We start from the raw sequence: 113,710 nt of genomic DNA, 5'->3' as shown, positions 1-113,710 counted from the left end.
GGGGACGACGCCCTTCTTAATTAGGGGCTTTAAAACGCCATAGCTCAATTGCGCCGCGTCAATCTGATAAACTTTACGGTTAGCGATGTTGTTGGCAGCCAGGACGGTTCCCTTGGGAATGGTCAGCGTTTGCGTAGCTGCCGCAGTGCTGGTGCGGGTGATAGGGTTGGTGTCAATCTGAGCTTTGACGGCCTTAGTGGTGCGATAGTACGGCGAAATGTGTAAGAATTCTTTGAAGGCCGTAGTCGTGCCAATTTTGACGGTGTATTTAGCCGCCTGAACGGGGGTGCTCCCCAGTAACCCCAGTCCCACGAGTAGCGCAGTACTTCCTAGTAACCATCTTTTCATTAGTAAGTTCCTCCCTGGTGATTAGTTATACCTAGTATACGCTAGTTTAAGGGAAACCGGCCACGCAGTGAGGGGAGCGGGGGTTGGGTTGATGACTAATCAAATAGCGGGCGGCCGGGACAGGTTAATTTTGCATCAAGCCCGGTGAAAGGCTTTCATCTGGCGGAGAAATAGGCTAAACTTGTCATAATCAAATGATGAGACAACTATGAGAGGGGTTTTTCTATGCCAGTACCAGCACCGATTGATTTACAAACCTTCTACGCCAACCCGGACCGCAACGTGGCCGTGTTGAACTACAGTGCTCGCTTCTTATCAAGCACCTTTGATTTGATCAATAGTGACGAATTTGCCGCTTTCGTGCAGCTCTTTTTGGCCGAGCAACAAGACTCGATTCCCGACGATGCCGATCCCGAGACCACCTATGATCGGGTGGACCCCAAGACCTATATTGACACCTTAAAAGACGTCTTGACCGATCAACCACGCGCATTTGATCAATTCTCGCGTAAAGAAATTCTGGCCAGCATTGAAGATCTCTACTCATACTACCGGTCGTATCTGCGGGTCGCGACCATGACCACCCAACAGAATCACGTGGTGGCCAGTGAATTCATGACCATTGACCAGCGGTTTAACGACGTGGTCTTACGCTTGTACCGGACGATTGAAGAAAAACTCAAGGGCCACGCCAACCACGTCTACCGGCAGACCAATGCGGCCACCAGCGCCTGTGTGTTGTTGCAACAGGTTCAGTGGCCGGTACCGGCCGGTTATGAGGCCTTGACGGATATCCGCTTCATGAACCGCCTGATGTTGCGGCCACCGATGATGCTTCACACCAAGAGTAACAAGCGTAAGGGTCGCTTCACGGCGAGTCACGAGAACCCGTTGAAGAACTTCACGGGGACCAAGCAAGACTGGTTGTGCTACCCGGCAAAGATTGGGGAAAGCTTGGCCTACATCTACTTCCACCGCGACTACATGGCATCGGGCTTGGCCTTGGCTAACCTGTTCCAGCTGGCCGACCGTCAGGAGGTCTTGAACCAGAAGCCGGACCTGATCTTACTCTTTGGCTCCCCGAGTGCGCAGGGGGATGCGGATCCCGAAAACGGGCACTACTTCTATGACGCCGAAAATCAAATCTACGTGGGTCAGGTGCCATACAATGACCAAACGACCTACTTTGGGTACATGAAGAAGATGTGCTTGACCCTGCATAACTTGCACCAGATTGCTCAAAAGCGGTTGCCAATCCACGGGTCAATGGTTAAGATTACTTTCGCTAACGGTCAGACCAAGACGGTGGTCTTTTTCGGGGATTCCGGAGCGGGTAAGTCCGAATCCATCGAAGCGCTGCAGAACGTGGCCGATGACCAGATTGTCAACATCGAAACCATTTTCGACGACATGGGGAGCTTCACACTTGATCCAGGAAAGGGCATTTACGCGCAGGGGACCGAAACCGGGGCCTTCGTGCGCCTAGACGACCTGAGCAGTGAAGTCGCCTTTAACAACATGGACCGCGGGATTTACATGAACCCCGAACTGTCCAACGCGCGGGTAATTATCCCGGCCAACACCTGGGATCGGGTGGTGGCCCATCACCACATCGACATGTGGGTCTACGCCAACAATTACGACGATGCCGTGGGGGTTCACCGCTTTACGGACCGCGAGCAGGCCGAGGAGACCTTCGTGGCCGGCAAACGCCGGGCGTTGGGAACCACCGATGAGGTTGGGATGAGTACCACCTTCTTCGCCAACCCGTTCGGCCCCGTGCAAGAACAGGCCCAGACGCGACCGATTATCGACGCGGTCTTTACCGAACTCTTCAAGGAACAGGTTTACATTGGGGAAATCTACACCCACTTAGGCAACGACAAGTCCCAAGACAAGTTAAACGAGTCCGCGCGTGAACTCTTAGCCGAATTAATGAACAATTAGTCCGAGGAGGAGATACCGATGGTGACCCCTGAACAACGTGATTTAATTTTGCATACGCTGCTCCAGATTGACGATCCGTACTACCTGAATCAATTTCAGGACGCTAGTAGCGAAGACGAATGGTTCCACATCAACGAACAGTTTATCCAACAAGATCTCCAGCGCTTTTTCCCGTCGACCATCGACACGCACGACCCCGAAACCTGGAAAATCATCCGGGCCCAACTCAAACAGTTTTGAGGGTCAGTTGTGTTGCCGAATCTTAGGATCCTGGCCCATTGCGATTGCAGGTGGCGGGATACAACTTGGGTACGGTAACATCAATGATTATTAATTTATAAAAAGTCCCCGCTCCCGCGACTCGCGGTGAGCGGGGGCTTTTTGTCAGGTAAATTTGCGTAAAATTTTACTTAATCACGAAAAACAATGGTACTTAAACGCCGAGTATTATACAATGTAACCGTATTCTTAGAATTTTGGAGGTGCCTGTTTTATGCAAATTACCCAAGAAATAGCTGGCGAACTTCACCAACAAAAAGTCACCAAGTACGTTTTGACCAATCAACACGGGACCCGCGCGGCGATTCTGACCTGGGCGGCCACCTTACAAGAATTTAGTGCCTTAGAAGACGGTCAACGTCAACAACTCGCCGTCCACCAGGACAACCTGGCGGCTTACGACAACAATACTTATTGCCTCTGCCAGGCGCTCGGCCGGGTTGCCGGCCGGATCAAGGGGGTGGCCTTTGACATTGACGGGACGACCTACCAGATCGAAGCCACTGAAGGCAAAAATGCCATCCACGGGGGCCCCCACGGCTTTCTGCACATCAACTGGGACGCCACGACCCAAGAAGACGGGGACCGGGCCAGTGTGATTTTGACCCATACCTCAACGCCGCAAGATGATCAGTACCCAGGAAACCTCACCACAACGATTACCTATACGCTGGATGAAAACGACCGGTTGACCATCACCTTTAAGGGGCAAAGTGATGCAGCAACGCTGTTTAACCCCACGATTCACGCGTACTTTAACGTAACTGACGATCAACACGATCTGGATCAACAATGGTTGACCTTGAACGCCGACAAGCGTTTAATTTTAAATAATGAAAAGATTCCGACCGGCGAGAAGGCTGCCGTGGCCGGGACCGGCTACGACTTCCGCAAGCCGCGGACCATCAAGGATGGCCTAGCCCAATTGGCCCAAGCCGGCGGTGTCGAATACGATGATGCCTTTGAGGTTCAGCCGGGGGATGCCCCAATCGCTACGGTTGGTGATACCACCGGTCACCGCGAAGTCCAAATCTATTCCGACAGAAACGGGGTAGTGGTCTTCACGGCGAACGCCACGGACCCAGCCAGAGCGGAGAAACGCGACTACAACGCCCTAGCTTTGGAAGCGCAGAACTTACCAGATGCCATTCACCACGACAATTTTGGGGACATCGTGTTACCCGCGAACCAAGCGGTCACGCACACGATTGCTTATCAATATGTCCGTAAATAATGGGCGGACAACTAGTCAGTACTGGTTAAAACGAGTACGCTATGGTGAGGAACTAGGTCATCAGCAAAAGGAGAGATTCGATTTGAGTTGGCAAGAAAACTATGCCGTTTGGCAAAAACAACCCACCATGTTGCCGGACGTCCGGCGTGAACTGGACGCTATGGCGGGCGACAATCAGGCGCTAGAGGCCGCCTTTAGTGCGCCGATGAGTTTTGGGACTGCCGGCATGCGGGGCGTTATGGGTCCCGGTATCGGGCAGATGAACGTCTACACGGTACGCCAGGCAACCGAGGGGGTGGCCCGTTATCTAGATACCCTGGACGACGCCACCAAACAACGTGGGGTCGCCATCAGTTTTGATTCGCGGTACCATTCCACTGAATTTGCTCACGAAGCGGCCCGGGTTTTGGGCGCTCACCAGATTCCCAGCTTCGTGTTCGATGATTTACGGCCAACGCCGGAATTGTCCTTTGCCGTGCGGCACCTGCACACGGCCATGGGAATCATGATCACGGCCAGCCACAACCCCAAGCAGTACAACGGGTACAAGATCTACGGACCAGATGGCGGGCAGATGCCGCCTAAGGCTTCGGACATGATCACTAAGTTCGTGCGGTCCGCCACCGACGTATTCGCCATCCAAGTGGCCGACGAACAGGCGCTGCGTCAGGCTAAGTTGCTGCATATCATCGGTGAAGACGTTGACCAGCCTTACTTGCAAAACGTGACGAGTGTGACCATCAACCATGACCTGATTAGTAAGGTCGGCAAGACCATGAAGTTGATCTACACACCACTGCACGGAACTGGGAAAGTGATCGGTGAACGGGCCTTACGGAAGGCCGGTTTCGAGAACTTTACCATGGTGCCTCAACAGGCGATTGCCGACCCCGAATTTCCGACGGTTGACTTCCCGAACCCCGAATTTCCGGAAGCCTTTGACATGGCCATTGCGTTAGGAAAACAAGAGGGCGCCGATCTCTTAGTGGCCACCGACCCCGATGCCGACCGTTTGGGTGCCGCTGTCCGGCAACCCGACGGGGAGTACCAACTGTTGACCGGGAACCAGATTGCGTCAATCTTGTTGGCCTACATTTTGAAGGCGCGCAAGGCGGCTGGAGATCTGCCGGTTGACGGTCGGGTGGTTAAGTCAATCGTGTCAACCGAGTTAGCCACCAAGATTGCGGCGGCTTACGGCGTGGAAATGAAAAACGTGCTGACCGGCTTTAAGTTTATCGCCGAACAGATCCACCAGTACGAAACCAACCACGATCACACCTTCCTGTTTGGATTCGAAGAAAGTTACGGTTACCTGATCAAGCCATTCGTGCGGGACAAGGACGCCATCCAATCGACGGTCTTGCTGGCCGAAGTGGCGGCGGACTACAAGCAACGGGGGATGACCCTGTACGACGGGATCGAAGAACTCTACGCGACCTACGGCTACTACGCCGAAAAGACCACGTTCGAGGAATTCCAGGGCGTCGACGGCTCCGCACAACGGGCCAAGCTGATGAGTGAATTCCGCGAAAATGCGCCCCACGATTTTGCCGGTACCGGCATTGATGCTGTGGAGGACTTCCAGACCAGCGTGAAGACGGCGGCCGATGGGACCACCACGGCCATCGATTTACCACAGTCCAACGTCTTGAAGTACTGGTTACACGATGGCACTTGGATCTGCATCCGGCCTTCCGGAACCGAGCCCAAGGTCAAGTTCTACATTGGTACTAGCGATCAAACGGCCGCTGCGGCCAACCAACGCTTAAGCAAGTACGAACAAGCGTTGAAGGCTTATGTAGCGTCTATCAATTAACGTTGATTTAACTGGCGTTCTCGACGATTGTCGGGAACGCTTTTTCTTTTTAAAACGGTAGCGGTTACAATATTGCCAAACTTTTCACAAGTTGCTATAATGCATTTTGGATGACTGATAAGTAACCGTAAAGGTTGTAAAAACGGCTAATTGGGTCCTTAGTTAGCTAAGGTGAGAAAGAGGGATTTTGTGATGGCAAAAGATAAGATGAAGTTAGATCCTGAGAAGTTTGCGGCCGCGGTGCTGGGGGGCAATGCACAGAAAAAGGGCGAAGAGAACAAGCTATACATTAAGCGCCAACTGACCCTTTATCTGGAAGCCACACTCCTAGCGCAAGATTTTAACGGGTTGGAACAGACCCGCTTCAACGACGCCAAGGAGCAACAACGCGACGATATTTTGATGAAACTTATCGAACGGCGCTATAATTAACTAAAGTAATTGATCCGGCTAACCCTGTTAATTGGGCTAGACGGGTCTTTTTTTGTGCCTTCATTTATTGGGTTTACTAAATTTTTTACCATAAAATTACAACCGGTTGCAACCTGATAAAAACGCTAATATAACGGTTTTTATGTTGAACAGTGTACAATGATTTAGGTTGCAACTTTGCCCCGTAGGCCCTAAGATAAGTAACGTAAAGCGCTTACATTTACTTAAAATTCACTGATGAGCTTTACCGAACTTCATGATGAACGGAAAGAGGGTATTTTGAATGGCTAACGACAAAATCACGTTAGATCCAGCTGCTTTTGCGGCCGCAGTCCTGGGAGGAAACGCTCAGCACCCCGACGAAGCCAATAAGTTGTACATCAAGCGTCAATTGACGCTGTACTTGGAAGCCATGTTGCTGGCGCAAGATTTTAACAATCTTGAGGAATCACGGTTCGACATGGCGAAAGCCCAGAAGCGCGATGACGTGTTGTCCAAGATCATTGAACGTCGTTACCACTAGACGTTTCGTTCGTTAACTTAAGTGATTAATTTGAAAGGTGTGAAAAAGAGCCATGAATTTATTTAAGCAGTATGCTTCCTATGCATTTGGGGCGTTTGGGCACGATGCGTTCTACGCGACGTTAAGTACCTATTTCCCAATCTTCGTTACTAGTGTTCTGTTCACCGGCCACGCGAACTCCGCGCAAATGATTGGGGCCGTTAGTGCCATGCTGGTGATTATTCGGTTGATTGAAATCGCCTTTGACCCGATGATCGGTGGGGTTGTGGATAACACCCGGACCCGTTGGGGCAAGTTCAAGCCCTGGTTACTTGGTGGTGGGCTGGTCAGCTCCATTACCTTGATGATCATCTTCACCAGTATTGGTGGGTTGGCCGATCACAACGACATGTTATACCTGATTATCTTTGGCATCGTGTTTGTTATCTTAGATATTTTTTATTCCTTCAAAGATATTTCGTTGTGGTCCATGTTGCCAGCGTTGAGTGTTGATTCCAAGACCCGGACTAAATTCGGGACGGTCGCTCGTTTCGGATCTACGTTAGGGGCCCAAGGGGTCATCATCGTGGTTATGCCATTGGTTTACTTCTTCAGTCAGAAGTTCTCCGGCACGACCGGGCAAACGCAGACCCGCGCCGGTTGGTTAGGATTTGCCGCCGTTATCGCCGTGGTTTCCTTCTTAGGGGCCTTGACCGCTGCGTTTGGGACTAAGGAACAAAAGAACTTGATTCGGGAAAACACCGAAAAGACCCGTTTACGCGACGTCTTCAAGGCCATTGGGGAAAACGATCAACTCATGTGGTTGGCGCTCTCCTACTTCCTGTTTGCCTTTGGGTATGTCATCACCAACTCCCTATTGCTCTACTACTTCCGTTACGTTATTGGCAAGCCGGCCGCTTACAGTATGGTCGGGGTTATTACCGCCATCTTAGGGATTATCTCCGTCGTGCTGTTCCCATTCTTGGTCAGCCTGATCAAGCGCCGTGGGGTGTATGTCGGCGGGATTGCCTTGATGGTCGTCGGTTACCTGATCTTCTTGTTCGCTGGCACCAACGTGACGATGGTCTTGGTCGGGGTGGCGTTCTACTTCTTCCCGTACCCAATGATCTTCTTGGCCGCCTTAATGACCATTACTGACAGTGTGGAATATGGTCAGTGGAAGAACGGGACACGGAACGAATCCGTGACCTTAGCCGTTCGGCCCCTGATCGATAAGTTGGCCGGTGCGTTCGCCAACGGGGTGGTAATGTTAGCCGCTCTGCAATCTGGGATGACCGGGAACGCTAAGCCGTCCGATATTTCAGCTAGTGGATTGTTACAATTTAAGATGTTCATCTTCTACATTCCGATTATTCTGATTATCTTGGCCGCCATCGTTTACTTTGGCAAGATCAAGTTGTCCGAAAAGCGTCACGCGGAAATCGTCGAAGATTTGGAAAAGAAATTAAAGGCTGAAAAGGCTGCTGGTCAAAAGATCGGGGACTAATCAGTTCGACGGGGTCTCAGGTCTCAGATCGGGGACCCCTTTATTGAAATGTTGTTGAAAACGCTTCAATTATGTTTGACACCGAGACTTTTACTGAGTATAGTTAAACTATAGTAAAAGTTTACTAAAATTCTAAAGGAGTTCATCGCCATGGATTATGCCAGCCTTGCATCAGAATACAAAGAAACTTTTAACGCCGAACCACAACGGGTCTTCTTCTCCCCAGGTCGGATTAACCTGATCGGGGAATACACCGACTTTAACGGGGGCCACGTTTTCCCAGCTGCCATCAGCTTGGGGACGTATGGGGCCTTCAGTAAGCGCGATGATCGGACGGTCCGGATGTTTTCTGCCAACCTGCCCAAGGCTGGCACCATTGAATTTTCGTTAGACGATCTGAGCTACAACGAGGCCGATAACTGGACCAAGTACTTTAAGGGGATGCTGTTCGAATTAGCCAAGCAGGGCAAGACCATCGATCAAGGGTTTGACCTGTACGTTCACGGGAACTTACCCGATGGCTCTGGCTTATCGTCCTCAGCTTCCGTGGAAATGTTGATGGCCCAAATCCTCTTGGATGCTTACGGTCAGGACATCTCGCGGGTGGACCTGGTTAAGGCCGGCCAGTTAGTCGAAAACGACTACTTAGGCTTAAACACCGGGATCATGGACCAATTTGCGGTCTTCATGGGGAAAAAGGACCAGGCCATCTTGCTGGACACCAACACCTTGAAGTACCAATACGCACCGGTCAAGATGGACGGCTACGTGGTGGTTATCATGAACACCAAGAAGCGCCGGGAACTGACCGATTCCAAGTACAACGAACGGCGGGCCCAATGTGAAGAAGCTTTACGGCGCCTGCAAACCAAGTTAGACATTCAAACGTTAGGTGACCTAAACGGCGACCAGTTCGACGAAAACAGTTACCTGATCAACGACGACATCTTGATCAAGCGGGCACGGCACGCGGTGGTGGAAAACCAACGGACGTTGCGGGCCTTCGATGCCTTACAAAACAACGACTTGACCACTTTCGGTAACCTGGTCAACGCGTCCCACATCTCGTTACATTACGACTTTGCCGTAACCGGGACGGAACTGGATACGCTGGTTGAAACCGCTTGGCAACAACCAGGTGTCCTGGGAGCCCGGATGACCGGTGCCGGCTTCGGTGGCTGTGCGATTGCCATCGTGAAGGAAAGCAACGTGGACGCCTTCGAAAAGGCGGTTGGCGACACCTACAACGAGAAGATCGGTCACCCAGCCGAATTCTACATCGCCCACTTAGCTGACGGTTCCCACGAACTGACGAAGTAGGCGGTAACGGACGCCTTACCGGTCAGCCTTAGCAGGACTCGTTACTGGCTAACTTGAAGCCTCGCGAAAAGTGCGGGGCTTTAAGCTTGGACTGGGTCTGGCCCGAGAAAAAAACACGGCGAAGACCAACGAGAGTATTAGCCATATCTGGACTGATATCACGGGCACGCTGGTTTTACGATTAACGCTAGTGTAGTCGTGAGGGAGGGCCTGGTGGGGCTCAGGGGTGTCGTTTGTGTTAGTCGGGGTGCTTTCCCGACTTACACAAAGGCCGAACTTTGAGACCTGGGTTTAGGGCTCAAAGTCGTGCCCACCCCGTTCCAGCCTCACCAGGCCCGACCGGCAGACGGATAAATCATACAAGTTTAAGAACACAAGACAGATTGAGGAGGAAATGCGCAATGACAGTTTTAGTTTTAGGTGGTGCTGGTTACATCGGCTCCCATGCCGTTGATCGATTGGTTGAAAAGGGGTACGACGTGGCCGTTGTGGATAACCTGGTCACGGGACACCGCGCAGCCGTGAACCCTAAGGCGCGCTTTTACCAAGGTGACGTGCGGGACCAAGATTTCCTGAACGACGTTTTTGATAAGGAAGACATCGAAGGGATCATTCACTTCGCCGCCTTCTCCGTGGTGCCTGAATCCATGAAGAAACCGTTGAAGTACTTCGACAACAACACGGCCGGCATGGTTTCCTTACTGGAAGTCATGAACAAACACAACGTTAAACGCATCGTCTTCTCCTCAACGGCGGCCACTTACGGCGAACCGAAGCAGATTCCCATCAAGGAAACTGACCCGCAAGTGCCAACCAACCCGTACGGCGAAAGCAAGTTGATGATGGAAAAGATCATGAAGTGGTCCGACGAAGCTTACGGCATCAAGTTCGTGGCTTTGCGGTACTTCAACGTGGCGGGGGCCAAGCCAGATGGCAGCATCGGTGAAGACCACCACCCCGAAACCCACTTAGTCCCGATCATCTTGGAAGTCGCTGCGGGCGAACGGAAAGAACTGTCCATCTTCGGGGACGATTACCCAACTAAGGATGGCACCAACGTGCGGGATTACGTCCACGTGGTCGATTTAGCCGACGCCCACATCCTGGCCTTGGAATACCTGAAGGCCGGCCACGACAGCAACGCCTTCAACCTGGGTTCTTCGACCGGTTTCTCCAACAAAGAAATGTTGGAAGCCGCACGGAAGGTCACGGGCAAGGAAATCCCTGCCAAGATGGCCCCACGGCGTGCCGGTGACCCAAGTACCTTGATTGCGGCGAGTGACAAGGCCCGCGACATCTTGAACTGGCAACCCCAATACGACAACGTGGAAGACATCATCCGGACGGCCTGGAACTGGAAGCAATCCCACCCCGAAGGCTACGCTGACCGGGGGGCGAACGCCTAATGGCTCAAGATACCTTACAGTTATTCTTAGACGACATCGTGGCGTCCCCGTCGCCCTACACGGCACTGGATCGCCAGTACGTGGAAAACCGCATCTACGCGTTGATTGGTGACGGTGCGGTCCAAGCGGCCACGGCGGCCAACCCAATTGATTTGGTCGCGGCGCTGGTTAACACGGCCATCGAGCACGGTAAAATTAATGACACGCCCAGTGAGCGTGAAATTTTAGAAGCCCAACTGATGGACCTGATGACGCCGCTCCCATCCGCACTGAACCGTGGCTTCTGGGACCGTTACCAGGAAAGTCCGTCCAAGGCGACCGACTGGTTCTACCAGTTGAGTCGGGCCAACGACTACATCAAGACGCGTAACATTGCGCGTAACGTGGTCTTTGACGCCGACACGCCGGCGGGCACCTTAGAAATCACCATTAACCTGTCGAAGCCGGAAAAGGACCCCAAGGCCATTGCGGCCGCGCGGAACCAACCTAAGACGGGTTACCCGTTAGACCAACTCTGCATGACCAACGAAGGCTACTTAGGCCGGTTGGGTTATCCGGCCCGCAGCAATCACCGGATCATCCGGTTGATGCTGGGCGGCGAAATCTGGGGCTTCCAGTATTCGCCGTACGCCTACTTCGCCGAACACGCCATCTTCTTGTCCCAAGTTCACCGGCCGATGAAGGTCGACCAACACGGAATCACCAACTTGTTGGAAATCGTGCGGCAGTTCCCGACCTACTTTGTCGGCAGTAACGCCGACTTACCGATCGTGGGGGGCTCGATGTTGAGCCACGACCACTATCAAGGCGGCAAGCACACCTTCTCAATGATGAAGGCACCGTTGGATCGCGAATTTGACCTGAACGTACCGGGTGTTACGGCCGGGGTCGTTCAGTGGCCGATGACCGACTTACGGTTACGGGGCGCGCACCCCGAAGCCCTGGTCACGGCGGCGGTCAGGATCATGGATAGTTGGAAGGCCTACTCCGACGAAAGCGTCGACGTGCGGGCTTACACCAACGGCACGCGGCACCACACGGTCACCCCGATTGCGTACCGTGACGGAGACGACTACGTGCTGGACCTGGTCTTACGGGACAACCAGACGTCCGCTCAGTATCCGGATGGCATCTTCCACCCGCATCAGGACGTCCAACACATCAAGAAGGAAAACATTGGCTTGATCGAAGTCATGGGCCGGGCCATCTTACCCGCACGGCTGAAACCGGAAATGGCCGAGGTCGAAAAGTACCTGATTGGGCAACCCAACCAGATTGCGGCCATGCACCAACCTTGGGCGGACAGCCTGAAGGCCCAGCACGACATCACGCCGGAAAACGTGCAATCGGTAGTTCACCAAGCGATTGGGGACACGTTTGCCCGGGTCTTGGCGGATGCGGGAGTCTTCAAGCGCGATGCCAAGGGGCAAGCCGCGTTAGACCAATTTTTAGCACAACTTTAACCAAATTTTGATTAACGTTTTAGGGAGGCGAGAACGATGGCAGCAACGTTAAAGGATATTGCTCAGGCCGTGGGTGTGTCACTGGCGACGGTTTCGCGGGTTTTGAATTACGACCGGACGTTATCGGTCAGCGACCAAACCCGCAAGCAGATCTTCGAGGTGGCGGAAAATCTGAACTATTCGAAGCTCAAGCGGCGGCCGATTCTGGCGGACAAGCAATTGAAGATTGCCGTCGTTCAATGGTATTCCAAGACCAAAGAACTCGACGACCTCTATTACATGTCGATTCGCCTGGGCTTGGAGAAGCGCAGTGAACAACGCCACTTCATTACCATGCGGACCTTCCAGAATGACCTGAGTAAGATTGACGACGACGTGGACGCGATTATCGCTATCGGGAAGTTTAGTCCCCAGCAGGTCCAAGCCTTAGCGGAAATGACGCCGAACTTGGTGTTTGTGGATCAGGACCAACTGGCTAACGGGTACGACAGCGTGGTCACGGACTTTCAGATCGCGGTGCAACAGGTGGTTGATTACTTTACCCAGCAGGGGCAGACCCGTATCGGGTTACTCCATGGGACGGAATGGACCACCGACGAGCAGTACCAGGTAATCGATCCGCGGTATCAGGCGTTCAAGCAGTTGCTGCAAAGTCGCGGACAGTACGACGACTCGTGCGTGTTCGCGGGGGATTACACCAACCAATCTGGCTATGATCAGATGACCCGCGCGATTGAGACGTTGGGTGACCAACTGCCCGCGGCGTTCTTCGTGACCAACGACCCCATGGCCGCTGGCGCGTTAAAGGCGCTTCGTGAGGCTAACATTGCCGTGCCGCAACGCGTGAGTCTGATTGGGTTCAACGACACCACGATTGCCCGGTACGTCTTCCCGGAGCTTAGTACCGTGCACGTCAACACGGAACTCCTGGGTACCACGGCGGTTGACTTGATCGAAAACCGGATTCAAACGGGCCGGACCACCCCGCAACGGGTGACGGTCGGCACGAGTCTGGTCTTACGAGAGAGCACCTTACAGAAGTAAAAAGTAAACGAAAGACCGGTTGCACGCCGTTATGGCGGGTGACCGTTTTTTTTGACGGATAGTTTCTAAAATGGGTTAAACCTAAAAATCACGCCTTGGTCGGTTAGACGAGGGCGTGATTTTAGGATTCAAAGTAAAATTTTAAGTGAGTCATGACTAGTTGCGATGGCTTAGAGTTGCCATTAACGCCAGTCTAAGCTGGAGGGCCAGTCAGAAAGGGGCTCAGGGGTGAAATTTATCTTAGCCGGTGTTGTTTGCCGGCTTAGATAAAGGTCGGTCTTCAAGACCCGGTTTGGGGGGCTTGAAGCCGTGCCCACCCCGTTCCAGCCCATTTTCTGACTGGCCCGGAAGCGCTTAGTTTAGATCTAGATTACCAGATTTTCACCCGGTCCGCCGGCTTCAGGTACATGCCGTCGCCCGGTTGAACGTTGAAAGTGGTGTAGAAGTCGTCGAGGTTCTTGACCTGCACGTCGGCCCGCAGCTTGGCCGGGGCGTGGACGTCGATCGACAGCAGAAGCTGCATATATTCCGTTGTGGCCTTCATCCGCCAGACGTTGGCCCAGTTGATAAAGAAGGCCCGTAAATCGACGTCAGCGGCCGATTTAGCGGCTTCTAGGGCACAGCTCAGCCCGCCGGCGTCGGCGATGTTTTCGGAAACGGTCAGCTTACCGTTGACCTTCTGACCGGCAAAGTCGATGCCGTCGAATTCCTTGATCATGGCCTGCGAGAGGTCCTTGAAGTGGGCCAGGTCCGCGTCGGTCCACCAGTTATTCAGGTTCCCGAATTCGTCGAACTGCGCGCCGTTGTTATCGAAGGCGTGGGAGATTTCGTGCGCCATGACGGCCCCGATACCGCCGTAGTTGGTGCTGCTGGACTGTTCTAGGCTGTAGAACGGCTTTTGCAAGATGGCGGCGGGAAAGACGATTTCGTTGTTCGACGGGGAGTAGTAGGCGTTGACCGTGTTGGCGCTCATGTCCCACTTCTCGCGGTCGACGGGGTGGCCCCAGTGGCCGAAGTGTTCAGCCAAGGCGATTTCGTCGAAGGCTTGCGCGTTGTCGAAGAGGGACTTGGTGGTGTCGACCTTAAACTTGGCGTAGAGTGGGTCGATCTTGTCCGGGTAGCCGACCTTGATGGTCAACTTCTGAAGCTTGACCACGGCCTTCTTGCGGGTGGCTTCACTCAGCCAGTCGTTGGTGGCCAACCGGTTTTGGTAAACGCCGGCCATCTTCAGGACCATCTTACGAACGTCGGCCTTAGCGGCTTCACCGAAGTATTTGCGACCGTAGTAGTCACCGACAACCTGACTGAAGTAGCCACTAGCTAGGTAGTAGGCGGCCTTTTCCTGAGAGCGAGCCTGTTTTTGACCCGACAAAGCTCGGCCGTAGGTGCCACCGACTTGGCGGAAGTCCTCGGTCAAGGTGCCACTAGCGCCCAAGACCGTCTTAACCAGGATCCAGCTTTTCACGAGTGGGAAGTTGGCGGGGGTTAAGAGATCGCCGATGGCGTCGAAGTAGGTCGGTTGCGGGAGGATGGCCTGGTCCGGTGTGGCGCCTAGAAGGGCGGTGACGGCACTGGTCAGGTCTAACGCGTCGGTCTTAGCGGCCACGTCGGCCAGCGGGAACGGGTTATAGTCCTTCACGTAGTCGGCCGCTTCTTCGGACGACTTCACGTGTGGCGCAATCAACGCGTCGAATTGCTTGGTCTGGTCGACCAACTGGGCGGCGTCATCTTCACTGTAGCCCACCATGGTCAGTAACTTGGTGGCCATCTGGGTGTAGATTGGCAGTAATTGCTTGGCCGCCGGATTATCCTTGGCGTAGTAGGTCTTGTCGGGCAGAATCAGGCTCGGCGCGTCGACGTACAGCGCGTAGTTGCTGGTATCCTTCATGTCGGGGTCGACGCTCAGCGCGATGGGCGTGGGAATGCCTTCCCGGTAGAAATCGACCAACGCGGCGTTTAGGTCGGCGAAATTCTGTAGCGCTTCGATTTTGGCCAAATAAGGCTTGAGCGGTGCGGCACCGGCCCGTTCACGGCCCGCAAAGTCACGCGTTAAGGCGTAGAATTTCTTGAATTCGGCCATTTCGGGATTGGCGGGCGTTAACTTACCCGCTAAGAGGTCGGCAAAGTCGGCCATCAAGGTGTGTTCGATGTTGTCGACTAAGTCCATGAAGCCCCCGGTCGAGGCGTGGTCGGCGGGAATGGTGGCCTGTTCGGCCCACTTGCCATTGACGGCATCGTAGAGGTCTTGGTTGAGCAGGGACTCGTCAACCGGAAAAGTCGTTGCGGAACCACCGGGTTGGCCGGCAGCAAAATGAGTGGTGTGCATACGAAAATCCTCCTTAAATATTGTCATTAGTCACAGGTTAACCCACTTGGCGGGGAAAGGAAACTATTTTATCATTGATTTCTCATGATTTGGGAGGGCCATCAAAAAAGGAGTCTGAGGCGTACCCCACACTCCTAATGCTGAACGGCATTTGGCCGCTTAATCTTCTGCTTGCCGCCGGGTCCGCGTTACGGGCCGGTGGAACTTCGGCCGGTTACGATCCCAGATAGCCACGTTGGCTTGATAGCGAGTGAAGAAATCGTTAATCGCTTCTGGCGCTAAGTCGGATGGTAATTGGTTCCAAGTCCGCGCACTCTGTAAGAAGACCTGGTGAATGTCGTCCTCCACCCGGGTTCCCTTAGGCGTTAATCGCAGGTACTTGACCCGCCGGTCGTCCATCTTGGCTTCCTGTTCGACGTAACCGTCTAGCAGTAAGGCCCGTAATTTTCGAGCCGCGGCGGAACGCGTGGTCCGGGTGTCATCCGCAAGCTCACTTAGCGTAATGTTGCGTTGTTCATGAATTTGTTTTAACAGTAAATATTGTTCGAAACTTAATGAGTATTGCCCCGTGATCTGCTCAGCGGCGTTAATCAGGACGCAGAAAATCTCCCGGTATTGCCGTAAGAAGGTCTCAAATACTCTCTCCTCGCTTTGCATGCTTGACTCCCCCTAGATAGAAGCAAATTTTTGCTGACTTAGTTGCGACGCGCTGACACCATGAGTGCTGGTCTCCGCTATCACAGCTTACCGTCATTATGCGGCACTATCGATGGGGATGAAAATGATTACACTTTATTGCGCCGGGTTAAGACAACTCAGCTTTCCATCTAGTCAAAAATACGCTAGCGGGGGTTAACTGCTAGCGTAAGAAATTGGACTGGTAAGGAATGTTCTAGGATCTAATCACTGGTTAAAACAACCAGCCGTTATTAAGAAAAGACACAGATAGTTGGTTATAACCAGTGTAAGCTGGAGGGACAGTCAGAAATGGGCTCAGGGGTGAAATTTGTCTTAGCTGACGTTTTTCAGTCGGCTTAGACAAAGGTCGGTCTTCAAGACTCGATTTGGGAGGCTTTAAGCCGTGCCCACCCCGTTCCAGCCCGTTTCTGACTGTCCAGGAAGCGCATGACTAATTGGATTTACTTGGTCATATAAATGTAGAGGTGATCCGCCGAAAAGCCAGTGTTGAACCGGATTCCGTTGGAGTGAATCGTTTTGGTATTAGTGGAACTACTATTGGACTTGGCATCCTTTAGCACTTTTTCAAACTTGTTGATCACGTACTTCGGTTTAGCCTTTAACGTAGCTCCCAGTAAGGCGAAGGTGGTCCCGAACTGCTTCTGACCGCTCTTAGTCTTCATCTGTGCCGTGGGGGTGATCAACGCGAGTCCCATTAGCTGACCGTCCTGCACGTTGGCACGGATCGTGGCGGCTTTGGTGGTGACCAAGTTTTGCACGCCATTCTTAGCCGTCGTAGGGAGCAAGTCGGCTTTAGCTTGCCGTTTGGCAGTGGCCAGTTTAGCCTGTAGCTGTTGAGCAGCGGCCTGTTGTTGCTTGGCTGCCACTGCAGCCGCCGTTGGGTCAGTCTTGGCCAGGGCCGCTAACTTTTGCTTGGTCTGGGCCTGAGTCTTCTGGGCCGTCTGCAGCTGCTTTTGGACCTTAGTTGGCAGGTAACTGGCAATGACCATCTGATTGTAGCTGGCCGCAAATTTTTGGTAGTTGCCTAATGCCTGGGTGGCCTTGACCGTGACGGTCTTGTGGGTCCCGTTAGCACTGAGTTTGACCGTTTGGTCGTGCGGTGCCGCGGGAACCTGGAAGAAGTAGGTTCCGGCCGCAACCTTAACGGATTGTTGGGGACCGTCTTCGATCTGGTAGGTCACACGCTTGGCCTTCGCGTCGCCTTTGACCACCGCGGTGAGCGCCGTGGGATGGTAGGTGGACTGTTTGGTGGTGAGGGTGTTGGAGCAGCCGGCCAGGGTCAAAGCCATCAACCCTAGGGCGCTCACGAGAAGTTTTTTCATAATTGTTAGATACGCCATCCTTTGAGTGAGTAAAGTACTTGCTACATCTTACCACAAGTCGCCTAATCCCGCGCGGGGAATTGCTTTTCTGGGAATGAGTTGCATAAAAATATTGATGAAAAGCAGTACGTGTTGCTTTCATAAAAGCCAAATTATTGGTATGATTAAGGTGTTGAAAGCGATACCACTTCGGTGGATTTTGGAAAGGACGGGATAGGATGTATGAACGGATTTTAGTACCGATGGATGGCAGCAAAAATGCCCATACAGCATTGGTAGAGGCCATTAAGCTGGCCAAAAAACTCGGCTCCAAACTGTTCATCGTCTCTGTCGCTAGTGATCAGACCTATGCACACTATGGTGCGGAATTTGGGAGTGAAATTGTCACCCATTTTAAGGCCGCGGCGACGAAGTTTTTAGACAGTGCGGTGCAAGAAGTAGAGAATGCCGGGGTACCGGTTGAAACTAGCTTCAAAGTGGGCTTGCCTAAGCCCACGATTGCGACGACGCTGCCCCAAGAACTTAAAACCACACTAACGGTGATTGGTCGTTCCGGGGTTCACGGTTTGGGTCGCGCCATTATGGGGTCGACCACGGCCTACGTGGTTCATAACTCGGACACTAGTGTCCTGGTGGTCGATTAATTCGTTGAGCTAAGCAAAAAAACGCACTGACCAATTGGTCAGTGCGTTTTTTTCAGTAATTGGCGAGATTACTTGTTCTTGATTTCGCCCTTCAACCAACGTTGAAGATTAGCGATTTCGTCGCGCCGCTTCAGGTCCTTCTTACGGTTAACCTTCCGACGGCCTTGTACGCCATTTGGATGTGCTTTTCTCATTGTAAAAACCCTCGCTTAATTAAAATAACAATCGGCTACTATTCTACTGGTTTTCTCCCAAAATTGCAAGGTCAACTGGGAATTTCACGGGACCTCCTTCGATTTAGTTAAATTTTGAGCGGGGAACCGGTGGGTCTGGGGGAAAGTGGTATATTGAAAATTGAAAGTATCAGAGAGAGGAACGGTTAGTGTGCAATCATTTAAGCAAACGTCCAAAGTGACCTGGTGGGCGTGGTTAGTCGTGGTTATCGTCGGCGGCCTACTATTGTGGGGTACCGCGCATAACGCCGTCTGGTATCACGATCCCATCATGCGGGTCACCGCGGTGCGGCAACAACAAACGACCAAGGAAACCGATGACTTTCAAAACGTCGATTATCAAACGCAACAGGTTTTGACGGGGACGTTGCTGAATACGTCACGGCGGGGGCACCAGCTGAAGGTGACCAATACCTATTCGGCGTCGGGGGCCATGGATCAACGCTACCACGTTGGGAATCAGCTGTTTGTGGTGTTACACCACCATAATGGTCATCTGAGTGCAACGGTCAAAGATCGGAAGCGCGATATCCCACTGGTCTTTATGCTGTGGGTGGTCGTGGGTCTACTCCTGTTAATCATGCAGTTTAGCGGCTTGATGGCATTTCTTAGCGTCGCGGCTAACGGGGTGCTCTTCTTAATGGCCATCCTGTTGAATGGCTCAACACAGGGCGCGCAAGTCCTGTGGATTTTCGGCAGCTTAGCCGTCGTTTTTGCGGCGGTAACCCTGTGGCTAGTGTTGGGCTGGACTCGTCAGATGGTCATCACGTTGGTAACCACGCTGGGGGGGACGCTGTGTGCCATTGTCGTCGCGTTAGGTGTCTTTCACGTGACTCACGAGAAGGGGATGTTCTACGAGTCCATGCAGTATGTGACCCAGTTACCCCGACCATTGTTCTTGGCTGAGACCTTGTTAGGGTCGTTAGGTGCGGTGATGGATGAATCGACTGACATCATCTCGTCGTTGTTCGCATTGAAACGAGAACGTCCGACCATCACGCCACAACAGATCTTCAAGTCCGGCCGGCAGATTGGGAGTACCATTATGGGCCCCTTGATTAACGTGCTGTTCTTTATTTTTGTGGCCGACACGTTTCCGATGGCATTGCTATACCTCAAAAATGGTAATAGCTGGGGCTATACCTTCTCGATGAACATGTCGATGGGAGTGGTTCAAAGCTTGATTAGTGGGATTGGTATTGTATTAGCCGTTCCGTTGGCCAGTTATCTCGCTAGTCGTTGGTTACCTAAGGGGGTGGCCGCATGAGTACAATTACCTTATTGGGCCTGATTTTACTACTGCTAATGGTGCTAGTGGGTGGCAAGGCGGGGGCCCAGTCGTTTCTGGCGTTGCTCCTGAACTTCGGCCTGCTATTCTTAGCTATCGTGTTGGTGGCCTTTCACTTCTCACCGTTGATCGTTACGTTGGTGGTCGGCTTAATGGTTTTGGCTTTGACCATTTTCATGAGTAGTGGTGATGATTTATCGAGTACCGTGGCGTTTATCGCTTCGGCCATCGTGCTGGTAGTCTTGGTCCTATTAATCGTTCCGGTTGAGCAGTGGGCCATGGTCCAGGGCTTTGGCCCGGAGGACAGTGAGGACCTGGTGGGCTTGTCGGTCCTGGTGGGGATCAACTTCGTCAAGGTGACGACGGCGACGGCGATCCTGAGCACGCTGGGAGCGATTGCCGAGGCGGCGATGGCGATTTCGGCGGGACTCAGTGAGATTCTTGAGCAGCACCCCCAGGTTGGCTTAAAATCGCTGTTTAACGACGGTATCAGCGTGGGTAAGCAAATCATCGGGACCACGTTTAACACCCTGTTTTTCGGCTTTTTCGGCGGTTTCCTGGCGTTATTCATCTGGTTCACCGGTGTGCACTATTCGTTTGGCGAGATTTTCAACGATAAAATCTTCGTGTCGGAAATCTTGATGATCCTGTTCGCCATGCTGAGTGTCTTGCTGACGGTGCCCATTACCACCTGGGTCATGACCCGAGCGGCGGCCGGTCAGCGGAAGCGCGCGGCGAAATAGGTCTGTTGCGCTGCGCGGTGGTTCCCGCGGCGGCCGTCGATAGGGTGTCACCGGACGGTTTGTTTCGCTTGATACTAAAATGGCCATTGTTCCTGAATTTGGAATAATGGCCATTTTTACGTTAAGAGTCACGCTATTTTGCGGTGTGAAAGAGGTTCGCGTCGGTACCACGCAAAAACGAGCGGTGACCATCCCGTAGATAGTCACCGCTCGCTTGAGGGTTGAAACGTAAATTTAAGCTTTAATTGCTGGCACTCACACTACTGGTACTAGTGCTAGCTGCGTTAACGTCGCTGGAACTAGTGGCGGCCGACGAACTATCAGAACTGCTCGTAGCGCTGGATGAATCGAAGCTGCTAGTGGCACTCGCTGTCGTTGCGGTGGTCGTCTTGACGTTCTGGACGCCCGTTAAGACCTTTGAGTAAACCCAGTAACGCTTGCTACTGTTCTTAGAAGGCTTGATGCGGTACCAGGTCGATCCCGTGGTCTTCTTAGCCGTCATGTCAATGTAGTAGGTCTTGCCCACCTTAGGCGTAATCTTAGACCACTTTTGCCGCTTGGCGTTCTTGTTAGAGCCCTTGACGTGATTGTATAGGTAGTATTTCGTGTACTTGCTACTTAACTTCGCTTGTTGGTTGACCGACTTGTAAGTTGCCGTGATCAACTTGGTGTGCGTTGAGGTCGTCATGGTCTTGTAGTACTTCTTAACCATCTGGTAGAAGGCAGCCATGGTGTACTTCTGCCCAAAGTACTTCTTCCCAGCCGAAGCGTAGTACCCGACCGGATCGGTATGCGTTGACCCGCCTAAATGCTTAGCGACGGACCCGTGGGACCAAACCGTCCCCTTACCGTCGTAGGCAGCATCGTTAGGCTTCAACTTGTATTCCTTTAACAGGTAAGCCGTGTACCAGGCCGCGTTAGCAATTTCGTGGGCGAAGGCGGACTTACTGTGTACTTCAATCTGTTCGAATTGAACGAACCGAGCGTTCCCCGGATAGCCAACCCCCCAGGAAAGGTAGTTGGTGTTGGCAATGTTGATGATGTGGGAGGCGTCAACGAAACTGTGGACGAAGGCGTTGTTATAGTTCCGCTTCATGTAGGCAATTTCGTTGTAAATGGTCGAAGACGGGTTAGCTGTTTCGTGGACGACGACCCCTTCCGGCTTGCCAACACCGTGCCGGTACTTGTACTTAGGAAAGCCACTCCAAATGGCCTTCGTGACCTTGGCTGGCTTGTAATTGTGACTATTAATATAATTGTTGACCTTCGAACTAGCATTCGCCGAGGTTGCTCCGCCGAAGAGACCGGCAAACCCTAACGCGGCGACTGCCGCAAGGAGAACTTTTGACATTTTCACCCGAATCATCCCTCAAATCTTTCATTATCTTATTTGTTAACAACCATCTGTACGGTTGCGACGCTATGATTTCGTACCTTACTATATCGATAAATGTCGCTCACGACAACCGGTTAACCGGGACCGTAGCTTAATATTACGCTTCTAATATCAATAACCACGGGCTTTGTTTCGGGTGTTTTCAAATAGATTAAAACTGCACGACGCCTGTAACCTCACTGTAACATCAGAAGAAACCGGTTTAATCGGCTGTCGGTGCCGGCGCGGCACCCTGAGCCCACTGTTTTCTGGCGGGATCGATATGCAACTTTTGTTGGCATTCCGGGCATAACCCGTAGACCTCCACGTGGTTACTGGTGACCAAGTATCCGGTTTGTTCGCTGGCTTCGCGGTTGAGTTGTTGTTCCAACTGGGCGAAGTCGGGGGCGAAGACGTCGGTAATCTTGCCACAGTTTTCGCAAATCACGTGGTAATGGGGCTGCCCATAGAAGTCGTAACGGACGCCGCCGTTATCGTTGGGTAGTTCGATCACAATACCAAGGTCCACTAAGAGGTTTAACGTGTTATAAATCGTGGCCATACTAAGATTAGGTTGTTCCGCCGCTAATGCGGTGTAGATGGTTTCAACGGCCGGGTGATTGTGATGGTTGACCAGGTAAGTCAAAATTACCCGGCGCTGGGGCGTTACCCGAATATGATGATCCTTTAAGGTCTTTAACGCTTGCGCTAAAAGTTGGTTAGGTTGGGCCATGGGAATCCCTCCTTATAATTAGTCTTATCTGACTCTATTAAACCACATTTCGACCAGACTTCCAGTTTTCCGTTTTAATTTAGAACAATTCGTGGTTACGATAATTTTTAGTTGGTAGATGATTTACTTTTCCGGGATTCGTGCTAGAATAGAATTGTTGTTAGATAAGAACGATTCTAATATAGATAAAATTTTAGTCATACCAAACTTTTGAGTTTGATTCGTGCTATGATAAAAGTACTGCGGTTGTAAAACCATGTAGGGGGTTAGGAATAATGGAATCAAAGAAGAAGCCAGCAACTTTAGCGCAACGCATCAACGTCTTACGGGCCAGCGTTATGGGGGCCAATGATGGCATCTTATCCGTTGCGGGGATTGTTATCGGGGTGGCCGGAGCAGCCACGAGTAGTTTCGCCATCTTTATCTCAGGGATTGCCGGAATGATTGCCGGGACGGTGTCGATGGCCATGGGGGAATACGTTTCGGTCAATACGCAAAAGGATGCTCAGCGTAAGGCGATTGAAACCCAGACGGTCGCGTTAGATGACGATTATGACGGAGAATTCAACTTCATCAAGGATAAGTACGTTGCCAGTGGGATTAAACCGGAATTAGCCGAACAGGCGGCCCACGAAATGATGACTAAGGATCCCATCAAGGCCACGGTTCGTGAACGCTTTGGGTTTAACGTAGGAGAGTACACCAATCCATTTTCGGCGGCCATTGCGTCGATGATTTCCTTTCCGACGGGCTCCATCCTACCGCTGTTATCGATCAGCTTGTTGCCGAAGAACTTACGGATCTGGGGGACGTTCGTGGCGGTCATCATCGCGTTATCGATTACCGGCTATGTCGCGGCGATTCTGGGGAACGCCAACCGACGGAACGGTACCGTGCGAAACGTGGTAGCGGGAGTCATTACCATGCTGGTCACGTACTTTATCGGTCGATTATTCGCATGAGAGGGAGCGCTAAACAATGGTAGCAAATGATACGTTGCGTTTAAAGAAGAGTAAGAAGCAACACCAAACGATGGATGAAAAGCTCAACACGTTGCGGGCTGGGGTGTTGGGGTCTAACGATGGTATTCTGACGGTAGTCGGGGTCCTATTCAGTGTGGCTGCGGCGACCACGAACCAGTTCACGATTTTTATCGCCGGTTTGTCTGACCTGATTGCCTGCGCCTTTTCGATGGCGTCTGGGGAATACGCCTCCGTTAGCACGCAAAAGGATACCGAACGGGCGGCGGTCGCTAAGGAAGCCGAGCTATTAAAGACCAACTTTGACGACGAACTCGCGACGGTCCAGAAGTTCTACGAAGGCCGGGGCGTCACGCCAGCAACGTCTTTGGCCATCGCCAAGGATCTGATGAGCAAGAACGCCCTGGAAACCATTGTCGAAGTGAAGTACGACATCAAGCTGGGACACTACATGAACCCATGGGATGCGGCCTTCTCCTCACTGTTCTCCGCGTCGGCCGGGGGGGTCTTTCCGCTGGTTGCGATGACCTTTCTGCCGGTGGCTTGGCAGTGGCCGGGGACCATCATTGCCGTGATCTTATCTGTGGCGTTGACGGGTTTTCTGAGCGCCAAGTTGAGTCACGGTCTGGTCAAGACGGCGATTGTCCGCAACATCGTGGTCGGGATTATTACCATGTTTATTCACTACTACGTCGGTCAGCTTTTCTAAGGAATTTCTAAGCTATTTGCCAGACAGGGAGTGTACAATAGCCAAATAATCCCGCGACGGGAATTAGAGACTGTTTAGAAATTTAAACGAGGACTGTAGTTGTTAAATGCGATGCTAGTGGAGGATAAAACTGGTTTTCCGCGGACAATCAGGAGCCCCAAAGCTTGCAACCATTACACTGGTGGGTTAACCGGAAGAAAATCACCATTGCCAGTGTGAGCTGGAGGGCCAGGCAGAAATGGGCTCAGGGGTGAAATTTGTGTTGGCCGGTGTTCTTTACCGGCCTAGACAAAGGTCGGTCTTCAAGACCTGGGCTACGGGCTTGAAGCCGTGCCCACCCCGTTCCAGCCCGTTTCTGACTGGCCTGGAAGCGCCAATCCTAAGCTACTCTTACTGACCGTCGCGGTTGAAAGTGAGGAAATTTGGCTTGAAGCGTAAAATGAGTTTGTTTTCATTGGTCATGCTAACGCTCAGCGCCATCATTGGGTCGGGCTGGTTATTTGGGGCCGGAATGGCCGCCCAAATTGCCGGTCCGGCCGCTATTTTGTCCTGGATTTTAGGGGCCGTCGTGATTGGCCTGATTGCGTTAAACTACATCGAGTTGGGAACCATGTTTCCCACCAGTGGCGGGATGAGCCAGTACGCGGCGTTCTCCCACGGGCCGTTATTGGGGTTCGTGGCGGGGTGGGCCAACTGGTTGTCCCTATTAACCATTATTCCTATTGAGGCCGTGGCGGCCGTTCAGTACATGAGTTCGTGGCCCTGGTCTTGGGCCAACTGGACCCGGGGCTTTCTGCACGCCGGCAACGTCACCAATCTGGGGTTAGTGATTGTCTTTCTCTTCATCTTGGCCTTCACGTTGCTGAATTTCTGGTCGGTCAAGTTGTTGACGCGGTTTACCAGTTTTATTTCGATCTTTAAGCTGGGGGTTCCAACGCTGACGATTCTAGTGTTGGTCCTGACCGGTTTTGAGCCGCAAAACTTTGCGGCTAAGGCAGGCTTTATGCCGGGTGGCAGCGCGTCGATCTTTGCGGCGACCACCGCGGCGGGAATCATTTTTTCATATAACGCCTTTCAGACCACCATTAACATGGGTAACGAAATCGAGCACCCGGAGCGCAACATTTTCTGGGGTATCGTGATTGCCTTTAGCATTAGCACCGTGATTTATACGTTTTTGCAAGTGGCCTTTATCGGTGCCGTACCCGCGAGTGCGTTGACCCATGGTTGGTCGGGAGTCAACTTCGAGTCTCCGTTTGCCGATATCGCCATCCTATTAAATTTAAATTGGTTATCGACCTTACTCTACCTAGACGCGTTCGTATCGCCGTTCGGGACCGGGGTGTCGTTTGTGGCGACCACCAGCCGGGCGCTGGCGGCGATGACCGGCACCAAGCACATGCCGACTAAACTGGGAGAAGTTAACCGCAAGTACCAGACGCCCCGACGCGCCATGTTGGTGAACATGGTGTTGGGGGTGGTGCTGGTGGCAGGATTCCGAAACTGGAGTGCTCTGTCTAACGTGATTTCCACGTCCACGCTGATTGCGTATCTGACCGGACCGGTGACGGTGATGAGTCTACGGCGGCAAGCGCCGGACTTTACCCGACCGTTTCGGTTGCGGCACCTAAATTGGTGGGCTCCGGTAGCCTATGGGTTGGCCAGTCTCGCGATTTACTGGGCCAAGTGGCCCACCACGGTCGAAGTCTTCGGGGTGATTGCGTTAGGCCTAGTGTTCTACGTGTATTACGAGGTGCGGCGGCCGAAGGGCTGGCCGCAGCTACGGGCCAGTCTACGCGGCGGCCGCTGGTTGTTAGCCGAGATGATTTGGTTAACGCTAATGTCGTTAATCGGTAGTCACCAGTTCGGTGGCGCCGGTTGGTTGCCATATCCACTAGACTTTGTCGGAGTCCTGCTGGGCAGCTGGGCGTGCTACGCGCTAGGCGTTCACGACGCTTATCGCAGCGAATCTCTGGACGTGGCGGCTGAATTGAACCAACGAGTTACCGAATAGCAGACTAAAAACGGCACTTCATCGGGAAGTGCCGTTTTGTGTGCTCACTATTTTTGATAGAACCAGCCCATGGCGTGCTGGGGCGACCACTTGATGTGCTGGCCGTCTAAGAAGCCTTCTTGAATTTTTAGGCGTTTTTGCTGGGCCTTAGGGCTGTAAATGGCCTTGACGTAGAGGACGCCGCTCGATAAGTAGTGGCCCTTCAAGTAGTAGGTGTGGGCGTTGATTTTGCGGTACGAGACCTTGCTCAGGTGGTCGGCCACGGTGGGAGGATTGAGCTGTAGCGTCAGCTTGGTGGCGGTGAACTTGAGATTAGGTTTTTCACCGAGTGCATCTTTTTTATGCATCGCGTAAGTGCCGCGTAAGACCTTGGGGGTCCCCGCGTGCCACTTAGCTGCCTGCGCGGTTGTGGTCGTCATGGCGGTTCCCAGGCCCCAGGTCCCCAGTGCCACGATCGTTAATCCTAAGAGTCGACTTTTTAACATGACAGATTCCTCCCATATTAGCTGCGTATTGCCTGCCAGTTCATTGGTTAAACTAACCGGTGAATTCGGTTTCAGTATACCACAGCTAACCGGGTGATGCGGGTGTGGGAGCCGATGATTTCAACCGTGAATTGGCCGCTAGTGCTTGGACCAGCGCCAATTTTGCTGAGCGTCTTGTTCGAAGCCCGCTGCAGCCACCACGGCGTCATCTAAGTTCTGCGAGTCCTTCAGCGTGAGGACGGTTAGCTGAAGTTCTTCTTGGGCGAAGTTGACGAGCCGGTCAACGATTTCTTGTTGTTCGCTGGCCGGCAGCGTTGCGCCACTCAGGTAGGCCTGCCCCTTGTGGGCGGGAAGGTCGACGGTGTGGAAGCCGCCCCAGCCCACGAGCTTGTGGGTGGCCCGTCGTTCAATTCCCCAGGTCAGTGCGTTGCGGCTCATGGTTTGGTGCATGTTGGTATTAATCCACTCGGCCGTTTCGGCGAGGTCTTGATTGGTGATGGCGGCCACCTGCTTTAAGCGAAACTGAGTCAACCAATCGAAGCGAAACAAAGGGGTGAGTAGCGGGTGATAGCCTTCAAAGCTAGACATAAATTTGGGATCCTTTCTGTTTCCAAGATGGGGGCGGCTAACAATTAAGGTGAACGAACCAAGCAGTTAGCTTATCGCTCAATTAGTCGCGTCGATAAATTAGTTTCATTGTACCGGTTATTGGCGGCGACCACCAGTGACTTAGTCGTTTTTGTGGCGAAGAGCTGTGCTATACTAAAAGGGGATACAGACAAGTTGAAAGGGGTAACAGTATGACCGAAGAGTTTTACATTGGGACTTATACCAAACGCATCAGTCGTGGGATTTATCAGGTGAGCGTCGATCAAGATGCCGCTAAGTTGACGAATTGCGAATGGTTGGCATCTGCCGGCAGCCCAACTTATATTGCAAAATCAAAGGCACAACGTTTGTACGTCATCAACAAGAAAGAAACCGATGGCCAAACGGAGGGTGGTCTGATTATCTACGACATGTCAGACAAGAAGCCACGGGCCATTCAACAGGTCTTGACGCCGGGCTCTTCACCCGCCTACGTTGCCGTGGATGAAGCGCGGCAGCTGGTTTACACCGCCAATTACCACACGGCTAAGATTACGGTTTACGCCATTGCGGCGGACGGTTCACTGACCGTTGCCGATGAATTGACGGATACCGATCCCGTGGGCCCAGCCCCCGAACAGGCTGACGGGCCCCATCCCCACTATGCCGATCTGACACCGGATGGTCGGTTAGTGGTATGTGACTTAGGAACGGATCGGGTTTACCTCTACGACGTTGCCGACAATGGGAAGCTGTCCATTGTGAGTCACGTCGATTTACCTGCCGGTTACGGTCCGCGGCACATCGTCTTTGATGCGTCGAAGAGCGTGGTTTACCTGGTTGGGGAGTTGAGTAGTAACGTTGCCACGTTAACCTATGACGAACAAGCCGGCAAATTTGCGGTCAAGCAAATTACCCACGTCATCCCGGATGATTGGACGGCGCATAACGGGTCCGCAGCCATTCGCTTAAGCAGTGACGGGCGTTTCGTATACGTTTCTAACCGGGGGAACAACTCGATTACGGTTCTGAAGACCGCCGATGACGGAACGTTGACCGAAATTCAACGAATTGCGACGGAAGGGGACTTCCCCCGGGACTTTAACTGGACGGCCGACGAAAGCTTGGTCTTAGTGGTTCACCAAAAGTCCGATAACGCGAGTCTCTTTAAGCGCGATGCCGAAACGGGGAAGTTGACGCTAGCGCAAAAGGACTTCATGGTGCCCGAAGGTGTCAGCGTCTTACCTGCTTAACCTAATGTGCACAATTACGGTACCGAAGCGGGTACCCAAAGATAGTTGGGTCCGCTGAACTGCCGAGTGGCCATTATTCCTGAATTTTGGGATAATGGCCACTTTTATATTCAGGCCACCACCTGACCGTCCTGGGGCCCAGCTAGGGTTGATAAGCCATTTGCCATAAATCTCAGGCCAGTTAGATAGTTAATAGACTAAATTGTAAGTCAATGATTGGTCAAAAGGACCAACCCAGAAGAATTCAGGTATATTTATCGTAAAGGGGAAGGATGGTGCGTTGAAGTCATCGTTTGGGGGCAGCAGCGTACCGGAAGGCAGTCTATCTTGAAAATGGGGGTAATCATGATGTTTGCATTCCTAGGATCTTGGCTATCATTAGTGGTGACGTTTCTGACGATTTTCTTCTTCGTCTATGGCGTGGTGACATTCTGTTACCAACGGTGGGATAACCACAAGAAGCGCAGTGCTAAGCGAAAGTTACAGGCTTGGGCAAAACCAACGGGGGTCCAATACTGGACGGTTACCAAGCTGGAACCGAATAAGCATTAACTATGAAGTTGTAAGCGATACCGGATAAAAATGAAAGTGGACCCGAACCGTTGTTTAGCGTTGGTTCCGGTTAAGCTCAAAATGACCATTATTCCGAATGCAGGAGTAATGGTCATTTTGACGTTAAAAGGCACCGGCTAACCGCTGTTTATTCCCTCTGGGGGAAGGGCTAAACCGGATAATTTTGGCGGAAAAAAGCCGCCATCAGTTGGAGGTGGTGTTCCGAGCTGAGTCGCTTGACCACGCCGAGGCCTGGAAAGTGGTGTTGGTCGTGGTAGGCCGCCAACTGTTGGGCCGCTGGCGTTTGCGTCGCCGCGGGTTGGTCGGGAAGCCAGGCCGCCAGCTTGGCCACGGCCTGGAAAAACTTTTCCTTGGGATGCTTGTAGTCACTGCGGTCGTCCGACACAAAGCGGCGAATGCGTAATTGGTCGCCGGCAAAATAGGTCAGGTGAAGCGTCACGGCGCGGGCCGGATACCCGTGTTCGCTGTAGTGACCGCCGGTGAGGGTGTAGTCGCTAAAGCCCTGGTCGTGCGCCCAGGTTGCGCGTTGCCAATCGTCACTGAAGAAGCCATCGGTCAGGTCGGCGTAGGTCTGCTCGCGGTCGGGAAACCACGCGTGGTCGAACAAGCTGACGGTTGGGCGGTGAAGCAATTGCCGAATGCGGGCTTCGGGTGGGACCAGCAGATAGGTGGGTAAGTCGAGCCACCCGGCGCCCTGGGCCGCGGCGAGTTCGTCGTATTGGCGAGCAATCAACAGGGTGTGGTGACCCTTTAGCGGCGTCAAGGCTTCTGGTGTGGTCGTCGGTCCGAGGACGTGGCCCAAGATGAGGTTGGGGTTGTCGCGCCACGGGGACCAGTCGTGGAGTTTTTGTTGGGTCAACGCGTAGTCGCTGACCGTGGGATTGGTCACGATGACCAGTGGCTGGTCGTGCTCGACAAAGGCGGCCACGGTTTGCGGGAGAGCTTTGATATCGCGGACCGGTTCGATGATGGGGATGAGGTTGGGCGGAAGGATCCGTTGCTGGGCAATGGCTTTTAACGCCTGCAGATCGAACTGCCGCCCACGAAAGTACGGAAAGTAGATCATGACTGTGACTCCTTTAGCCGTTGTTGGAGCTGATAGACCTCGAGGTTCAGTGCGTCAATCTCCGTTTGGAGCGCGGTCACGGCGGTTTCCTCGGTATCGGCGACGAACTGGTCGTAGAAGTTATGGTCGGGGGTGTAGACGTCATAGTGTTGGTGACGTTTCTTCAATTCTTGGTAGAGACGCTCGGTGCTGTACTGCTTCAGGCCGGTCGCCATCTGCTTGGCCTTAAACACTTCGCGGCCCTGCGAGGCGATGAAGCGACTTTGTAATTCGGTAGCGGGGACCTGCAGTTCCTGGTGCCGCGGGGGCCGGGCGACCGTCAAATATCCCGGGGTAACCGGGGGTTCACTGGCCGTGGCCAGGAGTTGCGGGTCAAACGGGCGGTAGATCAGGACACCAATGCCGGTAGGAATTTCGTCCGCCACGGTCTGATAAAGCTTTAACGGGAGGACAAAGTAGTTATAGTGACCCACGAACGATAATTTAGCACTGGAGTGAAAGTCGCTTTTGGTGACTTTGAGTTCGTAACAGCGCCATTCCACGGTGTGGTCCGGCAATTCTTGGTAACTGAGGGTATCGACGATGCCTTGATCGTTAGGCATGGTCACCTCTTCAACCGCGGTAGCGCCAGTCTCGCGGCAATAGTAATATAGCGTCTGTTCCATGGCTAACGTTAATTTAGTTTTCATGCTGCGGGGCCTCCTGAGTCCAAAAGTGAGCGATGGCCGGGCCCAACTGTTCGGGCCGGTAGAGTCGTTGGTAATGCTGCCAATGCTGCGGGTAAAGCTGGGTGTAACGCGAGGTGGCAAACCGCTGATCCATCAGTAAAATCACCCCGACGTCCTGAGCCCCCCGAATCAAACGCCCAGCGGCCTGAAAGACGTTGTTGAGACCGGGCAACTGGTAGGCAAAGGCGAATCCAGGTTGGTCCTGCTGGTCGAAGTAGTCGCGAATCAAGTCATTTTCGGGGCTAATCCCCGGCAGACCCACGCTGACGATGCCCACGCCGATCAACCGCTGGCCTTTCAGGTCGATACCTTCGGAGAAGATCCCCCCCAGTAGCGCGAAACCAACCAACGTCCGCTCCGGATTGGTGGTGAAAGCGTCGAGGAAATCTTGGCGCGCGGTTTCGGTCATCTGGGCCTCTTGGCTAATCGTGTGAACCTTGGGGTAGGCCAGCTCGAAGGCTTGCCGGACCGTCAATAGGTAGCTGTAGGAGGGCAGAAAAATTAAGTAGTTGCCGGTGCGGCCATCCACCAGCGTTTTAATCGCTAACAAGATATTGGCGAGGTTGGCTTGACGTTGTTTGTAGGTGGTTTGAATGTAGTTGGTGATAAGGATTTGTTGGTGTTCCGGCGGGAAGGGTGACTCCAGACGGTAAGCCAAACTGTCGGTGCCACCCCCCAGGACGGTCTGGTAGTAGCTTAACGGCGAGAGGGTCGCCGAGAACAGCACAGCTCCGTGACCTAATGCCAGACTATCGGCCAGAAAGGCACTGGGGTCGAGACAAAGCTGTTTGAGTGTGACGTTATCGTCCTCGAGGGTCAGGCGCATCCGGTAGGTGTCGTCGTAGTACTCGCCGATACGCTGGTAGCTGATGGCCGTAAAGTAAAAGTCGAGAATCGCCTGGGTGAAGGGTGTTTGCGGTTGATCGGCCAGCCAGTCGTGGATGGCTTCAATCAGGCGACCCAGCTCGTGGTTAAAGGCTTCGGGTGGTGTCAAGAAGGTGGTGTCGGTTTGGCCGCTCTGCCGTAAGGGGGCGGCGACGTCGGTAAAGGTGTCGCGCAGGTCGCGTAACCGGCGGCGGAGTTTGGCAGAGGCCTGGGATAACCCCTCGCTTTGGTCCAATAGGCGGTCCAGCGGCCGACTGCTGATGGCCGCCGAATACATATCACGGGAACGGTCGACCAGGTTGTGGGCTTCGTCGATTAGGAAAAAGTTGTCCGGGTCGGTAGTGGCGAAGAAGCGTTGGAGGTGCACCTGTGGGTCGAAGAGATAATTGTAGTCGCCAATCACGACATCACAAAAAAGGCCGGCGTCCAATTGAAATTCAAACGGATCCAGGGTATGTTTGCGCGCGTAGGTTTCAATGACGTCGCGGGTGAGCTGGTCGTTATGCTGAATCAAATCGAGTAATGCCGGCTTCAGTCGGTCGTAGTAGCCCAGCATGAACGGGTTGTTTTCGGGCAATAGGTCGACTTCTTCGGGAAAGCGGATTTTGTCTTTGGCGGTCAGGGTGATGCTTTTGAGTTTTAGCCCCTGGGTGGCCATTAACGTGATGGCTTCCTCGGCCACGCGGCGGGTACTCTGTTTGGCGGTCAGGTAGAAAATACGTTGAATCACGCCCTCGCCGATGGCTTTAATGGTGGGAAACAACGTTGAGATGGTCTTCCCGGTCCCGGTGGGGGCTTCCGCAAAGAGCCGTTTACGACTGAGAACGGTCTTGTAGACGGCCACGGCGAGTTCGCGTTGCCCGGGGCGGTACTGACCGAAGGGAAAGTCCAAGGCTTGCACCGTGGGGTCGCGGCGTTGCCGGAGCTCGTCCCGAAAGGTTAACCAGGTCTCGTATTCGTCGATGACTTGGTGAAAAAAGGTTTTGGCGGTGTCCCGGTCGATAGTCTGGTCGGTTTGGGTGACCTGGTCCGTGCTGGTCTGGTAATAGGTTAACGTCAGCGTGAGGCTGGTCAACGTCGGCAGCTTGCAGAATAGCATGTGCGCGTACAGCTTGACCTGGGCCCAATACAGGGTCAAGGTGTTGTCGCTGAGCTGGTCGAAGTCCGTATCCGACGTTTTGATCTCTTCGATATTGGCCGTGGTGGCTTCATCTGATGCTAACGTGACCCCGTCGGCTCGACCGTGCAGGAGGTAGTCGTGGCCCGCCAATGTGAGGGGCAAATCTAGGTAGTATTCTTTTTGGTAGTCGGTGCCGCGTTGCTTTTGCAGGCGCCGGTGAATTTGAGCGCCCAATAACGCCGTATTTTGGCTGTTGGACGTGACGCCTAAATCGCCGGTTCGTAGGGTGAACTCGACCAGGTCGCGAACCCCGAGTTTGATTGACATGGTGACTTCCTCCGTTTCTGGGCCTAATCATACCATATTTTGTACCGGGTTTGAACGCACGTTCGTGGGGGGCGCTTGACGCTACTCAGTGGGTTCGCTATCCTCAATGGAGGAGGCGATGGGATGAACGAAAAGCAGATGGAACGGCTCTGTCAGGTCGTCGGCCCCAAGTACGGCCTTAAGTTGACGCACCAGGGCATGGTGATTACCAGCGTGGATGGAACGGCAACTCACTTTGACGCGAGCCAGTACATGCCGGATCAATTTATCGATTTTTTGACTAAGATTATCGGGACTAAGATGAAAGCTGATTTATGGGATTGGCAGTAGCCGAGATGGGGAACCGGACACGACGCTGACACGGGCACCCAGGGACCGTTAGTTGCGCTTAACGTAAAAAAGATCACTATTCCGGAATTTGGAATGGTGATCTTTTTTACGTTAAGGCTTACCAGCTAAACACCGTTTAGTTTGGGTTTTTGAGTTAAGCTTCTTCCCAGCGATCAAAGTCTTGAGCGTGAGCGCCCAGATAAACGATGGCTTCTTGGGTTAAAGCGGCACTTTCTTGTTTCATCGCGTCAGTTTCTTTGACGGCGTTGACGTCTTCTTTGTCCCACAGAAAGCCGGTCGCAATTTCTTCGTACTTGGTCCGGCGCCCAATGCCGTTATCCTTGAACAGCTCATCGAGCCCTTTCAAATCTGGCTGACCGGCCTGGGCTACTTGTTGCGCTAAGTTCGGCTGCCGGCCCAGCTTAACGGCGGCATAGTCCATGAGAAAGTCGTTCATATCAACGATAATATCGTGACGTGCTTTTGTATCATTTTTCTTTGCCACTTCAGATCACCTCTTAGGTCAATTCTAGCCATTTTAGAGAAGAGACGCAATTGTTCTGGTGGGTTAATGGTGGTCACCAAAGTAAACCGGAGTGGTCGGCCGACCTTTCGAGCGGTTGTGCGGGCCACTGCCCCCCCCATTAATTAATGGATAAATGGTTCGATTGATGGACCGCTAACCCTTGATATAAAGGGATTTATAGTAAACCGCCCAACATTTACTCAAAATTTACATGATTGCGACAATTACTATATATTAGTCGCTTAGAATGGGCTTTGTAAGTTAAGGGGAGGCGTCACAGAGTTCGTTGCCTAACTTACGAAGTTGACGTATCGACTATATTAAAAGACATGGAGTGACAGGGATGAATAAAGGAACAAAGTTAGCAATGGGGTTTGCCACGATCACCTTATTATTGGCAGGTTGTGGGAAAGCCACCAGTTCAACTAGCAGTAGTAAGTCTAGTAGTGCAGAACTTTCTGGTAAGGTAACGGCAGTGGGCTCGACGGCGCTACAACCCTTAGCAGCTAAGGCTGGCGCTAACTTTACGTCAAAGCACAGTAAGGTTAACTTGACGGTTCAAGGCGGCGGTTCAGGGACCGGGCTGAGCCAAGTTCAATCTGGTGCGGTTTCGCTTGGGGATTCTGATATCTTCGCCGAAGAAAAGAAGGGGATTGACGCTAGCAAGTTGACCGACCACAAGGTGGCCGTTGTCGGCATGGGTCCGGTGGTCAACAAGGATGCCGGCGTGAAGAACCTGAAGATGTCGCAATTAAAGCAAATCTTTACGGGTAAGATTACCAACTGGAAGATGGTTGGCGGGAAGGATCAAAAGATCGTCATCATCAACCGGGCCCAAGGTTCCGGGACCCGAGCAACCTTTGAAAATGCTGTTTTGAAGGGCGCAACGGCCGTGAAGTCCCAAGAACAAGACTCCAACGGTGCGGTGCAAAAGATTGTGGCCACGACGCCAGGGGCCGTGAGTTACTTAGCCTTCTCTTACTACACCAACAAGTTACAAGCCGTTTCGGTCGATAACATCGCCCCAACGGATAACAACGTGGAAAACAACAAGTGGAAGATCTGGTCCTATGAACACATGTACACTAAGGGCACGCCTAACGCAACCACGGCGGCCTTCCTGAAGTACATGACGTCTAAGGACGTTCAGAACAGTCTCGTTAAGGATATGGGTTACATCAGCATTCACGACATGCAAGTGACGAAGGATGCGAAGGGCGTTGTGACGTCTAAGTAACCGGGGTTAAGTTGAACGTTTGGGTGAAGGTGCGCGGTTATACGGCACCTTCACCTTTTTTAAGGGGGAAGTTAGCTCATGGAGCAAACAAGTTCAGGCTTTAAACAGGAAGACACCCAGCCGAAAGACTGGGCGCAACAGTTGCATCACGCGACCCGTGCCACCCGTGAGGACTGGCTCGGTCGGGGGATTAGTTACCTATGTATTGGGGTCATCATCTTGGTGGTCGCCTCGATGCTGTGGTTCATTACCTCGAAAGGGATTGCGACGTTTACGCAAAACCACGTTAACATTGGTCAATTCTTGACCGGGACGAACTGGGCACCGGATCAAGGGAAGAACGGCGCATTGCCCATGATTTTGGGATCGTTTGCGGTGACTTTTGCCGCAGCTATCGTGGCAACGCCGTTTGCGGTGGGGACGGCCATCTTCATGACCGAAATTTCCCCGAAACGGGGACGTAAGGTCCTCCAGCCCGTGATTGAACTACTGGTCGGGATTCCGTCCGTGGTCTACGGGTTTATCGGATTGGCCGTGGTAGTGCCGTTCATGCGGCACCTGGTTGGTGGTTCCGGGTTTGGGATCATCTCCGCAACCTTCGTACTGTTCGTGATGGTGCTACCCACGATCACCACGATGACGGTCGATAGCTTACGGGCCGTGCCGCGCTTTTATAAGGAAGCCTCGTTAGCCTTAGGGGCGACGCGGTGGCAGACCGTTTCGCGGGTGATTCTTCGAGCGGCGACGCCAGGTATCCTGACCGCCATTATTTTCGGGATGGCCCGGGCTTTTGGGGAAGCCTTAGCCGTCCAAATGGTGATTGGGAATGCGGCCGTGATGCCGAAAAACCTGATTTCGCCAGCTTCGACGCTGACCAGTCAACTGACGACGGGGATTGGGGACACGATTGATGGGACTTTGCCCAATAATGCCCTGTGGTCGCTAGCTTTAATTTTATTATTGATGTCATTGTTCTTTAACGCCTTAGTGCGGGTCATTGCCAAGAGGGGGCAACTTAGCCATGAACGCTAAACGAAAAGACTTATTGGCGACGATTATCATCGACGCCATTGTGGCAACGGTGGTCGGCATCTTAGTTTTCTTGCTGGCCTACATCCTGATTTCGGGATTACCCCACGTGAGCTGGTCGTTTCTGACCGGGTCCGCCGACTCCTTTAGTGGGGCCGGGGGCATTGGGGTCCAACTCTTCAATTCGTTTTATTTGTTGATTCTGACCATGTTAATTTCGATTCCCATTTCGCTGGGCGCCGGGATCTACTTGGCCGAATACGCCAAGGACAACTGGCGCACGCGGTTGATTCGTTCCGCCATCGAAGTCCTCAGTTCGCTACCTTCCGTGGTGGTCGGCTTGTTTGGCTTCTTGCTGTTCGTGGTGAAGTTCAAGATTGGTTTCTCGGTGATTTCCGGGGCCATCGCCTTGACGTTCTTTAACCTGCCATTATTGACCAGAAACATCGAAGAGTCCCTGAGTGCGGTGCCCCGCAGTCAACGGGAAGCCGGGCTCTCGTTGGGCTTGTCGAAATGGAAAACGGAAATTGGGATTATTTTACCGGTCGCCTTACCCGGCATCGTTACCGGGGTTGTCTTAAGTGCCGGGCGGGTCTTTGGGGAAGCCGCCGCGCTGATTTACACCGCGGGCCAAAGTGCGCCCGTGACCAACTTTGCGGACTGGAACCCGATGGATGCAGCCAGTCCGTTGAACCCCCTGCGACCGGCCGAAACGCTGGCCGTGCACATCTGGAAAGTCAACACGGAAGGGCTGGCTTCGAACGCGGCGCAGCTTTCCGCGGCGGCTTCGGCGGTCTTGATTATTGCCGTGCTGTTGTTCAACCTGTTCGCCCGGGTCCTGGGGAATTACCTCTACCGGCGCGTCACGGCTAGCAAGTAAGGAGGTCCGCTCATGTTAAAAGATTATTCCTTTGACCAAACGGCCGTGCAGACGTTCGATGATCACGTCGCACTGGCCTTAAAAACCGAAGATCTACAAGTTTACTATGGCAGTAACCACGCCATGCACGACGCCAACCTGGCGTTTCCTAAGAACCAGATCACCGCGTTGATTGGGGCGTCGGGGTCCGGGAAATCGACCTATTTACGGTCGTTGAACCGGATGAACGACACCATCGCCACCGTGACCGGTAAAATTTGGTATCACGGGGTGGACATCAATCAGCCGGACGTCAACATTTACGAGATTCGGCGCCACATCGGCATGGTGTTCCAACGGCCGAATCCGTTTGCCAAGTCGATTCGTGAAAACATCATTTACGCGTTGCGGGCTACCGGCATCAAGGACAAAAGGGTACTCAACCAACGCGTAGAACAAAGCCTTAAGGGGGTGGCGTTGTGGGACGAGGTCAAGGACACCCTGGATAAGAGTGCGCTGGCGTTATCCGGGGGGCAGCAACAACGGCTGTGCATCGCCCGGTCGATTGCCATGGAACCGGACGTCCTGCTACTGGACGAACCCTGCAGTGCCCTGGACCCGATTTCCACGGTCAAGGTCGAAGAGACCTTACTGGAACTGCAGAAGAAATACACGATTATCATCGTGACGCACAACATGCAGCAGGCGGCTCGGATCAGTAGTCAGTGTGCCTTCTTCCATTTGGGCCACGTGATGGAATACGCCCCGACCGCCACCATGTTCAGTACGCCCAAGATTCAAGTCACCCAGGACTATGTGTCGGGTAGTTTTGGTTAAGTTAACGGTGGTTGGCGCATTAAAGGCCCCCAGGCCGCAGGAGATTTCCTGCTGGTTCGGGGGCCTTTTTAGCGGCTAATGGTGCATCTTAAATTCCAAGTAGCGGTCGTTATACGTTTGAACCACGCGTGGTGCCAAATTACGGTAGACCTGCAAGTGGCGTAGCGTTTTGTCGTCCGGATAGAATTGCCGGTCGTTGCGAACGCTGGCCGGTAACAGGGCCTTAGCCTTGGCGTTCGGCGTCGCGTAACCGATGTACTCGGCGTTTTGCGCCGCATTTTGGGGGCGACTCATGAAGTTGAGAAAGGCGTAGATGGCTTGGTAGTGTTGGGCGGTCTTGGGAATCACCAGGTTGTCGATCCATAGGTTACTGCCCTCGCTGGGAACCACGTAATGCAAGTGCTGGTTGTGGGCGAGCATTTCGGCGGCTTCTCCGGACCAATCCACCGCCACGGCGGCCTCGTCTTGGCTCATGTACATCTTGATCTCGTCGGCCACCACGGCCTTGACGTTAGGACTTAACTGGTCCAGCCGCTTGGTGGCGGCGAGGAGCGTCTGCGGGTTGGTGGTGTTCATCGAATGCCCCTGTTCGACCAGGGCCATCCCCAAGATGTCGCGGGCCGAATCGATCAGCATCAGTTGGTCGCGGTACTTGGGTGACCAGAGTTGCGACCAGTGGGTCAACGTCCCGGGCTTGACGAACCGGTCGTTGTACACGATACCCAGCGTCCCCCAGAAGTAGGGGAGCGAGTAGCGGTTGCCCCGATCGAACGATTGGTTCAAGAAGCGCGAATCGTAGTTCTGCATCCCGGTCAACCTGCTGTGATCCAGGGGTTGAAGCAGGTGGGCGGCTTTGAGCTTGCTGACCATGTATTCGCTGGGCACCGCCAGGTCGTAATGGGTGCCGCCCTGTTTGAGCTTGGTGTACATGGCCTCGTTGCTGTCGAAGGTTTCGACGTTGACGTGGTAACCGGTCTCGGCCTGGAATTTTTTGAGCAGAGCCGGGTCGAGGTAGTCTCCCCAGTTGTAGAGGTTCAGTACCTTGCCACTGGCGGCGCCGCTGGATTTCTGGAGTTGGGTACTGGCGTAAGCTAAGCCCCCACAAACCAGCAGTAGCAGGGCCACCAGACTAATCAAACGTTTCATTGGGCCACCTCCCGATTACGCTGTTTACGCGCGCGGCGTTTGCGACTATTCTGCTGTAGCAGGTAGTAACCGCCGACCAGCAGCAGGGAGAACAGCAGCATCACGCCAGACAACGCGTTGATTTCCAGGTTGATGCCTTGACGGGCCCGCGAGTAGATTTCCACGGACAGGGTGGAGAAGCCGTTTCCGGTAACGAAGAAGGTCACGGCGAAGTCGTCTAACGAGTAAGTCAGGGCCATGAAGAAGCCGGCCAGGATTCCCGGTGTGATGAACGGCAGGATGATCTTGGTCAGCAGCTGATGGGTGGTGGCGCCTAGGTCTTCGGCGGCACTCAGCAAACTGGGCGACATTTCGCGTAACCGGGGCAGGACCATCAGCACCACGATGGGAATCTCGAAGGCAATGTGACTCAGGAGGACCGAGCCAAAACCCAGGGGCATTTTCAAGGTGGTGAAGAAGATTAAAAAGCTGGCCCCGATGATGACGTCGGGGGACACCATCAAGATGTTGTTGAGACTGAGCAACACGTCGCGGGTGACCCGCTTGGACGTCCGCTGAATGCTCAGGGCCCCCAGGGTACCAACGGCCGTGGCAATCAACGCCGAGAGTAAAGCCACCAGTAGGGTGTCGGCCACGATGGCCAGCATCCGTGGATCGGCGAATAGGTCGCGGTAGTGTTGCCAGGTGAAGCCGTGGTAGTTGGTCATGGTATCGCCCTGGCTAAAGGAATACACGATCAAGTAAATGATGGGCACGTAGAGGATGACGAAGACCAGAATCAGGTACAGACGAGAAAGTTTTTTCATTTTTCCGCCCCCTTAGTGTGGTCGTTGGTCAGCTGCATCACGATGATCATGGCCACGATGAGGACCACGCCAATCGTCGAGCCCATCCCCCAGTTCATGGTGGTCAGGAAGTGTTCCTCGATGGCAGTCCCCAGGGTGATCACCTTGTTGCCGCCAATCAGGCGGGTCAACATGAAGAGGGATAGCGAGGGGATGAAAACGGCCTGGATACCGGCTTTGACGCCCGGTAACGTCAACGGAAAAATCACGTGGCGGAAGGTCTGCCAGTGGGTGGCACCCAGGTCGCGACTGGCGTTGACCAACGCCGGGTTCAGATCGACGAGCGCGTTGTAGATCGGCAGGATCATGAACGGAATCTGGATGTAGGTCGCTACGAAGATGAAGCTAGCGTTGGTGAATAGCAACTGGTGCGGTCCCACGCCGATGAAGCGCAGAAAGGTGTTGGCCAACCCGTCCTGACTAAAGAGACCAATGAACGCGTAGGCCTTCAATAAAATGTTGATCCAGGTCGGTAAAATCACCAGGAGCAACCAGAATTGACGGTGCTTCAGCTGATGCAACGCGTAAGCGGTCGGATAGCTGATCAGACCGGTGAACAGGGTGATCAAGAACGCGTACCACACGGAGTTGAGCGTCATCTTGAGGTACACCCCGGATTGAAAATAGTCAGCGTAGTTGGTGAACGTGAACTGGTGGTCCAGGTTAAAGCAGGATTGGTAAACAATCAAGGCAACGGGCGCGATGACGAATAGGCCCAACCACAGGCCGTAAGGGACGAAGTAGCCCCAGAAATTACGCTTGGTCATGGTTTTCCGTCCCTTCATAGGTTTCGAGGCGGGCGTCGAACTCGGCTTCCTTCTCGTGCAGCCGCATCACGTGCAGGTCGTCGGCCTGAAAGGTCAGGCCGACCCGCGCGCCGTCTTGGGCAGGTCGGACCGAGTGAATCAGCCAGTCGTGGCCGCGGTCGTCGGTAGCACTGATTTCGTAATAGTCCCCCCGGAAGAGCTGGGTGTCGATGGTCACACGTAGCTTGGCGTGGGCCAGGTCGGTCAGGGTGAGGTCCTCGGGACGCAGGACGATTTCGATGGGTTCGTGGTCGGGAATCCCGGCGTCGACACAGTCGAATTCGTGACCGTCGAAGCTGACCCGGTAGTCAGCGACCATCTTACCGGGTAAGATGTTACTTTCCCCGATAAAGTCGGCGACAAAGTGGTTGATCGGTTCGTCGTAAATATCGACGGGCGAGCCACTTTGCAGGACTTCACCGTGATTCATCACGAAGATCTCGTCGCTCATGGCGAGGGCCTCTTCTTGATCGTGGGTTACGAATAAAAAGGTGATCCCCAGGCGTTGCTGCAGGTCGCGCAGCTCGTATTGCATGGCCCGACGTAGCTTGGCGTCGAGTGCCGAGAGCGGTTCGTCGAGGAGCAACACTTTGGGTTGCATCACGATGGCCCGGGCGATGGCGATGCGCTGCTGTTGGCCCCCAGATAACGCGGTGATGTCGCGGGACCCGAAGTCGCTGAGTTGGACCATTTTAAGGGCTTGGGCGACCCGGTCGGCGATTTCGTCGACAGGGCGCTTTTTTAAGGTCAGTCCGAAGGCCACGTTTTCGGCCACGGTCATGTTGGGGAATAGCGCGTAATCTTGGAAGACCGTGTTGACGTTGCGGCGGTTAGCCGGCAGGTCATTGATCCGCTTGCCGGCGAATAAGACGTCCCCCGACGTAATCTGGTTGAAGCCGCCGATGGTGCGTAAAATAGTGGTCTTACCGCAGCCGGACGGTCCGAGTAAGGTGTAAAATTTTCCCGATTCTAGGGTGAGATTGATGTCGTTCAAGATGGTTTGCGACGCATATTTTTGAGTGACGTGTCGCAGTTCAATAATGGGTTGAGTCATGTCAAACCTCCCTTAATTAAGTGCACCGTCAGTGAGGTTAGTCCTGACAGTTCATCTGATTATAGCGGGTTTTTCTGAAAATGGATAGCTGAAAATAACGAAAGGTGCAATTTCTGAAAACGTGACTAAGACGCACGCGTTACGACCTGGTGACGCCCTGGTTATCGCGGAGTTGACATGACAATGTGACGTGGCACAAGGTTGGGCGTTGGCCTATAATTAAGCTCCAAAAGGAAGTGTTAACCACTATGACCATCAAGTTTCGCTTAGCGACCCCTGCGGATCTCCCCCGCATCGTGGCCATTTATAATGAAAGTATTCCCGGACGGTTAGCTACCGCCGATTTGACGCCCGTGAGTGTGGCGGACCGGCAAGCGTGGTTTGCCGCGTTTGACCCGGCCAGTCGGCCCATCTGGGTGTTCACGCAAGACTCGGCCATTGCCGGGTGGGTCAGTCTAGAATCGTTTTACGGGCGCCCCGCCTACTACCAGACCGCTGAAATCAGCCTTTACATCGCCAGCACCTCTCATCATCAAGGGCTCGGGCAACAGGCGTTGGACTTCGTGTTCGGTCAGCTGAAAACGCTGGGGATAAAGACCATCGTAGCCTACATCTTTAGTCATAATCAGCCTAGTCAGGGTCTTTTTCGCAAGAACGGGTTCAGCACCTGGGGGCACCTACCCGACGTGGCCGTGATGGACGGCCAGTTGCGCAGCTTGGATATTCTCGGCCGGCGGTTTCGTGAATAATCGTGTGCGTTAGCAGCCAACTGCGGGTTAAGCAACGGTCCGCAGTTTTTAGTGGACGCAGATTTAATCGGCGGGCGCACCGTGATTCGGTTAACGTTGACGGGGGCTGATCAACCTTTTACGCTAGGGCGTAAAGACCCTTTAGGAGGTTGTGGGATGCAAACCAGCGATATTCAATTGATACGGGCGTTCAACCGATTTTACACGCAACACTGGCAGTGGCTGACTCCGCCTCACGCCCCAAGCGGCTGCACCTTGTTCGAGGGGCGGGTACTGCTGGTGGTTCAACGTGGGGTGGTCCGAGCGGCCCAGTTGCAAACTACTTTGCAGGTCGACCGGGTCCCGTTGCGCCGAACCTTGAAAAAGTTAGAGCGGCAGGGATGGTTGCGGGGGATGCCGTTGGCCACGGACCGGCGGGGGCGGGTTTTATCGCTAACCGCTGCCGGGCAGACCGTTGTTGAAACGTTGAACTACCGGGCCGACCAGCAGGTGATTCGTTTATTGGGAGCGGCGTCACCCGAGCAAATTACGACGGTCATCCGGGCGCTCCAACAGATTCAGACCGTCTTTCAAGCGGTGGCCCCAAGGAGCGTAACACCGCAAGACGATTCCCGGTCTAACAACCTTGCCTAAAATTTTCATGAGAATTTTAGCGCTGAGGGGCGGCTGAGGCGCTTGCTGCGTGATTTTCGGCAAGTTCAGTGCGATTCCCGGTCATCACTGCCTCACCAGCCGCTGAGAATTTTCTCAGGCAGGCGGGACTAAACGCGGGTATACTCGGTCTTAACAGACAGGAGATGGCTAAGATGATTCACCAACAAACGCTAACCGCGACGCAACTTGACCCCTACGAAACCTACCAGGAATGCACGATTACGGCACCCAGCTTGCCCAGTAAGGTGAGTGACGTGACCCTTGAAAACTGTACGTTGACGGGTACCTGGAGTCAGAGCGAGTGGCTCGACTGTACCTTTCAGAACCTAAACCTGGCCAATCAGGACTGGAACCAAGCGGTGCTCTATCGTTGCCGGTTTCAGGGCTGTAACCTCCTGGGGACCAACTTCAGTAATGGTGTCTGGAAGACCGTTCAATTGACCGATTGCCGCGCGGACTACGCCAACTGGAGTGGGGCGCAGCTGACGGTCTGCGCCGCCCAAACCACGAGTCTGCGCGAAGCCTATTTTCGGGATGTGACCTTTAAACGGGGCTTCGTGGCCACTCAGTGTGACCTCGACCAGGCCAGCTTCTGGGAAAGTCCGTTAGCCGGCGTGGACTTAGCCACCAGCACCTTTGACCAGCTTGAGGTGACTCCCGAAGCGAAATACCTGCGCGGATTGGTCTTGAACGCCTTGCAGGCCGCCACGGTGTTGAGCTTGTTCGGTGTTCGACTTAAGTAGGCGTTGATTCCGGTCACCCGGCAGCTTCTGCGCGTATAATGACCCCTGCCAAACGGAAATGGAGACAGGGGGCACTCATGATGGAAATCGGACCAATCTCGGAATGGGTTGCGGCGATTGCCGAAATTTTAGCGGTCGTGGTGGCGCTGTTTCTCCCGTACTATACGGCCTATAAGGCTAAAAAACACCAGCAACGGAACCTCCGGCTGGTGTTACAGAAGCTAGTCCAAGCGGCGGTGGCCGACGAACCGGACAGCGTCAAAACCTTGGATATTTTCTTGAAGATCTCGTTTCTGGGAAATAGTGACCCGGCCAACGACAATCTTTTGTTGGTGGGTAACCAGGTCCTAGCGCTGTTGAAGGACTCGGCCATTAGCGACCCGGTCAAGCAAGACCGAATCAACGACCTGCTGGGACAGGTGCAGCCAAGCTTAGAAAATTAGTTGATTGGATAGTCTTAAACTGGATCATCTCGATGATAGAGGTGGTCCAGTTTTTTTAGTGGTGCTGATGAAAGGGCGTTAAACCAAGTGGTGAGTCCTTTTTCAGTGCGTTCTCTAGTCACTGCGGTAGAATAAAAAGTAACGAACATTGGGAGGTGGCGTCATGACGCCAGCAAAATTTAGTACCGGTAAGGTGCAGGTCAACAAAACCGTCGCGGAGCTCCGCGAGATGGGCAAGGCGGCGCGCAATCAGGTGCCGTTCGAACGCCTCGGGGAATTTACCCCCACGGGACGCGATAGTCGGGTCATGATGGACCGGGTACGCCAACTATTGATTCCGGAACTCTTACCGGAACGGACGCAACGCATGGGGGTCTCGGCGTTTTCCTTTTTCCGGGGGACCGCCGAATTGATGGAAGCCGACCTGGCACAACAGCCCAACTCGGGCATTCTGACGTTTACCTGTGGGGACGCGCACATCGGGAATTTTGGGTTCTATGCGTCACCGGAACGCCGCTTGTTGTTTGACCTGAACGACTTCGACGAGGCGGGGATCAATCCCTGGGAGTGGGATTTGAAACGCCTGCTGGTCAGCGTCTTGTTAGCGGCGCAGGCTAACGGCGTCAAGGACAAGAAGATTCGCGACTTCCTGCCGGCGGTGGTGGCCAGCTACCGTAAGAGCATTAAGCAGATGTTTGAGTTAACCACGCTGAACCGGTTCTACCCGGCTAACGACGTGGAAAAGATTATTCAGGCCAGTGCATTGGATGAGGATAGTTCCAAACTGCTGATGAACCTGATCAACCACGCCAACAAGCACGACTCCGAACAAGTTGTCCGCAAATTCACCACGCTGGACGTTCGGGGTGGCCTGTGTTTCCGGGAAAACGCGCCGCGGACCACGCACGTCGACGATGACTTTACCACCCACGTGGCGGACTACTTCGCGGCTTACCGTCAGACGCTGCGCCCGGACGTGAACCTATTATTGTCGCAGTACCACATTACCGACGTGGTTCGGCACAGCGTCGGGGTCGGGAGTTTCGGGTCGCGTTGTTACTTGATTCTCTTGACCAGTATCGACGGCTCGCACCTGGTCTTGCAGGTCAAAGAAGCCTTGCCGACGCGGCGCCGTGGGAGCCAACAGGGAACTCACATCACGGCCGAATTCGAACAAACCGAAGGCCAACGGATCGTGGATTCCCAGAAGATTCTCCAGTCGGCGTCCGATGTCTTCTTGGGGTACTTCGCCGGCAACGAGCGGAGCTTCTACGTCCGACAGTTCCGGGATATGAAGGAATCGGTGGACCTCACGCAACTCGATTGGGACCAATTCCGGACCTACGCCAACACCTGCGCCTGGACGCTGGCCATGGCACACGCGGCCAGTCCCACGGCGGGGATGATCCGCGGCTACGTGGGCAACAACGGCAAGACCTTCGACAATCAGCTGGCGACGTTTGCTTGGCTGTACGCCGACCAGGTCCAAACCGACTATCAAGAATTTTGTGAGTACCGGCTGGGGGCGACAGCCTAGCTGGTAAACGGCTCTCGAAAAATCATTGTGATTTTGCGGGGGCCGTTTTTAACGCCATTTGAATCACCGCCAGGAACATGCTATTCTGGGACTATTCGAGTCAAAAGGAGTGACGTTAATGAGTGCGGTCAACGGTCTGACGCTGTCCCAACTGAACTAGGGCGCGACAATGGACAGACTTCGTTCTCCATTGTCGGGTACCATCAAGGAGAACTATGGATAAAACAATTGAAGAAACACTACAACTAGATACGATTTTAGACGCGGCTGCGCAACTGACCCACAGCGATTACGCCGCCGACCAACTCCGTCAAACGCCGGTCCAGACCGACCTTAGCGCGGTTCGGCGCGAACTGGCGTTGACCCACGAGGCCCACCAGCTGTTGAGTCAAGACGTGATGCTGACGTTCTTTGACCTGGACCAACTCACGGTGATCCACACCAAGTTGGACCAGGGACGCTTGCTGACGGTCGACCAATTGAAGGCCGTTTTGGCGGCGCTGGTTAACTGGCAACGACTCAGCATCGTTTTGCGCCAACACACCACCGAGATTCCGCAACTGATGGCGTTATTGGCCAAGCAGCCGCCACTGACCGGCCTCCGCGACCGGTTAGACGATGTGCTGGACCTCAACGGGATTCGCGACAACGCAACCCCCGAGTTGGCCCAACTGCGCAAGGATAAGGACAAACAGTCTCGCCAGATTCAACAACAGCTCAGCCAATTCACGGCCAAACACTCCCACGAGATGCAGGGCAAGCAGCTGATTCGTCGCGACGGTCACTACTGTGTGCAGCTGAAGGCGACCTACAAGCACAAATTCAAGGGGACGGTCATGGGCCAATCGGCCACCGGCTCCACGGTCTATTTCGAACCGGGAACGGTCACCAAGACCGGTTTGGCGCTCGCCGCCACGTTAGGCGCGGAAGACGCCGAGGTGTACCAGATTTTGGCCACCATGACCGGCGACATCGAGGAACACTGGGCGGATCTGGAAAAGCAGATCGACTTATTGAGTCAACTCGACCAGATCTTCGCCCGGGGGCAGTACGGCCTGGAACATCAGGCTATCTTGCCGAAGCTAAACGGGCAACAGGCGCTGCACATCGTCAATGGGCGCCACCCGTTATTGGGTGAAAAGGCGGTCCCGTTGAACGTGACGCTGACGGCCGACCAAAGCCTGATGATCACCGGGGCCAACTCCGGTGGGAAGACGGTGGTGCTGAAAACCATCGCGTTATTCTCGATGATGGTCAAGCTCGGGCTGGAGATTCCGGCCGACGAGGGCACCAACCTGGCCGTCTTTGACCAAGTCATGATCGACATCGGGGACCAACAGAACATGGCGGCCCAGCTGAGTACCTTCTCGGGGGAAATGACCACGCTGGTGAATATCACCAACGATTTGCGGCCTAACGCGCTGATTTTACTCGATGAAATCGGCAGTGGGACCGACCCGGAAGAGGGGACGGCGCTAGGCATCGCCATCATCCAATACCTGATTGACCAAGGCGCCAAGCTGGTGGTCACGACTCACTACACGGGCATCAAGAACTATGCGGTGGCCCAACCCCACTTTGTGACCGGAGCGATGGCCTTCGACCGCCAAACGTTGCGGCCGGAATACCGCCTGTTGCTGAATCAGGTCGGGGCCAGTGAAGCCATGTGGCTGGCCGAACGGATTGGGTTGAAGCCGGAGATTCTGGCGTTAGCCAAGGAACAACTAAAAGATAAGCGTCATGAAGACCTGTAATTAAAAAGACTGGCCGCTTTCCCGGATGGGAGAGCGGCCAGTCTTTTGACCAGCAGCAATCTAAGTGTGAAACTGGGGGGATGCTAATGGATTTAACCGAGCGAAGAAATGGCATCAGCCAGGGCATCAAAGAGGTTATTAGAAGCCTCGTAAGCATCCTGGTCATTTGAGGAATTCATCGCATCGACGTAACTGCCATAAATGGCAGCTAGTTTAGAATTTGTGATGGAATTGAAGCGGCCTTGGAAGTGTTTGTAGAATTTACCAGCGGCGGCATGATCGGCTGTTGTGCGGTTATTATTCGTTGACCAAGAAACGATATCACTGAGCCCGTTGTAGGCATGTTGTGGGGTGATATCCGAAAAATCACCGAGTAAGTCGTTTTGAGAGTCTTGGGACATTGTCCGCACAATGCTTAGAACTGCCTTGATATCCTTCTTTTGTTGTGCGTAGGAACGTTTCTTTTGCAGGTTACCCCGCCAAGCCCATCCCTTCACGGAACCGGACTTATTTTTGACATAGTAATAGATGGCTTTTTTACCATTAGTCTTTTTGACGTTAGCCGACTTGTATGTATAGAGCGTCGTTTTGAGTAAGTGCCGACTGCTAGTTGCCTTCTTGGTCAACTTGGCATTCTTGTACAGGTAACCGCCGTTAATGTTATAGGCCTGCTTTTTAATGGCCGTTGTCTTTAATACCTTAGCGGCTCGTACTTTAGCTTGAGCGGTTGTCGGTTGATTGTTGGCCAAAATACCCAGACCCACCGACGTGGTGAGTAAAGTGGTTGCCAGTAAAACAGGCTCTATACTTTTTCCTGTTGATGAACTACCAATGTGGTAATCTATTAACAGGATTTTTTTGAAAAAAAAAGAGGCCCACAGGTCCCCACACACAAAAAAATCCACCCACTACAGCATCATCAAAGGATGTGAGAAACCATGAACCCTATAGATAATAATATAAAATTTTCACTCAGTATTAAAGACCCAAATGTTATTTTTTTCAGTTATAAGCATCAATTCATAAAATCAAAACCTGCTAAAGTCTATGTTGCCAATGTAAAAGCCACTTATACAAGGTGTCCTCAATGTGGTTTTGAAAACTTTAGTCATAACGGACACTATGTGTCACGCGTTTCATATCCGTCGGCCAACGCTAGTGAGCCCGTCTATCTTGAACTTCATAAAGAACGATTAATCTGTAAAAATTGTGGAAACTCGGTAATGGCAACAACAGACCTCGTCAATAAGTATTGTAATATTTCCAAAGCTACCAGACAAAAAATATTCATGCATCTTCAGGATGATCGTACTCAGACTAGTATTGCTTTAGATAATAGTGTTTCTCCCAGTACCGTTTGTCGCTATTTAGACAACTATGATGATCTATTTCGGAGAAATTATCATTCTTTACCTGAGCACTTATCTATGGATGAATTTCGTGGTGTTGGCGGCGATTTCCACTTTCTTTGTATTAACGGTGATGGTGATCATGAAATTCAACAGATCCTACCGGATCGCTTTAAACAAACTATTATTGATTACTTTAATAAGTTTGACAGCACCGCTAGAAAGCAAGTAAAGACAGTTTCTCTGGACCTTAATAGTTACTATCAAGATATCGCCAGATTGGTATTTCCAAATGCCAAAATAATTGTCGATCGTTTTCATATTGTTGCGATGATGACTAGATCTTTTAACCAAAGTCGCGTTCAAATTATGAAAGAATACAAGAAACAATCCAAGGAATATCGGATGCTTAAATTCTCCTGGAAACTTTATTTAAAACACTTCGATGAGCTTGAGATTAAAAAAACATTTTTCGATCGACACCTTAGGAAACAAGTAACTCAACTCGAAAGAGTTCAGTTAGGTCTAGATGTTGATGAAAGACTGTTAAATACTTATAACGCCATGCAAGGCATTATGATATGTCTTAAAAATCACGACAAAGATGGTCTTGTTCAATATTTATATAACAACGATAAGCTTAGCTCGCAAATGAAAGATGTTTTAACCACATTTAAAAAGAATCTTGAAATAGTCCTCAATGCCAGTGAATCAAAGTATTCTAATGGTCCAATTGAAGGGATCAATAGAATGATTAAGCAAATTCAAAGAACTGCCTTCGGTTTCCGAAATTATCACCACTTAGTTTCAAGAGTTAAATTACAACAAATGAGAACCAAACCAAACAAAAAGACACTGTTAGAAGTTGCATAACTTCTAACAGTGTCCCAAATTCATCTATCAACAGGATTTGACAAAGAGCCGTAAAACACGAGATTTTTGCATAATTAATCTATCCTCCAAATGTTTGATTATAGTTATTGTTGCACAAAAAACAGGTTTATTAAACGTTAAATTAACATTTTGAATAAGATAATTTAAGAATAATGGGAGTGAAGGGTAATTTAAAACTCATTCGCAAAATTGGGCGAGTTAAACTAAAGGCAAAGGGAGTGAGCACGGTGATGATCAAGATGTGTCAGCCCCAGACCGGGGAGGTGAAGCAATGTAAAATGGGCGTGAGTTGGACCGCTCTATTTTTCGGTTGCCTGGTCCCGCTGATTCGCCGCGACTGGCCGTGGGGTATCAGTATGTTGGTAACGCAAGTGGTGTTGCTGCCCCGGAGTCTGGTGGCGGGATTGATGGTCAACGTGGTGATGTTTAGTCTCTATAACAAGTATTATTTACAGGCTCTCAAGAACAAAGGGTACGTGCCTGTGGAAGCAACCATGGAGTAGGATTGAGCTTGTGAGCGAATAAACAGGCCACCCGGTGGGGGTGACCTGTTTGAAATAGCTATTGTAGTCCCTGAATATAGGTCTTAGCTTTTTGTTCATCGAATGCAGATTGCCCATCCTGGCTACCCTGTAGGGAATAGGCATAGGATTCCGCAATGTTACCAAGGTTGGCGTAGAATTGTTTACTACCGACGTTGACCGTGATGCGGAAGGTTCCAGCGTCACCATTGGTATTATCGTAAGCTTGGAAAACGTGTCCCAGCGACATCTTGAGCCGATACATCTTTTTCCCAGCTAGGTTAACTTTCTTGGTGCCGAAATCTTTCAAGGGTTTTGCTAGGTAATAGGTGTAAACGGATTTGCCCCGGGTAAACTTTTTGATTTTAATCGATTGCGAAAGTTTCGTATAATTTGGCGTTCCCATTTTAGTGGCGTAGTTGTGATAGTAATTGAGATAATTGTCTGCCGTGACCGTTATAAAACCATTGTTGTTTTTATCCTGATCAAAATAAGATTGTGCGTTTTTCTGGTAAAGGTCTGGCAAGTTAGAGTAGGCACCGTAAGCAAACGCTGTCTTGGAAGTGTGCTTAGTTAAAAATGCGGTTTGCGCCGACTGGCTTAGTTTGGTCATCGACACTGCCGATTGCCATTTAGAGCCAATGGTGCGGAAAACCTTTTTCTGATTTTTCTTGGAGAGCGTCGTTGTCTTAACGTTGGCAACGCCCCAGGTATTTATGTTACCAATGACCACCGAATGCTTACCAAGTGTAACGCCATGAGTTCGGTTCTGATTGCCAACGGTTAACTTGTTGCCGATTGTAAACACATCGGGTTCAAAGGGCTTAACTACACTACTACTCATATTGTGGCGAGTTAACTTGGTCAGGTTGCGCATTCCCACTTTGTCGAATTCACGGTCGATCTTTTGACTAGTCTCAGTCGTCTTTTGGTCAAGCTTGGCATAACTAGCTAACCGGGCTTCTTGACTCTTACTCATAGCGCTTGCCGTTGTCCCCGCGGTAAGGCCAATTCCTGCTACTACCCCAATCAGCATGAGAGCAATGGCGTATTTGTGTGTTAACTTGTTCATGTAGTTACCCCCTAAGATATGTATGATACACAAGTAGTGTAACGCTGCTGAGCGTAAATTAAAAACCATCCCCTGAATAGGAAAGATGGTTAGCTGTTGGGGTGTAGGGGAGAGTATCTATGTGAAAAATAAAGACTGCTAGCCGTTAAGTTAACAGTTAAATATCTCTATCACCGCTGGTTGTTCTATTGTTATGTGAATGCCATTTAATACCAGTAGAATGACATAATTTATCGCAATATATTTTTGTACTTATAATATATATTACAACAATGTGTGAAAAATCCTAAGGAATTAACTCGAAATCAAAGATTACTAGCGGTCAGAGTAACAAAATTGGTGTTAGTGTGTCAAGATGTTAATGGCTTAAGTTAAAGGCGTTGCTACAGCGTTGGGCAGAGGAATAATTAATTAGAGAGATGGGTCAAGATTAACTTGAAAGTCAAATAAGGCTCACCAACAATCGACGTTGGTGAGCTAAGTAGTCCATTGATTATAGTAACGCGGCCGAGAGACACAGGCCGAAGAAGCAAACTTCAAGTAGCAGAACGGATAATACCCCGCCATCGGCGTAGAGGCCATTGAAAATAATACCACAGAGGGTCTTGATTAAGCCGTAACCTAAAACGACGAGCAAGAGAAGCAGAGAAGCAGATTTAAACGGAGCCGTGACGTCCATGGTAGCAGCAATGTTCATTAAGACTAAGCCGAATGCACTGATAAGCGCCCAAAAATAGATATTTTTAGTCGTTGGGTGACTAATTTTTTTCATTTACACCATCTCCTCGGAATAACTTGAGTATAGACGTTAAAAACTAGATAATCAATGGGGTGGAATGTTTATTCTAAAGTATAAATATGGTTGATAAATAATGCTGGTAGCGTTTGCCTAAAATTAAGATTACCGATTAACTTTTTGGTGGAAAGTGCTATAATTAAACACGTAAGTTTTTGGGTCCTTAGCTCAGTTGGGAGAGCGCCTGCTTCGCATGCAGGAGGTCGTCGGTTCAAATCCGGTAGGATCCATTTTTGTGTATCTAGGGGTAGAGATAAGTGGTGAAAACACTGCTATTACAGCATTCATGATTTTGGTTGTTTCAATGGGTAAGTATAAAAAGTAATCATTTGATTACCTTTTGCAGAATAAAAAAACATGCTCGGCAGGGCGATGAAACTGTTAGCTGAAATAGCTAGCAGTTTTTATTTTGCTCTCAGATAAAAAATGGCCGTCAAACCAGTAGGGCTTACCTGGTTTGAGGGCCATTTTAGTAATTAGTGACGGCTACTGCGGTGCGTCCCGCTGCCGTGATCCTTGACCACGTGGCGCTTGAATTTAGGGCCGGTGGCGTCGGGAACGAATTTGAAATGCCGCAGGCGGCCGGCGTACGGTTGGCCGCTATAGCGAATTTGAATCCAGCCCTGCATCGCGCGGGCCATGCTTTGCGCGGCCGCGACCAAATCGTCGCGGTGTTCGGCGCGCGCGGCGTCCTGGAGATCACCGGTCAGACGGTCGATCAACTTACGGTGATAGTCCAGGAGTTCCTGGGTGAACGGGGCGTTGCGGTAACTGTTAAATAATTTTTGGACTTCGGTCAGGGCGTCCGTCACGTTTGACGGTTGGTAATAACGTTCTTTTTCCGCCATGTCAAGACTCCTTTCTAATGACGCTGGAAGAGATGTTGCCAGATACTATGACTATCGGTCTGCAGCATCAGGTGTTGGTATTTGCGGCCGATGTATCCGGCCAGCGCGGCCACCGTCAAGAGGGCTAACCCCAGCGAGAGCCACTGGGTGCCCAGACTGACGGTGCCGTTGATGATTCGCATCGGCATGAAGTACGACGACAGAAATGGCACGTAGGACATGATTTTGACCGGCAGGGCGTCCAGGTTGTTCTGGAAGGGGAAGGTGGCGAAGAAGCCGACCATTCCCAGCATGACCACCGGTTGGGCGGCCTTGGAGGCGTCCTCGGCTTTGGCGACCACGGCCCCACTGTAGGCGGCGACTAGGGTGAACAGCACCACGCCGACCAAGAGGTACAGCAGGTTGAGGTTCAAGAGGTTGTGCAGGATCGCCGTGACCAGGGCGTGGTACTGGGTCCACATCGCGTGCAAATGCGGGCGACTCAGCGCCCAACTGTAGATGGCCCAACCACCCAGGAGATAAATGGCAATCTGGGTGAGAATTACCAGCAAGATCCCACAAATCTTACCCACGAAGTAACTGACCGCGGTGGTGCTGGAAAAGATGATCTCCATGATCTTGGTGCCCTTATCGGAGGCAATTTCCTGGGCGGTGATCGAGGCGTAGGTCACCAGGATGATGTAGATCATGGTGACAATCAGCCAAAACGAAATGGTCTTGGCCAGGTTAGCCGTCCCGGTGCTGGCCGCGATGTGCTGGGTCAGCTTGGGCGTGCGTTGGAGCAGCCGTTGTTGCTTGGCCGTTAACTTGGCCTGTTGATAATTGGTGACCTGCTGGGTCTGGGCCAGGTAGTTTTGGACCTGGGCCTTGAGTCCCTTGCCTAGGGCTTTGGGCCCATGGTAGTCGGCGCGTAGTTGGTGGTCGGTCTGGCGCAAAACCAGGTAGCCGGCCAGGTGATTTTGGTGCAGGGCCTTTTTGGCGGCGGTCACCGTGGTGATTTGCTGATCGATGTTCGAGGGGTTCTCGGCGATAAAGTTTTGCCGGAGCGCCGGCGTTTCGGCGATGACCGCGATGTTTTGGCTGCTGGCGTTACTGCGGCTGCTGACGTAGGTGATTCCCACGGTCAGTCCCAGCATCAGAAACGGGCCTAAGACCATGAAGAAGAAACTCCAGGACTTGACCTGACGCAGATAGGTCTCACAGGTGACAATCCAGGTTTTAAGCATGGGTTTCACCCACTTTCAAGCGGAAAATCTCGTCGAGTGTCGGCGGTTGTTGGTTGAACTCCTCGATGTAGTGGCCCTGGGTCAGTTCTTGGAAAATGGCGGGACCGGCCTGCGCAGCGGTCAGGTGCAGGCGGTATTGCCCCGGTTGTCGGACCGTGACGCTGGCCACACCGGGCAGGGCGGCCAAACGGTCGGTCGACCAGTCGGTGGTCACGAACAATTCGGTCTTGCCGAACTGGTTACGAACGTCCTGCAAGGTGCCATGGAGGACCACGTTACCGGTGCGCAGCATCACCAGCTGGTCGCAAAGTTCCGTGACGTTTTCCATGTCGTGACTGGAGAAGATGATGGCCGCGCCGCGTTGCTTGGCATCGAGGATGGCGCGTTTCAACAGGTCGGCATTGACCGGGTCCAGGCCACTGAAGGGCTCGTCGAGGATCAAGAGGTCGGGACGGTGAATCAGGGTGCAGATCAACTGGACCTTTTGCTGGTTCCCCTTGGACAGTGCGCCAATCTTACTCTTGCGCGTGCCCTTGACGGCAAAGCGCGTTAACCAATCGTCGATCTGGGGTCGAATGTCGCGGGCCTTTTGCCCTTTCAAGCGGGCCAAGTAGACGATTTGTTGTTCGATGGTCAGCTTGGTCATCAGGCTGCGTTCCTCGGGGAGGTAGCCGATGTGGTTGAAGTCTTGGGGGGTGAAGGCGTGCCCCTGCCAGGTAATCTGGCCGTCATAGGTGATGAAGTTCAGGATACTGTGAAAGGTGGTCGATTTGCCGGCCCCATTTTGACCAATCAGGCCGAGAATCTGCCCGTTGGCCACGTCGAAACTGACGTCGTTTAACGCCAGCACGTCGTCGAAGCGTTTACGAATGTGTTGAATACTTAACATGGCGGAACTCCCTTGATTTAGAAGTTGAACGCGGCGAACACGCACCGCCGTTCAGTGAGGGAAGCCGGGCAAGACGCCGCGACTCGTAGTCCTATTATACGTGAGTTGGGGAACAGAAAAAAGCCGTTAGCCAGCAAGGTTTGGCTAACGACTCCCTTAAGTGATGGTTAGTGTTTGGGTTGCGCGTCGCTGTTGACCTGCGCTTGGGCAGGGTGCGGGACGCGACTCGGCCGCATGTTGAAGATGACGTTTAAGATGACCGCGGAGAAACTGCCGATGACCACCCCGTTGTTGACGATGATCTGAATGGCTTGAGGCAGGTCTTGGAAGATTTGGGGGTAGACGGTCACGCCTAACCCTAAGCCGATGGAAATCGCGGAAACCAGCAGGTTGTTGTTATCCTTGAAGTTCACCTGTTGGAGCATCCGGATACCCTGGACCCCAACCATGCCGAACATCACGATCATGGCGCCACCCAAGACGGGGGCGGGAATGACCGTGGCCAACGCGCCGACTTTGGGCAACAGACCTAAGAGTAATAGGAAGGCTGCCGAGAAATAAATCGGCTTGCGAGTCTTGACGCCGGAGAGTTGGACGACCCCGACGTTTTCGGAGAAGGTCGAATACGGGAAGGTGTTGAACAACCCTCCCAAGATTACGGCGATCCCTTCGGCACGGTAACCACGCTTGAGGTCGGCTTCTTCGATCTTCCGGCCGGTGATTTCACCTAAGGCGAAGAAGACCCCGGTGGACTCGACCATGGTGGTCAGCGACACCAGAATCATGGTTAGAATCGACGACCACTCGAACTTGGGCGTCCCGAAGTAGAAGAATTGGGGCAGGTGGAACCAACTAGCCTGGCCCACGGGGCTTAAGGAGACCATCCCCAGCCAACTCGCCACGACGGTTCCCAGTAAGATGCCTAACAGGATGGATAGGGACTTAAGAAAGCCCTTGGCAAAGGCATTGAGACCTAAGATTACGGCGATGGTGAAGAAGCCCACGGCTAAGAATTTCAAATCGCCGAAGTTCTTCGCGGTTACGTCGCCACCCCCGAGGTCTTGGAAACCCACGGGAATCAGGGTGAACCCGATGATGGTGATCAACGATCCGGTCACTACGGGCGGGAAGAGGTGCTTAATCTTCGAGAACCACCCGGCACTCAGGAACACGAAGATCCCGGCCCCGATGATGGCCCCGTACATGGTGCCAATCCCGTAGCTTTTCCCGATGGCGGTCAAAGGGGTCACGGCTTGGACCGCACATCCTAGGACCACGGGGAGCGCAATCCCGGTCAGTCGGGTGCGCTTGAGTTGTAGGAGAGTGGCAATCCCACACATAAAAATGTCCGCGCTGATCAGGTAAGCCATCTGAACGGCGTTAAAGTGTAACGCGCCCCCAATTAACAGGGGAACCAGGACGTCACCGGAATACATGGCTAAGAGGTGCTGAAACCCAAGGATGGCGGCTTGCCACGTGGACAAGGATTGCCCTTTGTTCGGGTTTTTAGTCGATTGGGGTGTTCGTGCTGGTGTTGCGGACTTTGCGGATTGCAAAAAAATCTTCCTCCTTACGGTAACTGACTACTGACAAGGCGGGGACTTTAATGAAAACAAAAAAGACCCTCTTTGCAAAAAGAGCGTCTTGAAAACTCAGCCGATGAACTCTTTTCATCGGCAAAAAGAGTTCGGGGGCCTCAATTTGCTTATAGTCTAGAATTTACGGTTCTAGGTAGAAACTCGCCAACCTTATCATGGCATTATATAGGCAATTACAATTATAGTTTGTTTGGAATACTGCTTACTTTAGCACGAAAGAATGAAAAATACAACGGGCATTTTCACTTTTTTACCTTCCGCCAGAGGTGACGAAAACTATCGCCAAACCACTTTAACAGGGGCCCCCAGTCGGCGAGACCGCCGGATGAACTATACTTCTTAGGGTGAACAACGGGACCAGGACGATAATAATCATTCGACTTTTTTGGATCTTGAGCCATCGGTGTCAACTCCCTTCACGTCTATCCTTAAATTTTAACGCAAATGGGGTACAATATGGGTACTTATTTATGCGGGAAGGGAAGATCACACAATTATGAAGAAGATTTTAGCCATTCACACCGGCGGGACGATTTCGATGTCGCAAAACGACCAGGGGGAGATCGTGCCCAACGCCCAGAATCCCATTGCTCACCCAACTCAGGTGCTGGATGATCAGGTGCAAGTGATTACCGATGACCTGTTCAATTTGCCGTCGCCGCACATGACACCAGTCCAGATGCTGACCATTCAGCAGCGAATTGCTCAGGCCATTGCGGAAGGCCTCGACGGTGTGGTGGTCACTCACGGAACCGACACCTTGGAAGAGACAGCTTATTTCTTGGATTTAACGGTACCGGATACGATTCCGGTGGTGGTGACTGGGGCGATGCGTTCCTCTAACGAAATTGGCGCTGACGGGTTGCATAACTTTCGGTCGGCCATTCAGGTGGCGGCCGCCGATGCCTCACGGGGCAAAGGGGTTTTGGTCGTGATGAATGATGAGATTCACACGGCTCGTTACGTCACCAAGACGCACACCACGAACGTTGCGACGTTTAAGACGCCCGCCTTTGGCCCGATTGGTTTGGTGACGAAGGGCCAACCAACCTACTTTCAGGAGCTGATTCAGCAAACCGTCTGTGATCTGGACCACGTGGTCGACCACGTATACCTACTGAAGGCCTTTGCGGGGATGGACGGAACGTTCTTTGACGCCCTCAATAACGATCAGACGGCCGGCCTGGTCGTTGAAGGCTTAGGCGCGGGGAATTTACCTCCTCAGACGTTACCGGCCGTACAACGGCTGTTAGACCGGCAAATTCCAATTGTGTTGGTATCAAGGTGTTACAATGGCGTCGCCACGGATATCTACGATTATCCAGGCGGCGGCATCGAACTACGTAAGATGGGACTTATCCTGTGTCAGGGACTCAACGGACAGAAAGCACGCATCAAGCTCTTAGTGGGTCTCAGTGCCGGGTTATCGGCCACCGCTTTACGGCAATTCATGCGGACAGCCGTATCTTAAACGATTGGCCCGTCCCTTGGCGAGCTATTTAAGGGCATATATGGTAGAATTTTCAAAATGGTAAAAATAAAAAGGGGGCCGTTCAATGAATTCCATTGTTAATGATTTAAATCGGGCGCTGGCCCAACGGCTCTTGGTTAACGTGTATCAGGCCAATCAAGACGTTGTTTATACGGGGTACGTGACTACGGTTGGTCAAACCGGCATGGTGTTGGCCACTTACGACGATTACGGGTTACCCGATGGAGCCGTCTTTTTGGCGTTAGACGTGATTGATGAGGTTGAATTTTCCAGCGATGATCTGGACAACATGGCCTTTCGGATGCAGATTGCTCAAGAGGAGCGTTTTGTACAGGCGGGCGGTCTGACCATGCGCTTCGACGGTCAGCGCGATTTACGCCGGCAAATCCTGAGCCATGCCTGGGTCGATCACTTGGTTGTGATGCTGGTCTTGGCGAACGATCCGCACTTTTACGAGGGCCTGGTGACCCACGTGGGCAGCGACACGGTGACCGTACAGATTTTAAATAAATTTGATTATACGGACCAGCCACGCCGTGAGATTAATCCCGACCAGATTGAAGTGATTGAGTTCCAGGGCCAGGAGCTATCGTTACAAAGTTTAGCGGCTCCTCGGTTACAGCAATTAACGCACGTCGAGACCGAGCGGGTGACGGCACCCACACAATTGCGGGATACCTTAGCGCGCTTAGTCGATCAGGACGCCCTGGTGGCTTTAGTGCCGGCTCACGACCGAGAACTCTTTTTTGTGGGGCGGGTCAACACGTTAACCCGTAACGCCGTCATTCTCAGTCTGGTGGACATGACCGGACAATTCGGAGGCTACACAGTGATGCGCTTAAGCGAGCTGCACGCCATCGTGTTACAATCCGACTATTTACAAACCATGCGGCTATTTACGTTATTGAACCGCGCCAATCGTCACCGTATTCAGCCGGTATTAAACGACGAACGGCTCTTCGATGCGACGGTTGACCAATTTGGTGCCCGACTGACCCAGGCGGCGGCGTTCCACACCGTGATTCGCGTGAAGCTGCATTCTGGCCAAAGCCTGCTGGGTTATCCTAGCCAAGTGGGGGCCAAGCGGTTTATCTTTCATCAAGTTGAGGACGGCCAGCTGGACCAAGTTGGCAAGATTTATCAGGTGGCCGACGTTGACGAATTAGCCTTTGGTTACCTCGATGCTTATCTGACCGAACGCCAATTAAAGGTTGAGGGCGATTTGTAGCTTAAAGGAGTGACTGATATGCACTGGAAAACCTGGCCCCGTTGGCTACGGGACACCTGTTCCGTGGTGGGCGCAATGGCCATTTTGTTGATTGGTTACGACCTGTTTTTGGCAACTAAAGTCGTGTGGTGGCAGGTGCCACTACAGATCATCGTGGCTTTCGGGGCTGTGGGGTTGTGGAGCTACTATAGCTATCGTCGTCAGGCTAAACGGCGAGCGGCGGAGCAACAGCAGGCCATAGTCGCGCAACAACGAGCGGAACGGTTAGCGGCACAACGGCAGGCCGCCGCAAGACAAGCGGCCGCCACGCAGCAGCGTAATCGGCAACGAAATCAACAACGACAGCAGCGCCGTTCAAAAGAAGGGAACCAGCATGACAGTTAGCTTACAATTTTGTCCCCACTGTGGGACGCGGGTGACGGCTCACGAGACGACCTGTCCGCAGTGTCACACGGATCTTCAGGCGTTTAGGGGAACGGATAAGACCGCAGAGACGTCCCCAAAGTTGAATCTGAATGCGTTATATGCGAATCCTTATAAGGAGGGCATGAAGCGTTTAAAGCAGCGTGATGGCGCCCCAACGGCGACTAAACCGCGTCGTTGGTGGTGGCCGTGGTCAAAGGAGTGAAATGATGGCAAAGTTTCAAGTGATTCAAGGCGACATTACGCACAGCCACGTTGATGCCATCGTTAACGCCGCCAACACCACGCTGTTAGGCGGGGGCGGCGTCGACGGAGCTATCCATCGCGCGGCGGGGCCCGAGCTCTTTGCGGCCTGTGTGCCCCTCAACGGCTGTGCAACCGGCGAGGCCAAGATCACGCCCGGTTTTCGGTTACCGGCGAAGTGGGTTATTCATACGCCTGGTCCGGTGTGGCACGGTGGCACGCGGGGCGAAGCACGCTTACTGGCCAATTCGTATCGGCACAGTTTGGCGTTGGCCGCCCAACAAGGCTGCCGCAGTGTGGACTTCCCGTCAATCAGTACGGGGGTCTACGGTTACCCGCTAGATGCGGCGGCCCGGGTGGCCACGCACACGATTGCTACTTGGTTGGCCGTCCATCCAGACGTGACGGTGCGGTTGGTGGCATTTGATGTCTCAACGGCGCAGGCGTATCAACGGGCTTGGGCCGCCCAAACAACACATTAATCAAAAAAGGGGGCCGGAAGTTATTTCCGGGCCCCTTTACTTAACGCTTACATGGGTTTCTTAGCGATTAAACTTTGCAGTGCGCTTTGTTCGTCACTATTGGGTTGCAGTTCACCGGTCTTGATGGCGTGGAACTTCTCAACCGTGAGGCGAGAGCCGTAAGCCATCTCACCGTCAGTCTTATCGTATTTCTTTTGGTAGGCGATGATTGCTTCAGCCAGACTACTTAATTCTTGACTCATTCATAATCCCTCCAAATGATAATCCTACTTGCTATTCAAACTTCATTATACTAAAGTTTGGCCAAAGGGGCGTAATAAGTCCCCTAAACAGCAAAACTTTTGATTTAGACTTGATGATTGCGGTAAAATTGCGTAAACTAAAACACAATATGACAATTCCCCGTTAACGTACAGTGATGAAACTGTTAGCAGATTTTCGATGTTCTGTCACCGTTTTGTGATATTCGGCAGTTAAGCTAGACTCTAGCTTTTAACCCGACACAAGAGGTAAATGAGGTGGCAACATGAATTTAAAACGGGTAATTACCGGCCTGGGAGTCGCCATTGTGATGTTGGCCGTTGTCAGCAGCCTGTCATGGTTTTTGATGGGCAAGGAGTCTACCACACAATTGCAGACGCAATCCCGGCCAAGTCACCCGCCGTATGCGCGGGTTGTGCCGCATCAGCATCACGCGGACTAATCTGGAACCGGGAATACCGGTAGGGTTTTCTCTAAATATCGGTAATCATAATGATTACATGACTACAGTCTTTTGTAGTTTATCAAGCAGGGAAGCAGGTCAACTTCGGTTGGCCTGTTTTCTTTTGGCATAAAAAAACTGTGACCGGTTCGGCACAGTTAGTTAGGTGATTATTAAAATTGTGGCCAATGGCTGTGGTTTTGACGGACATCGTGGCGCAAGCCAACGCAGAAAATTAGAAACGCTGCTGCCACCAGGGTCAAAACGATGGTCCACAGCCAGGCGTGGGTGTGGCTGAACACGAAGTAACCCAACCCAAGGGCGCTGAGACCAATCAAACTTAAGCGGAGCCCCAGCGAGCGACGGTGCAGGAATGCTGCTGCTAAGGTTAAGACCACGGCACCGCCAAACATGTCATCGCCGCTGGTCACCGTTCCGGGATTATGGAACAGTGCGTAGCCCGCGATCACCAGCCCTAGGAGCAGTGCTAAGAAGCCAAATAATTCTAAGAAGGATAATTGCCGCAAGTTTTTCAACGGACTCACCACTTTCTATATCGGTGTAACCCCATTATAAGGCACCCCGGTGAACTTGAACAATCGAACGCCCCGCTAGGTTAGCTTAGCCGTGCCAATCTTCGTGATCCAACGCCATTTGCCAAAAGTTAAGCTCGTACCAGCTACTCTTTTGGAAAGCAGCCAGCAGATCCGGGGTATTTTCTGGGGTGGCTACCCGGTTGGCGAGAGCTAATTGGGCAGTCAGCGTGGCGGTATGAGCGGCAGCGGTAAACATCAAAAACTCCTTTCAAGTTAGGGGAGACCAATCACGAGACCGATTTGGACCAAGATCAGACTGCCGATGAAGTAGAGCCAATCCTTAAGATGCAGGGGCACCGTCACGGCGTAGGTTCGTGGTGCCCCCTCGACGTAGCCGTGTGAGGTCATGGCGTCGGCCAGTTGTTCGGACCAAGTCATGGCGGTCAAAATGACCTTAAAATACAGCTGTGGGGACCAGACGTGCAGCACTTGACCGCGCATCAATGCGGCGGCTCGCACGGTGGCGACTTCCGCGCGAATCTTGGGGAAGAGATTAAAGGCAGCCAGGAACCCGTAGGCGAACTTTGAGGGAAGCTTGGCGTTTTGCTCCAACGACCGTGTTAGTTCAAGCGTGGTCGTGGTCTGGGTAAAGGTCGCGCCGAGGTAGACGTACACAAACGTCCGGGTAAACAGCACCAGCAAGAAGTGATTGGTGGCATTCCCCCGAAGCATCAGCGACCAGACCAGGGAACTGGCGAAGAAGAGCGGGACGATGGTCAACCACAGCAGTGTCCGCAGACGTACGTGGGTCCCCAACAGAATGGCCAAGCCCACGATGATTAGGCAGACGTTGACCGACCAGACCTGAGTGAACGAAATCTCAAGGGCGATTAACACAATCGTGGCTAATTTTAACGTGGGATTCACGGTGTCGCCTCCTGATAAACAAATTGTTGGTGGGTTAATGCCAAGTGGTAATCGACATAGTCATTGAGACCACTCAGTTGATGACTAATCATCACTAGGGTCAAGTTGAGATCCTGCTGGGTGGTGGTTAGCAGTGTCAACGCTGCGTGCACGGACTGCAAGTCGAGTCCCTTTAAAGGTTCGTCGAGCAGGAGCACATTTGGGGCCATTATCAACAGACAAAGTAATTGCAGTTTCTTTTGTTGACCACTACTTAGGGAATAGATAATCTGATCGTCGCGACCGGCGAGATGCAACTGGTCTAAGGCCGCTCGGACCCGTTCGGGAGTGAAGTAGGCGGTGTTTCCGTATTTTTGCGACAGGGCTAGTTCTTCGGCAACCGTAACGTTGAGAAATTGCGCCGTGGCTGATTGAAACATCAGGCTCACGTGACGGGCGTAGGCCCGCCGGCGGAGTCGGAGAATGTCACGTCCTTGGTAGGTTAAGCGTCCCTGGTAGGGGCTTAGTCGAACCAAGGCGCGAAAGAAGGTAGATTTCCCACTACCGTTCGGTCCTGTAATCAAGGTGAACTTATGCGCCATGAGAGCCAGGGATTGGGGGCGTACTAAAACACGGTCGTGAGGAGCCAGACCAAAGTGGTGGCCCTGCAGGTCGGCCGTAGCGTTAGTCGCCGGGATCTGAACGTGGGTCAATTGTAAGCGTTCCGGGGTGAAGGCTGCTAAACGCGCCTGGGTAGCAGTTGCAGATAAGGTAGTGAGCTGACCGGCGTTAAGAACCGTTAAGTGGTCGATCCACCGGGCGTAGCCACTCAAATCGTGATCGGCCAAAATGATGGTTTTTCCCCGTTGACGGCACAATTGTACTAGGCGATCTAATAAGGTCTGGCGGGTGGCGGGATCGATGCTGGCAAAGGGTTCGTCGAGTAAGATGACGTCGCTATCCATGGCCACGATAATCGCCAAGGCGACCTTTTGCTGCTCACCTCCGGAAAGTTGCATCAGTTGTCGGTCGCGCAAATCGGGAATGCCGACAAAATCTAGGGCCGCCGTCATTTTACGGGGCATCTCGTTGGGAGCGACCTGTTGATTCTCCAGGGCAAACCGCAACTCGTTAGCCACGGTGTCCATGGTGAACTGGGTGCTGGGCTCCTGAAAGAGTAGTGCCACGGTCCGGGACCGCTGACGCGGGGACCGGGCGGTCAAGGGCTGACCGTCAAAGGTGATGGTGGCACCAGCCGGTAATGGGGTGAGGCCGGCCATCAAGCGTAATAAGGTGGTCTTGCCACTCCCCGACGGTCCGGTTAGAAGGGAAAAACGACCGCCCGTAAAGGTGGCCGTGAGATCCCGTAAGACCGGAGATTGGTGCGTCGGGGCGTACGTTAAGTTTTGAATGGTAATGGTCGCCAAATAGGTTCCTCCAATAGTTAAGCTTTTGCGCGTGGTGCTAGAATGTGAGCTCGGTTCAACAGATTAGTGATGAGCTTGGTTAACACACCCCCGAAGATAAAGACGGAAATAAACCGTGTCATGAGTAGGAGGAGCATAAAGCCGAGTTGATACTTGTTGTAGCCATTGCGGAAAAAGTCCCACCCAAAGGTCACCAGCGTGGTGGTCAGGGCACTAAGCACTAACGTCAGCCAATTGTAGTGTTTGTAACCCGTGAAGGCAAACCCTAATTCGGAACCAATTCCCTGAACAATTCCGGAGATTAGGGTTGTTGCGCCCCACATGTTGCCCAGAAACATTTCGACGACGGAGCCCAGAAACTCGCCTAAGGTTGCGGCACCGGGGATGCGAATGATGAAGCCGGCTAAGGGACCGGCCATGCACCAGAGCCCTAAGAGTAGGTCGTTAGCCATGGGTTGGAGTCCTAAGGGAGCTAAGGCGGCGCCCAAGAGGGTGTAGAGTGGACCGGTGACCCAGAAAATCACCCCCATAAAAATTGCTAAAATTGTGACTAGAATAATCTCTTTAACGTGCCAACGTGCCATAAATCTGTCTCCTCCTCAAATTTGCCGCAGGAGTTCCCGAATGTAAAAAGGCCCCACTAAATTGATAGTGGGGGCCAATTGCTTGATAAGTCACCGTCCCTTCGCTGGAATTATCCAGAGCAGGTTCAATGGGTTTAATCTCAGCCATACGGGCACCCCAGTCGGATTTAAATTACTCTTAGCGTAACCATTCTGTTGATAAAATGCAACCGCTAACGGGTGACAATCGTATCTAAGGCTTTAGCTGTTGAGTCCGGGAATGGTCCGGGCAAACAACAGTGTGACCGCCAAATGGTCCGGACCAATCACGAGACAGCTCGTGGATTCAACTGAGTAAAAGATTAAATTTTATTGCACCAGCCAGTGAGCCCCTGGACTAGTTAGGCTAGTAGGGCAGAACGGGTGAACGGTAACCTGATGCCTTAAAAGCGGGAATCGAGCTGTGAGCGCGACCATCTTAGGACCGCCAAGTGGTGGATTACAGGGAGATGACAGACACAACAGCCGGATTACAAAGCCCGCTGACCGGTGTTTTTAACTAGCTAGCCATGCTAAATTAGAAACAACTTATTTGAATCAGAAGGGACTTATGACATGACAATTGGTAAGTTAAAGTTAGGGACGTTGGCCTTTGTGGTCACCATGACCATGGGAGTTGGGTTAACCCACCCTCAGTCGGCTCACGCGGCTACGCATACGACGGTGTCGTCCAAGAGTATCGCTAAAACAGCCTACCACAAGAAAAACACGAGCGGGGCATTGTACAATCAGAGCCATTCACGTAAGGTGGCTAATCTGAAGACCTACCCCAACACCACCTGGTACGCCACCAAGCAAGCAACCCTCAAGCACGGTAATTCGAAGGGCATTTACCTGTACGTGGCTAATAAGGCGGGTTCTGTCAAGGGCTGGATTTGGCACGGCTATCTGACCAAGGGAACCGCCCCGTTTGGTCTGAAGTACGCTAAGGGGGCCGTGGCTATGGACGCCAGCACCGGGAAAGTGGTCTGGTCTAAAGCGGCCAACACGGCCCGACCGATTGCCTCGGTCTCCAAGATTATGACCCTCTATTTGACCCTCAAAAAGGTTAATAGCAGTTCGGGAAGCTGGAACGACGTGGTCAATACCAGCAGCAAGGGGCTGATTGCCATGGGAAACGATGCCGCGTGCGGTGGCTTTAAGTTTAAGAGTGGTCATAAGTATACGGTCAAAGACCTCTACTATGCTGCCTATCTGGATTCGTCGAACAACGCGGCGATTGCTCTAGGAAAATGGGTTGCCGGCAGTAATGCCAAGTTCATCCAGCAGATGAATGCCCAGGCCAAGAGTTGGGGGTTAACGCACACCAGCTTTGTCTCGGCGTCCGGGTTGGAAAACAGCGACTTGAAGGCTTTCGGGTATAATTACGGTTCCGCTAACGCTAATCAAGTGTCGCCTAAGGACGTGGCGACGATCGCCCGGCACCTGATCAACGATTATCCGCGCGTGGTGACCGACGGGAAGATTGGGTCTAAAACCGTTGACGGGCAGTCGTTATATAATTACAACAACCTGCTATCTGGTCGAAAGTACTACCAGGCATCGCTAAACGTCGATGGCTTGAAGACCGGGTACACGCCACTGGCAGGCTACTGTTTTGTGGGGACTGGCCAGAAGACTGGTAAACACCGGGTGATCACGGTGGTCCTCCACGACGAAAACGAATTTACGGAAACCCGTTCTTTGATGAATCACGCGTACCAATCGAGCAGTATGACTAATTAAACGTTTAAATAAGGCCGCGTCGTCCGCAGGGACGGGGCGGCCTTTTTGCGTCGCACGAGAGCTGAGCGTTGCGTCACCCGAAGTAAATCGGTATGCTGAAAGTACTTTCACGATTGATCAGGAGGATTGAAAAACATGCTACCACGACTCATTGCGACGGACTTAGACGGCACCTTCTTGGACCCCCGGGGCACTTACGACCACGCGCGCTTAGATCGACTCTTACGGAAGTTGGCCCAGCACGACAGTCACTTTGTCGTCGCGACCGGCGACCCGCTCGATCACGTGGTTGAGTTGTTCGGCGACTTAGCAGCGGTTCATGAGCTGACCTACGTGGTCGAAGATGGCGCGTTAACGGTGACTGGGCGCGGTGAGGTCTTACAGACACAGGTGATTCCAACCCCGTTAGTGCGCACAGCCATCACCTGGATTCAGCGGGATCCGCGCTTGGCGGATAATTTCTTAATTAGTTGTGGGGCGGACCGCGCGTACACGGAGTTACCGGTGACGAGTGCTCGGTTTCGGGCATCACAAGCCTTTTATCCCAGTTTGACGCACGTTGCGCACCTAACGCAGGTGACAGCCCCTATCTTGAAATTGGATGTCACCTGGCACCGGACCGACGTGCGCCCGCAGGTGGCAGCCTTTAACCACCGATTTGCACCACAACTAACGGCGACTAGTAGCGGCTTGGGAGGCTTTAACGTGTCGTTACCGGGCGTTAATAAGGCCACCGCGGTGCAAGCCTTGGCACGTGACTGGCAGATTTCGAGCACCCAAGTGGCAGCTTTCGGCGATTCTGGTAACGATCTGGCATTATTGCAGTGGGCGGGTCAAGGCATTGCGGTGGCGAACGCCGCCCCCGAGATTCTCGCGGAAGCCGACCAATGCACGACACGGACCAATGCGTCCCCGGTCGTTTTAGACCAGATTGCGGCGTGGCTAGCGGCGTTCGCGGAGTAACCGAACTAACCCTTAAGTGGTGAGTTGCTTGCCCGTGGTGCCGTACTATTGGGGGGAATTGGGGGGACAGCGTATGCGTGAACCAGTAAGCCAGCTCGGTCAATGGATGATTGCGGGGGAAGTTCGGTGGCGAAAAAATCAACAGGTCCGGGTACTCTTGACGGCGTTACGGCTGATCTTTCCGTTGGTCCTTGTGGGCACCCTAGCGGATCTCGTCAACCGCAGCTGGCTGGAACCCACGGGTTATTATTACCAGACGCTACACGTGACCACCTGGCTACTGCGCCGGACCCGTTTGCAGCAAGGCGTGCTCCTGCTGCAAACGGGCGCATTGGGCTTAGCAGTTTTGGGGATGGCGTTTGTCGTCAGTTACTTATTGGTAGCCCGGGTCACCGCCGCTTCTAGTGACCGCTTAATGGCGGGGGGGATCGCGGTCCTGGGCTTGCAAGTATTGAATGTCAACCCGGCGACCGTACAGGTGGGCCGGTCGCCCGAATGGTTAGCGATGAACCTCGGCCTAACCGGATTAGCTGTGGGAGCGGTAGTGGGGTTATTAATCGGTAACCTCTACCGGTGGAGTGTGTTGCACTGGTCGCAGCCCGGTGATACGTTAGAACGCCCATTAACGTTGGGCACGTTGGGCTTGTTATTGGTGGCGGCCGGGGGGCTGATCTGGCTGTTACGAGCGCCGTTTAGCCTGCAGACTGGGTTTAGTGCCTGGTTACGGGCCCCACTTAATCTGGCAGATGGGTGGGGGCAGCTCGCCGTTTTTAGCGTGTTAAATGGTGCGCTGAATTGGCTAGGCGTGTTAAGTCCGGTGCCAACCACCCCGGAGCAGTCCGTGATGGCTGCCCAAAATCTGGCTGCGGTGTTAACCACGGGTAACTGGCACTTACCGCATCCCCTGACGGTGCAAACCGTGAGCCAACCCTACGCGAATATGGGGGGCACCGGGATGACGCTGGGGTTACTCGTGGCTATTTTGCTGGTGACCCAAAACACCGCGCAACGGCGGATTGGGTGGTTAAGTGTGCTGCCCGTAATGGGGAATGTCAACGCGCCCCTGCTCGTGGGGTTACCGGTTATCCTCAGTCCGGTGCTCCTGGTGCCGTTGATTGTCGCGCCCCTGGCATGTTTGTCACTAAGTAGTCTGTGCTTGGGCCTGCATTGGGTTCCGGCTTCGGCTTACCCCTTTGCCGTGGGGACTCCCGGACCGTTGATCAGCTTCCTGGGAACGGGGGGTGCCTGGTCGGCCTTGGGGTTAGCACTGGTCAACCTAGCGTTGAGTACGGTCATTTATTATCCGTTTGTAAAGTGGGCGGCCATCGCTGAACGGCAAGTTCACGAGGAGGCGAGTGCCAATGCGACGCTTTAACCATTATCGGGGACTCTGGGTGTTGGGACTATTGGTGATCCTACTGAGTCTTCCGGGGCTCTTTTGGTGTTCCCAGCAAACCCGACATGCGCGGGCCAACTACCAAAGTGCGATGGCGCCGGTGATCTTGGTACCGGGGTCTAGTGCCACGCAGAACCGCTTTAATGCCCTGGTCAAGGAACTGAACACGCAGACCAAAACGCAGCATAGCTTGTTGCGGGTCGAAGTGAAGACGAACAATCAATTAGTTTATAGTGGGTCAATTCGGCGGGGCGACCGGCGCCCGTTTATCGTGATTGGGTTTCAGAATAAGACCGACGGGTTGACCAACATTCGGCGCCAAGCGGCGTGGTTTGCCATCGCCTTTCAAGCCTTGCAGAAAACCTATCATTTTAACCACTTCTCGGCGATGGGGCACTCTAACGGGGGCCTGGTCCTGACGCTGTTTATGGAAAATGCGTTGGCGAAGACTGGGGCCCACGCTGACCGCTTGATGACCATCGCGTCACCGTTTAACCTAGAAGAGGCCAACCCCAAGGTCGACACCCCCCTCTTTAAACAACTGGTGGCTGGCCGGCAAAATCTATCGAAGCATCTCGTGGTGTATTCGTTAGCCGGTAGTCAGTCATATGATGGCGACGGTATCGTCCCGTTTGATAGTGTGGATCGGGGGAAATACATCTTTCAAAAGCAGGTCAAAAGCTTCACGCAGATTACCGTGAGTGGTGCGAATGCCAACCACGCGAACTTACCGGAAAATCAACAAATCGTGCATTTGATTCGGCAGGATCTTTTGGACTAGAGGTTTATTTTTAAAATTGTAACGAGTAGACTGGAGTTAACGGGAGGCTACGCCATGATCAAGATGATTGCGCTCGATTTAGACGAGACGCTACTAAATACCGATAAAACGATTAGTGAAGAAAACGTTGCCACGCTGCGCCAGCTCCATCAGGCGGGAATGAAGGTCGTGTTATGCACCGGACGGCCCATCAACGCCATTTGGGGTTACATCCAACAACTGGGATTAACCACCCCGGAGGATTTTACCATTACCTTTAACGGCGCTTTAGTGGTGAACAACGTGACGAAGGAAACGTTGGCCCAAAGTGGACTTAAACATCACGACTTCGACCTGCTACACGCCTTCGCGTCAGCCAACGGCTATCCGTTAGACATCTTGGACTTTGACCAAGTTTACCCGGTAGCCGACCTGAAACCGTCCGTGTATCAGCAGATGCTCAAGGCGCCGATGACGTTCACCCCAACGGCCTTTGCTGATTTACCGGACCATCTCTACAGCAAGGCGGTAATGGCCACGGACGCCGCCGTCTTGGATCAGGTGGTGGCTCGCTTGACGCCGGACCTGAAACAAAAGTATCACGTCGTGCGGTCGCAACCGAAAATCTTGGAATTCTTGGCGGCCGAGATGGACAAGGCCGTGGGGTTGGGCCAATTGTTGACCCATTTTGGCTGGAACTTTAGCCACTTAATGGCTTTTGGGGATGCCGAAAACGATTTAGGGATGATTAAGGCCGCAGGTGGCGGGGTCGCTATGCTGAATGGTCAGCCGGAAATCAAAGCGGCTGCCAATCACGAGACACCGAAGGACAATAATGCCGCCGGGGTGGCCGCTTATCTACGGCAGGTTTTTCAAGCGACATTAAATTAGTGAAACACCTTAACTGACAAGTTGGGTTGAATATGGCACACTAAATGAAACAGCTAAGGAACTTAAGGAGGAAATTGGGATGCGTTTATGGGCGAAAATAGGAATGACGATGTTGGCAGTAGGAACCATGGGTGGCGTGTTCACCCCTAGTGTGGCCAGTGCCAAGACTAGCGTCAAGTTCGCAAACAAGGATCTACAAAGTTACTATAAGAGTGCCAAGGCGAAGAGTGCCTTTCACTTTGAAACGGTCAAGGCTTCGACTAACAGCAAGAAGTCCGCAACCATTCTGGTGATGGGGGACTTTGGTAGCGTGCCGAACGTCAAGTACGGGGCCCTGAACTCGATGAAACTGAGTAAGAACAGCAAAGTGTTGACCATGAAGTATAAGCTGATTAACTTTAAGACGGCCAACGGCAAGACGACGACGTCATTATCAAAGAAAGCCTATACGTTCAAGCTGACCAAGAAGTCGGCCAACAAGTTTACCACCAAGCTCACTGGGACTAAGGCCAACCGGCGCTTAGCGAACAGCGGAAAGACTTATACCTATACGCGAACCAAGACCAATCCAGCCAAGGCATATGCCAAGAAGTACGTTCAACCGACCATGTACAAGAAGTACTTAAAGGCGTTTGCTTCTATCGAGGCTACGCAAGCCCAGAAGGAACAAATCGCCACGCAATATGCCAACCAAGCCGTGGATACCATGGTGAAGAACTTTAATATTAAGAAATAATGCAGGCACTGAAACGGCCCTGGGAGGAATATTCTTTCCGGCAGACAGCAAAAACGGCGTTCCGTAAAGGGAACGCCGTTTTTTTAGTAAGTTAAATTAGTTTTGCTTGAAGAGGTTGGTGAGATACTTCATGAACGTCTTTAAGTAACGGTCCGTGTCCACTTGGACGGAAACTTTGACGTTCGTTGGTTCGTTCAATCGGTTATCGTCACCGATGGTCCGACCGTAGTCTTCCTTGCCATACTTTACCAGCATGTTGAGATCTAACGTTTGAACGAAGGAAGGGTCTAAAGCCACCCCAACGGCCAATGGATCGTGTAAGGCACAACCACCTAAGTTGTCGTTGAATTGACGGTAGGCGTCGATGTAATAATCGACGATGTCGGCAAATTTTTCACCAGCTTCAGTTCCTAGGTCACGCCATTGTTGGGTTTCCTTGCGGGTCAATAAGGTCCGTAAGGTGACATCCAAGCCCACCATCGTGGAGTGTAATGGGCTGGTCAAAACGGCGTTAGCGGCTTCAGCATCTTGGTTGATGTTGGCTTCAGCCACGAAGGTGACGTTACCGGGAACGGTTAAGGCCCCGCCCATGAAGGTGACGTTACCGATTTCGGTGGCGATTTCTGGGGCCTTCTTCAAGGCGGCAGCCAAGTTGGTCATCGGACCAGTTGGGACCAGGGTAAGGTCTTTGCCGTATTGGTGGACCGCGTCAATCAAGAAGTCTACCGCGGATTCCTTTTCGATGGGCCGCTTAGGATCGGGCAGGTCGACTTGGCCAATCCCGTTTTCCCCGTGGATGTTGGCACTCACTTGCATCCGGTCGAAGTGGTCACTCGTGGAAGAATGACTTTCCCCCACGTAGACGGGAATGTCGGTGTGACCCAACAATTCCAAAATCTTTAAGGCGTTCTTGGCACCGTCTTCAACGTAGACGTTCCCGTAAGAACCCATAATCCCGATCAAGTCAACATCCGGGGCCCCCAAGGCGTAGGCGATGGCTAAGGAGTCATCGATCCCCGTATCTAGGTCCAAAATCATTTTACGTTTTGCCATAATTGCGTATCCCCTCTATAATCCATAATTGGCGAAATGCCTAACTTAACTATAATGTAACGGGTTACATTCCGCAACCCTCGCTGGCATTTGTTGAAGGTCGCCGCGCTTCACGGTAAGATAAGGAAGGATTATTTTTCGGTCACCCGGAAGCGGCCAGTCACGGCCCCACGGGACAATCAGGAGACCAAAGGAGGAACGCCGATGGCCAATAAAGAGTCAGTTAAACCCATCAAACGGCAATTTCATTATCATAACCACCTCTTAGACGATGCGACCAAGGAAATGAACGAGTGGACCGGTGAGAACAAGGTGGTGGAGATCCACCTGTTTGCCATGTTCTCGGAGGTGTTTAAGGCCCACAATCGCGATGACGCCGAATCTTTATTCATTGTCGGCACCCGCAATACCACGCCCTCACTCGAGGCGGTCTCCGTGACGCCGGTCAAGCCTTGGCTATTCTCACGGGTCTTTGCGTTGCTCGGGAGTAGTTTCGTCTTATTAGCCATGTTATTTTTAGTGTTTCGGAGTAATAATGCGGTTCCCGGAATGATCTTTATCGGGTCATTAACCGTCCCGTTTTCGCTATTGGTGATGTTTTTTGAGATCAACGTGTTCCAAAATCTCTCGGTCTACCAGCTCTTCACAATTTTTCTGGTGGGCGGCATCCTGTCGTTGGTGGCAACCATGATTCTCTATTCGTTAATTCCATCGGGAAACGGAACTTCCTGGGAATCGGCGCTCATCGTGGGTTTTATCGAAGAAACTGCCAAGATGTTAGTGATTGCGTTTTTTATTAACCGATTTCGGCTTAACTACATCTTTAACGGCCTATTAGTGGGAGCGGCTATCGGCGCGGGCTTTGCGGTCTTCGAAACGGCCGGGTATACGGGGCAATACGGGTTGGTGACGCTACTCATGCGAAGCTGGCAAGCCATTGGGACCCACACCATTTGGTCAGCCATCATGGGCGCGGCAATTATTTTAGCTAAAGACCGGCATCAGCCCGTCACGGGGAGTAACATGGTAGCCCCGAAGTTTTTACGCTTTTACCTGTTAGCCATCTTGTTACACGCCGCGTGGGATTGGAATGCGCCGTTTGCGGTGTTGGATATTTTGTATTTGCAACAGTGGGTCTTAATCGCTATCGGTTGGTTGGCCGTCTATGTGTTGGTGAACGCCGGTTTACGTGAAGCCCGGACGTTACAGGGGCAACGAATTTTAAAGGCGACTCAGTTAGGACGGTAGAGGAAGGTGGCGATGGTGCGGTCCACCGGAGCACTTTCGTGTAAGAGTGAGTGTTCAACTTGCCAGAGATGACCGTGAACGATCTTAAAGCGGTAGCTGGCCACGTGCCCCCGAACTAAGGGGCCCAGCCGCCGAGCATCGCTTAACGGCACCTCACCATCGTTGGGCACGGCGTCAATCATGCCGGCGAGATTTAGGACCTGTAGTTTTGGATAGTGACGGGTCAGCGGTGGGATGCCCGGAAAGTCGGCGCCGATGCAGACTAAGTGATTGACGGTCACGGCTGCTGGATGGGGTAAGTTCAGGTAGGCCAAGGCAATGGTGCCACCTGATGAATGACCCACGAAATTCACGTGGGTGATGTGGTAACGCTTAGCGAGGTCGTTCAGGACACCGACCAATTGATGGGCTTCTCGTTGCGGGTGCGTATTATCCGCGAACAGAACCGGAATCAGGGGATTATCGGCCCGCACTGAATGGAATTGTTCCCACTGGACGTGTCCGTTGCTGGCAACGTGGGCGGTCAAGCTATGGGTGGCGACGTGGGGCTGATTGAGGGTGAGAGTCATACTGCGTAGCGACAACCAATTGCCACCATCGCCGGGTAACAGCAAAGTGGCCGTTCTGGTCTGTGGCCCGCGGAATTGACGAAGGGCTTGGTGGTGGGTGGCCCACGCGCCCGTGAGACTCAAAATGATCAGTAGACTAATCCCGACGCTGATCCAGAGATGACGATGCTGCATACCCAGACTTCCTTTCACGTTAAATTTAAAAATGGAGTGATGAACATGACTGAAACGTACGACATTACAATTATTGGGGGCGGTCCCGTGGGGATGTTTGCGGCCTTCTACGCGGGAATGCGGAATGCTAAGACCCAGTTGGTGGAAAGCCTCGCTGATTTGGGCGGGCAAGTCAATGCCTTATATCCCGAAAAGACGATTCTCGACGTGGCGGGCTACCCCGCGATTCAAGGGCGGGACCTGATCACGGCCCAGCGCCAGCAATTGGCTCAGTTTCCGCTAACCGTACAAACGGGGACGCCCGTCACCAACCTACAAGCGATTGACGATGGTTTTGCCGTGACCACGACTAAGGGCGTGACCCATAGTAAAACCGTGATTGTGGCGGTGGGAAACGGGGCCTTTGCACCACGCCCGCTCAACGTGGCCCACATTGAGGACTTCGTCGCACGTGGTCAGGTGAGCTACAGCGTGCCGGATAAGGACCAGTTCCGCGGACAGCGGGTGTTGGTCGCTGGTGGGGGGGACTCGGCCATCGACCAGGCCTTGATGTTGGAATCGGTGGCCCAATCAGTCACGCTGTTGCACCGACGCGATACTTTTCGCGGGTTAGAGCACATGGTCGATGTGTTGCATCAGTCGAGCGTGACGGTTAAAACGCCGTATTTGATCCGCCAACTGGCCGCTACGGCCGATGGGGCAGTGGACGTGACCATTAAGACGGTCGGCGCCAATACGGAAGAACACCTCATCGTGGATAAGTTATTAATTAGTTACGGCTTCACGTCCGACTACCACGTGATCGAGGGCTGGGACCTGGCCTTTGAACGGGACCGGCGGTTGATTGCGGTGGATTCGACCATGGCGACCAGCGTCCCCGGAGTGTTTGCGATTGGTGACGGGGCCACGTACCCCGGGAAGCAACCGTTGATTGCCACGGGATACGGTGAAGCGCCGATTGCGGTTCATCAGATCATGACGGACTACTTCCCGGATAAGCGGGGGCCGGTTCACAGCACATCGTTGCGAGAAGGCTAATGGATTGGTCAGTTAAATCGGTGATTGCGCCTTAAGACAGGCCCTAGTCATTTAGGAATTGTCTGAAAACAATTCCCCCGAAAGCATTGCCCCTATACAAATTAATTATAGAACCAAAAACACCATCCCAGTACTGGAGAGTTCTCCAGAATTGAGATGGTGTTTTGCGTGATTACTTACCGCTGGTGTCGTCTTGGTTGGTAATCTTGATTCGGTTCGAGTCAGTTTCTTTATGGTTCAGTTCTGGGGCATCGGTGCTGTACCACTTCTGGGTGGACTTATCACCGTTGCGCGAGAAGAGACTGGTGGACTTCAAGCCCAGTTTGTCTTCAATCTTTTCGGCCTTTTCCAACCCGTCGGCGTAATTGTAGTCGTTGGGATCAACGGCCTTAAAGCCCTTCGGGTGGTAGAAGCGTAGGAGATTCTTCTGGTTCAACGAATCCGAGTAACTTAGGGCTTCGTTGACGTGTTTTTGCATCTTTTCGATGGCGGCTTTTTGCTTGCCGGTCGGGTGAAGTTCCTCGCCGGTCTTATTGCTGTAGATGGTCCCATCGACGGACGTGTAATCCGGACTCTCCCAATCCCGGTTCCGGAAGGCCACGACCTGATTATGTTCCTTTGAGAACAGGTCGGTCCCAAATTGCAGGTATTTCTTGGAACTGATCCCCATCAGGTGCAGGAGGGTTGGTAAGACGTCGATTTCACCACCATATTGGTGTTCCACCTTGCCGTGGGTGTAGCCGGGCATGTTGAACATCAGCGGAACGCGTTGCAGCTGAGCATTATCATAGTCGTTCCAGTCGTCGGGGTTAACGCCCAAGACCTTGGCTAAGGCCTTATTCGACGAATTAGAAATACCGTAGTGGTCCCCGTAAAGCATGATGATTGAATTCTTAGCTAACCCCGATTTTTTAAGGTAGTGATAGAATTCCTTGACGGATTGATCCAGATAATGGGCGGTCTTAAAGTAATTGTCAACCGTCTTATCACCGGTATCCGGTGTCTTAAAGCTAGAATCCTCGCTGTCTAAGGTGTACGGGAAGTGGTTAGTGACGGTTAGGTACTTCACGTAAAATGGTTGTTGCAGGTGTTGCAGGTACTTGACGGAGTCGTTAAACAGTAACTTGTCCTTTAACCCGTAGCCCAGCGACTTGTCCCCGGAGGTGTCGTAGTAGCTGGCGTCAAAGAAGTACTGGTAGCCTAGGTTCTTGTAGGTGTTGCTGCGGTTCCAGAAGCTAGCTACGTTGCCGTGGAAGACCGCCGTGGTGTAACCGGATTGGTCGAAGATGGCGGGCGCCGCCTGGAAGGTATTGTCGTTTCCTAGTTGTGTAAACAGTGAGCCTTGCGATAACCCAAACGTCCCGGTTTCCAGCATGGTTTCGGCGTCGGAAGTCTTCCCTTGGCCGACCTCGTGAAAGAAGTTGTCGAAACTGTAGGTCGATTTACTGTTGTACAGCTTGTTGAGAAACGGCGTGACTTCCTGGCCGTTAACTTTACGGTTCAACAGGAACTGCTGGAAGCTTTCCAGGTGAATGACGATCACGTTCTTACCCTTGGCGACCCCGTAGAGTTTTTTATTCGGGGCGGCGTAGTTCTGGTGCACGAACTTCAGGATGCCGTCTAACTCGGATTTTTTGGCGTGTGAGCGGACTTCACTGGTGTGCTGGGTCTTGATACCGTCATAGACGGTAAAGGCGTCTAACCCCAGGTATTTGACCACGTAGGTCCGATCGAAGGTCCGGGTCAGTAACTGGGGCCGGTCCATTTCGCCCAGCGTCAGGTTGCCGGCGAACAGTAACATGGACAATGAGGTTACGGCCAGACCCACGCGCTTGTTGACAGGCCGCGGGTCGATGTAGATCCGGCGAGTCGCCATGAGCGCTAATACCACGACCAAATCAAGCCAGTAGAGGATGTCGTGGGGGGAGGTGAGCGCCAGCGAACTGCCGGATAGGCCTTGGTCGACCTTGGAGTACCCCAACATGGTGCTGACGGTCATAAAATCGGTGAATTCTCGGAAGTAGATCACGTTGATGTAGAGGAGTAACGTGTTGAGAATGTCGATGAGAAATAAAAACGGGTAAAAGAAGCGTGCACGCTTAAAGTATAGCGCGAGCCCGAAGAGTAGGAGCGTCGTCGCCAACGGATTCAACAAGAGGATCATGAACTGAAAAGGATCACTAAGGTTCAAGTTGAAGTCGACAAAGTAGGCGACGAGGGTCTTTAGCCAAAACAGGATGACCAGGAGGGCGACAAAGCCCATCCGGGTTCCGGTTCGAGCCCAAATCTTTTTGAAACGTTCCACAATAATTGCTCCTTCATATCAGGATAATAATGGACCCAGCAGAAACTCGGTCGCGTGGGGCCGTGTGGGGGCTGGCAAAAAAACGCCCACCTTCACAGGATACGGGCCCGTAGCCCATAGTAGCCCTATTCTACCATAATTTACGACCAGAGCCGGCAAACTGCGGTGGCTCATTTTTCCTAATCCTAGCAAACAATCGGGACAGTGGTACGGTTCCGGGGGAAGTTTAGGAAAACTTTAAGCCAACCGCTAAAATATAACCGCTGATTCGGGGTTATTTGGTACACTAGAGGTAGTTCAGACGAAAGGTGTGAAGACGTTATGGATAAAGGAATCACGCTGTACGTGGTGCGGCACGGCCAAACCTATTTCAACATTTATAACAAGCTACAGGGGTGGAGTAATTCACCGTTGACCGAAGCAGGGTTAGCCGATGCCCGGCAGGCCGGCCAACGCCTCAAAGACGTCAAGTTTGCGGCGGCCTACTGTAGTGATACAACCCGGGCCGAACAAACGGCGCGAACCATCATTGCGGCTAACGTTACGGCGCCTAAGTTGACCACGGCACCATTCTTTAGAGAAGAATTCTACGGGTACTTCGAAGGGACCGACATGGCCCAAGCTTGGTACGTTGCCGGCGCCCCCCACGGGGTTCCCACGTTTAAAGCCATCGAGGCGAAGTATTCCATTGGTCGAGCCAAGGACTTCTTAAAGGCCGCTGACCCGTTCCATCAAGCCGAAGATAACGCGGAATATTGGCAACGGGTCGATCAAGGATTTGACCTGATTCGGCGTAACCCCGACTTACACAATGGTGATAACGTCTTGCTGATTAGTCATGGTAACACGTTACTGAGCCTGATGGAGCGCTACGGTCAAGGAAAGTATGACCTCAGTGTGCGGCCTGCTAACGGGAGTTTAACGAAACTCCGGCTGACCGACCAGGACATTCAAGTGTTAAGTTACAATCAAAAAGATTAGGAAACGGAGCTGACAGTATGGAGTGTCGCAGGGCATGGGGGACGCAGAATCCCTGTTACCAAGACGCCGTCGGAATTCGCCGGCGGGTCTTTATCGACGAGCAAGGCATCGATCCGCAAGATGAGTTGGACGGGACCGATGAAGACAAGATGCACTACGTGGGTTACGTGGATGACCGGCCCGTGACCACGGCGCGGATCGATATGTTGGCGGGGAACCGGGTCAAAATCCAGCGAGTGGCAACGATGGCCGCTGACCGTCAGCGGGGATATGCGGGGGCATTGATTAAGCAGATTATTGCCGATGCGCAAAAATCGGATGTGGCCCACATCGAATTGGATGCGCAGTTAACCGCGTTAGCCTTTTATCAGGATTTAGGGTTTGTGGCCATTGGGGAACCGTTTGTGGAAGCGGGGATCCAGCATAAGACAATGCGGTACCAACCGACCCCCAATTAAAGCGGTGGGGCGTTTAGATTAGTTAATCAAAGCGACCATGATTCCTGAACTTGGAATCATGGTCGCTTTGGGTTCGGCCACGAAAAAAAACGCTGCCGTTAGCCAACTGCTAACGTGCAACGTTTTGAGGTTAATTACCGATCTATTTATTCATGAGTGAGAGATCAGATTAGTTGTTGCTGGTAACTCGGGCGTACCCGACGGCGTGCCACCATGGGGCGTGAACGGCTTCCCGAACGACCCCACGGTTTTGGGCGTCGATCATCTTGCCCTTACCAATGTACATTCCCACGTGAGAAATAGAATACTTGCTCCCACCAAAGAAGACCAAATCACCCTTCTTGATGTTTGCGTATTTCACGTGTTTGTAGGCGTTAAATTGTGCCTGCGCGGTCCGTGGCAGGGTAACGTTCGCCCCTTTACGGTAAATGTAGCTGGTAAAGCCAGAGCAATCGAAGACGTTAGGACCCACAGCACCGTAAACGTAACGAGCACCTAAGTGGGACTTAGCGACTTTGTAGACGGACTTGAACGTCGTATTCGTCGAAACAGTTGGATTGGTGGTATCAGTAGTGGTGCTATCGGCGTTAGCCGTGGTCGTGGCTAACGTGAAGGCGCCGGAAACAACTAAAGCGATTGTCGCAAGATGTTTAACTAATTTATTCATCCTATCATCACAACTCCTCATGAATTTACAATTACAAGACTACCAGTCTAATATGACAATTTTGTAACAAGTGAGTTGCAATGCCGTTAAATGTCTTAAACAAAACATTACTTTCTAGTAGGATAACTTGCGGATTGGCGGGAAGTCTTGGTAAACTACTTTTTAATGAAACAGTTCAGTCAGAGGGAGGCTAGGGACGTGGCAGAATTTACAGATGAGCTGCGACACGTCTTTGACGTGCATCGGTTGATCTTTCGGATTGGGGAATTGGCCAGCATGACGGGAGTGTCCCCCCGCCAGTTACGGTATTGGGAGAAAAAAGGATTTATTAAGTCGCGTGAACGCGAAGGCGAGCAGGCACGCGTGTATTCGTTTGGCACGTTTGTGAAGGTATCCATGATCAAGTATTTCCTGGATAGCGGTTATACCCTAGCGGCGGCCGTTCAAAAGGCGGCTGCGCGAAATTCACGGGCTAAGGTGCTTCACCGGTTTATCTCAACGGGCTTACAGGGTTTTGCCGAGGTTGACGGACAACTGGCCATTAACCTGGGTCCCTTTGATGACCAGCAGACCTTGATGGCGATATTGCCCGATGATGGGGCGGTGACCTACCGGTTGCTCCCCAATCAGGAAGCTCAACGGCTGACACGGGAAGATTAGAAATTGAGTAACGACTAAAAGGCACGTGAACGATTAGGTTCACGTGCCTTTTGTTGACTTCAAATGAAGTTATTTTTGATCATCGGTGGGCTTGGTTGCGGTAGTATCCGTAGACTCATCGATAGTTGGCATCTTCCGGTTCCGCCGAGACTTCCGGGATGGCCGTCCGGACTTCTTTCGCCGAGTTGGTCGGTGGAAGTGGTACGGCTTTTGGGCCGGAATAATCACGGAGAGTTTACCGAACGAGGAAGCCATGAGAGGCAACATCAGATTAAAGATAATCGCCGTTAGGATGGTGATTAACGTCACCGCCGTCAAAACTTGCGATTCAGCGGCCAAGAGACCTAAGACACCGGCGATGATGATGAACATCGAGTGGCGCATGGTCTGACCAACCTCGTGAATCCCTGGCAATAACCAGTCAAGTAATGGGGCTTCGTTTAACCGGTAGCTCAAGGCTAACTGGGTTAATTCCACCACGGCTAAGACCGTAATGGGAACGAAGGCCAACAGAGGAACCTGCCAGTTAAATTGACTGTTACCGGTTAACCACTGCATGAGCAGGCGGGTTAGTTGGTAACTGGCCGCCGCCGATGCCAGGAAGGTCAAGAACCAGTAGCTGGCTTGCAGGAGCGAACGACTGAACAGAACTAACAACAATAAGGTAATTCCGAAGACCAAGCCTAAGACGCGTGGGAGGTCGTGTTGGAATTGGGTTTGCAACGTCGAAGCCACTACGGGTTGACCGGAGAACGTGAGGGTGGCGTCTTTGAGTGACGTCCCACGCAATTGACTGGTAGCCACTTGCTTGAGCTCTTGCAACGTCTTAGTTGTCGTCTTGGCGTTTGGTTCTTGCTTCAACGTAATGGTCAGGTAGGTGGACTTAGCCTTCACGTCGGTAAAGTTTACTAGTGATTGTTGGAATTCACCGCTGGCTAGTTGCGTTGGCGTCAAGTACAGTGACTTCGCCGCTGCGGAATTTTGTAAGCCCCCCAGGTAGGTATAAATCTGGTTGATGGACTTGTTTAACTTCTGAACTTGCTTGCGGGTTTGGCCCAGACTGGAGTTGACTGCCTTGATGGATTCTTGGTAGGTACTCAAGTTGGACTGAGCCGTGCTGGCATCGCTGCTGGTCGACCCAACGGCTGCCGCTAAGTTGGTTAGCGTGGTGGCAGCGGTGGTCAGTTCCGTGTTGATCCGGTTTAGCTGTTGAATGTACCGGCGGGCGGCCTTTGACGAACTGCTACTCGTGGACGTGTTACTTTGAGCAGACGACAGGGCGGATTGCAACTGACTGCTTTGACCGACTAATTTGTTAGTTTGCGTCGATAATTTGTTGAGTCGCTTGACCTCGGCCTTGAGATCCTTTTGCTTCAACCCGTTCTGATCCGCTTTAATCGCGTTCCGGATGGATTGCAGTTGCCCCATGGCACCGGATAAGCTGGTATTAACCCCGTTTAACTGCTGAGCCACGTAATACTGGGTGACGGGTTGCCCGCCAGGTTGAGTCATTGAGGTGACCGCCGCCACCCCTGGCTGTGCACGGAGCTTCTTGGTTAAGTTATCCAATTGGTAAAGTTGATCTTGATTGTCCAGACGCTGGGTGTTTTGTAGGTACAGCGTGACTGGCGTGGCTTTTCCTTGACCAAAGTGGGCACTGAGGACCCGTGCCCCTTGCACGGCTTGGTTGTTGGGAATGTCTTGAGTATTGTTGTAATTCAAGTGGGCCTGAGCGCCGCCAAAGAGACCGACACCGGCAAAGTATAGGACCACGATGACCGCAATCCAGGGTTGCCAGAGACCGAAACGCGCCAGCTGACGCCATAATTTATGGTCCGCCAATTGGGGCCGGGTTTTCTTCGGCCAGAAGAGGCTGCTCCCCAGCATTCCGGCGAAGACGGGAATCAAGGTGACGCTGGCCAGACCGGTGATGGCAAAGCCAATTCCCAGCACGCCGAAGGCCCGGATGCTGGAGAAGTCAAAGAGCATCAGACTGCCGAAAGCGAGCGTCAAACTAAGGGTGCTGATGAGCACCCGGTAACCCAAGTTATGGATGACTTGCGTCGTTGCCGCTTGGCTATCGACCCCGTCGTCGGTTAGTTGCCGGAGTTCCCTGAAGAACCAGAAGCTGGTCAGCAGGGTAAATAAACTGATGCCCAGCAACAGGAAGATGGGGGTGTATTCGGAATAGGCGAAATTCCAGTGATAAGCCAGGTTCGTTGCGAGACTAAGGGTTGAAATATAGCTGATGAGAATGGCCAAGAAGGTGATGATTGGCGCAATAATGGATGCAAATAAAATCCCCATCGCAACGAGGGCAATCAACAACGTCATTAAAATGACGATTAGCGTGAACGACGCAATGTGTTCGTTGGCCGCATCGCTAACGATTTCGGGGCTGGTCACGTAAGTTTCCAGACCCGCCGTCGCAATTTCATTTTTTAACTGCTTGGCAATGTCGCGGACGGGGCCTTGATTATGACTGACCGCCAGCTGAACGATTTCTGTGGACTGATCCTTAGAAAGTAGTTGCGGCCGACTAGTCGGGGTATTGGTCATGGTGGTGATCTTTTGAATCCCGTAATAGGTCGACTTCTTTTGCAACGCCGACGTGGTCTTGTTAATCGCGGCTAACTGTTTGTTGGTCAGTTTGCCGGCCGGGTTGTTGAACACCGCGTTGACCGTGTACGTGCCGTCAAGATTGCGCCCCCAATGGTTGCGTATCTGGGTTGCCTTGACGGGTTGACTCGTATTCGCCAATTGTGGTTGACCATCGTATTGAATAATGGTCTTGATATTGGGCAAGGTCACGATGGCCGCAAAGACCACAACTAACCAGAATACGAGTGCAAAAATTCGGTTGTGATGAAGCTTTCTAATCCGTTCTTGCATATGTAATCTGAGTCCTCTCTGAGTAATTAGTTTCCCGCCGTGCAAGCAGGGTGTAATTCATGCTTAATTCTACCATATTCAGGCTTATCCGGAAGGGATAGGTTTTGATTTAAGAAAAGTTAAGGAAGTCTTTTAATTGACTTCCCGCTAAAAGCCGGTAAAGTAGGAGTACTTACGAACTAAAAGAAAGTGGATGATTGTATGGCAAAGCGACACCGATCCTACATTAGCCCCTTTGCGGCGCTGCTGGGTGCGCAGCGGTTTGAATTGGCAACCCAATTGGCACAGCAAACGGGGCTGGACCCCAGTCAGGTTTTGTTTGCTTATTTACAAATCACGGCTAGCGTAGCTGCAATGGGTCTGTCCGGTGAAACGGCCCGGCAGCGAACCATCGATCAACGATTCCAACGGTTCTTAGACGATGCTCAGGCCGCGGACTAAAGGAGGCGGACCATGTGTACCAGTATTTTACAGATTGCTAAGGATGGCAGTCACATTCTCGCCCGTACCATGGATTGGCACGTGATGCGCAGCATGCCCCTCTTTGTTCCCCGGGGTTATCGGTGGCAAAGCTTGTTCGATAACCAGCCCTACGTCACCAAGTACGCGTTGATTGGGGGCAGTGGGCCCCACGATCACGAGATCGACGTGTCCGACGGGGTTAACGAACGGGGTCTCAGCATCCAAAAGTTAACCTTTGCCAACGGGTCACACCTCTGCCAACGGGTCACACCTCGTCGACACGCCGACACCGGAGCACGTGCACCTGGCCCCGTTCGAGTTCTCGTTCTATTTACTCAGTCGGTATGGGTCGATTGCCGAAATTGAGGCGCATCTCCCCGAAATTCAGCTCATGAGTGGCCGTTTAGCCGCTAACGCGATTGGCGATAGCGAACTCCACTTTGCGGTAGTTGACCGTACGGGCCGGGCTGTGGTGATTGAGCCAACGCACTTTCCGATGCGCATTCGGGAAAACCCGTTGGGGGTCGTCACCAATAGCAAAGATTTTGAGCAGCAATTGGCCCGGCTAGGGCAGTACGTTAACTATACGGATGAATTTATCGCGGGTACGGTTCCGGTTAATACGCCCCGGGTAACGACTGGACGTTTTTCGGGTAAGCCCGTTCCCAGTGGATCGTACACTCCTGGGGGGCGGTTCGTGCGCGCCGCCTATTATAAGGAACGCGCCGATCTGCCGGCCGATGAACCGGCTGGCGTCATCAGTGCTTGGCACCTGCTAGATAGCGTCACGGTGCCCCAGAGCCACCATTACCGGCCGACTTACTCGGTTTATCGCGCGGCGACCTGTAGCGAATCGTTGACTTACTATTTCCAACCTTACAATCGATTAGACGTGGTTCGGCTACGGTTAACCCGGGAAATGTTGTCTTGGACGACGCCGAAATTTTACCCAGTAAAAAATGAATTCACTGTTACGGATTTGAACTAAGTACCCAGCCCCCGCCAAACGTCAATCGGTCGTTTGGCGGGGGCTGGTTTAATTTACAGTAGGAGCCCCAGGCCGTTAATGACCACGAGGGTGACCAAGACTCCCCGGTGTAAACGGGGATGCAGCATGAGAATGGCTAGAAATTCACGCGCCCAAGCAATGGGCAGGTAGGTCCAGCGGGTAGGTGCTGGTAAACCGGGAAAGCGAATTCCTAGGTGATGGGCGAGAATTTGCGCCCGAAAGAGGTGGTAGCTACTGGTGACCAGGACCACCCGGCCGCCCTGGTGGGGTAATTTAATCCACAGTCGTTGGCTGTTGAACAGGTTAGTGAGTGTATTGGTGGCCGCCGTTTCTTGAATAATTCGCTCGGCGGGAAACCCATGATCTTGCAAGTAAGCGGCCATGGCCGCGGCCTCGGTTACCGTTTCGTCAGGGCCTTGTCCGCCCGTCACTAATAACGTGACTGGGGACTTTTGTCGCTGAGCGAAGGCCAGGGCGGTGTCTAACCGTGAGGCCAAGACTTGTCCGACTTGATGCCCGTTAATCAATCCAGCCCCCAGGATGACCAGGGTATCGGCGTGGCGAACGCCGTGGAGGCTGGCCCGCCAAAAGCCTACTAAGCTCGCCGCGTAGAGGAACCCCAGATAGAGACTGAAGACGGGGATGAAGGTCAGCCAGGGCCATAGGGTATCACTAAAATGACTCGTGAAGACGGCCCAACCCCAACCGCAGCCCAACACTAGCCACAGACCAATGGCCAGGCGTAACCCCCAGGTGAGCCGTTCCTGTTTGCGCAAGATGCGCTGGGGACGACTTAGAATTAATCCGAGGGTCACTAGACCGCTGATGACGATGACCGCCACGATGGCCCACCCAATTAGAGCGAGACCGTGAGCCCATTGGTGGTGGGAGAAGCTAGCGATGAGGATAATTAAGCCGCCACTCAAACTGGTAATGACGGCGCTGAACAACCCGTGAGGTTGCCAGAAGGTCATTAGCGCAGTGAAACACAGTAGGAAAAAGATGAGACTAAGTAACATCTGGGTGTCCTCCTTTCAGAAAAAGATTAAGTTTTGTTGTGGCCTGTGGCGAAGTCGTTTCTTTGGCTGGTTCAGGTGGTTATAATAGACTCAATTATAACCGAAATTGGGGGGACGCGGGTGCCAAAACGACGTCGAAGGAGTCGCCAACACAATAGCCATCCCGCCTTGGCAACCTGGATCTTTGTGATGGTCCTGTTGGTCGTCGGTGGGGGCTTGTTGGTGCGAAGTAATCTGAAAACAGAAATTGAATCGGGCTTTGTCACCCGAACCACGAGTAGTTCGTCGTCGAATGAAACCGCGGCGCAACGACAATTTATCAAGAGAATGGCTGCGCCGGCGGTCCGAGTCTATCAGCAGAATGGTCAGGTCCTGCCCAGTATCGTGATTGCCCAGGCCATCTTGGAGTCCAGCTGGGGAACCTCACAACTCTTCCTGCAAGCTAACAACCCGTTTGGGGTCAAAGGCGCCTATCAAGGGAGTAGCAAGGATTTTTGGACCACGGAGTATGTCAATAATAAGCGCGTGAAGGTTAAGGCGGCTTTTCGGAACTATCCTAACCTGACGGATGCAATTTTAGACCACGATGCGTTGCTAAAACAAAGCTATTTTAAAGGAACGGTGACAGATTATCAAACGGCCGCTAAGCTGTTGCAGGCTAACGGGTACGCTACGGATCCGAATTACGCGAAGAAGCTGACCAACGTGATTGCCACGTATGATCTAAACCAGTATGATACTTAAGTCAAGACCACCCGTAAAACGGGTGGCTTGCTCACGGGCTATAAGCCCGGTATGTACTGCCAGCGTCTCAAGGCGCTGGCTTTTTGTCAAAAGCCAAATTGCATCAATCACTGTGGCGGGCCGCTTTAAGCGGCGTGCGGAATGCTGGACCTCTAACCCTTAAAAGGGTCGGTATATTCCTTGGTCGTTAATTTATCAAGCGCCATGTCATGCTTCTCTTGATCTTGAATATATTTCTTGATGGTCGCTTCGTTCATGCCTACTGTTGTGACATAATACCCTTCTGACCAGAAGTGCCGATTGCCGAATTTATACTTTAGATTGGCGTGTCGATCAAACATCATTAAGGCACTCTTCCCCTTCAAATATCCCATGAAGGACGAGACACTTAGCTTTGGTGGGATACTGACCAACAGGTGAACGTGGTCCGGCATCATATGTCCTTCAATAATCGTGACACCTTTATATTTACACAGAAGTTTGATGTATTCTTGTAAATCACGTCGATATTGATTGTAGATAATCTTCCGTCTATACTTGGGGGTAAATACGATATGATATTTACACAACCATTTCGTATGTGCTAGGCTGTTGAGTTTATTGGCCATAGTTTATAATCTCCTTTCAAATTACAATGTTGGCTTCAGACACCTCTATTGTAATTCGATGGGGGATTATTTTGTATAACCAATTGTTATCCACCCGCAAAGCAGGTGGGTTTTTGTTTCGCGCGCTTTAGCGTGCTCAACCGGGCCTAAAGGCAACTACCTAAAAAGTGTGCGACCTCACCGCTAGAGCTAGCGATGAGACCGCACACTTTTTGAAATTAGTTTTCGTTGTAATTTTCGGCTAATTGATACAGTGTGTTAGCTAACGAGTTGATTGATTTAGTTGGACTTTGGTTGGCGAAGAGGATCACACCGTACTTATTACCTTCGGTACCGTACAACACGGTATCGTAGCCCGCGCCGGTCAGTGAGCCACGAATGCGCTTCATCCCACCGCTGTAATGGTACATTCCGCCATCGTAAGTGTACTTATTGTTGTTGGCCAAGTCGTAGTATTGACTTCTCGTCAGCACCTTACCGTTGCGTAACCCCCGTTGGAAGGTGGCGTAATCTTCTGGGGTAGAGTAGTAATTGCCGGCCCCCAGTAAGGATGACATCAGATCTTGTGAGACGTTGGCACTCTGGTAGTCCTGGCCATTCGCATAGCGATAGCCACTGGCAGCAAGCTGCGACGTTGGCAGTTGGTCCCACGCATAGGTGTTTTGCAGTCCTAACGGCTTGATGATGCGGCTTTGGACCAGGTCTTCATAGCTCTGACCGGTCACCTTCGACGCGATGGCGGCGAGTAAGGCGTAGTTCGCGTTGGTGTAGTCAAAGCTGGATTTACCGGTCGAGTTAAGCTGTTGTAACGTATAGTTAATTTGCGCCGCTTGTGTGGTTAAGAGTGACCCCGGGGTACTTTCAGCCATAGAAATTCCAGAGCGGTGATCCAAGAGTTGCCGAATCGTGATGTCTTGACTGTACTTCATGCTAGGGTAAAACTTGCTCAGCTTGTCGGTCATCGATAGCTTATTGCTACTGGTGAGTTGTTCAATGATGGCCCCCGTCATCACCTTTTGGAGTGAGGCAATGGGGTAGAGGGTGTTGGCGGTGTTGGGTGACTGGCTCGTCGCATCGGCATACCCCACGCTGACGTGACTGGCGTTGGAGGAGTAGTTGTTAAATAAAATGGCGTGCCCCTTGAAGTGCGCGTTGGTCAACAAGGCCTGCGCGTTACTACTCCGACTAAACTTCTGTAATGCCCGCTGGTCCACCCAGCCAATGGTCTTGCCGTACCAAGAAAACTTGACGAACTTCACGCCGTTGGATAGCGTGGCCGTTTGGCTGACCCGCACGAAGCGGTGTTGCCAATTCTTCCCGCTAGCATCCCGAGTGGTGGCCGACCGCCGCGTCTTATAGGGACCGTAGTAGTAGATCCCGTCGTTACGTTTGGGTTGACCCACGAACCGGGCGTTATAGTCCGTGTTCTGGGTGTTCGTAATTGTCAAATAGCTACTGGCGTGAGCCGCGCCCACGGGTAGCAAACCGCCCGCAAAAATTGCGGAAGCGGCGATTAACATGAGTTTTTTCACAATAACCATCCATTCCCCTTTGATTGGTAGTATACGTTTATGGTAACGCGCTTTGGTTGCGAATCAATAACAAGATGATGGCTTTTCGGTAACATTTTCAACGTTTTAAGTTGTGAATGACTCAAGTTAATTAACCAACGATCCCGAGGACCTTCAAAAAGTTTGGCGGGTTAGTCGCCAGTAGGCGATGCAATATGGTAAAATAGCCCCAACAAAAAAGGAGCTGAGGCATGCGGTGTTACATTTTCTAAGTCAGTTATACGGGCCGTTTTTTGACCCGCATAATTGGGCAACTGTGATTACAACGGGAAACGATTGGCTAATCATTTTTTCGTTAGTGCTGATCGAGTGTCTGCTGTCCGTCGATAACGCGGTGGTTTTAGCCGCCCAAACGCAGTCGTTACCGACGCAGGAATTACGCGAGAAATCGCTGTTTTACGGGATTTGGGGAGCCTATATTTTTCGGTTCATCATTATTGGGTTGGGGACCTATTTGATTCACTTCTGGGAGATTAAGGTTTTAGGATCACTGTACCTGGCCTACCTGGTCTTTCGCTTCTTTACCCGGACCCGCGTGAAGCACACGCGTAAATTGGTCACAGAAAAAAAACACCGGGTGTTCTCCCTGTTCTGGTCCGTTGTGATTCAGATTGAATTAATGGATATCGTTTTCTCGGTGGATTCGGTGCTGGCGTCGCTGGCGATTTCTAGCAACCCAGTGATCGTGTTGATCGGGGGAATGATTGGCATCTTGGCCATGCGAGGGGTGGCCGAGATCATCATGAAATTAATGCAGCGGATTCCCGAACTGGAACCGATGGCTTACATCCTCATTGGCATCATCGCGTTGAAGTTGTTTCTGTCGATTCCGGCAATTGATATCGAGATTCCGGCCGCGTTATTCGGTCTGATTGTGGTGGGGGCCATTATCGTGACCCTCTTGATTCACGCAATCCGGCAACGGCGAGCTGCTCGGAAAACTTCCGAATCTAAGAATGACTAATCTCAGGGTGCGCCGTGTTCGTCACGGCGCACCTTTTGTGATGGGACTAAATAGTGGTGTTCGGTGACGACCTAGGGGCTAGCGTCACTGACCCGCTAACGGACGTTTCGTGGTACGATAGGGCTAATCACAACCAAGGGGGTTAGTGAAATGCAAATTGGATTTATCGGTACCGGCGTTATGGGTACCGGCATCATTCAGAATCTGTTGAAGGCGGGGCACCAAGTCGTCGTTTATAACCGGACTAAGGCCCACGCCAAGACCGTACTCGCGGCGGGGGCTACTTGGGCGGACTCACCCCAGGCCGTGGCGGCCCAATCGACGGTGATCATCACCATGGTCGGGTTCCCTCAAGACGTTCAGGATGTTTATTCCCGGACGGACGGGATCTTTGCTGGTGCTAAGCCGGGAAGCACGATTATCGATATGACCACGAGTACCCCGGCACTAGCTGTAACGTTAACTAAGACGGCTCACCAGTTGAAGTTAAAGGCTCTAGACGCCCCAGTTTCCGGCGGCGACGTGGGGACGAAAAATGCTACCTTGACCGTGATGGTGGGCGGTGACCAGGAAGCCTATCAGGCCATGCAGCCGATTTTTGAGCAGATTGGTCAACGAGTTAATTACTTTGGAGCAGCTGGAAAGGGCCAACACGCTAAGATGGCTAACCAGATCATGATTGCGGGGACCATGACCGGTCTGACCGAAATGTTGGTCTACGCCAAGGCGGCCGGTCTGGACCTGCCGCAGGTTTTGGCCACGTTAAGCAGTGGCGGGGCCGATAATTGGAGCATGGATAACTACGTGCCCCGCATCTTAAAGGGCGACTATACGCCTGGCTTCTTTGCCAAGCACTTCTTAAAGGACTTACGGATTGCCTTACGGGAAGCCGACCGGATGCACCTGGATTTACCGGCGACCCAACAGGCCAAGCAGCTTTATGAGACCATGGTCGATGACTGCGGCCTAGGTGATGACGGGACGCAGGGCTTGATTAAGATTTACGAGGACAAGTAACGGGTAACTTAACTAGTCTGGCTTAAAAGACTAATTTGAAATATTCAGTGCTTCCAGCTCACACGAGTTATAACAATAATTAAACTGGGTTCTTTTCAGCAAGGGTAATGGATGATCAGTTAAATCGGTGATTGAGTTTTAAGACAGGCCCTAGCTAAATAAAGGGACACCCCGAGTTTCGTGGGGTGTCCCTTTATTTGATGTTCAATGAGATGATGCGGCATTCCTATTCGATTTCCGCAAAGAAACTATAGAGCTTCTCGGTGGTCAGTGCGGCCTTTTCGGCACCGGCGACATCGAAGGTGACCCGGCCGTGGTGGAGCACAATCAGCCGGTTGCCGTAGGTGAGGGCATCTTCGAGGTGGTGGGTGATCATCAGACAAGTCAGGTTCTGGTCTTGCACCCGCTCGTTGGTCAGGTGCATCAGGTCCTGACTAGTTTGCGGGTCCAACGCGGCGGTGTGTTCGTCTAGTAACAACAGTTCCGGCCGCTTTAAGGTCGCCATCAAAAAACTCAGGGCCTGGCGTTGGCCGCCGGAAAGGTTCCCCGTGGCGGTGGTTAGGCGTTGATCCAGACCGTTGTGCATGGTAGCCGTGATTTCCTTAAAGTGAGCCAGTTGTTTGTTGAGCCGTCGGGGCATGAGCCCGCGGCGTTGTCCGCGCCGTTCGGCCAGCAAGAGGTTCTCGGCCACGGTCATCCGTGGCGCGGTCCCTAACTTGGGATCCTGAAAGACCCGGCTGAGAAAACGGGTCCGTTTTTCCACGGAATCGTGGGCGATGTCGCGGCCGTTCAGCAGGATCTGACCGCTATCGATCGTCAGGTCGCCCCCGATAGCGTTGAATAGGGTGGATTTCCCAGCCCCGTTCGAGCCCAACACCGTGATGAAGTCGCCGGCGTTGATGGTCAGGTTGAGGTGGTCTAAGATTTTGATTTCTTCGGGCGTGTGACGGTTGACCTTGAGCACCACGTCCTTGAGTTGTAGTAATGGTTTAGTCATTAGTATCTAACCCCCGTTTCAAGATGTGCTTGAAGTTGAAGGCCTGCTTGAAGACCGGTAACATCATGCACAGTGCTAGGACGATGGCGGATAAGAGGTTCAAGTCGTTGGCGTTGAACCCGAGCTTCAGCACGATTAGCAGCACGAATCGGTAGAGGATACTCCCCAGGGTCACGGCGACTAACCGTTGATTGAGAGTCAGGTCCCCAAACGCGACTTCCCCGATGATGATGGAGGCCAGGGCGATGACGATGATCCCAATCCCCATGTTGACGTCGGCGTAGCCGTTGTTTTGGGCGACCAGGGCACCGCCGAAGGCAATCAGCCCGTTGGAAACCATCAGACCCATGATCTTCATGTTATCGGTGTTGATGCCCAAAGAACGGGCCATGGTCTGGTTATCCCCGGTCGCGATGAATCCTTGACCCAGCTGGGTTTGAAGAAAGTAGATTACGATGCCCGTGACCACGACCATCACCAGGGTCCCCAGAAAGACGCTGTCGAAGTATTGCGGCAGGCCTTCCAGAAAGTGGTTCTTAAAGAGCGTGGCTTTGCCCAGCAGGGACACGTTGGCCCGGCCCATGATCCGCAGGTTGACGGAGTAGCAGGCGGTCATGACTAAGATCCCGGCTAACAGGATGGGGATGTGGCCCTTGGTGTAGAGCAACCCGGTGATTAGGCCGGCCAGGCTCCCCACGATAAAGGCTAACAACGTTGCGACGATTGGCGACATGCCGTTACTGATGGCGGCGACACAGGTGGCCGCGCCTAACGGGAAAGTGCCTTCGACCGTCATGTCGGCAAAATCGAGAATTCTAAAGGTAAGGAACAAGCCCACCCCGAGGACGGCCCACAGCAGGCCTTGTCCGATTGCGGATACCATTAAACTCATTTAAAGACCTCCCCGTGTTGTTGGGCTTCCTTGACGACGTCACTGGGGAGCGTGATCCCCAGTTTCTTAGCGGCGGTTAAATTAATGGTCATTTCCCCGCGGCGTTCGAAGTGAATTGGCGTGGTGGCCGGGTTCTTGCCCCGCAGGATGGCGGCGGTCATCTTCCCGGTTTCGACGCCCAGCTTGTACTGGTTAATACTGAGTGTGGCGAGCCCCCCGGCCTTGACCATGGTGTCGACGGCAGGGAACACGGGCACCTTCTTGGCGTTAGCCGTGGCGACCAACGTTTGCATGGCACTGGCCACGGTGTTGTCGGTCGGCACGTAGACCGCGTCGACTTGGGAGACCATCTGCTGGGCGACCTGGTTCAGGTCGTTGGTGTTGGCGATGGAGTAGGCCTTCAGTTTGACGTTAGCCTGCTTACAAATGGCCGCGAATTGGTGGTACTGGGCCGTGGCCGAATCGTCGGACGAGGTGTAGATGATGCCCAGCGTCTTCATATTGGGCATGATCTTTTGAATCAATTTCAATTGGGCCTTTAAGGGCGCCTGATCGGAGACCCCGGTGACGTTGGTGCCCGGCCGGGTGTTACTCTTGACCAGGTCGGCACCCTTGGGGTCGGTGATGGCCCCTAAAACCACCGGCGTGGTGCTCGAGGCGTTAGCTAACGCCTGGGCGGCCGGCGTGGCGATCCCAATCATGACGTTTGCGTGTTCGTTGACGAACCGCGCGCTCATGGTCTTTAGGTTGCTTTGATCGTTTTGCGCGTTTTGAAAATCAATCTTGATGTTCTTGTTGACGTGGTAGCCTTCCTCGGCTAACCCGTGAATGATGCCCTTGTGAATGGCATCGAGTGCCGGGTGGGAGAGGAGCTGTAAGATCCCCACGGTCGGCGTGCCCGTCTTTTGGGCGTTTTGCTGGTGGTTTTCCTTAACGAAGGCAAATCCCAGAAAAATCAATATAATGGCAATTAATCCGTATAACCGTTTCATCTTTCTCAACCTCGTTTCGTGAAAGTTGGCTTTTTCCGACTAAAAAAGGGCACCCAGCCGCAGCGGGTACCCCAAAAACTAGTGGGCCGCTGGCGGATAAACTCATCCGTGCAGACCCTTTCCATCAGAAAGTTAGCCGGCGCAGATGCGAAGAGCACTCTGTGAGCTCAAGTCGCATCTACAGTGATGACGACCTGATTACCGGCTTTGCCAACGTCCATTTAAGTTCTGAGTAGACATTTGCATCTAACTTTCCTTCTTTCCGTATTCTGAATAAGTTTAGTGTACGGCATTGTTTTAGAGACGTCAACCATCTTTTGGTTGTTCGCGAAATTTCAAACCACTTCGCAGTGGCCGGACGATAAACAACTGGTGCTAAGCGGTGGGCATGGTATACTAAAGCATACTTAACTTTTTAGATGGCCCCCTAGGTAGTGCTGAATGGGGGGCGTAGAAACGAGGAGGTGCCGTCGTGAAACTAGCAATTATGACGGATACGTCAGCAGGGATTACCCCCCAGGAAGCTGAAAGTCGCGGAATCACGCTACTCTCGGCGCCAATCATGTTTGGTAACCGACAATATCACGAATATCAAGACCTGAGTCCGGCCGACTATTATCGGTTATTGCGCTTAAGTAAGCCACGAAAAATGGTTCCCACCGCACCTCAGATTTCGATGCAAACGCTCCACACCGCCTGTGACCAATTAGCCCAGCAGCAAGTGACGGACGTTATCGTGATTGGCCCGACTAGTGGACTATCGGGCTTCATGACGACGTTGGGCGCTTACGTGGAGAACATCGAGAGCGTCAAGGTTTGGCCCTGGGATTCTCGCACGATTCTGACGGGGATGGGCGATCAGGTGCGCTTAGCAGCGGCACTGGCTGAACAAAACGAGCCGGTGGCGACCATTTTGGACCGGCTAGCCATCTTACGGCAAACCAGTCACACCGGGTTTGTGGTGGACTCCATGAAGCCGTTATTACATACGGGAGAAATTAACCCGGGGCACGGTCCGGGTAACGCACCGTTACTGGCGGGCAAACCGCTACTGGTCTTCGAAAATTCGGGAAAGATCCGGTTGGCGGGGAGTACTTTACGCCTGAAGAGTGCACTGGGAGATCTATTGGATCTCATGGCGTCCAACCTGATGCAAAGTGACACGCTTAAGGCCACGATTCTCAATGCCGATCAACCGGAGGTCACCGAACAGTGGCTGATGACGGCGCATGATCGGTTCCCCCAGGTGGCCTTTGACGCGGCCCTGATTGGGCCCAGCTTTGGCGTTCACGTGGGGGACGGGGCCATGGGCTTGACCTGGGCCCGTGATTACCGAGAGTTAGTGACACGCTAGACTAGATGTTTCTAAAAAACGCACCGGCCCTGGACGAGTCGGTGCGTTTAATTGTGCTTTTAAAGTAGGGATAATGCGTTATTCATAAAGTGTAGCGCGATATTGTAACGGACGTCGCGGAAGTGCAGGTAGGTGAAGCCGAGCACCCAACCTAACGCCGAGTACATCAGCAGGGTCCAGGACAAGCCCCCCACGTGCATGTAACCGAAGATTAGACCGGAAACCAGGACGCCGAGAATATTCAGCCAGCGGTTGTTCTTGCGGAAAAAGTAATTTAAAAAAATGCCCCGAAAAATCAACTCCTCAATCACAGGGGCGAAGAAGACCGAGTAGGCCAGGTTCCAGAAGGGGAGCTGTTGAACTTGCTGGTTAATGGTGGTTTGGTTAGCGGGACTGCTTAACACGTGAGCGCCAATCAGAACACTCCAGAGGATCTGAACCCCATACATGAGTAAGAAGAGGGCGATGAGCTGCCCGAACCGTTGAAAGGTTAGCGGCGTGCGCCCAAAGTGCCGGGGATTATCGTAATCGAGCTGCTTTTGGTAACGCCAGCTGATAAAGGCGAGGAGTCCCGCCGAGTAGATGAGCATGATGCCAATCATCCGGGTGGCCGCGGCAGGTTGGGTGCTGGCTAAGCCAGTGGCCGTGGTTAGGATCAGTGAGTCCGCTAAATAAATGATCACAAACCCGACCCAGTACCCACACCGGCCGAGCCAATCAAAGAGGGCCATGATGCCCCGAGGTGCCTTGTGCATGTGACGATTTCCCCCTTATGCGTTACAGCTAGTTATCGTATTTGCCAATTTCAATTAAGTTTTCGTCCGGATCGCGTACGTAGACCGACGTCATCGGCCCCTGGGCGCCCATCTTGGGCAATGGGCCGTCAATGATTTCCACCGCGTAGTTGGTCAGATGAGAGAGGATGTTGGCTAAGGGATCGGTCGCGATGATGGCGAAGTCGGCCGCACCAACCGTGGGGTGCTTGGCCACCGGTAAGTGGGGGTCACTAGCAACCTGGAAGTTAATTTTTTGTTTGCCCAGTTTAACGCCGCGACGACCATCGTCAAATTCCACGATGGGGAGATCGAAAACCTCGTGGTACCAGCGCACGGAACGCTCGATGTCGCTAACGGTCAGGGTAATGTGGTCAATGTCACGAATGTTCATAGAAAGTGTCAGTCCTTTAGTGAAGCAAATTTTCATCATTATAGCATAGTTCCCTAGTGACCCCCTAGGGAGGTGTTGTTGACGCTGGGGCGGGTTTCGTGTTAAGTTATGACGTATTAATGAAGAAAAACGGCCTTGACGTTGTCGGGGCTTTTTTGTGCGAACGCATAAGAGCAGAAGGGAAGGATTTCACCGTGCCACTATTAGAAGTTGATAACCTGAGCATGAGTTTCGCGGACAAGCAATTGTACGCCGATGCCAGCTTTCAACTGAACAAGGGTGAACATATGGGCGTCGTGGGTCAAAACGGGGTCGGTAAGTCCACATTAATCAAGATTATTACGGGCCAGGAGCTCCCCGTGACGGGGTCCGTCAAATGGCAAAACAAGGCGCGGGTCGGTTACTTGGACCAGTACGCGGACATTCCGGAGGGGATGACGCTGATTGAGTTTTTGCATACGGCTTACGCGGACTTATATGAAATAAACGACCGGATGACCGCGCTGTACACGGAATACGCCGAAAAAATGGACGATAAATTACTCGAACGGGCGGGTCGCCTGCAAGAGCAACTCGACGCGCGGAACTTCTACGACGTCGAAACCGAAATCGAACGGGTCATCTCCGGGTTAGGCTTAGACGACATTGGCCGCGACCACGAAGTTGCCAAAATGTCCGGGGGGCAACGATCCAAGATTATCTTGGCTAAGTTGCTGTTGGAAAACAACGACGTCATTCTGTTGGACGAACCGACCAACTACCTGGATGTCACGCATATTGCTTGGTTGGAAGACTACCTGAATAGTTTTGACGGGGCAGCGTTGATTGTGTCTCACGATTACGATTTCTTACAAAACGTCACCAACTGTATCATCAACGTGGCGTTTGGCCGGATCACCAAGTACCGGGGGAACTTCAAGCAGGCCATGTGGCAACGTGAGGAACGCGAGAAGGCCCAGCAACGTGAATTCGATAAACAACAGGTCGTGATCGAAAAGGCTGAACGCTTCATTCGCAAGAATAAGGCCGGTTCTAAGTCGACCATGGCCAAGTCGCGAGAAAAGATGTTGAACCGGATGGAACGGGTCGATCCACCGTCGACCAATATCCAGGCGCACTTCGACTTTCCGTATCAGGATACGGGGTCGCAAAACGCCCTGGTGGTCGATCAACTCTCTGTGGGATACGACCGGCCACTGTTAAAGCCGGTGACCTTCTCGGTAACCACCAATCAGAAGGTGGGCTTGACCGGGTTCAACGGGGTCGGAAAGTCGACGTTGATTAAATCCATCCTGGGTCTGATCAAGGCCAAGGGTGGGGAAGCCCACTTTTCTCCGTCGGCTAAGATCAGCTACTTTAGTCAGGACTTAGTCTGGGATAACGACCACCAGACGCCGCTACAAATTATTCAGGCCAAGTACGAAAAGTTGCCCCAAAAGGCGATTCGGACTAAATTATCCAAGTGTGGGCTGGATTCGGCCAACGCGATGAAGCCCATCGGGGAACTCTCCGGGGGGGAACAAACCAAGGTCAAGCTGGCGATGATGGAATTTGAGCCCGCCAACTTCCTAATCATGGATGAACCGACCAACCATCTGGACGATGAAACCAAGCAGGCCCTCAAGAACGCAATTGGGGCCTTTCCGGGCAACGCCATCATCGTTAGCCATGAGGCCAGCTTCTACACCGGTTTAGTGGACAAGATCTTAAACGTTGAAAAGCTGAGTTTAAAGAACGCCACCAATTAATTAGGGGAGCGTGGGGACCGTGCGGAACTTTCGTAAATTACTGATCATCATCGGGTTATTGGCGGTGGCCGGTTGGGGACTCAATCAATTACTGCGGGTCTTCCAGATTGGTGTCAGTCAACCAGCCATCGATTGGCGCGCCCCTTCTGAGGACCAAGCTTATCCGGACCTCACCCGTTACCCGCACGCCTGGTTGGACGTTAATACCCGCCGGCAACGGGTCTACGTCAGGAATGGTCGCCGGACGCTTTACACCATGTACTGTTCGACCGGCACGGGAGCCAACGCGACGCCAACCGGCACCTTTTATATCCAGGCCGAGCGGGGGAAGTTCTTCTATAACCCAACGTCCGGTGAGGGAGCCCGTTACTGGGTTTCCTGGAAAGATCATGGGGTGTACCTCTTTCATAGCGTTCCCACGAATAAGCAGGGAGACTACATCACTAAAGAAGCCAAACAGCTTGGACGGACGGCCGCGTCTCACGGCTGCATACGCCTATCCGTAGCCGATGCACAGTGGGTCTACCGGCACGTTCCTTACGGTATGAAGGTGGTTATTCACGCTTAACTAGAGGTGTCATGTCGAACCGAGATGTTCGGGATGACACCTTTTGTCGTCGGTTAAACCGGGGTGGTCCGTCGTGAACGTTGAAAAAACGAGTTTAACGATTTGGTCAAATTAAGGTTACGATTTAATCAAATAGCTTCCTTTTTTCAAAAAAAACGGTTATGGTAGGCGTTACAGTGAAAAAATAATAAAGGGTGAAAAATTCGATGAAGCACTTTAGAAAACTACTTTTAGTGGTGCTGGTAGTCTTAGTCGCCGGCTGGGGGCTGAACCACCTTTTTCAGCGCTTATCCGCGACGTCCACACCACGAACCAGTCAATCCGCCAAAAAAACAACGACCAACTCGACCACGCAAGCCGAGGCCAAGACCATCAACTGGCGTAAACCATCCGAAAGCAAGCCGTACCCGAACCTAAAACAACATCCTAACGCCTGGTTAGACGTGAACACGACCCGGCAGCGGGTTTACATTAAGGACGGTCAGCACGTCCTCTATACCATGTATTGTTCGACCGGGACGGGGAAGAAGAATGGTACGCCGACCGGGACCTATCACATCCAAAGTGAGCGGGGAACCTTCTTTTATAATCAGAGTTCCGGTGAGGGGGCCCGGTATTGGGTTTCCTGGAAGGACCACGGAATCTACCTCTTCCACAGTGTTCCGACCGACCAAGACGGTCACTACATTAAAAAGGAAGCCGAGGAACTGGGGAAGTCGGCCGCTTCGCACGGCTGTGTGCGGTTATCCGTGGCCGATGCCAAATGGGTCTACGAGACCGTTCCTTATGGCATGAAAGTGGTTATTCACAGTTAAGCATCCAGACAAGTTAAGAACATTCAACCGGTAAGTTCGCCGCCATGGTCATGGGGCGGACTTACCGATTTTTTAATTGGTTTTTTTAAGCAACTAACCTGATTTTGGCGTACACTAGGTTGTAAGCGGTTTAAATTAACGTAAAAGGGGCTTTTAGGATGGTTAAAAAGATTAGCACCGCCATTTTACAGCAGGGTGCACATAAAGATATTTTTCAACGGGTGACCGATGGAGACTGGTATCAGTACGTCCATGAACCGAAAATGCAGGCCATTGTGCAGCAAAGTGCCCAGACGGTCCAGCGAATTAACGACGTGGCCAAGACCGATATCGCGCAGGCCAATCGCCTCATTCGCGAATTTTTGCCTAATCTGGGGCAAGACGTTGAGTTATACTGTCCCATTATCAGCATTGAGCATCCCCAACAACTAACGATTGGCGACGGAAGCTTTATTAACGCCCGCTTACAGGTCATTAGTGCGGGCAAGGTCACCATCGGCAAACGCTGTTTTATTGGGCCGAACTGCCAGCTCTTCACGCCCAACCATCCCACGGACGATTGGCAACTTAGAGCCCAGGGATGGGAATACGACTCCCCCATCACCATCGGGGATGACTGTTGGTTCGGCGGGTCGGTCATCGTTTTGCCCGGTGTAACGATTGGTCATCACGTGGTCGTCGGTGCGGGCGCCGTAGTGACCCACGATTTACCGGATAACGTGATTGCGGCCGGCAATCCGGCGCGGGTCATCCGCCCGGTGCGACAGCCCAAGTAATCCAAAACCAGCAAAAAACGCTTAGCGGCCAGGAAGGTCACTAAGCGTTTTTCGACGCTCAACTTAATCGTTGAAGTTATCGTTTTCCACGTCACGAATGAACGTTGCCAAATGGTCGTAGTAGACCGGCGCGTTATCGATCATGTGGTGGTGGCCACCTTCAGGCGTCGTGGCCCACCGGGCGTGGGGAATGGTTTCGGCCATCCGCTTACCCGTGGCCAGTGGCATGGTTTCGTGTTCCCCGAAGGTCACTAACGTGGGCACTTGGTCGTTTTTGAGTTGGTCGCGAACGTCCCATTCCTTAAGTTTCCCGGTGATGACGAATTCGTTATCGCCTTGGAAGGCACCGTAAACGTCGGTTGCCGTGGTGTCGATCAGGTGGGAGATGGCGGCCGGTTGCTTCCGGTCGACGTAGCCCTTGTTCAAGATGTCGACTAGGCCTTGGTACTTGGCATCGTCGTAGTTTCCGTTGGCTTCAACCTGCTTCATGTAGGCTAATTGGTCGGCCGTCATGATTTTCTCACGAATCTTGTTGACGTTGACCACGTATTCGTCGATGTTATCGACCATCGAGGAGATGATAGCTCCCTTGAGGTGTTGGCCGTACTTTAAGGAGTACATTTGAACCAGTGCGCCACCCCAGGATTGACCGATCAGGTAGAAGTGGTCGATGCCCAATTTTTGCCGGACTTCTTCGACTTCATCCAAGAAGTAGTCGTAGGTCAGTAACTTTTGGTTTTCGTGTTGACTATAGTCGGGTTGGTCGGAGTACCAGGAACCCAGTTGGTCGTACATGTGGACTTGAACGTTCAGGCCTTGCTTGGCGAGTTGCTGAGCAGTGTCTTCCCAGTATTCGTGGTTACCACCGGGGCCCCCGTGTAAGGCCAGCAAGTGAATGTCGCCGGTTCCTTGGGTGTTGGTCCAGAGGTGGTAGCCGTTGTCGAGCGTGATGATAGTGGTTCCTTGTTTCATAATCAAATTCCCCCGATACTTAAAGTTTTAATGATGTCTAGTTTATCATGCTTTTAATTAAAGGCCCAATTTTCTAATCCGCTAACGTGGGAACGGTCAAGGTGGCCGTATCGAGCTGGATGGAATATTGCAGGTCCTGATTACCACGCACCGTCATGCCAAAGTCGGTGGCGTAGATGACCAGCCCCAGCTGATGGCCGGCCAATAGCCGATGGTGAGTGGGTTGTAACGTGACGCTCAGGTCGTAGAAGACGTTGGGTTTCAACTCGTCGACCTGATAGGTGTTGGTCCGGTTTTGCAAATTACGATGCCCCTTGGTGATCAGGTGCCAGGGGGTGATTGGTCCCAGCTGGAATTCCCGCAGACTGTCTTCACGCCAGTGGTAACCCAAGTCTAGGGCCTGACGTAAGGGTGTTGGGTTGGCCTTAAGACGTTTGGCGTCACCGTAATCGACCAGTTGGAAACTCAGCATCCCCACGGGCTGGTTAACGGCCACGCGCAGGTTAATGCTGGGCTTGCCATCGAGCACCAGGTCGTGCTCTAGGCCGGCCGATTTGAAAATCAACCGGTGGTTGGCCATGGCGTTGTGTTTATCGCCCAGCAGGTCGGCCTGCCAGTCATCGATGTGGTGGGTGTAGTGTTCAAATTGTTTAACGGGCAATTGGTCGCTAAAGCTGATGGCGCCGGTCCCCGGAGTGGCTACGGGCGCGTCAATCAGTTCACCCTCGCGCAGGGTAAAGCGGCGTTGCGGGTTAGTCGGGGCGTCCCAATCATCGAAGGCTTGCCAACGTTCCGGTTGCGTGTTGTCTTGAATAATCACGTTAGGTAGGAGCGTCTCGGCCTGATTATCCACCCCCAACAGTTCGTGGGTTAACCAGAGATTGACGATGTCGGTGTAGTCGATGGACCGAAAGGCGTTGATGTAGATGTGTTGGCCCTGATGGAGAATCAGCTTCTTGGTGACGGGGAGGTCTCTGACCGCGTTCCACAGATTATTCACGTTGCGGGGCTTAACGTTCCAGTCGTTGAGGCCGTGGACCAACAGGAGGTCGGCCTTGATGTCTTGGGCGTGTTTCAAGTAGTTGCGGGCGTCCCAGAAGCGATTGTAGTTGCCGGTAGTCCGGTCTTGATCGTGGGTAATCTGGGCTAACGCAGCCTGCCACTTGCCCTGAAGTCGGTGGTAAGCGCCGGCCTGTTGTTGGCGACTGAAGACCTCTTCGGCCAAGACGTCGGCGTCCTCACCCGGGAAACCACCCGGGGCAATCACCAGGCCACCGTCGCGGTAGTAGTCGTACCAACTGGAAATGGCGGCTTCACTGATGACGGTCTTTAAGCCCTGAACCCCGGTAGTGGCGGCGGCCGTCGACAGGGTCCCCAGGTAGGAGCGCCCGGTCATGGCGATAGCGTGGTTGGACCACCACGCGGTAATGGCCGTCGTGGCCGCACGGGTCGTGAAGGCCGTGCGGTTGCCGGCGAGCCACTCAATCACGGCGGTGGTCGAAATGGTTTCGTCAGGGTCCCCGGTGGTCCGTAACCCGTCGGAGTCCTTGGTCCCGATTCCGGCGGCGTAGGCCACGGCAAACCCGCGGGCTAAGAAGTAATCGTTAAGCGTGTAAGATTGCTCGCGCGCAAAGTGTTCCTCGGCGTCACGGGTCGTTGCCGTTACGGGCCGCGGAGCGGGAACCGTGGAGGGCGTCTCCGGTGCGGTCACGTCGGCTAACGTCCGATGCACGGGCTGCTTAGGGGTCAACGGCACGTTGACGTTATGGGTCAGCGCCTCGCCCTCGGCGTCGTTGGTGCCTTGGTTGTAGGGACTCGACGTGAAGAGCACGGGGACCTTCAGCCCATCGGCAGTTTCGGCCGGACGTAAGATCTCGACCTTTAGCAAGTCGCGTTGCCCATCGTGATCGGTGTCTTGAGAACTTTCCACGTAGACCACGTCGCGTAGTAGCTCGCTGGTATCGAAGACCGCTTGGGCCTTACCGTTAAAGAGGAGCGGTTTGGTGACGCTGGCGTCGTGGTAGAACGGCACGAAATAACCGTGGGTGGTCAGTTGGTCCAGGAAGGTTTGCCCGGTTTTGGTGTGGGTGGCTAGCAGCAGGTACCAGGCCTGTTTGAGTTCGGCCAGCGTGAAGTCGGCCCCGGCATGGGAACTGACGGGTAATTGGATCTTAGTCATGGCGGCTAACGGATCGGCTAAGTCGAAATCCCGACTGACCGCAAAGTTCAACCGTTGGAGCGCTAAGTTGTAAAAAACCGTGACCGGCACGTTATCGTGAGCGGCTAGAAAGGCCGCTGCATCGGTGTCGGACGTTGCTAACAAGTTAGCTAGCTGGGCGTCGACACTACTCGTGGTCGGAAATTCGGGCCAACTCTTGGCATAAAAGGCCCTGAGGAGGGCGCTAGGTGTCGTGAGGGCTTCCGTGGTGTCGTCTAAGAAACGAATTTGGTGCAATTCGGCTAACGCCTGTGCGGGCGTGGTGGGACGAATTGCAAATTGATGATTACGCATAAAATCGCCTACCTTAACCTAAAAGTGTTTGTGTAACTAGGGCCTGTCTTAAAAGACTAATTTTGAGTATTCAGCGCCTCCGGGCCAGTCAGAAACGGGCTGGAACGGGGTGGGCACGGCTTCAAGCCCATAGCCCAGGTCTTGAAGACCGACCTTTGTCTAGGCCGGCAAAGGACACCGGCCAACACAAATTTCACCCCTGAGCCCATTTCTGACTGGCCCTCCAGCTCACACGAGTTATAACAATAAATAAACTGGATTCTTTTCAGTAGAGGGTAATGGATGATCATTTAAATCGGTGATTGAGTTTTAAGACAGACCCTAGTTTATATCAAAAATGATTGTTCCATTCATTAGAGTGGTGAGTTGAGTTAGTGAGTAGCCGATCACCGCCGAACGTTTGGATTGACTAGCAATGATTAACCCCAAGAGGTGATCTCACGCGCCCCAGTTTAAGGCTAGTCCTGGTCGTTTAGCCGACTGTGCCGTAAGCCGTAGGTCAGATAAATCACTAGGCCCAAAGCAAACCAGATAGAGGAAGCAATCCAGGTTTCAGCGGGCAACTGCAGCATCATGTAGAAGCACAGGAGCCCCGAAATGATGGGTAGTACCGGGTAGAAGGGCACCTTAAAGCCCGTATTGTGCGGCATTTCTGGCAAGTGGCGCAGACGGATGATCCCGAAGGAAACGAACAAAAATACCACCAGCGTCCCGATGTTGACCAGGTTGGTTAGTTGGTCTAGTGGCACGAAGCCGCCTAGCAAGGCGATGACCACCGTGACTACAATCAGGCTGTGCTTGGGTGTTCCCGTTTGCGTGTCAATCTTACCCAGAAACTTGGGCAATAAACCGTCCCGCCCGACCGAGTAGATTAACCGCGACGAGCTGTAGATCATGGTGACCATCATGGTAAACATTCCGGCCAGAGCTCCTAGTGAGATGATCCCGGACGTCCAGTTCTGGTGAACCAGGGTCAGTGCGAAAGCGACGGGGTCGGCCACGTTTAACTTGGTGTAGGTCACCATCCCGGTCAACACGATGGCGACTAGCATATAAAGCACGGTGGCAACGACCAGTGTGCCGATGATCCCGATAGGCATGTTGCGGCGAGGATTCTTAACCTCGGCTGCCGAAGAGGAGACCACGTCAAACCCTAAGTAGGCGAAGAAGACGGTTGCGGCGCCACGGCGAATCCCGGCGGCGCCAAACGGGGCGAAGGGGTGCCAATTAGCGGGCCGAACGTAGAACGCCCCGACCACAACGAATAAAATAATGATGGCAATTTTGACGATCACGATGGCGTTATTGATCCGCATGGATTCGCGCATCCCCCGGTTCAGAAGCCAGCTAATCAGGACCACAACCAGAATGGCGACCAGGTTGCCGTAGGTGCCGTGCGCCGGGTCGAAGGGCCCGGCGATCGCTGTCGGGATGGTGAGGTGAAAGCCGGCCACGAACGATTTGAAATAGGCCCCGAAGGCGTTGGCGACGGCGGCCACGGCCAAGACGTATTCGAGAATCAACGCCCAGCCCAGGACCCAACCGATGATTTCGCCGAAGACCAGGTTGCCGTAGGAGTAGGCCGAACCGGCGACGGGCAGGACGGAAGCGAATTCCGCGTAACACATGGCGGCGGTGGAACAGACGACGGCGGCCAGTAGGAAGGACAAGACAATCCCGGGACCACTGTACTGTGCGGCAATGGTCCCCGGTAGAATGAAGATCCCGGTTCCGATGACCGCACCAATCCCTAAGGACATGAGATCCTTAGCGGACATGGTTTTTGCAAAATGTTGGTCGCTGCTGAGGTAACTGTCGAGTTTCTCGCGGCGAAAGAGACGTGAAATAGCCATAAGAGGCCCCCTTGATGTAGTTGATATCTTGGCCTAGTGTACCCTAGAATTAAATTAAAAGTCAATGAGAGTTCAACCGATTAACGGCGAATTTTGGGCTTTTGTCGGGTCTCATTTTTGAAAAGCGAGCGTGAAGACTATTCGGGTCCTACTGATTCCGTTATAATAAGAGGTTGCCAGCAACGGAACATTTGCGCCCCGGTCTCTCGGGAGGAGAGTTTTGCCGGCCCGAGACGGGTGATTAGCATTAGACTAGCTAAATATGAGAGTGGGACAGAAGGTGATGATCTGGTTTGCAAGGCTAAGCGGAGCCAACTGTTTTTTGGCGCACGTTTCGATACCAGATATTCGGGGACGGAAAAGAGCCCGAAACTTTTATCCCAGACTTGGAAGATATTTAAGGAGGCAATTTGACTGATGATTACCGAAAATGCCAGTGGAGCGGTCGTTTATCAATTAAAAGACGGCCAGCCCCAATATTTATTGTTAAAGAGTGCGACCAGTGACTTCTGGGGATTTCCTAAGGGCCACGTGGAAGGACACGAAACGGACCTAGAAACGGCGCACCGTGAGATTCAAGAAGAAACCCAACTGGATGTGACGGTGGATCCCGAGTTTCAAGTGGTTTTAGATTACGATATGCAAAACGGGCATCATAAGCACGTGGTGTTGTATACCGCCAAGGTGGCTAACGACGTCACGATTACCCGCCAAAAGGTCGAAATCAGTGACTTTGGTTGGTTCCCCTATCAGGAGGCCCGAGCGACGTTGAGTTACGCCAACCTGCAGGAGGCACTCGACAAGGCGCACGCGTACCTGACGGCGGGTGCCCTATGACGCCCAAAGTCTTAGTCATCACTGGGGCCACGGGAACGGGCAAGACCACGGTCCAACATTATTTGGCTCAGAATTATCCGGTCACCCGCATTGTGACCCACACGACCCGGCCACCCCGTGCCGGTGAGGTGAATGGTCGCGACTACTACTTTGAAACGGCTGACTCGTTTGCCCAGAACCATTACCTGGAATCCGTGGTTTATGCGGGTTACCGGTACGGGTCGTCACGCGAGGGCATTGCCGATGGGTTTAAACGCGCACCGTTTCCGGCCATTGTGCTGGACACCAAGGGAGCCATTACCTACGCTCAAACTCTGGGCGATCAAGCGGTCATCATCTTTTTGACGGTTAGCAATGCCGATCAGCTGCAGGGACGGTTGTCGGCTCGGGGGGACAACGCCACCATGCTGAAGCAGCGATTAGCCAGTCCGGAGTATCGCCGGGACTTGACGATGCCGTTAGCTTTGCGGGGACGCGCCATTGAGCTGAACAACGATCATTGGCAACAAACTCAATTAAAGCTCGATGATTTGATGGCGCGTTTGACCGACGAATAGGCGCGGTCCGCCGCGAGTTGCGTTTCTTAGGAAGTATGCTAAACTAACAGGGAATTCGGACTGATTATAAGGAGGTCGTCCATCATGACAGAATCATTGAGTACCGCTGTGGCGATTTTAAAGAAGAATAAGTTAAAGCTCACCAAACAACGGCACGCCCTTTTGTCGTTTTTGTTGACCAATCAGGGGCACTATACGGACGTTGTGACCGTCGACGCTTATATGCGGACCGAATTTCCGGGAATGAGTCACAACACGGTTTACCGGAACCTGAAAGAATTTGAAGAGGTCGGCCTGGTGGAACAGAATACGGAACAGAGCGCGCACGGGTGAAGTACCAGTGTGATTTTCACCACCAGCATCACCACCACTTCATCTGTCAGAACTGTGGCAAGGTGACGGAGCTTCAGATGTGCCCACTAGACTTTTTCACCGATCAGTTGCCGGGATGCGACGTAACGGGTCACAGCTTTGAACTGTACGGCCTGTGTGCCGACTGTAAGGCGGCGGGGATTACGGAAGCGGCCTTAGTTAAAAATTAAAAGAATTTTGAGAAAGTTTTCACCTAGCCGTGAGATAATGGAGTCAATGAGCTAGGGATAAGGAGGAATCAGACATGGCGTACCGCACACCACCGTTTATCACGCCATTCGCAATTCTATCGATGGCGTTGGCACTCGGGGCCACCAACGTGGTGACCAACACCGTGACAAAGACTAACGAAGGTGCTAGTCGCGTCTCGACGACCAGTTCGTCGCTATCGGGACAGTTCTCGGATAGTTCCGATAAGAAGAAATCTAGTGACGATAGCAGCAAGAAGGATAAGAGTTCGGATTCTTCCGATAGTAGCAGTAAGGATAAGGACTCTTCATCGGATAGTTCTTCGACGGATACGCAGAGTTCGTCGGCGGATAACACGTCGGAATCCAGTACGACGGGGACGACCACGACTGGCGGAACGACAACCTCCAAGAAGAAGTCATCCAGTTCGACCACGACGACCGGCAATACCGATAACACGACGGATGACGATACCACAACTAACGACACGACGTCCGATACCACGGGGACGACCGGTACCACGACCAATAATGCCACGACGACTCAGGGAACCACCGATGATGGTGGAACCACGGATGGTGGCAATTAAGCCAGAAAGGGGGACCGAAGATGTTAAGCTTTCTTGATATGGTGAACCATTATTTGGGGTACATTAACGTCAGCGTCAAGCTCAAGAACCGGATCTATACGGTGTTGGGCTTGCTGGGAGACTTTTACCTCTTCTACATTGCGGTTCGCTACCTGCAAAACGGCCACCCGTTCTGGGGCCTGTTAATTTTGGGCGTGGCGATCGTCTTGTTATACTTTGCTTTTTTAAATATCGTTTATTATTTCACCAAGAAAAAGGCGCCCTTCGACATCTCACCCAAGATTGAAAAGTTACTGGGAACTAAGCCGAAGGAGGCCGAAACGGAACAACCGCGACGGCACAGTCTCGGACGTAACATTCCGGCAAACGGTTATTTTGACCAGAAAAAGATCTTACCCGGAAAATTACGCGCCACGCCAGTCCAACAACAAAATATTCAGAACTTGGCGACCCAACTTCAACAGAACCGACTCCTGCAGTTGGACTATTCTGGGTTGGGTGATCGCGAAATTATGGAGCAGGTCCAAAAGGATGGTAAACCAGTCTACGCAACTGGGCCGGGGATTTTGATCCCGTACTTCGAGATGCAAAACGAAGACGGCCGGTTAGTCGTTTACGCGGGGTTAAACCAGGCCGATAAGCAGGCGGTGGGAACGGTCAGCACGGTGGGGTTGCAAAACGTGAATGACGTGCGCGACCAATTTAAGCTGTACCTAGCCAACGCGACGCTGGTCGGTGGACCGTTTAAGGTTGTGGGGCGGACCACGTTGATCGAACAAGACAACGACTTTGCGGTTGCCGTTCAATTGGCGTACAAGCACCAGGATGAAGGGGCCCCCGCAGCGACCTCACAACCGATGGGGACGACGCGCCGGCAACGGTACGACCAACAGGCAACGTCGACGGCGACGTCTGCCACGGATGATGAACCCATGACGCGGCGATCACGCTACCACCATTAAACGTTAAATTGAATTGATCTTTAGAAAGTCATGGCGTGGGCCATGACTTTTTTTGTTAGGTCATTATTCGGTGAAAAGTGTTGATAGGTAACCCTTTTTGGGGGATAACGACTTATGAAAGGTCGGATCGAACGAGGCAATGTTTTTGACCGGCCTATTCTTTTGGTTTAAACTTTATTTTAGACCCTGCAAATGTTCAAAAATTTGAGGAGCAGTAGGTACCACAATAACCTTAGTGGTGGGGCTACGGACCAACCGTCCGGAGCCCCAACCTATTCTAGTGGAGGGAAAAATATGTCAATGATTGAATTCCACAACGTGGAGAAGTATTACGGCGACTTTCACGCGTTGCATAATATCAACTTAACCATCGAGGCCGGTGAGACCGTCGTGTTAATCGGACCATCTGGTTCCGGTAAGTCGACGCTGATTCGTTCGGTGAACGGGTTGGAACGGATTCGGGAAGGGAAGCTGATCGTTAACGGGCAGGACTTGGCCAACCCGAAGACCGATATCAACCGGATTCGCAAGAACGTGGGGATGGTGTTCCAACACTTTAACCTCTACGCCAACAAGACGATTCTGGAAAATATCATGTTGGCACCGCGGATCGTGTTGCACCGCGACGAGGCCGAAAACAAGAAGGTTGCGATGGAAATGCTCGATCGGGTGGGGTTAGCCGACCAGGCGCCTAAAATGCCGGCCCAATTGTCCGGGGGGCAACAACAACGAATCGCCATTGCGCGGTCGTTAGCCATGAAGCCTAAGTGCCTGTTGTTCGACGAACCGACCAGTGCCTTGGACCCCGAAATGGTCGACGATGTCTTGAACATCATGAAGACCATCGCTCAAGATTCCAGTATGACGTCGCTAGTCGTGACCCACGAAATGGGCTTCGCGCGCGAAGTGGCCAACCGGGTTATTTTCATGGCCGATGGGCGGATTCTCGAAGATGATTCTAAGGATAAGTTCTTTAACGGCGAACCGACCAACGAACGGGCTCGTCAGTTCTTAAGCAAGATTTTGCACTAATCAGGGAGGGACACGCTTATGAAAAAATTAATGCGGCGCCTGGGCCTGATTGTTGCGCTGGTGGCCCTCACCGTGGTGGTCAGTTCTTGTGGGTCCAAACCGTTGTCATCCCGGAACGTGTTAAAGGTTGATCAACAGTCTAAGACCATTACCTGGGGAGTCAAGGCCGACACGCGGCTGTTTGGTCTGTTAGATACCAAGGATGGCAAGATCAAGGGATTTGAAATTGACCTCGCTAAGGCGATTACTAAGCAAATGCTTGGGCCTAAGGGAAAAGCCAAATTTATTCAAGTGACGAGTTCGACGCGGATGCCGATGTTGAAAAACGGGAACATCGACGCGATTATCGCCACCATGACCAACACGCCTGAACGGCGTAAGCAGGTTGCGTTTACCGATACTTACTTCTATGCTGGACAATCGTTACTGGTCAAGAAGGGCAGCAGTATCAAGAATGTTAAGGATCTTAATCAACAGAAGGGGACGGTCCTCGGGGTCGTCGGCTCGGACTCCGTGGAAAACGTGGCGAAGGTCGCGCCAAACGCCAAGGTCTTACAGCTGACCGACTACGCGCAAGCCATGACGGCCCTGAAGTCGGGTCAAGGTCAGGCGCTGACCACCGATAACGGGATCCTTTACGGGATGTCCGTCCAGAATCCGGATTACGTGGTTACCGGCGGGACGTTCGTTTCTGAACCTTACGGGATTGCCGTGGACAAGCCGCAAACCCCGTTCCGCCAAGGAATTAACCAGGCGATTGCGGAATTACGGGCCAACGGCCAATATCAGAAGATCCTGCACAAGTGGTTCCATAACGTTAAGGGCTTTGACTACAAGGAGGCGGCTAAAGAATGATTCATATCTTCCAAACTTACGGTGGCACCCTCCTGTATGGGTTAGGGCAAACGCTGCTATGTAGTGTGATTGCGTTGATTTGTAGCTTAATCATTGGAACGTTCTTCGCCTTACTCGAAGAATCGCCCAACAAGTTCGCCCGGGGAGTCGCCCGCGTGTACATCGAAATCTTCCGGAATATTCCGTTACTGGTGATTACCATGTTTTTCTACGTGGTAATTCCGCTGTACGTCTTAAAGATGAACGGGTTTACCGCCGGTACCATTGGGTTAACACTCTACACCTCGGCGTTCATCGCCGAAACTGTGCGGGCGGGGATTCAGTCTGTGGATCCCGGCCAGATGGAAGGGGCCCGTTCCAACGGGTTGACCTTCTGGCAATCGATGCGCTACATCGTCTTGCCCCAAGCCTTTCGGTATGTGATTCCACCGCTGGGTAACCAGTTTGTGAACCTGGTTAAGAATTCGTCGACCTTAGCCTTCGTGGGGGGCTTCGACCTGATGTATCAGGGAAATTCGATTGCCTCGAGTTCGCTAGAAACCATGGCGGCCTACTCCGCCGTAGGGGTCCTTTATCTAATTATCACCATGCCGATCAGTTACTACATGCGCTACTTAGAAAAGCGTTTAGCTTAGGGGAGGGTTAACCATGCTGAATAATTTTATTGCCGCATACTCCCCGGATAACTTGCGCTACCTGTTCGGTGGCCTGGGGATTACCATCTTAGTATCGGTGGCTTCCATCATTGGGAGTTTTATCATTGGGGCCATCTTGGGGGTCATTCGCTACGTCAAGATCAAGTACTTTTCCGCGATTGTCGGGTTTGTGACTGACGTGATTCGGAATTTACCGTTAATTTTGATCTTATTCTTTATTTACTTTGGTTTACCGAACCTGGGGGTTAAGCCCGAGGTGATTCCGGCCGCGATTTTGGCCATGACGATCTTTGAATCCGCCATGTTGGCTGAGATCGTCCGGTCGGGGATTCAGGCCGTGGATCCCGGCCAGATGGAAGGGGCCCGGGCTAACGGGTTAACCTATTGGCAAGGTCTATGGCACATCGTGTTGCCGCAGGCCATGGTCAAGATGATTCCGGCGATCGTGAGTCAGTTCATCTCGCTGGTCAAGGATACCTCGTTAGCGACCATTATCTTGTTACCAGAAATGCTGTACCGCTCCCAGATCATTTACGGGCAAAATACCAACTACATCATTCCGATGTTCGTGGCGATTGCGTTGCTGTACTTCATCGTTTGCTACGCGTTGTCCGTTTTGGCCCGGTACCTTGAAAAGCGCCAGGCGTAACTAAGGGCTTAAATGACTTAGTAATTAAACCGGAACCAGTCTTGATGATTGGTTCCGGTTTTTTGTGGCGGCGCTCGCACCCGCAATAAGCTGTGAAAATGACCTATATAATAGAAGAAAACGCTTACAACAACGAACGTGTTTGCTAGCTCAACCGATTTTTGGTTGCAAAAAAAGGACCCGCGATTTGCCGCGGATCTGAGTTATCGAAAGCGGGGTACGCCGCTTCGGTAGTGGGATTAGTCTTCACTTGGGGTGTCGGTGACCACGTACTGCTTGAAACGGTTAAAATCGGCTTGGGGCAGTTCCACCCGCATGGCGGTTCCCGTGGCCTGGTAGTCCGTCTTGAGGACGTTAGCGTGGTCGTTCAGGTAGGCCACCACGTCGCCGGCATCAAACGGAATCAGGAAGTTGGCCGTCACGTAATTGTGAAAGACCTTTTCCTTCATGGTTTGGACCAGCATGTCGATAGATGCGTCGTCTTTGGCCGAGAGAATCAGTTGGTCGCCCGCTCTGCTAGGGTAGGTGGCCGAGGTCAGATCCGCTTTGTTGAAGACGGTGATCATTGGCACGTCGGTGACGCCGATTTCCTGCAAAGTTTTTTCCGTGGTGGCCATCATGGCCTCGCGGTTCACGTCGGCGTAATCGACCACTTGGACTAACAGATCGGCATTGGCCGCTTCGGCCAACGTCGAACGGAAGGCCTTGACCAAGTTAGTGGGTAATTGGCTGACGAACCCGACCGTATCACTTAGTAGGAGCTTCTTTTGGTCGGGGAAAATTAACTGGCGAACACTGGTGTCCAAGGTCGCGAACAGCATGTTTTTGACGAACACCTGCTTATCCTCGTTCTTGCCGAAGCGTTGAACCAAGGCATTCATCAACGTGGACTTACCGGCGTTGGTATAGCCAACGAGGGCAATTGAGGGTAACTGGTTACGTTCGCGTTGAGCCCGTTGGGTTTCAGCGGCCAGGTTGATTTCTTTTAACTCGTGATTGACGTGGTTAATCGACCGTTGGATGGTCCGCCGGCTCATTTCGGTCTGGGATTCTCCGGCCCCCCGGTTGGTGAAGCCACCGCCACCGCCGCTCCCGGTCTGTTGGTCCAAGCGTTGCGAGGCACTGGTGTGGAGCCGGGGTAATTGGTACTGCAACATGGCCAATTGAACCTGTAATTTGGCTTCACGGGACTGGGCCCGGTTGGCGAAGATTTCGAGAATTAAGCCGGTTCGATCGATGATGCGGGCCTTGGTCCCGGCTTC

General features: G+C 52.6%; 113 protein-coding genes, 1 tRNA gene, 2 pseudogenes and 2 riboswitches (2 of these 118 running past the window's edge). Of the genes and pseudogenes, 69 read left to right on the top strand and 47 right to left on the bottom strand.

From position 1 onward, the window contains the following. Window positions 1–348, bottom strand: partial view of a hypothetical protein gene (locus RI501_RS10730; protein WP_313822461.1) — the beginning only. It extends 507 nt beyond the left edge of the window; the window shows 348 of its 855 coding nt (coding positions 1–348); it begins with the start codon at window positions 346–348; its stop codon lies beyond the left edge, outside the window. Window positions 349–573: 225 nt separating this feature from the next. Here RI501_RS10730 and RI501_RS10725 point away from each other — a divergent pair, with 225 nt between their 5' ends. The 11 genes from RI501_RS10725 (at window position 574) to RI501_RS10675 (ending at window position 13,298) form a co-directional block, all read left to right on the top strand. After that, window positions 574–2,295 (top strand): phosphoenolpyruvate carboxykinase (ATP), encoded by a 1,722-nt coding sequence (locus tag RI501_RS10725; protein ID WP_313822459.1) that lies wholly within the window; start codon window positions 574–576, stop codon window positions 2,293–2,295. 18 nt (window positions 2,296–2,313) lie between these two features. After that, window positions 2,314–2,535, top strand: coding sequence for a hypothetical protein (locus RI501_RS10720; protein WP_313822457.1), 222 nt, complete (start codon window positions 2,314–2,316; stop codon window positions 2,533–2,535). Between the two features lie 253 nt (window positions 2,536–2,788). Then, window positions 2,789–3,808: an aldose epimerase family protein gene (locus tag RI501_RS10715; RefSeq protein WP_313822455.1), complete on the top strand. Its 1,020-nt coding sequence runs from the start codon at window positions 2,789–2,791 to the stop codon at window positions 3,806–3,808. 82 nt (window positions 3,809–3,890) lie between these two features. Then, complete coding sequence (locus RI501_RS10710; RefSeq protein ID WP_313822453.1) at window positions 3,891–5,624, top strand: phospho-sugar mutase; 1,734 nt, start codon at window positions 3,891–3,893, stop codon at window positions 5,622–5,624. 192 nt (window positions 5,625–5,816) lie between these two features. Then, complete coding sequence (locus RI501_RS10705; protein ID WP_313822451.1) at window positions 5,817–6,056, top strand: hypothetical protein; 240 nt, start codon at window positions 5,817–5,819, stop codon at window positions 6,054–6,056. 283 nt (window positions 6,057–6,339) lie between these two features. Beyond that, window positions 6,340–6,579: a hypothetical protein gene (locus tag RI501_RS10700; RefSeq protein ID WP_313822449.1), complete on the top strand. Its 240-nt coding sequence runs from the start codon at window positions 6,340–6,342 to the stop codon at window positions 6,577–6,579. A gap of 52 nt (window positions 6,580–6,631) precedes the next feature. Next, window positions 6,632–8,065 carry a glycoside-pentoside-hexuronide (GPH):cation symporter gene (locus tag RI501_RS10695; RefSeq protein WP_313822447.1) on the top strand — a complete coding sequence of 478 codons (1,434 nt, stop codon included), beginning with the start codon at window positions 6,632–6,634 and terminating at the stop codon, window positions 8,063–8,065. 150 nt (window positions 8,066–8,215) lie between these two features. Next, on the top strand, window positions 8,216–9,385 hold the full coding sequence (locus RI501_RS10690) for a galactokinase (RefSeq protein ID WP_313822445.1): 1,170 nt from the start codon (window positions 8,216–8,218) through the stop codon (window positions 9,383–9,385). A 401-nt stretch (window positions 9,386–9,786) separates the two neighbouring features. Next, window positions 9,787–10,791: a UDP-glucose 4-epimerase GalE gene (galE, locus tag RI501_RS10685; protein WP_313822443.1), complete on the top strand. Its 1,005-nt coding sequence runs from the start codon at window positions 9,787–9,789 to the stop codon at window positions 10,789–10,791. Beyond that, window positions 10,791–12,254, top strand: a complete 1,464-nt coding sequence (locus tag RI501_RS10680; protein ID WP_313822441.1) for a UDP-glucose--hexose-1-phosphate uridylyltransferase — start codon at window positions 10,791–10,793, stop codon at window positions 12,252–12,254. The genes galE and RI501_RS10680 overlap by 1 nt, the downstream gene beginning before the upstream one ends. A gap of 36 nt (window positions 12,255–12,290) precedes the next feature. Next, window positions 12,291–13,298, top strand: coding sequence for a LacI family DNA-binding transcriptional regulator (locus RI501_RS10675; RefSeq protein ID WP_313822439.1), 1,008 nt, complete (start codon window positions 12,291–12,293; stop codon window positions 13,296–13,298). A 370-nt stretch (window positions 13,299–13,668) separates the two neighbouring features. Here the strand turns inward: RI501_RS10675 and RI501_RS10670 are convergent, their stop codons facing one another. The 3 genes from RI501_RS10670 to RI501_RS10660 form a co-directional block, all read right to left on the bottom strand. After that, the gene (locus RI501_RS10670) at window positions 13,669–15,624 is read right to left on the bottom strand and encodes a M13 family metallopeptidase (RefSeq protein ID WP_313822438.1); all 1,956 of its coding nucleotides are present in this window, start codon (window positions 15,622–15,624) and stop codon (window positions 13,669–13,671) included. A gap of 159 nt (window positions 15,625–15,783) precedes the next feature. After that, complete coding sequence (locus RI501_RS10665; RefSeq protein WP_313822436.1) at window positions 15,784–16,281, bottom strand: MarR family transcriptional regulator; 498 nt, start codon at window positions 16,279–16,281, stop codon at window positions 15,784–15,786. A 482-nt stretch (window positions 16,282–16,763) separates the two neighbouring features. Further along, complete coding sequence (locus RI501_RS10660) at window positions 16,764–17,645, bottom strand: hypothetical protein (protein WP_313822434.1); 882 nt, start codon at window positions 17,643–17,645, stop codon at window positions 16,764–16,766. 218 nt (window positions 17,646–17,863) lie between these two features. On the opposite strand from RI501_RS10660, the gene RI501_RS10655 reads away from it, so the two are divergent. Beyond that, complete coding sequence (locus RI501_RS10655) at window positions 17,864–18,289, top strand: universal stress protein (RefSeq protein WP_313822432.1); 426 nt, start codon at window positions 17,864–17,866, stop codon at window positions 18,287–18,289. A gap of 68 nt (window positions 18,290–18,357) precedes the next feature. Here the strand turns inward: RI501_RS10655 and RI501_RS10650 are convergent, their stop codons facing one another. Next, complete coding sequence (locus RI501_RS10650; protein WP_263862334.1) at window positions 18,358–18,483, bottom strand: hypothetical protein; 126 nt, start codon at window positions 18,481–18,483, stop codon at window positions 18,358–18,360. A gap of 190 nt (window positions 18,484–18,673) precedes the next feature. Between RI501_RS10650 and RI501_RS10645 the strand changes: the two genes are divergently transcribed. Both RI501_RS10645 and RI501_RS10640 read left to right on the top strand, forming a co-directional pair. Further along, window positions 18,674–19,789, top strand: a complete 1,116-nt coding sequence (locus RI501_RS10645; protein ID WP_313822429.1) for a YibE/F family protein — start codon at window positions 18,674–18,676, stop codon at window positions 19,787–19,789. Beyond that, window positions 19,786–20,553, top strand: a complete 768-nt coding sequence (locus RI501_RS10640) for a YibE/F family protein (protein ID WP_313822427.1) — start codon at window positions 19,786–19,788, stop codon at window positions 20,551–20,553. The genes RI501_RS10645 and RI501_RS10640 overlap by 4 nt, the downstream gene beginning before the upstream one ends. Before the next feature lie 241 nt (window positions 20,554–20,794). Here the strand turns inward: RI501_RS10640 and RI501_RS10635 are convergent, their stop codons facing one another. Next, a complete protein-coding gene (locus RI501_RS10635; protein WP_313822425.1) occupies window positions 20,795–21,904 on the bottom strand; it encodes a peptidoglycan recognition protein family protein in 1,110 nt (369 codons plus the stop codon). Between the two features lie 247 nt (window positions 21,905–22,151). Next, window positions 22,152–22,661: a Fur family transcriptional regulator gene (locus tag RI501_RS10630; protein WP_057732665.1), complete on the bottom strand. Its 510-nt coding sequence runs from the start codon at window positions 22,659–22,661 to the stop codon at window positions 22,152–22,154. A gap of 275 nt (window positions 22,662–22,936) precedes the next feature. On the opposite strand from RI501_RS10630, the gene RI501_RS10625 reads away from it, so the two are divergent. The 3 genes from RI501_RS10625 (at window position 22,937) to RI501_RS10615 (ending at window position 26,364) form a co-directional block, all read left to right on the top strand. Beyond that, window positions 22,937–23,623: a VIT1/CCC1 transporter family protein gene (locus tag RI501_RS10625; RefSeq protein ID WP_313822421.1), complete on the top strand. Its 687-nt coding sequence runs from the start codon at window positions 22,937–22,939 to the stop codon at window positions 23,621–23,623. Between the two features lie 16 nt (window positions 23,624–23,639). After that, entirely contained in the window at window positions 23,640–24,350 is a 711-nt protein-coding gene (locus tag RI501_RS10620; protein ID WP_313822419.1) for a VIT1/CCC1 transporter family protein, read from the top strand. A gap of 439 nt (window positions 24,351–24,789) precedes the next feature. Next, window positions 24,790–26,364: an APC family permease gene (locus RI501_RS10615; RefSeq protein ID WP_313823223.1), complete on the top strand. Its 1,575-nt coding sequence runs from the start codon at window positions 24,790–24,792 to the stop codon at window positions 26,362–26,364. Between the two features lie 47 nt (window positions 26,365–26,411). Here the strand turns inward: RI501_RS10615 and RI501_RS10610 are convergent, their stop codons facing one another. Together RI501_RS10610 and RI501_RS10605 are read right to left on the bottom strand one after the other, a co-directional pair. Then, a complete protein-coding gene (locus tag RI501_RS10610; RefSeq protein ID WP_313822417.1) occupies window positions 26,412–26,849 on the bottom strand; it encodes a hypothetical protein in 438 nt (145 codons plus the stop codon). A gap of 138 nt (window positions 26,850–26,987) precedes the next feature. Further along, complete coding sequence (locus RI501_RS10605) at window positions 26,988–27,437, bottom strand: GNAT family N-acetyltransferase (RefSeq protein WP_313822415.1); 450 nt, start codon at window positions 27,435–27,437, stop codon at window positions 26,988–26,990. 212 nt (window positions 27,438–27,649) lie between these two features. On the opposite strand from RI501_RS10605, the gene RI501_RS10600 reads away from it, so the two are divergent. Beyond that, window positions 27,650–28,690 carry a lactonase family protein gene (locus RI501_RS10600; protein WP_313822413.1) on the top strand — a complete coding sequence of 347 codons (1,041 nt, stop codon included), beginning with the start codon at window positions 27,650–27,652 and terminating at the stop codon, window positions 28,688–28,690. A gap of 348 nt (window positions 28,691–29,038) precedes the next feature. After that, window positions 29,039–29,242: a hypothetical protein gene (locus tag RI501_RS10595; protein ID WP_313822412.1), complete on the top strand. Its 204-nt coding sequence runs from the start codon at window positions 29,039–29,041 to the stop codon at window positions 29,240–29,242. 169 nt (window positions 29,243–29,411) lie between these two features. Here the strand turns inward: RI501_RS10595 and RI501_RS10590 are convergent, their stop codons facing one another. The 3 genes from RI501_RS10590 to RI501_RS10580 are packed head-to-tail and all read right to left on the bottom strand — an operon-like array spanning window position 29,412 to window position 33,389. Then, a complete protein-coding gene (locus RI501_RS10590) occupies window positions 29,412–30,329 on the bottom strand; it encodes a sce7725 family protein (protein WP_313822410.1) in 918 nt (305 codons plus the stop codon). Continuing rightward, window positions 30,326–31,018, bottom strand: a complete 693-nt coding sequence (locus RI501_RS10585) for a hypothetical protein (RefSeq protein ID WP_313822408.1) — start codon at window positions 31,016–31,018, stop codon at window positions 30,326–30,328. The genes RI501_RS10590 and RI501_RS10585 overlap by 4 nt, the downstream gene beginning before the upstream one ends. After that, complete coding sequence (locus RI501_RS10580; protein ID WP_313822406.1) at window positions 31,008–33,389, bottom strand: ATP-dependent DNA helicase; 2,382 nt, start codon at window positions 33,387–33,389, stop codon at window positions 31,008–31,010. Before RI501_RS10580 ends, RI501_RS10585 begins: the two co-directional genes overlap by 11 nt. 123 nt (window positions 33,390–33,512) lie before the next feature. Here RI501_RS10580 and RI501_RS10575 point away from each other — a divergent pair, with 123 nt between their 5' ends. Next, a complete protein-coding gene (locus RI501_RS10575; protein WP_313822404.1) occupies window positions 33,513–33,719 on the top strand; it encodes a hypothetical protein in 207 nt (68 codons plus the stop codon). 154 nt (window positions 33,720–33,873) lie between these two features. Here RI501_RS10575 and RI501_RS10570 read toward each other — a convergent pair whose 3' ends face one another. Then, window positions 33,874–34,224, bottom strand: a complete 351-nt coding sequence (locus RI501_RS10570) for a hypothetical protein (RefSeq protein ID WP_313822402.1) — start codon at window positions 34,222–34,224, stop codon at window positions 33,874–33,876. Window positions 34,225–34,588: 364 nt separating this feature from the next. Here RI501_RS10570 and RI501_RS10565 point away from each other — a divergent pair, with 364 nt between their 5' ends. From RI501_RS10565 to pstB, 4 genes are all read left to right on the top strand, one after another. Next, on the top strand, window positions 34,589–35,482 hold the full coding sequence (locus tag RI501_RS10565; protein WP_313822400.1) for a phosphate ABC transporter substrate-binding protein PstS family protein: 894 nt from the start codon (window positions 34,589–34,591) through the stop codon (window positions 35,480–35,482). Between the two features lie 78 nt (window positions 35,483–35,560). Next, window positions 35,561–36,514 (top strand): phosphate ABC transporter permease subunit PstC, encoded by a 954-nt coding sequence (gene pstC / locus RI501_RS10560; RefSeq protein ID WP_313822398.1) that lies wholly within the window; start codon window positions 35,561–35,563, stop codon window positions 36,512–36,514. Beyond that, a complete protein-coding gene (pstA, locus tag RI501_RS10555; RefSeq protein WP_057732695.1) occupies window positions 36,504–37,391 on the top strand; it encodes a phosphate ABC transporter permease PstA in 888 nt (295 codons plus the stop codon). Before pstC ends, pstA begins: the two co-directional genes overlap by 11 nt. 12 nt (window positions 37,392–37,403) lie before the next feature. Continuing rightward, a complete protein-coding gene (gene pstB, locus RI501_RS10550) occupies window positions 37,404–38,207 on the top strand; it encodes a phosphate ABC transporter ATP-binding protein PstB (protein WP_313822395.1) in 804 nt (267 codons plus the stop codon). A 75-nt stretch (window positions 38,208–38,282) separates the two neighbouring features. Here the strand turns inward: pstB and RI501_RS10545 are convergent, their stop codons facing one another. From RI501_RS10545 to RI501_RS10530, 4 genes are read right to left on the bottom strand one after another with little or no spacing between them, the layout of a single operon-like run. After that, the gene (locus RI501_RS10545; protein ID WP_313822393.1) at window positions 38,283–39,353 is read right to left on the bottom strand and encodes an ABC transporter substrate-binding protein; all 1,071 of its coding nucleotides are present in this window, start codon (window positions 39,351–39,353) and stop codon (window positions 38,283–38,285) included. After that, window positions 39,350–40,159: an ABC transporter permease gene (locus RI501_RS10540; RefSeq protein ID WP_313822391.1), complete on the bottom strand. Its 810-nt coding sequence runs from the start codon at window positions 40,157–40,159 to the stop codon at window positions 39,350–39,352. Before RI501_RS10540 ends, RI501_RS10545 begins: the two co-directional genes overlap by 4 nt. Next, window positions 40,156–40,965 carry an ABC transporter permease gene (locus RI501_RS10535; RefSeq protein WP_396442524.1) on the bottom strand — a complete coding sequence of 270 codons (810 nt, stop codon included), beginning with the start codon at window positions 40,963–40,965 and terminating at the stop codon, window positions 40,156–40,158. Before RI501_RS10535 ends, RI501_RS10540 begins: the two co-directional genes overlap by 4 nt. Next, window positions 40,952–42,058, bottom strand: coding sequence for an ABC transporter ATP-binding protein (locus RI501_RS10530; protein ID WP_313822387.1), 1,107 nt, complete (start codon window positions 42,056–42,058; stop codon window positions 40,952–40,954). Before RI501_RS10530 ends, RI501_RS10535 begins: the two co-directional genes overlap by 14 nt. A gap of 248 nt (window positions 42,059–42,306) precedes the next feature. On the opposite strand from RI501_RS10530, the gene RI501_RS10525 reads away from it, so the two are divergent. The 6 genes from RI501_RS10525 to RI501_RS10500 all read left to right on the top strand — a co-directional run bounded on the left by RI501_RS10525 (window position 42,307) and on the right by RI501_RS10500 (window position 47,938). Continuing rightward, window positions 42,307–42,807 (top strand): GNAT family N-acetyltransferase, encoded by a 501-nt coding sequence (locus RI501_RS10525; protein WP_313822385.1) that lies wholly within the window; start codon window positions 42,307–42,309, stop codon window positions 42,805–42,807. A 156-nt stretch (window positions 42,808–42,963) separates the two neighbouring features. Continuing rightward, window positions 42,964–43,440, top strand: a complete 477-nt coding sequence (locus RI501_RS10520; RefSeq protein WP_313822383.1) for a MarR family winged helix-turn-helix transcriptional regulator — start codon at window positions 42,964–42,966, stop codon at window positions 43,438–43,440. 173 nt (window positions 43,441–43,613) lie between these two features. Next, entirely contained in the window at window positions 43,614–44,204 is a 591-nt protein-coding gene (locus RI501_RS10515) for a pentapeptide repeat-containing protein (protein ID WP_313822381.1), read from the top strand. Between the two features lie 80 nt (window positions 44,205–44,284). Then, window positions 44,285–44,647 carry a hypothetical protein gene (locus tag RI501_RS10510; protein ID WP_313822379.1) on the top strand — a complete coding sequence of 121 codons (363 nt, stop codon included), beginning with the start codon at window positions 44,285–44,287 and terminating at the stop codon, window positions 44,645–44,647. A gap of 163 nt (window positions 44,648–44,810) precedes the next feature. Then, a complete protein-coding gene (locus tag RI501_RS10505; protein ID WP_313822377.1) occupies window positions 44,811–46,184 on the top strand; it encodes a DUF2252 domain-containing protein in 1,374 nt (457 codons plus the stop codon). Window positions 46,185–46,399: 215 nt separating this feature from the next. Beyond that, a complete protein-coding gene (locus RI501_RS10500) occupies window positions 46,400–47,938 on the top strand; it encodes an endonuclease MutS2 (protein WP_313822376.1) in 1,539 nt (512 codons plus the stop codon). 92 nt (window positions 47,939–48,030) lie between these two features. On the opposite strand, the gene RI501_RS10495 is transcribed toward RI501_RS10500, so the two are convergent. After that, window positions 48,031–48,687 carry a hypothetical protein gene (locus RI501_RS10495; protein ID WP_313822374.1) on the bottom strand — a complete coding sequence of 219 codons (657 nt, stop codon included), beginning with the start codon at window positions 48,685–48,687 and terminating at the stop codon, window positions 48,031–48,033. Between the two features lie 189 nt (window positions 48,688–48,876). Between RI501_RS10495 and RI501_RS10490 the strand changes: the two genes are divergently transcribed. Beyond that, window positions 48,877–50,160 (top strand): ISL3 family transposase, encoded by a 1,284-nt coding sequence (locus RI501_RS10490; protein ID WP_010620868.1) that lies wholly within the window; start codon window positions 48,877–48,879, stop codon window positions 50,158–50,160. Window positions 50,161–50,408: 248 nt separating this feature from the next. Beyond that, window positions 50,409–50,684, top strand: a complete 276-nt coding sequence (locus RI501_RS10485; RefSeq protein ID WP_313822369.1) for a DUF2628 domain-containing protein — start codon at window positions 50,409–50,411, stop codon at window positions 50,682–50,684. Window positions 50,685–50,742: 58 nt separating this feature from the next. Here the strand turns inward: RI501_RS10485 and RI501_RS10480 are convergent, their stop codons facing one another. Together RI501_RS10480 and RI501_RS10475 are read right to left on the bottom strand one after the other, a co-directional pair. After that, window positions 50,743–51,774 carry a hypothetical protein gene (locus tag RI501_RS10480; protein ID WP_313822367.1) on the bottom strand — a complete coding sequence of 344 codons (1,032 nt, stop codon included), beginning with the start codon at window positions 51,772–51,774 and terminating at the stop codon, window positions 50,743–50,745. Window positions 51,775–52,267: 493 nt separating this feature from the next. Beyond that, window positions 52,268–52,546, bottom strand: coding sequence for a hypothetical protein (locus RI501_RS10475; RefSeq protein WP_313822365.1), 279 nt, complete (start codon window positions 52,544–52,546; stop codon window positions 52,268–52,270). Between the two features lie 181 nt (window positions 52,547–52,727). Here RI501_RS10475 and RI501_RS10470 point away from each other — a divergent pair. Beyond that, window positions 52,728–52,800: transfer RNA gene (locus tag RI501_RS10470), tRNA-Ala, on the top strand. Window positions 52,801–53,046: 246 nt separating this feature from the next. Here RI501_RS10470 and RI501_RS10465 read toward each other — a convergent pair. From RI501_RS10465 to RI501_RS10450, 4 genes are all read right to left on the bottom strand, one after another. After that, the gene (locus RI501_RS10465; RefSeq protein WP_313822363.1) at window positions 53,047–53,418 is read right to left on the bottom strand and encodes a hypothetical protein; all 372 of its coding nucleotides are present in this window, start codon (window positions 53,416–53,418) and stop codon (window positions 53,047–53,049) included. A 14-nt stretch (window positions 53,419–53,432) separates the two neighbouring features. Then, on the bottom strand, window positions 53,433–54,644 hold the full coding sequence (locus RI501_RS10460) for an ABC transporter permease (protein WP_313822361.1): 1,212 nt from the start codon (window positions 54,642–54,644) through the stop codon (window positions 53,433–53,435). After that, window positions 54,637–55,533, bottom strand: a complete 897-nt coding sequence (locus tag RI501_RS10455; protein WP_313822359.1) for an ABC transporter ATP-binding protein — start codon at window positions 55,531–55,533, stop codon at window positions 54,637–54,639. The genes RI501_RS10460 and RI501_RS10455 overlap by 8 nt, the downstream gene beginning before the upstream one ends. 167 nt (window positions 55,534–55,700) lie before the next feature. Beyond that, complete coding sequence (locus RI501_RS10450) at window positions 55,701–57,017, bottom strand: nucleobase:cation symporter-2 family protein (protein WP_313823221.1); 1,317 nt, start codon at window positions 57,015–57,017, stop codon at window positions 55,701–55,703. A 204-nt stretch (window positions 57,018–57,221) separates the two neighbouring features. Continuing rightward, window positions 57,222–57,320, bottom strand: a riboswitch (purine riboswitch). A gap of 307 nt (window positions 57,321–57,627) precedes the next feature. Between RI501_RS10450 and RI501_RS10445 the strand changes: the two genes are divergently transcribed. From RI501_RS10445 to RI501_RS10425, 5 genes are all read left to right on the top strand, one after another. Beyond that, window positions 57,628–58,602, top strand: a complete 975-nt coding sequence (locus RI501_RS10445; protein ID WP_313822358.1) for an asparaginase — start codon at window positions 57,628–57,630, stop codon at window positions 58,600–58,602. An 85-nt stretch (window positions 58,603–58,687) separates the two neighbouring features. Then, window positions 58,688–59,851, top strand: a complete 1,164-nt coding sequence (locus RI501_RS10440; RefSeq protein WP_313822357.1) for a hypothetical protein — start codon at window positions 58,688–58,690, stop codon at window positions 59,849–59,851. An 18-nt stretch (window positions 59,852–59,869) separates the two neighbouring features. Then, complete coding sequence (locus tag RI501_RS10435) at window positions 59,870–60,235, top strand: hypothetical protein (RefSeq protein ID WP_313822355.1); 366 nt, start codon at window positions 59,870–59,872, stop codon at window positions 60,233–60,235. Beyond that, window positions 60,225–60,479, top strand: a complete 255-nt coding sequence (locus RI501_RS10430) for a zinc ribbon domain-containing protein (RefSeq protein ID WP_313822353.1) — start codon at window positions 60,225–60,227, stop codon at window positions 60,477–60,479. Before RI501_RS10435 ends, RI501_RS10430 begins: the two co-directional genes overlap by 11 nt. Window positions 60,480–60,483: 4 nt before the next feature. Next, window positions 60,484–60,999, top strand: coding sequence for an O-acetyl-ADP-ribose deacetylase (locus tag RI501_RS10425; protein ID WP_313822351.1), 516 nt, complete (start codon window positions 60,484–60,486; stop codon window positions 60,997–60,999). 47 nt (window positions 61,000–61,046) lie between these two features. On the opposite strand, the gene RI501_RS10420 is transcribed toward RI501_RS10425, so the two are convergent. Further along, window positions 61,047–61,241, bottom strand: coding sequence for an LBP_cg2779 family protein (locus tag RI501_RS10420; RefSeq protein ID WP_313822349.1), 195 nt, complete (start codon window positions 61,239–61,241; stop codon window positions 61,047–61,049). 284 nt (window positions 61,242–61,525) lie between these two features. On the opposite strand from RI501_RS10420, the gene RI501_RS10415 reads away from it, so the two are divergent. Then, window positions 61,526–61,702: a hypothetical protein gene (locus tag RI501_RS10415; RefSeq protein WP_313822348.1), complete on the top strand. Its 177-nt coding sequence runs from the start codon at window positions 61,526–61,528 to the stop codon at window positions 61,700–61,702. 173 nt (window positions 61,703–61,875) lie between these two features. Here the strand turns inward: RI501_RS10415 and RI501_RS10410 are convergent, their stop codons facing one another. The 5 genes from RI501_RS10410 to RI501_RS10390 all read right to left on the bottom strand — a co-directional run bounded on the left by RI501_RS10410 (window position 61,876) and on the right by RI501_RS10390 (window position 65,155). Further along, window positions 61,876–62,247 (bottom strand): hypothetical protein, encoded by a 372-nt coding sequence (locus RI501_RS10410; RefSeq protein ID WP_313822346.1) that lies wholly within the window; start codon window positions 62,245–62,247, stop codon window positions 61,876–61,878. Window positions 62,248–62,323: 76 nt separating this feature from the next. Further along, complete coding sequence (locus tag RI501_RS10405) at window positions 62,324–62,494, bottom strand: hypothetical protein (protein WP_313822344.1); 171 nt, start codon at window positions 62,492–62,494, stop codon at window positions 62,324–62,326. Between the two features lie 17 nt (window positions 62,495–62,511). Next, window positions 62,512–63,165 carry an energy-coupling factor transporter transmembrane component T family protein gene (locus RI501_RS10400; protein WP_313822342.1) on the bottom strand — a complete coding sequence of 218 codons (654 nt, stop codon included), beginning with the start codon at window positions 63,163–63,165 and terminating at the stop codon, window positions 62,512–62,514. Then, window positions 63,162–64,571, bottom strand: a complete 1,410-nt coding sequence (locus RI501_RS10395; protein WP_313822340.1) for an ABC transporter ATP-binding protein — start codon at window positions 64,569–64,571, stop codon at window positions 63,162–63,164. The genes RI501_RS10400 and RI501_RS10395 overlap by 4 nt, the downstream gene beginning before the upstream one ends. Window positions 64,572–64,588: 17 nt before the next feature. Continuing rightward, complete coding sequence (locus RI501_RS10390; protein WP_313822338.1) at window positions 64,589–65,155, bottom strand: ECF transporter S component; 567 nt, start codon at window positions 65,153–65,155, stop codon at window positions 64,589–64,591. 78 nt (window positions 65,156–65,233) lie between these two features. Further along, window positions 65,234–65,325, bottom strand: a riboswitch (TPP riboswitch). A gap of 424 nt (window positions 65,326–65,749) precedes the next feature. Between RI501_RS10390 and RI501_RS10385 the strand changes: the two genes are divergently transcribed. The 6 genes from RI501_RS10385 to RI501_RS10360 all read left to right on the top strand — a co-directional run bounded on the left by RI501_RS10385 (window position 65,750) and on the right by RI501_RS10360 (window position 71,665). After that, a complete protein-coding gene (locus RI501_RS10385) occupies window positions 65,750–66,919 on the top strand; it encodes a D-alanyl-D-alanine carboxypeptidase family protein (protein ID WP_313822336.1) in 1,170 nt (389 codons plus the stop codon). A gap of 135 nt (window positions 66,920–67,054) precedes the next feature. Next, window positions 67,055–67,882 (top strand): HAD-IIB family hydrolase, encoded by an 828-nt coding sequence (locus tag RI501_RS10380; protein ID WP_313822334.1) that lies wholly within the window; start codon window positions 67,055–67,057, stop codon window positions 67,880–67,882. A 73-nt stretch (window positions 67,883–67,955) separates the two neighbouring features. Continuing rightward, window positions 67,956–69,257, top strand: a complete 1,302-nt coding sequence (locus tag RI501_RS10375; protein WP_313822332.1) for a PTS transporter subunit EIIC — start codon at window positions 67,956–67,958, stop codon at window positions 69,255–69,257. Next, the gene (locus RI501_RS10370; RefSeq protein WP_313822330.1) at window positions 69,244–70,059 is read left to right on the top strand and encodes an alpha/beta hydrolase; all 816 of its coding nucleotides are present in this window, start codon (window positions 69,244–69,246) and stop codon (window positions 70,057–70,059) included. The genes RI501_RS10375 and RI501_RS10370 overlap by 14 nt, the downstream gene beginning before the upstream one ends. A gap of 54 nt (window positions 70,060–70,113) precedes the next feature. Then, window positions 70,114–70,929, top strand: a complete 816-nt coding sequence (locus RI501_RS10365; protein WP_313822328.1) for a Cof-type HAD-IIB family hydrolase — start codon at window positions 70,114–70,116, stop codon at window positions 70,927–70,929. 79 nt (window positions 70,930–71,008) lie between these two features. Next, window positions 71,009–71,665 (top strand): hypothetical protein, encoded by a 657-nt coding sequence (locus RI501_RS10360; RefSeq protein ID WP_313822326.1) that lies wholly within the window; start codon window positions 71,009–71,011, stop codon window positions 71,663–71,665. A 96-nt stretch (window positions 71,666–71,761) separates the two neighbouring features. On the opposite strand, the gene RI501_RS10355 is transcribed toward RI501_RS10360, so the two are convergent. Further along, window positions 71,762–72,718, bottom strand: a complete 957-nt coding sequence (locus RI501_RS10355) for a nucleoside hydrolase (RefSeq protein WP_313822324.1) — start codon at window positions 72,716–72,718, stop codon at window positions 71,762–71,764. A 204-nt stretch (window positions 72,719–72,922) separates the two neighbouring features. Between RI501_RS10355 and RI501_RS10350 the strand changes: the two genes are divergently transcribed. Next, entirely contained in the window at window positions 72,923–73,966 is a 1,044-nt protein-coding gene (locus RI501_RS10350; protein WP_313822322.1) for a PrsW family intramembrane metalloprotease, read from the top strand. On the opposite strand, the gene RI501_RS10345 is transcribed toward RI501_RS10350, so the two are convergent. Beyond that, the gene (locus RI501_RS10345; protein ID WP_313822320.1) at window positions 73,951–74,709 is read right to left on the bottom strand and encodes an alpha/beta hydrolase; all 759 of its coding nucleotides are present in this window, start codon (window positions 74,707–74,709) and stop codon (window positions 73,951–73,953) included. The genes RI501_RS10350 and RI501_RS10345 overlap by 16 nt on opposite strands. Window positions 74,710–74,754: 45 nt before the next feature. Here RI501_RS10345 and RI501_RS10340 point away from each other — a divergent pair, with 45 nt between their 5' ends. Beyond that, entirely contained in the window at window positions 74,755–75,747 is a 993-nt protein-coding gene (locus RI501_RS10340) for an NAD(P)/FAD-dependent oxidoreductase (RefSeq protein ID WP_313822318.1), read from the top strand. Between the two features lie 172 nt (window positions 75,748–75,919). Here RI501_RS10340 and RI501_RS10335 read toward each other — a convergent pair whose 3' ends face one another. Next, on the bottom strand, window positions 75,920–78,010 hold the full coding sequence (locus RI501_RS10335; protein ID WP_313823219.1) for an LTA synthase family protein: 2,091 nt from the start codon (window positions 78,008–78,010) through the stop codon (window positions 75,920–75,922). Window positions 78,011–78,373: 363 nt separating this feature from the next. On the opposite strand from RI501_RS10335, the gene RI501_RS10330 reads away from it, so the two are divergent. Together RI501_RS10330 and RI501_RS10325 are read left to right on the top strand one after the other, a co-directional pair. After that, complete coding sequence (locus tag RI501_RS10330; RefSeq protein WP_313822316.1) at window positions 78,374–79,033, top strand: histidine phosphatase family protein; 660 nt, start codon at window positions 78,374–78,376, stop codon at window positions 79,031–79,033. Window positions 79,034–79,050: 17 nt separating this feature from the next. Further along, window positions 79,051–79,491: a GNAT family N-acetyltransferase gene (locus tag RI501_RS10325; protein ID WP_313822314.1), complete on the top strand. Its 441-nt coding sequence runs from the start codon at window positions 79,051–79,053 to the stop codon at window positions 79,489–79,491. Between the two features lie 169 nt (window positions 79,492–79,660). Here RI501_RS10325 and RI501_RS10320 read toward each other — a convergent pair whose 3' ends face one another. Next, window positions 79,661–80,158, bottom strand: a complete 498-nt coding sequence (locus RI501_RS10320; protein ID WP_313822313.1) for a C40 family peptidase — start codon at window positions 80,156–80,158, stop codon at window positions 79,661–79,663. A 198-nt stretch (window positions 80,159–80,356) separates the two neighbouring features. On the opposite strand from RI501_RS10320, the gene RI501_RS10315 reads away from it, so the two are divergent. Next, window positions 80,357–80,818, top strand: coding sequence for a MerR family transcriptional regulator (locus tag RI501_RS10315; protein ID WP_313822311.1), 462 nt, complete (start codon window positions 80,357–80,359; stop codon window positions 80,816–80,818). Between the two features lie 69 nt (window positions 80,819–80,887). Here RI501_RS10315 and RI501_RS10310 read toward each other — a convergent pair whose 3' ends face one another. After that, entirely contained in the window at window positions 80,888–83,710 is a 2,823-nt protein-coding gene (locus RI501_RS10310; protein WP_313822309.1) for an MMPL family transporter, read from the bottom strand. Window positions 83,711–83,911: 201 nt separating this feature from the next. Between RI501_RS10310 and RI501_RS10305 the strand changes: the two genes are divergently transcribed. Together RI501_RS10305 and RI501_RS10300 are read left to right on the top strand one after the other, a co-directional pair. Continuing rightward, a complete protein-coding gene (locus tag RI501_RS10305; RefSeq protein WP_313822307.1) occupies window positions 83,912–84,151 on the top strand; it encodes a hypothetical protein in 240 nt (79 codons plus the stop codon). Window positions 84,152–84,163: 12 nt separating this feature from the next. Next, a pseudogene (locus tag RI501_RS10300) lies at window positions 84,164–85,160 on the top strand (linear amide C-N hydrolase). 53 nt (window positions 85,161–85,213) lie between these two features. Here RI501_RS10300 and RI501_RS10295 read toward each other — a convergent pair. After that, a complete protein-coding gene (locus RI501_RS10295) occupies window positions 85,214–86,200 on the bottom strand; it encodes a YdcF family protein (RefSeq protein ID WP_313822305.1) in 987 nt (328 codons plus the stop codon). A gap of 120 nt (window positions 86,201–86,320) precedes the next feature. Here RI501_RS10295 and RI501_RS10290 point away from each other — a divergent pair, with 120 nt between their 5' ends. Beyond that, complete coding sequence (locus RI501_RS10290) at window positions 86,321–86,944, top strand: glycoside hydrolase family 73 protein (protein ID WP_313822303.1); 624 nt, start codon at window positions 86,321–86,323, stop codon at window positions 86,942–86,944. A 152-nt stretch (window positions 86,945–87,096) separates the two neighbouring features. Here RI501_RS10290 and tnpA read toward each other — a convergent pair whose 3' ends face one another. Together tnpA and RI501_RS10280 are read right to left on the bottom strand one after the other, a co-directional pair. Then, the gene (gene tnpA / locus RI501_RS10285; RefSeq protein WP_313822301.1) at window positions 87,097–87,552 is read right to left on the bottom strand and encodes an IS200/IS605 family transposase; all 456 of its coding nucleotides are present in this window, start codon (window positions 87,550–87,552) and stop codon (window positions 87,097–87,099) included. A 218-nt stretch (window positions 87,553–87,770) separates the two neighbouring features. Beyond that, a complete protein-coding gene (locus RI501_RS10280) occupies window positions 87,771–89,093 on the bottom strand; it encodes a serine hydrolase (RefSeq protein ID WP_396442523.1) in 1,323 nt (440 codons plus the stop codon). Window positions 89,094–89,319: 226 nt separating this feature from the next. Here RI501_RS10280 and RI501_RS10275 point away from each other — a divergent pair, with 226 nt between their 5' ends. Together RI501_RS10275 and RI501_RS10270 are read left to right on the top strand one after the other, a co-directional pair. Then, a complete protein-coding gene (locus RI501_RS10275; RefSeq protein WP_313822297.1) occupies window positions 89,320–90,087 on the top strand; it encodes a TerC family protein in 768 nt (255 codons plus the stop codon). 150 nt (window positions 90,088–90,237) lie between these two features. Continuing rightward, on the top strand, window positions 90,238–91,104 hold the full coding sequence (locus tag RI501_RS10270) for an NAD(P)-dependent oxidoreductase (protein WP_396442522.1): 867 nt from the start codon (window positions 90,238–90,240) through the stop codon (window positions 91,102–91,104). 226 nt (window positions 91,105–91,330) lie between these two features. Here RI501_RS10270 and RI501_RS10265 read toward each other — a convergent pair whose 3' ends face one another. From RI501_RS10265 to trpX, 3 genes are read right to left on the bottom strand one after another with little or no spacing between them, the layout of a single operon-like run. Further along, window positions 91,331–92,101: an ABC transporter ATP-binding protein gene (locus tag RI501_RS10265; protein ID WP_313822295.1), complete on the bottom strand. Its 771-nt coding sequence runs from the start codon at window positions 92,099–92,101 to the stop codon at window positions 91,331–91,333. Continuing rightward, window positions 92,094–92,993, bottom strand: a complete 900-nt coding sequence (locus tag RI501_RS10260) for an ABC transporter permease (RefSeq protein WP_057732799.1) — start codon at window positions 92,991–92,993, stop codon at window positions 92,094–92,096. Before RI501_RS10260 ends, RI501_RS10265 begins: the two co-directional genes overlap by 8 nt. Further along, the gene (gene trpX / locus RI501_RS10255) at window positions 92,990–93,985 is read right to left on the bottom strand and encodes a tryptophan ABC transporter substrate-binding protein (protein WP_313822292.1); all 996 of its coding nucleotides are present in this window, start codon (window positions 93,983–93,985) and stop codon (window positions 92,990–92,992) included. Before trpX ends, RI501_RS10260 begins: the two co-directional genes overlap by 4 nt. 472 nt (window positions 93,986–94,457) lie before the next feature. Here trpX and RI501_RS10250 point away from each other — a divergent pair, with 472 nt between their 5' ends. Then, on the top strand, window positions 94,458–95,339 hold the full coding sequence (locus RI501_RS10250) for a DegV family protein (RefSeq protein WP_313822290.1): 882 nt from the start codon (window positions 94,458–94,460) through the stop codon (window positions 95,337–95,339). Between the two features lie 59 nt (window positions 95,340–95,398). Here the strand turns inward: RI501_RS10250 and RI501_RS10245 are convergent, their stop codons facing one another. Then, complete coding sequence (locus RI501_RS10245; protein WP_313822288.1) at window positions 95,399–96,094, bottom strand: CPBP family intramembrane glutamic endopeptidase; 696 nt, start codon at window positions 96,092–96,094, stop codon at window positions 95,399–95,401. Between the two features lie 28 nt (window positions 96,095–96,122). Beyond that, window positions 96,123–96,506, bottom strand: coding sequence for a VOC family protein (locus tag RI501_RS10240; protein WP_313822286.1), 384 nt, complete (start codon window positions 96,504–96,506; stop codon window positions 96,123–96,125). A 194-nt stretch (window positions 96,507–96,700) separates the two neighbouring features. Here RI501_RS10240 and RI501_RS10235 point away from each other — a divergent pair, with 194 nt between their 5' ends. From RI501_RS10235 to RI501_RS10220, 4 genes are all read left to right on the top strand, one after another. Next, a complete protein-coding gene (locus tag RI501_RS10235; protein ID WP_313822284.1) occupies window positions 96,701–98,254 on the top strand; it encodes an ABC-F family ATP-binding cassette domain-containing protein in 1,554 nt (517 codons plus the stop codon). 19 nt (window positions 98,255–98,273) lie between these two features. Further along, window positions 98,274–98,822 carry a L,D-transpeptidase gene (locus RI501_RS10230; RefSeq protein WP_313822282.1) on the top strand — a complete coding sequence of 183 codons (549 nt, stop codon included), beginning with the start codon at window positions 98,274–98,276 and terminating at the stop codon, window positions 98,820–98,822. Window positions 98,823–99,028: 206 nt separating this feature from the next. Next, the gene (locus RI501_RS10225) at window positions 99,029–99,637 is read left to right on the top strand and encodes a L,D-transpeptidase (protein WP_313822280.1); all 609 of its coding nucleotides are present in this window, start codon (window positions 99,029–99,031) and stop codon (window positions 99,635–99,637) included. Between the two features lie 158 nt (window positions 99,638–99,795). Further along, window positions 99,796–100,413: a DapH/DapD/GlmU-related protein gene (locus tag RI501_RS10220; protein ID WP_313822278.1), complete on the top strand. Its 618-nt coding sequence runs from the start codon at window positions 99,796–99,798 to the stop codon at window positions 100,411–100,413. A gap of 63 nt (window positions 100,414–100,476) precedes the next feature. Here RI501_RS10220 and RI501_RS10215 read toward each other — a convergent pair whose 3' ends face one another. From RI501_RS10215 to RI501_RS10205, 3 genes are all read right to left on the bottom strand, one after another. Continuing rightward, a complete protein-coding gene (locus tag RI501_RS10215; protein ID WP_313822276.1) occupies window positions 100,477–101,385 on the bottom strand; it encodes a proline-specific peptidase family protein in 909 nt (302 codons plus the stop codon). Window positions 101,386–101,458: 73 nt separating this feature from the next. After that, entirely contained in the window at window positions 101,459–103,897 is a 2,439-nt protein-coding gene (locus RI501_RS10210; protein WP_313822274.1) for a Xaa-Pro dipeptidyl-peptidase, read from the bottom strand. A 458-nt stretch (window positions 103,898–104,355) separates the two neighbouring features. Further along, window positions 104,356–105,750 (bottom strand): APC family permease, encoded by a 1,395-nt coding sequence (locus RI501_RS10205; protein WP_313822272.1) that lies wholly within the window; start codon window positions 105,748–105,750, stop codon window positions 104,356–104,358. A gap of 417 nt (window positions 105,751–106,167) precedes the next feature. Between RI501_RS10205 and RI501_RS10200 the strand changes: the two genes are divergently transcribed. The 9 genes and pseudogenes from RI501_RS10200 to RI501_RS10160 all read left to right on the top strand — a co-directional run bounded on the left by RI501_RS10200 (window position 106,168) and on the right by RI501_RS10160 (window position 112,448). Continuing rightward, window positions 106,168–106,587: a bis(5'-nucleosyl)-tetraphosphatase gene (locus RI501_RS10200; RefSeq protein ID WP_313822270.1), complete on the top strand. Its 420-nt coding sequence runs from the start codon at window positions 106,168–106,170 to the stop codon at window positions 106,585–106,587. After that, window positions 106,584–107,144, top strand: a complete 561-nt coding sequence (locus tag RI501_RS10195) for a guanylate kinase (protein WP_313822267.1) — start codon at window positions 106,584–106,586, stop codon at window positions 107,142–107,144. Before RI501_RS10200 ends, RI501_RS10195 begins: the two co-directional genes overlap by 4 nt. An 84-nt stretch (window positions 107,145–107,228) precedes the next feature. Then, window positions 107,229–107,686: pseudogene (locus tag RI501_RS10190) on the top strand (Fur family transcriptional regulator). Window positions 107,687–107,760: 74 nt separating this feature from the next. Then, on the top strand, window positions 107,761–108,294 hold the full coding sequence (locus tag RI501_RS10185) for a hypothetical protein (RefSeq protein ID WP_313822265.1): 534 nt from the start codon (window positions 107,761–107,763) through the stop codon (window positions 108,292–108,294). Window positions 108,295–108,314: 20 nt separating this feature from the next. Continuing rightward, a complete protein-coding gene (locus RI501_RS10180; protein ID WP_313822264.1) occupies window positions 108,315–109,256 on the top strand; it encodes a DUF6681 family protein in 942 nt (313 codons plus the stop codon). 294 nt (window positions 109,257–109,550) lie between these two features. After that, the gene (locus tag RI501_RS10175) at window positions 109,551–110,288 is read left to right on the top strand and encodes an amino acid ABC transporter ATP-binding protein (protein WP_313822262.1); all 738 of its coding nucleotides are present in this window, start codon (window positions 109,551–109,553) and stop codon (window positions 110,286–110,288) included. Window positions 110,289–110,306: 18 nt separating this feature from the next. Continuing rightward, on the top strand, window positions 110,307–111,143 hold the full coding sequence (locus RI501_RS10170) for a transporter substrate-binding domain-containing protein (protein WP_313822260.1): 837 nt from the start codon (window positions 110,307–110,309) through the stop codon (window positions 111,141–111,143). After that, complete coding sequence (locus RI501_RS10165; RefSeq protein ID WP_313822258.1) at window positions 111,140–111,778, top strand: amino acid ABC transporter permease; 639 nt, start codon at window positions 111,140–111,142, stop codon at window positions 111,776–111,778. Before RI501_RS10170 ends, RI501_RS10165 begins: the two co-directional genes overlap by 4 nt. 16 nt (window positions 111,779–111,794) lie before the next feature. Beyond that, complete coding sequence (locus RI501_RS10160) at window positions 111,795–112,448, top strand: amino acid ABC transporter permease (RefSeq protein WP_313823215.1); 654 nt, start codon at window positions 111,795–111,797, stop codon at window positions 112,446–112,448. 239 nt (window positions 112,449–112,687) lie between these two features. Here the strand turns inward: RI501_RS10160 and hflX are convergent, their stop codons facing one another. Then, window positions 112,688–113,710, bottom strand: the 3' portion of a protein-coding gene (gene hflX, locus RI501_RS10155) for a GTPase HflX (RefSeq protein ID WP_313822256.1). 270 nt of this gene lie beyond the right edge of the window; 1,023 of the gene's 1,293 nt are visible here — the last part of the coding sequence; its start codon lies off the right edge, out of view — the gene reads right to left on this strand; it ends in the stop codon at window positions 112,688–112,690.

The organism is Levilactobacillus zymae, assembly GCF_032190635.1.
Taxonomy (GTDB): Bacteria; Bacillota; Bacilli; order Lactobacillales; family Lactobacillaceae; genus Levilactobacillus; species Levilactobacillus zymae_A.
The sequence above is the reverse complement of the archived record's forward strand: the minus strand, read 5'-3'. Positions and strand labels throughout refer to the sequence as shown.

Excerpts from the sequence above, each read along its gene's own strand:
- RI501_RS10725 (WP_313822459.1), top strand. The coding sequence starts at position 574 with ATGCCAGTACCAGCACCGATTGATTTACAAACCTTCTACGCCAACCCG.
- RI501_RS10720 (WP_313822457.1), top strand. The coding sequence starts at position 2,314 with ATGGTGACCCCTGAACAACGTGATTTAATTTTGCATACGCTGCTCCAG.
- RI501_RS10715 (WP_313822455.1), top strand. The coding sequence starts at position 2,789 with ATGCAAATTACCCAAGAAATAGCTGGCGAACTTCACCAACAAAAAGTC.
- RI501_RS10705 (WP_313822451.1), top strand. The coding sequence starts at position 5,817 with ATGGCAAAAGATAAGATGAAGTTAGATCCTGAGAAGTTTGCGGCCGCG.
- RI501_RS10700 (WP_313822449.1), top strand. The coding sequence starts at position 6,340 with ATGGCTAACGACAAAATCACGTTAGATCCAGCTGCTTTTGCGGCCGCA.
- RI501_RS10695 (WP_313822447.1), top strand. The coding sequence starts at position 6,632 with ATGAATTTATTTAAGCAGTATGCTTCCTATGCATTTGGGGCGTTTGGG.
- RI501_RS10690 (WP_313822445.1), top strand. The coding sequence starts at position 8,216 with ATGGATTATGCCAGCCTTGCATCAGAATACAAAGAAACTTTTAACGCC.
- galE (WP_313822443.1), top strand. The coding sequence starts at position 9,787 with ATGACAGTTTTAGTTTTAGGTGGTGCTGGTTACATCGGCTCCCATGCC.
- RI501_RS10680 (WP_313822441.1), top strand. The coding sequence starts at position 10,791 with ATGGCTCAAGATACCTTACAGTTATTCTTAGACGACATCGTGGCGTCC.
- RI501_RS10675 (WP_313822439.1), top strand. The coding sequence starts at position 12,291 with ATGGCAGCAACGTTAAAGGATATTGCTCAGGCCGTGGGTGTGTCACTG.
- RI501_RS10670 (WP_313822438.1), bottom strand. The coding sequence starts at position 15,624 with ATGCACACCACTCATTTTGCTGCCGGCCAACCCGGTGGTTCCGCAACG.
- RI501_RS10665 (WP_313822436.1), bottom strand. The coding sequence starts at position 16,281 with ATGCAAAGCGAGGAGAGAGTATTTGAGACCTTCTTACGGCAATACCGG.
- RI501_RS10660 (WP_313822434.1), bottom strand. The coding sequence starts at position 17,645 with ATGAAAAAACTTCTCGTGAGCGCCCTAGGGTTGATGGCTTTGACCCTG.
- RI501_RS10655 (WP_313822432.1), top strand. The coding sequence starts at position 17,864 with ATGTATGAACGGATTTTAGTACCGATGGATGGCAGCAAAAATGCCCAT.
- RI501_RS10650 (WP_263862334.1), bottom strand. The coding sequence starts at position 18,483 with ATGAGAAAAGCACATCCAAATGGCGTACAAGGCCGTCGGAAGGTTAAC.
- RI501_RS10640 (WP_313822427.1), top strand. The coding sequence starts at position 19,786 with ATGAGTACAATTACCTTATTGGGCCTGATTTTACTACTGCTAATGGTG.
- RI501_RS10635 (WP_313822425.1), bottom strand. The coding sequence starts at position 21,904 with ATGTCAAAAGTTCTCCTTGCGGCAGTCGCCGCGTTAGGGTTTGCCGGT.
- RI501_RS10630 (WP_057732665.1), bottom strand. The coding sequence starts at position 22,661 with ATGGCCCAACCTAACCAACTTTTAGCGCAAGCGTTAAAGACCTTAAAG.
- RI501_RS10625 (WP_313822421.1), top strand. The coding sequence starts at position 22,937 with ATGGAATCAAAGAAGAAGCCAGCAACTTTAGCGCAACGCATCAACGTC.
- RI501_RS10620 (WP_313822419.1), top strand. The coding sequence starts at position 23,640 with ATGGTAGCAAATGATACGTTGCGTTTAAAGAAGAGTAAGAAGCAACAC.
- RI501_RS10615 (WP_313823223.1), top strand. The coding sequence starts at position 24,790 with ATGAGTTTGTTTTCATTGGTCATGCTAACGCTCAGCGCCATCATTGGG.
- RI501_RS10610 (WP_313822417.1), bottom strand. The coding sequence starts at position 26,849 with ATGTTAAAAAGTCGACTCTTAGGATTAACGATCGTGGCACTGGGGACC.
- RI501_RS10605 (WP_313822415.1), bottom strand. The coding sequence starts at position 27,437 with ATGTCTAGCTTTGAAGGCTATCACCCGCTACTCACCCCTTTGTTTCGC.
- RI501_RS10600 (WP_313822413.1), top strand. The coding sequence starts at position 27,650 with ATGACCGAAGAGTTTTACATTGGGACTTATACCAAACGCATCAGTCGT.
- RI501_RS10595 (WP_313822412.1), top strand. The coding sequence starts at position 29,039 with ATGTTTGCATTCCTAGGATCTTGGCTATCATTAGTGGTGACGTTTCTG.
- RI501_RS10590 (WP_313822410.1), bottom strand. The coding sequence starts at position 30,329 with ATGATCTACTTTCCGTACTTTCGTGGGCGGCAGTTCGATCTGCAGGCG.
- RI501_RS10585 (WP_313822408.1), bottom strand. The coding sequence starts at position 31,018 with ATGAAAACTAAATTAACGTTAGCCATGGAACAGACGCTATATTACTAT.
- RI501_RS10580 (WP_313822406.1), bottom strand. The coding sequence starts at position 33,389 with ATGTCAATCAAACTCGGGGTTCGCGACCTGGTCGAGTTCACCCTACGA.
- RI501_RS10575 (WP_313822404.1), top strand. The coding sequence starts at position 33,513 with ATGAACGAAAAGCAGATGGAACGGCTCTGTCAGGTCGTCGGCCCCAAG.
- RI501_RS10565 (WP_313822400.1), top strand. The coding sequence starts at position 34,589 with ATGAATAAAGGAACAAAGTTAGCAATGGGGTTTGCCACGATCACCTTA.
- pstC (WP_313822398.1), top strand. The coding sequence starts at position 35,561 with ATGGAGCAAACAAGTTCAGGCTTTAAACAGGAAGACACCCAGCCGAAA.
- pstA (WP_057732695.1), top strand. The coding sequence starts at position 36,504 with ATGAACGCTAAACGAAAAGACTTATTGGCGACGATTATCATCGACGCC.
- pstB (WP_313822395.1), top strand. The coding sequence starts at position 37,404 with ATGTTAAAAGATTATTCCTTTGACCAAACGGCCGTGCAGACGTTCGAT.
- RI501_RS10545 (WP_313822393.1), bottom strand. The coding sequence starts at position 39,353 with ATGAAACGTTTGATTAGTCTGGTGGCCCTGCTACTGCTGGTTTGTGGG.
- RI501_RS10540 (WP_313822391.1), bottom strand. The coding sequence starts at position 40,159 with ATGAAAAAACTTTCTCGTCTGTACCTGATTCTGGTCTTCGTCATCCTC.
- RI501_RS10535 (WP_396442524.1), bottom strand. The coding sequence starts at position 40,965 with ATGACCAAGCGTAATTTCTGGGGCTACTTCGTCCCTTACGGCCTGTGG.
- RI501_RS10530 (WP_313822387.1), bottom strand. The coding sequence starts at position 42,058 with ATGACTCAACCCATTATTGAACTGCGACACGTCACTCAAAAATATGCG.
- RI501_RS10525 (WP_313822385.1), top strand. The coding sequence starts at position 42,307 with ATGACCATCAAGTTTCGCTTAGCGACCCCTGCGGATCTCCCCCGCATC.
- RI501_RS10520 (WP_313822383.1), top strand. The coding sequence starts at position 42,964 with ATGCAAACCAGCGATATTCAATTGATACGGGCGTTCAACCGATTTTAC.
- RI501_RS10515 (WP_313822381.1), top strand. The coding sequence starts at position 43,614 with ATGATTCACCAACAAACGCTAACCGCGACGCAACTTGACCCCTACGAA.
- RI501_RS10510 (WP_313822379.1), top strand. The coding sequence starts at position 44,285 with ATGGAAATCGGACCAATCTCGGAATGGGTTGCGGCGATTGCCGAAATT.
- RI501_RS10505 (WP_313822377.1), top strand. The coding sequence starts at position 44,811 with ATGACGCCAGCAAAATTTAGTACCGGTAAGGTGCAGGTCAACAAAACC.
- RI501_RS10500 (WP_313822376.1), top strand. The coding sequence starts at position 46,400 with ATGGATAAAACAATTGAAGAAACACTACAACTAGATACGATTTTAGAC.
- RI501_RS10490 (WP_010620868.1), top strand. The coding sequence starts at position 48,877 with ATGAACCCTATAGATAATAATATAAAATTTTCACTCAGTATTAAAGAC.
- RI501_RS10480 (WP_313822367.1), bottom strand. The coding sequence starts at position 51,774 with ATGAACAAGTTAACACACAAATACGCCATTGCTCTCATGCTGATTGGG.
- RI501_RS10475 (WP_313822365.1), bottom strand. The coding sequence starts at position 52,546 with ATGAAAAAAATTAGTCACCCAACGACTAAAAATATCTATTTTTGGGCG.
- RI501_RS10465 (WP_313822363.1), bottom strand. The coding sequence starts at position 53,418 with ATGGCGGAAAAAGAACGTTATTACCAACCGTCAAACGTGACGGACGCC.
- RI501_RS10460 (WP_313822361.1), bottom strand. The coding sequence starts at position 54,644 with ATGCTTAAAACCTGGATTGTCACCTGTGAGACCTATCTGCGTCAGGTC.
- RI501_RS10455 (WP_313822359.1), bottom strand. The coding sequence starts at position 55,533 with ATGTTAAGTATTCAACACATTCGTAAACGCTTCGACGACGTGCTGGCG.
- RI501_RS10445 (WP_313822358.1), top strand. The coding sequence starts at position 57,628 with ATGAAGAAGATTTTAGCCATTCACACCGGCGGGACGATTTCGATGTCG.
- RI501_RS10440 (WP_313822357.1), top strand. The coding sequence starts at position 58,688 with ATGAATTCCATTGTTAATGATTTAAATCGGGCGCTGGCCCAACGGCTC.
- RI501_RS10435 (WP_313822355.1), top strand. The coding sequence starts at position 59,870 with ATGCACTGGAAAACCTGGCCCCGTTGGCTACGGGACACCTGTTCCGTG.
- RI501_RS10430 (WP_313822353.1), top strand. The coding sequence starts at position 60,225 with ATGACAGTTAGCTTACAATTTTGTCCCCACTGTGGGACGCGGGTGACG.
- RI501_RS10425 (WP_313822351.1), top strand. The coding sequence starts at position 60,484 with ATGGCAAAGTTTCAAGTGATTCAAGGCGACATTACGCACAGCCACGTT.
- RI501_RS10420 (WP_313822349.1), bottom strand. The coding sequence starts at position 61,241 with ATGAGTCAAGAATTAAGTAGTCTGGCTGAAGCAATCATCGCCTACCAA.
- RI501_RS10415 (WP_313822348.1), top strand. The coding sequence starts at position 61,526 with ATGAATTTAAAACGGGTAATTACCGGCCTGGGAGTCGCCATTGTGATG.
- RI501_RS10405 (WP_313822344.1), bottom strand. The coding sequence starts at position 62,494 with ATGTTTACCGCTGCCGCTCATACCGCCACGCTGACTGCCCAATTAGCT.
- RI501_RS10390 (WP_313822338.1), bottom strand. The coding sequence starts at position 65,155 with ATGGCACGTTGGCACGTTAAAGAGATTATTCTAGTCACAATTTTAGCA.
- RI501_RS10385 (WP_313822336.1), top strand. The coding sequence starts at position 65,750 with ATGACAATTGGTAAGTTAAAGTTAGGGACGTTGGCCTTTGTGGTCACC.
- RI501_RS10380 (WP_313822334.1), top strand. The coding sequence starts at position 67,055 with ATGCTACCACGACTCATTGCGACGGACTTAGACGGCACCTTCTTGGAC.
- RI501_RS10375 (WP_313822332.1), top strand. The coding sequence starts at position 67,956 with ATGCGTGAACCAGTAAGCCAGCTCGGTCAATGGATGATTGCGGGGGAA.
- RI501_RS10370 (WP_313822330.1), top strand. The coding sequence starts at position 69,244 with ATGCGACGCTTTAACCATTATCGGGGACTCTGGGTGTTGGGACTATTG.
- RI501_RS10365 (WP_313822328.1), top strand. The coding sequence starts at position 70,114 with ATGATCAAGATGATTGCGCTCGATTTAGACGAGACGCTACTAAATACC.
- RI501_RS10360 (WP_313822326.1), top strand. The coding sequence starts at position 71,009 with ATGCGTTTATGGGCGAAAATAGGAATGACGATGTTGGCAGTAGGAACC.
- RI501_RS10355 (WP_313822324.1), bottom strand. The coding sequence starts at position 72,718 with ATGGCAAAACGTAAAATGATTTTGGACCTAGATACGGGGATCGATGAC.
- RI501_RS10350 (WP_313822322.1), top strand. The coding sequence starts at position 72,923 with ATGGCCAATAAAGAGTCAGTTAAACCCATCAAACGGCAATTTCATTAT.
- RI501_RS10345 (WP_313822320.1), bottom strand. The coding sequence starts at position 74,709 with ATGCAGCATCGTCATCTCTGGATCAGCGTCGGGATTAGTCTACTGATC.
- RI501_RS10340 (WP_313822318.1), top strand. The coding sequence starts at position 74,755 with ATGACTGAAACGTACGACATTACAATTATTGGGGGCGGTCCCGTGGGG.
- RI501_RS10335 (WP_313823219.1), bottom strand. The coding sequence starts at position 78,010 with ATGGGCTTTGTCGCCCTCCTGGTCATCCTGTTTTGGCTAAAGACCCTC.
- RI501_RS10330 (WP_313822316.1), top strand. The coding sequence starts at position 78,374 with ATGGATAAAGGAATCACGCTGTACGTGGTGCGGCACGGCCAAACCTAT.
- RI501_RS10325 (WP_313822314.1), top strand. The coding sequence starts at position 79,051 with ATGGAGTGTCGCAGGGCATGGGGGACGCAGAATCCCTGTTACCAAGAC.
- RI501_RS10320 (WP_313822313.1), bottom strand. The coding sequence starts at position 80,158 with ATGAATAAATTAGTTAAACATCTTGCGACAATCGCTTTAGTTGTTTCC.
- RI501_RS10310 (WP_313822309.1), bottom strand. The coding sequence starts at position 83,710 with ATGCAAGAACGGATTAGAAAGCTTCATCACAACCGAATTTTTGCACTC.
- RI501_RS10305 (WP_313822307.1), top strand. The coding sequence starts at position 83,912 with ATGGCAAAGCGACACCGATCCTACATTAGCCCCTTTGCGGCGCTGCTG.
- RI501_RS10295 (WP_313822305.1), bottom strand. The coding sequence starts at position 86,200 with ATGTTACTTAGTCTCATCTTTTTCCTACTGTGTTTCACTGCGCTAATG.
- tnpA (WP_313822301.1), bottom strand. The coding sequence starts at position 87,552 with ATGGCCAATAAACTCAACAGCCTAGCACATACGAAATGGTTGTGTAAA.
- RI501_RS10280 (WP_396442523.1), bottom strand. The coding sequence starts at position 89,093 with ATGGTTATTGTGAAAAAACTCATGTTAATCGCCGCTTCCGCAATTTTT.
- RI501_RS10270 (WP_396442522.1), top strand. The coding sequence starts at position 90,238 with ATGCAAATTGGATTTATCGGTACCGGCGTTATGGGTACCGGCATCATT.
- RI501_RS10265 (WP_313822295.1), bottom strand. The coding sequence starts at position 92,101 with ATGACTAAACCATTACTACAACTCAAGGACGTGGTGCTCAAGGTCAAC.
- RI501_RS10260 (WP_057732799.1), bottom strand. The coding sequence starts at position 92,993 with ATGAGTTTAATGGTATCCGCAATCGGACAAGGCCTGCTGTGGGCCGTC.
- trpX (WP_313822292.1), bottom strand. The coding sequence starts at position 93,985 with ATGAAACGGTTATACGGATTAATTGCCATTATATTGATTTTTCTGGGA.
- RI501_RS10245 (WP_313822288.1), bottom strand. The coding sequence starts at position 96,094 with ATGCACAAGGCACCTCGGGGCATCATGGCCCTCTTTGATTGGCTCGGC.
- RI501_RS10240 (WP_313822286.1), bottom strand. The coding sequence starts at position 96,506 with ATGAACATTCGTGACATTGACCACATTACCCTGACCGTTAGCGACATC.
- RI501_RS10225 (WP_313822280.1), top strand. The coding sequence starts at position 99,029 with ATGAAGCACTTTAGAAAACTACTTTTAGTGGTGCTGGTAGTCTTAGTC.
- RI501_RS10220 (WP_313822278.1), top strand. The coding sequence starts at position 99,796 with ATGGTTAAAAAGATTAGCACCGCCATTTTACAGCAGGGTGCACATAAA.
- RI501_RS10215 (WP_313822276.1), bottom strand. The coding sequence starts at position 101,385 with ATGAAACAAGGAACCACTATCATCACGCTCGACAACGGCTACCACCTC.
- RI501_RS10210 (WP_313822274.1), bottom strand. The coding sequence starts at position 103,897 with ATGCGTAATCATCAATTTGCAATTCGTCCCACCACGCCCGCACAGGCG.
- RI501_RS10205 (WP_313822272.1), bottom strand. The coding sequence starts at position 105,750 with ATGGCTATTTCACGTCTCTTTCGCCGCGAGAAACTCGACAGTTACCTC.
- RI501_RS10200 (WP_313822270.1), top strand. The coding sequence starts at position 106,168 with ATGATTACCGAAAATGCCAGTGGAGCGGTCGTTTATCAATTAAAAGAC.
- RI501_RS10195 (WP_313822267.1), top strand. The coding sequence starts at position 106,584 with ATGACGCCCAAAGTCTTAGTCATCACTGGGGCCACGGGAACGGGCAAG.
- RI501_RS10185 (WP_313822265.1), top strand. The coding sequence starts at position 107,761 with ATGGCGTACCGCACACCACCGTTTATCACGCCATTCGCAATTCTATCG.
- RI501_RS10180 (WP_313822264.1), top strand. The coding sequence starts at position 108,315 with ATGTTAAGCTTTCTTGATATGGTGAACCATTATTTGGGGTACATTAAC.
- RI501_RS10175 (WP_313822262.1), top strand. The coding sequence starts at position 109,551 with ATGTCAATGATTGAATTCCACAACGTGGAGAAGTATTACGGCGACTTT.
- RI501_RS10170 (WP_313822260.1), top strand. The coding sequence starts at position 110,307 with ATGAAAAAATTAATGCGGCGCCTGGGCCTGATTGTTGCGCTGGTGGCC.
- RI501_RS10165 (WP_313822258.1), top strand. The coding sequence starts at position 111,140 with ATGATTCATATCTTCCAAACTTACGGTGGCACCCTCCTGTATGGGTTA.